Origin of the sequence: Avibacterium sp. 21-586, assembly GCF_026226775.1 — a bacterium.
Classification (GTDB): domain Bacteria; phylum Pseudomonadota; class Gammaproteobacteria; order Enterobacterales; family Pasteurellaceae; genus Avibacterium.
Window position 1 is genome coordinate 748,684 of record NZ_JAKKOD010000001.1, and the last position, 108,817, is coordinate 857,500.

The following is a 108,817-nucleotide window of genomic DNA, read 5'->3' on the forward strand; positions in this document are numbered from 1 at the left end:
TAATAATTTCTGCAATGCCTTTTTGTTCCGAATTATCGTTATACACTTCATCACGATAAATAAACATTATCAAATCCGCATCTTGTTCTATAGATCCTGACTCACGCAAATCTGAGTTTACAGGACGCTTATCTGCGCGATTTTCCAAGGTACGGTTCAGCTGAGAAAGGGCAATCACCGGCACTTCCAGCTCTTTGGCTAAGGCTTTCAAGGAACGTGAGATTTCTGCAATTTCTAAAGTTCGGTTATCAGAAAATGCAGGAGCTCGCATTAACTGCAAATAATCCACCATAATGAGGCTCAATCCACCGTGTTCGCGATACACTCGCCGAGCACGCGAGCGCAATTCTGTAGGTGTCAATCCTGAAGAGTCATCAATATATAAGTTTGGATTTTGCTTGAATAGGCCTACGCTACTGGCAATTTTAGACCAATCCTCATCATCTAGCCCTTGCCCTGTTCTAATTTTGGTTTGATCTACACGAGAAAGTGAGGCTAATGTTCTCATCATAATTTGTTCTGATGGCATTTCTAAACTAAATACTAAAACAGGCTTATCTGATTCTAATGCCGCATTCTCACACAAATTCATTGCAAAGGTAGTTTTTCCCATCGATGGACGGGCTGCAATAATAATTAAATCGGAAGGTTGCAGACCTGCTGTTTTTCGATCCAAATCGAAAAAGCCAGTACTCACTCCTGTTACACCGTTATTATGTTCAGACTTACTTAAAAACTGAATTTTTTCTACTGTTCCGCGTAAAATATCCACTACATTTTCAGGGCCTTCTCCCTTTGTTGTTCGTTTCTCGGCAATAGTAAATACTTCGCGTTCTGCTTCATCAAGAATTTCTTTAACATCACGCCCTTTAGTTTGATAACTCATTTCCGCAATTTTGTTACTGGACGCAATAAGCTCACGCAAAATAGCTTTTTCGCGTACAATATCAGCATAAGTCAGCACGTTCGCAGCACTTGGCGTGTTTTTGGAAAGTTCTGCTAAATAAGCAAAACCGCCCACTTCTTCACTTACTCCTTCATTTTTCAAGGCTTCATCTAATGTTAATAGATCTACAGGTTGATTATTACCAATCAAATTCATAATCTGTTGAAAAATCAACCTATGCTCAAAGGTATAAAAATCGTCTGCAATAATTCTCTCAGAAACAGCATCCCAATGTGTATTGGTAAGCAGCATACTACCAATCACCGCTTGTTCAGCTTCAATAGAATGGGGAGGTATATTAATCTGTTCAACTTTCCTATCTTTTAATGCTGAAGGTGAAGAAAATTGTTTGGCCATAAATTCGTGTCTAATTAGTATAATAATCTGCTCTTATCATATACTAAATCAAGGTGATAATTAAGAAAAAGAAAAGAGAAAATCTAAAATAAAAATAACATCACACTAAACCGAGAAAAGCTTGGCAATATTGGCAAGATATATGACATTATGAAAAAAGTGCGGTGGAAAATCACCGCACTTTAATGCTCTAAGGTGTATAGAACATAGCTGAACCAGGCCCAACAGGTAAACCAAATACAAAGACCCAGACAAAGAAGAGTGCTGACCAAGCAATAAGGAAAGAAATAGAATAAGGTAACATCATTGAAACGAGAGTTCCAACACCTGCATCTTTTTTATACTTAATCACCGTTGCCATAATTAATCCAAAATATCCCATCATTGGCGTAATAATATTAGTAACAGAATCTCCAATACGGTACGCCGCTTGAATCACTTCTGGTGCATAACCTGCAAGCATTAACATTGGCACGAAGATTGGCGCTGTTACCGCCCATTGTGCTGAAGCGGATCCAATCATTAAATTAATAAATGCACAAATAAGAATAAATCCGATAAATAATAGTCCACCGTGTAATCCTAATTGATTAAGAAAATTAGCACCTTTTACGGCAATAATTTGACCAATATTAGTCCAATTAAAAAAAGCTATAAATTGAGATGCAAAGAAAATGATGACTAAATAAAGCCCTAAGGAGCTCATTATCTCTGTCATTGCATTTACTACATCTTTATCGCTGCGAATACTTTTTACAACGAGTCCATACACTATACCTGGTATCGCAAATAGAACAAAAATAAATACCACGATAGATTTCAAGAATGGTGAACCGGTGACTAACCCAGTTGTTGGATTACGCAAAATCCCATTTTCAGGGACAACACTTAACGCAAGTAAAGCACTACAAAATAGAAAAGTTAAGCCTGCAAAAAATAATCCTCTACGTTCTAATGGTGTAATGCTAGCTGAATGTTGTTGCTCAATTTCCTGTTGGCTTAGGCTGCCTTTATATTCACCTAATTGAGGTTCAACAATCTTTTCTGTAATAAAATAGCCAATGATAGAAATGAGAAAGGTGCTGACAAACATAAAATACCAGTTTGCTTCTGCTCCAACCACATAATTTGGATTAATAATTTGCGCTGCCTGTTGCGTGATTCCAGCTAACAATGGATCAATTGTACCTAACAATAAATTAGCGGAATAACCTCCTGAAACACCTGCAAAGGCTGCAGCTAAGCCTGCTAATGGGTGGCGGCCTAAAGAATGGAAAATAATGGCTGCGAGTGGAATTAACACTAAATAGCCTAGCTCAGCGGCCATGTTGGACATTATTCCAGCAAACACTATCGCTAATGTCGTTAATTTACGAGGCGCTTTTAGCACAACCAAGCGCATCGCAGCTGAAATTAATCCTGATTTTTCTGCAATCCCAACCCCTAACATAGCAACCAATACCGTGCCTAATGGTGCAAAATTAGTAAAATTTTTTACTAGATTCGTCAGAATTTTAATTAATCCCTCTTGGTTTAGTAAACTGACTATATAAATTACCCCATCTGCACTACGCCCCTTGGCACCTTCTGGACGAGGATCTAATGCTGAAATACCAAAATATTCACCTAACGCAGAAGTTAATAAGAGCAATGCGATTAAAATAATAAATAATGTAACGGGGTGGGGCAAGGCATTGCCTAGCCATTCAACAGTTCGCAGAAACTTGCTTTCTTTTGATTGAATTTTCTCTACTGCCATATTAATACCTCATTAATGCTAAAAACAAATATAACTCATCTTTAACTTACTGATTTTTTAATAAAAAATCTACTCTATGGCATAGAACAAAATGGCATAATATATAAAAGAAATGACTTTAGAAATGAGGGGAAATAGATATGAAAGTGCAGTAATTCTTTACCGCACTTTTTATTTAATATCCTTCACTTAACATATTTGGCAAAAATGTCTTTTGTTTAATACGTCTAACTCTGGTTTGAATATCGCCATCAGGATACAGTTCAAGTTCACGCCATCCAGGCTGTGCACAATCTAAGGAAAAACTGTTGTTATCTGGTTTAAATTGAATACAAGTTGATGGTGTGGCCATCACTTTATAACCTTGCCATAGCGCATCCATTGATTGATGAATATGACCATATAAAATTCCCTTGACATTATTAAACCCTGATAGCACATTTGCGAATTCTAAGGCATTACGTAGGTTATGCTGGTCTAACCAAGCACAATTAGTAGATAAAATATGATGGTGCAATACAATTAAAGAATGGCGCTGTGGATAATTTTTCAATTTTTGATCTAAAAACGCCAACTGTGCAGATTCTAATTTTCCATGCGGTACGCCATACACTTGGCTATCAAGCATAATTATCTGCCAATATTTGCCGAATAAAATATGTTTAGCAGGACTTATTTGACCATTATTATCATTGAGTATCTCAAACATTTTCGGCTGATAATCGTGATTACCTGGTATCCAAAATACGCTTTTTCCTAGTTTACTTATACTTTGGCAAAATCTTAGATAGCCTTCATTACTACTGTCTTGCACCAAATCTCCAGTAGCCAACACTAGCTCGTAATTGAACTCACTTTGTTTAATTTCCTCCAAGACTTGATTAAAACTAGCCTGTGTATTAATCCCAAGTAACTCGCCATTTTCATCATTAAATAAGTGAGGATCTGTGATTTGAATCAAACGCACAATCTCTTCATTTGTTGAACATATATAGGTATTGCTCAAAATACCTTCTCCTCTTAGCCAAAATAACTATTAAAAATAGTAAATAAGTTACGGATCTGAAAAAATTGCATTATGAATATCACAAACGGGGTAAACAGATCATATTCTACGCTTAAATTTTTATCAAAAATTCGATCCAGCTCACATTTTTGACCATTCCTTTTGTAAAGAAAGGTAATTTAATTGTAGCCACAGCAAACCTGTAACCGCTAAGCCATTATCAATCTTGCCATTACACACCCATTCATAGGCTGTTTGGCGCGGGATAACATGAACGCGAATATCTTCATTTTCTTCTGCCAATCCGTGAATACCTTGTGCTTTTTGGCTATCGACTTTGCCGACAAAAAAATGAATGCGTTCCACAATGCCCCCTGGACTATCCCAAAAGCTCATTACTTCACGCAAATGTTCTATTTGTACGCCTGCTTCTTCTTGGCTTTCACGCTGCGCCACTTGATCGGGCTGCTCACCGTCTTCAACCATACCAGCAATTAGTTCTAAAAGCCAAGGGGATTGGCTAAGCTGTGGGTTATAAGCACCAATCCGCACCTGCTCCACCATTACTACGCTATCCGCATCAGGATCATAAGCCACAACCACAGAAGCGGCACCTTTCACCAGCAACTCACGGATTACCACGCCACTTTCACCGCCAGCAAACAACTTATGCTTAAAATAAACTTTTTTCAAATTAAAAAAACCGTTATAAAGCGGTTCTTCGTTGATGATTTCAATATCCTGTTGGGTAAATTGCTGTAATTCGGACATAATTTTTCCTCGCATAAAATTTTGCTAAGAATACGCCAGTTTTTTGCAAAAAAAAATGCAAATTTTCTTATATTTGTTGAAAATTTGACCTTGTTCACAAAATTGTCGACAAATCGGCTAACTTTTTTTCAGACGATTAGAGCTAACCAAAAATAAAGCTATTACCATTAACAAAATAGCTCCTGAAAACAGTAAACTATTTATTGGGCTAGAATGATCCACAATGATTAAGCGCACCATTGCGGTAATCCCGATATATAAAAAATAACGCAGTGGAAAGTGATAGTCAGTTTTGAAATATTTTACAATCAAGGCTAAAAACTCAAAATAAAGAAAATACACTACAATTTTTTCCACCAATAGATACGATGCCTCTTTTGATTGCTCAAATAACACAAGGACTAAGCCATAAGTTTCTTTAGCCAGAAATACCACCAAAATTAAGGCGAGAATAAGTAAGGAAACATTCAGGATCCACTGCAAAAAGGATGAAATTCCTTGTGGAAAAAAATGTTTTTCATTCATTTCAATTTTCCTCATTAAATAAAAAATCAGATAAAAAATCGCTCAAAAATTTCAGGTAATTGCTTAATTAATGTTGCCTTGCCTGCCACCTCTTGGTCTTGCCAAGATTGCGCTAAAATCTCAGGACTAAAATGGGCGCGAGCCTGCTCTGCCATTGGTAAATAACTGATATGCCAAGGTTCATAACCAATCTCTAATCTCGCAGGCATCTGTGAAAAAGGAAAGGCAAAATCAAATTTTGCGACATTTTCTTGCAGCCACTCGCTGAGTTCAGCAAAATAACCGCCTTGTATATATTCCCAAGGCTCAAGTTGTAATTTTTGAGCTGCTGGCAATAGATCTGGATCAAAAATATCTACTTCCGTTCCCCAATGATGACGGCTGCCCCCTGGTAAAGCTGACCAGCGTAAAATTGCTTGGCATTTTTCCCAATCAGAACAATAGGATAAGTCAAGTGCTTGCCCTTCATCATTATGCACTTTACGCTTGCCGGCAAATTTATCATTCCAGATCATTTGCTGGCGTTGGAAATCACGAAAGCTACTCGCAGGCTGTAAATTAAAGCCATTTTTCACCGCACTTTGCTGTAAGTCTTGAAACGCTTTTAACGCATTCGCTTCAAGAAAATGCTGATTAGAAAAAGGACAAGGCAACACCACTAAATGCTCACGGGATTTTCCCGTCAGTGTAGCAGCGTTAAATGGGCTTTTCATTCGATATCCTTATCCAGTAAATTCACCAACATTTGCTGATACACCTCGCCTAGCGTAGCAAGATCTTGGCAACTCACGTATTCATTGACTTTATGGATTGTCGCATTTAACGGCCCAAGTTCCACCACTTCCGCGCCCATTAAGGCAATGAAACGGCCATCTGACGTGCCGCCGCCCGTTTCAAGTGCGGGGGTAATTTTGGCAATTTTTTCTAAACTATCTACCACAGCATTCACTAGCTTGCCCGGTTTGGTTAAAAATGGCTTGCCCGATAAATTCCATTCAATCCGATAATCAAGCTGATGTTTTTTCAACATTTGTTCTACGGTTTGCTTGATTAGCTCGTCTGTTACTTCGGTGCAATAACGCAAATTAAACTGCACATAAAACTCCCCTGGGATCACATTATTACTGCCTGTACCTGCTTGGATATTAGCAATCTGCAAACTGGTTGGGGGGAAGAATTCATTGCCTTGATCCCATTGGTAAGTGGTTAATTCTTTTAGGAAATCAACGGATTTATGAACCGGATTATCGGCTAAATGCGGGTAGGCAACGTGGCCTTGCACACCTTGAATATACAGATTGCCTGTAATGGATCCGCGGCGACCATTTTTCACGACATCGCCCAATTTCTCAGCACTTGAAGGTTCACCAACCAAACAATAATCAATTTGCTCACCGCGTGCCATCAGGGTTTCCACCACGCGCACCGTGCCATCTTTTGCCGCTGCTTCTTCATCGGAAGTAATGAGCAAGGCGATCGTCCCTGTGTGATTCGGATTGGCTTTCACATAATTTTCTGCCGCCACAACCATTGCAGCCAGCGATCCTTTCATATCCGCCGCACCACGTCCATACAACATATCATCGACAATTTTGGCTGAAAACGGGGGATATTGCCACTGGCTCTCATCGCCCACTGGCACAACATCAGTATGCCCAGCAAAGGCCACCACTGGACCTGTTGAGCCGTGTTTCGCCCATAAATTTAACGTATCATTAAAAGGCAACCACTCAATTTGAAAACCGATTTCTTCTAAACGATCGGCAATTAGTTTTTGACAGCCTTGATCATCAGGACTAATTGAAGGACGTTGGATCAGCTGTTGCGCTAAGGTAACGATTGTTTCTTTCATTGCTTAACCTTTCTTACTTGCCAAAAGCTTGATCGTATGCCGTGGCATCAAAGCCGATTAACGCAATGTTATCTTGTAAAATAATCGGGCGTTTAATCAACGTTGGTTGTTCAAATAACACCTCAAGTGCGGTGCTTTTTGACAGATTTTTTTTCACTTCATCAGTTAAATTACGCCAAGTCGTACTGCGTTTATTGACTAAATTTTCCCACCCAAACTGGCTTTCAGCCTTTTCCAACCAAGCCTTATCCAAGCCATCTACACGATAATCGTGCAAACGATGTTCAATGCCATTATCCGCCAACCATTTCAACGCTTTTTTCACCGTATCGCAATTTTTAATGCCATAAACTGTAATCATTTTTTGTCCTATGATCTTTAATTAGCTAATGGGCGGGCCTATATGCCCGCCCCTAAATATTAATTATATTGATATAAAATTTATCTAAATACTTTGTTGTAATAAAATTCTGCTCAAATTCGCAGAGTGGGCTAAAGCCCACCCTACTTCACTATGTGTCCGCCCTTTTACAAAAATTATTACTTCAACAAATACGCTTTCAATATTGCAAAATCATTATCCATTTCATCTGAAAGCAATGGTAATTTATTGTGTTTATCCAGGGCTTCTGGCAATGGTAATTCGGTGGATAAAATTCGCTCTACGCTTTCTTTGAATTTTGCAGGGTGTGCGGTGCAAAGGAATAACCCTGTTTCACCCGGTTGCAAATCTGCTTTTAATACACCGTAGGCAATCGCGCCGTGCGGCTCGCATAAATAGCCCTGTTCATTCATTGCACGCAATGTTTGTTCTGTTTGTGCATCATTCATTGCTGCTGAATGTAGTTCTGATAATGTCCAGCCGTTGCGTTTAAATAATTCTTCCACACGTGGCCAGTTGTTCGGGCGGCTTACGTCCATTGCATTTGATAAGGTTGCAACGGTGTCATTTGGCGCCCATTCGCCAGTGCTTAAATAACGTGGCACGGTATCGTTCGCATTGGTTGCTGCAATAAAACGTTTGATCGGTAAGCCCATTGTTTTAGCAATTAACCCTGCGGTGAGATTACCAAAGTTACCGCTTGGCACAGAAACCACAATGTTTTCACGCTCAGCTGTTGGCAGCTGTGCTACCGCTTCAAAATAATAACAAACCTGCGCTAATAAACGGCTAATATTAATAGAGTTAGCTGAATTTAAGCCGATAGCTTGGCGAAGTTCTGCATCATCAAACGCCTGTTTAACCAACGCTTGGCAATCATCAAAATCACCGTTAATGGCAACAGTACGGATATTTCCGCCTAAGGTGCAGAATAATTTTTCTTGTAATGGGCTGATTTTGCCTTTTGGATATAAGATCACCACGTCAATATTTTCTAAACCATAGAATGCGTGCGCCACTGCCGCACCAGTATCCCCTGATGTTGCCGTTAAAATGGTGATTTTTCCATCGCCACGCACGGCAGCAAGGGCTTGTGCCATAAAACGTCCACCAAAATCTTTAAAGGCAAGAGTTGGACCGTGGAATAATTCTAAGGCGTAAATATGATCTGCCACGTTTTCTACTGGAGCAGGGAAGGTAAAGGCGTTTTTCACCAGTTGAGCCAGTTTATCCGCTGGAATTTCATCACCAATTAATGCCCCTAAGATTTTCTCGCTACGCTCAACCAAAGGTAGCTCAAGCAAGGCATCAATGTTGTCTAAGTGCGGGATAATTTCAGGGAAAAATAGCCCTTGATCTTTGCCTAGCCCTTGGCGTACTGCTTGAGCGAAATTTACCTGTTCTTCAGGGTGTTTGATGTTGTATAAGTTCATAATTGTTCCATTTTATTTTTGGTTAAAATTCTGTGTTTAAAATGCTTTTATTTTTAAGATGTATAACGAGTTTCGCCCGTTGAGCGACTCCCTTTCTTTTCTAAAAATTTTATTTCCATTCAGGTAATTTATATGGGATGAATGTTCTCATTAGCCCAATTCTCTTGCGCCTTGGTTATCTACTTTACAAACGTGGACGAAGCCTTCGTTGTTTTGTAGATAATGGTTTTCCAAATAGGTGGCCACTTTGCTGGCGGTGTTTAAATCTGGCGCGATGGCAAACATTGTTGGGCCTGATCCTGAAATGCCAGAAGCCAGTGCACCAAGATCGCGTACCGCTTGTTTTACTTCAGCGAAATTTGGCAATAGTGCTTCACGATAAGGCTCCGCAATCACGTCTTTCATCATATAGGCAGCTAAGGCTTCCTGTTGCGTATGGCACGCGTGAACAAAACTACCTAAATGACGGCCGTGTGTAATCACGTCTTGACGTGTGTAGCTCTTCGGCAAAATGGCTCGTGCTTCTGAGGTAGAAACTTCAATGCCAGGGTAGGCCAACACCCAATACCAGTTATCAAAAAATGGCAACTGCTGACAAATATTGCCGAGCGATTGTACCATTAATTGCACACCACCTAAATAACAAGGGGCAACATTATCATAATGAATTGAGCCTGAAATACGCCCTTCCAGTTCCCCCATCATTTCTAATAATTCCATTTTAGAAAAAGGTTCATCATGGAATTTATTTAACGCCACTAAAGCAGCCACAATAGAACACGCGCTTGAGCCTAAGCCTGAGCCAATTGGCATATTTTTTTCCAGCGTTAAACGCAGTGGTTTCACTGTGCCGTTGCGTAATTTTAAGCGTTCACTAAAAAGCACATAGGCTTGATACACAATATTTTTTTGCGGCTCTTTTGGCAATTTACGCACAAAATAGCCCGCACTTTCTAACTCAAAGCCTTGGTTGATTGCCTCCACTTGCACCACATCGCCCAATAATGAGCCGTCAATTGGGGACACCGCCGCCCCCAACGTATCAAAGCCCACGCTGATATTCGCACTGGATGCTGGGGCGTAAATTCGTAACATAAATGCTCCTTAATTATGTAATGTTCTTAAAATATCGGCGAAGATCCCTGCCGCAGTTACCGCATTTCCTGCACCATAACCACGCAATAATAATGGGATTGGCTGATAGTAGCGGGTGTAGAATGCTAAGGCATTTTCACCATTTTTCACTTTATACAGTGGATCATCTTGCCCTACTTCTACAATCGATACTTTGCATTTGCCGTTTTCAATTTGTCCAACATAACGCAGTACTTTGCCCTCTGCTTTCGCTTTTTCCACGCGAGCTTTAAATTCGGCATCAAGCTGTGGCAACATTGCCATAAATTCGTTCACCGATTTGCCTTCCGCAAAACCTTTTGGCAACACGCCTTCTACTTCCACATCGCTTAATTCTAATTGTAAGCCTGCTTCACGGGCTAAAATAAGCAATTTACGTGCCACATCTTGTCCAGAAAGATCATCACGCGGATCTGGCTCAGTAAAGCCTTTTTCACGGGCTAATGTGGTAACTTCTGAAAGGGATAAGCCTTCTTCCAACTTACCAAAAATAAAAGAAAGCGATCCAGATAAAATGCCACTAAAGCGGATTAATTCATCGCCTGCAGCTAGTAAATTCTGCAAGTTTTCAATCACTGGCAAGCCTGCGCCCACATTGGTTTCATACAAGAATTTATGTTGACTTTTACGCGCATTTTCACGCAATAAATTGTAGTAAGCAAGTTCTCTGGTATTGGCTTTTTTGTTTGGCGTAACCACGTGAAAGCCTTCGCTTAAAGCACGCGCATACAAGCCTGCAACACTTTCCGCTGACGTACAATCCACAAACACCGGGTTCACAACGTGGTGCAATTTAATGAAAGAAAGCAACACGTCAAAATCAGAAGGTTGTGTAGCATTCTCTAAATCGTCTTGCCACTCATCAAGATTCAAGCCATTAGCATCAAGTAACATTTTATTTGAGTTTGCAATGGCACAAACGCGGATCTCAATGTCCTTTTTGGATAAATAATCTCGTTGATTTTTTACCTGCTCGATTAATTCGCTGCCTACGCCACCTACGCCAACAAGAAAAATGTCCACCACTTTTTTATTATTAAAAAGGGCTTGGTGCGTTGCTTTCACAGCTTCAATGGCTTTATTTTGTGGTACGACAGCAGAAATAGAACGTTCAGAAGACCCTTGAGCAATCGCTACAATGCTGATATTCGCCTGTGCTAATGCAGAGAAGAAATGGGCTGCAATCCCTTTCGCTTGACGCATTCCCTCCCCTACTACGGAGATAATGGAAAGATCTTTGATCACTTCAATTTCTTCTAAATCTTGATTTTTCAGTTCTTGAGCAAATTCCACTTCCAACGCATTTTTTGCCACCTCTGCTGCTTTCACCGGCACACAGAAGCTAATACTATATTCCGATGAAGATTGCGTAATTAAAATAACAGAAACACTTGCTTTCGACATAGTAGAAAACACCCTAGCCGCCATTCCCACCATTCCTTGCATTCCCGGCCCTGACACATTAAACATTGCCAAATTATCAAGGTTAGTTATCCCTTTTACTTGTAATTGTTCTGATTGTGCGTTGCTGTCAATGATAGAACCTTTGGCATCTGGATTACCCGTATTTTTAATGAGGCAAGGAATATTAGCTTGCGCTAATGGCCCAATGGTGCGAGGGTGAATGACTTTCGCCCCAAAATAAGAGAGTTCCATTGCTTCGCGGTAAGAAAGGCTTGGCAATAAATGCGCATCAGGCACAAGGCGTGGATCACAGGTAAACACACCGTCCACATCTGTCCAAATTTCGCACACTGATGCATTTAGACAAGCGGCCAAACAAGCCGCAGAATAATCTGAGCCGTTACGCCCTAATAAGACCAATTCACCTTTATCATTACCGGCGGTGAAACCGGCCATTAGCACCACGTTATTTTTTGGAATGCTCGCCACATTAATACGTTTGGTAGATTCTTCAATATCCACTGAAGATTCTAAATAGCTTCCTTGCGCTAATAATTTTTCCACGGGATCAATCACCGTAACTTGGTAACCACGAGCTTCAAACCACGCTTTCATCATTGCAATGGATAATTTTTCACCACGGCAATCAATAGTGGCTTTTACCGCATCGTCCAACACGCCTTTGGCACGAATTTCTGCCAATAATTCTGCAATTTGGGCAAATTCTGCATCAATCACGGCTTTACAGCCTGCAAGATCAAAATTTTCATTTTCGGCATATAAGCCATTAATAATGGTATAGAAAATTTCAAGTGCTTGATTAAAATCGGTATCGGTTGGAAGGTTTTGGCTGGCTTTTTCAGAAAGGGCAACAAGGTAATTTGTGATCTTGGCAGGGGCGGATAACACGCCAGCTGCTTGCTCTTCTAAATGAGCTTTTTCGATCAATCTTGCCGCTTGCGAAAAGCGTTCTGGATTGGCAAGGGAAGTGCCACCAAATTTTAAAACACGCATAGAAATCTCCTAAATATAATATTGTGAATATAAAAAATCCTTATAAAAAAACCCGCACTTTTTATAATGCGGGTTTTCTGTGATCCTGTTTTTAACGCACTAACCCGCCCCATTCATCGTAATAATGGTAATAATGGTGGTGGTAATCATTGCGATTGTGCGTTGCATTGTGCTTCAATTTCCTTACAAAAATGAGTGTTGTTAGAAATACCGAAATTTTAACGGCTTGTCAAACGGAAAATGAATAATATAGAATAAATTTCTGTATTTTTTCCAAATTAATAAAAACAGGTCATCATTCAATGAATATTCAACAAAATCTGCAACAGGTTCAGCAACAAATTCAACAAGCCTGCCAACAGGCCAATCGCACCATTTCAGACGTTAGCCTACTGGCAGTGAGCAAAACCAAGCCCGTTGAGGCTATTTTGCAGGCCTACCAAGCTGGACAACGGCAATTTGGTGAAAACTATGTGCAAGAAGGTGTGGAGAAAATTGAGTATTTTGAAAGACACAATGTAGATTTAGAATGGCATTTTATCGGCCCACTGCAATCGAATAAAAGCCGTTTAGTGGCAGAACATTTTGATTGGATGCAAACCCTTGATCGTGCCAAAATCGCCGATCGTCTTAATGATCAGCGTCCCCATTACAAAAAGCCGTTAAATGTGCTGATTCAAATTAATATTAGCGATGAAAGCAGTAAATCAGGTATTCAGCCTGTGGAAATGTTGGATTTGGCAAAACATATCAAAAATCTACCGCACTTATGTTTGCGTGGATTAATGGCAATCCCCGCACCAACAGATGATATTCATCAACAAAAACACGCTTTTATGCAAATGCAACAACTTTTCCAACAGCTTCAATGCTCACTTCCTGAATGCCAAATTGACACCCTTTCAATGGGAATGTCGGACGATTTAACGGCTGCCATTGAATGTGGTTCAACAATGGTTCGCATTGGCACAGCGATTTTTGGGGCAAGAGACTATAGCAAATAAGCAAAATTTGAGATAAAACTCTGTAATGCTTTTTACCCCTGACTATGGCATAATGCCTACAATTTTTTGATGACTGGAGATGATTATGCGAATTTTACATACGATGTTACGCGTGGGCGATTTAGAGCGTTCGATTAAATTTTATCAAGACGTGTTAGGTATGCGTTTATTGCGTACCAGCGAAAATCCAGAATATAAATATACCCTTGCCTTTTTAGGTTATGACGATGAAGACAAGGCTTCAGTGCTTGAATTAACCTACAACTGGGGCGTACACGAATACGATCTCGGCAATGCTTACGGGCATATCGCGATCGGCGTGGACGATATTTATGCCACTTGCGAAGCCGTTCGCCAAGCAGACGGAAAAGTAACTCGTGAGCCAGGCCCAGTAAAAGGCGGCAAAACAGTGATTGCATTCGTAGAAGATCCTGACGGTTATAAAATCGAGTTTATCGAAAATAAAAATGCGCAAGCAGGATTAGGCAACTAATCTAAAATAAGTTGTTAAAAGTGCGGTGGAAATTTTCCTAAATTTTACACCGCACTTTTATTCTTATAATTGATTTGATATTGATAAATATATGACAAATAGCGAAGAATCCATTAATTATAATTTGCTGAAAAACCGCTTTCGAGGCTATTTGCCCGTAATTATTGATGTAGAAACCGCAGGCTTTAACGCCAAAACGGATGCGTTGCTTGAAATTGCGGCGATTACAGTAAAAATGGACGAAAGTGGCTGGCTACTGCCCGATCAAAAATGCCATTTCCATATCCAACCTTTTGAAGGGGCGAATATCAATCCTGATTCGCTAAAATTTAATGGCATTGATATTGATAATCCTCTACGAGGGGCAATTTCAGAAAATATCGCCATTAGTGAATTGTTCAAAATGGTGCGTCAGGCGCAAAAACAAGCAGAATGCCAACGTGCCATTATTGTGGCGCATAATGCCACGTTCGACCAAAGTTTCTTAATGGCGGCGGCGGATCGCGTGCAAGCAAAACGCAATCCATTCCATCCATTTGGAATGTTTGATACTGCCACATTAAGCGGATTTATGTTCGGTCAAACGGTTCTGGTGAAAGCCTGCCAAGCGGCGAACATTCCTTTTGATCATAGACAAGCGCATTCCGCTTTATATGACACAGAACGCACCGCAGAATTATTCTGTTATATGGTGAACCACTTAAAACATTTGGGCGGTTTTCCGCATATCGTAGCAAAATAAGTGCGGTTATTTTTTTAATTATTTTTCATTTTTCTCTTAAATAAGGACAATACAATGTTACTTTCCAATCCTGTTGTGATTTCTATCATTGTATTGCTTGCATTAAGTTTATTGCGCATTAACGTGGTGATTGCTCTAATCATTTCCGCGCTAACCGCTGGCTTATGCAGCAATTTAACAATGAGCGAAACGATTCAAACTTTCACGGGCGGCTTAGGCGGTGGTGCTGAAGTGGCAATGAACTATGCCATTTTAGGCGCATTTGCTGTGGCGATTTCTAAATCCGGCATTACGGATTTGCTCGCTTTCAAAGTTATCCAAAAACTCGGCCATTCGCCAAACGGACTTTCAATGACGGCGTTTAAATATTTCGTCTTGGCGGTGTTGGTGATTTTCTCCATTTCATCACAAAACTTATTGCCTGTACATATTGCTTTTATTCCTATTGTGATCCCGCCTTTACTCACCATTTTCAATAAATTGAAAATTGACCGCCGTGCCGTAGCTTGTGTGCTAACCTTTGGTTTAACTGCCACTTATATGCTCTTGCCTGTAGGTTTTGGAAAAATCTTTATCGAAAGCATTTTAGTGAAAAATATTAATCAAGTGGGTGAGCATCTTGGTTTACAAACAAGTGTTGGAGAAGTTTCACTAGCAATGGCCCTGCCTGTGACGGGTATGATTTTAGGCTTACTCACCGCCGTGTTCATCACCTATCGCAAACCAAGAGAATATGCAGTTTCAAACAACAACCTTAGTACGCAAGAAATTGAACAGCATATTGCGAACATCAAACCGTTCCACGTTAGCACTAGCATTGTTGCTATTGTAGTAACCTTTGGTTTGCAACTTTTTACCGACTCGACCATTATCGGCGGTTTGGCAGGCTTAATCATTTTCGCTGTCTGTGGCATTTTCAAACTGAAAGAAAGCAACGATATTTTCCAACAAGGCTTACGCCTAATGGCAATGATCGGCTTTGTGATGATTGCTGCATCAGGATTTGCTGCGGTGATTAACGCCACTGGCGGCGTAACCCAATTAGTGGATACATTCAGCCAAGGCTTAGGTGCAGACAACAAAGGATTAGCCGCCTTGTTAATGTTAATTGTGGGCTTGTTTATCACAATGGGCATCGGGTCGTCTTTCTCTACTGTGCCAATTATCACTTCAATTTATGTGCCACTTTGCTTAACTCTTGGATTTAGTCCATTAGCGACCGTTTCTATCGTAGGCGTGGCAGCCGCACTTGGTGATGCCGGATCACCCGCTTCCGACTCCACGCTTGGCCCAACATCAGGCTTAAATATGGACGGCAAACACGATCACATTTGGGATTCTGTTGTACCAACCTTTCTTCACTACAATATCCCATTAATCATTTTCGGCTGGCTAGCTGCAATGTATCTATAAGTAATGTTAGACAAAAAATAGGCTGAAAAGGACATCATAAGATGTCCTTTTTTATGCGATAATCTCCTCGCTACTCAATCTCACTAAATCAACATTGAACAAAAAAATGAATAAAACGCAACTCATTCAAGCATTACGCCAAAAAATTACGCAATGTTATCAGCAATATCCCATGTCTGATACCGAAAAAATCTATGCAAAATTTGACCGCTCTTTATTTAGTGAAGATTTTCAGCTATTCAAATTTTATCGTGCCGAATTAGACAACACCATTGCTCAAATAGCACGTTTACAAGAAAATGAACAAGCTCAATGCCAATTTTACAGTGAAAAATTACTGGCACAGCTACAAGCTTTATTGGATGCGATTAAACAAAATAAATCAACTCCAAAACTGGGGACTGAACCCAATTATTTCGCGCCCACAAAAGACAAAATGAAACATGCTATTCACAGTCTTCCGCCCAGAGAACGTTTAGTAAAATACTATGAGGCCTTACAAGCATTGAATCAAAAAATTAAATATCAGGAAGATCAATATATTCAATCAACAGATTTATTAAAGAAACACCACTATAGACAACAGATCAGCCATACCAAACAGCGACGAGATCGTTGTTTGCAAGCCATTGAAAATTTAGAGGAGTATTTATACTTATCAGAAAAATAAAAGGCTGATTGTGCTCAGCCTCTCTTAGAAAAACAATGGTAAAATAAATTTAAATCACATTATTTCACTTGGATTGTTAAATCATAATCAGCCGTTTTCCCCTTTCTTGCGGAGTTACGTGGCTGAACAATGCGTACTTCGTATTCTTTGGTTTCGGGTAAGGTATATGACTGACCATACACATAATCATCATAACCAAATAAAAATGCTTCTGCATCGCCATTAGTATTTAACGTTAAAGTCAATAGCTGTCCCTTTTTACCTGCAACTTTATAAGAATCAAAATCATAACCACTAATTTTACCTTTTACTTGGTGAGTAAACTCCTCTGATTGTATTGATTTTTCTACTTTTGGTGCTACTTGCGGTATGTTTTTTTCAACAGCTGGTGTCTCCGTCTTAACCGGCGTTATTTGTTTAGGATCTGAACAGCCTGCTAAAACTACTGTCGCAGTTACAAATAAAGTGGTTAAAGACAAGTTTATTTTTTTCATAATGTTCTCCAGTCTAGAGTTTTTAAGCATTTATTGATCAATAAGTCTCAAATTAAGACAACGATAAAAATAAAAAATTCAATTTCTAATGGGTAAAAATTACTTGAACCAAAAACATATATAATCCTGTACCTGCACTCATTGATAAAAACATATTCTTTTTCCAAAAATGTAAGCCCAACACAACGGCACCAGCAATAAAATCAGGTGCGCCAAGATAAGATGTGGACAAATCAATATTTTTGTAGCAATAGACTACCAACATACCAAACATCGCTGCTGGTAATACTTTACCTAAATAACGAATATAAGGTGGAATAGGCCGATCTGCAGGAAAAAGAAGGAACGGTAAAATACGAGAAATCTGCACAGCTAAGATCGCTACGCCAATAGTGATAATCTGCTCATTTAATGTCATTTAGTCCACCTCTTCCAATTTACTCGCAAGCTTTGGTCGCCATATAGTAAGTACAATTAATATCCCAACAAGTGTTGGTATTAAAAAATGTTCCTTCCCGACTAAAACTAAACAAACGAAAGCAACGATTAAACCTAACAATGAGCTTTTATGAGATTTTTCTTTTCGCCAATTTTCAGCAAAGATGACTAAAAAAAGCGCGGTCATCGCAAATTCAATACCTTTTAAATTAAAAGGTATTACGTCGCCAAATAGATTGCCTATTACAGCTCCACTTACCCAATAACAATGTAAATACAAGCTGACGAAAAACATATACCACCCTTTATCCAATAAAGGTGAAATTTTTGCCATATAATTGAGTGAAAAACTTTCATCAACAAGAGTGGAAATAAGATACCAACGCTTTTTTCCTAATTTAGGGTGATATTTATCTAGCATTGAAACGCTATAGAATAGCTGACGTAAACTGACAATCAAAGTCAGCAAAAAAGTGTGTAGTGGAGAAAATGTCATCAATAATGCACCTGCCACAATAAACTCAACAGATCCTGCATAAATGAATGCCGCCATAAACAAAGGATAAAGCACGCCAAAGCCTAACGCTTTCATATATAGACCATAAGCAAATCCAAGAAAAAGAAAACCAATCATCATTGGAAAAGAATAAGGAAATGCGGCTTTCGCTGCTGTCCAAATAGGACGGTGCGGTATAGGCTGATAGCTACTCATCTAAAACAGATAATCCTGGTAAGGTTGAAAAACTTTGTGCTTTTACAGTTTGATAAAAATCGTCAATAAATGCAATTTCCGCATCAATTTCTCTAAATGCTGCATACAAATTACTATACAACCCATTATGAGTAATTTTTTTCGCGACAATATAGCCACGATCCAGATACGGTTTTGCAGCCCAAAATGGTAACGCTGCAATTCCTCGTTTGCTAGCAACTAACTGAATAATCGCAATGGTTAATTCACTGGTGCGACGTGTCGGATTAATGCCTTGTGGGTGTAGTACTTTTTTTAGCAAATCTAGCATATCGTCAGGCACTGGATAAGTAATTAAAGTTTGATCGATAAAATCTTCCGCTTGCCAAATATCTTTACTAGCTAACAGGTGATCTTTGGCACACAAGCCCACCATTTCATAAGAAAACAATGGCTTATGCACAATGCCTGCTGTATCCTCAATTTCCGATACCACCGCCCAATCCGCTCGATGACTAAGCAACAACCCCACCGTATCAGTATGAAAGCCAGATACAATATCTAGTTCAACTAATGGCCAATTTTTACGAAAACTATCCATTGCTGGCATTAACCAATCAAAACAAGTATGGCATTCCACCGCAATGCGTAACTCTCCAGCCTCACCTTGCTTAACTCGCGCAAGATCTCGCTCAGCTTCAATAACCTTAGGCAAAATGTCATTGGCTAATTTAATTAAGCGTTCTCCAGCTGCCGTAAAATGTAAAGGCTGGCTTTTACGCTCAAATAAAGGCAAGCCGTACTGTTCTTCTAGCAACTTAATTTGATGAGACAGTGCAGACTGGGTTAAATATACCCGCTTAGCCGCTAAAGAAACGCTCCCTGTTTCTTTCAATGCTAAAAGCGTTTTCAAATGGCGAAGTTCAAGAAATATCGGTTTCATCACAACATTAAGATAAAAAATAAGGTATAAAATTATACACAAAATCCACCGCACTTTGTGCGATAAACGTTAAAGTGCGGTGGATTTTTCCTCAATTTTTTAATGATGTTTGCTTAAACGATTAAAATGGGCGAAATTGTAGCACTGCACAATGATTTATATAAACAAAGTAAGCGAACTAAAGTGGGGTGCTTTTTGAATAAATTTTCCGCCATTATATGTACATTAATTTAATTCATACAAAACGTGAAAATTATGACGTTGCATAATACTGAGCCTTTCGGCATTATTAGACGCAAGAAAGACGTTTAGACGTCTATTTGATTAATAATAAAGACAGGAGTTCGATTATGACAACATTTCATCTTTTAGGTTTTCCGCGTGTTGGTGCGAAACGTGAGCTTAAATTTGCCCAAGAGCGTTATTGGCGTGGCGAGATTGTAGAGCAAGATTTATTGGATATTGCCAAAGCTTTGCGTGAAATTAACTGGAAACACCAAGCAGCTGCCAATGCAGATTATGTGGCGGTGGCAGATTTCACGTTTTATGATCATATTTTAGATCTGCAAGTAGCAACAGGGGCAATTCCTGCGCGTTTTGGTTTTGATAGCCAGCAATTAACGCTTGATCAATATTTCCAACTGGCGCGTGGTAACAAAGAACAATTCGCCATTGAGATGACAAAATGGTTTGATACCAACTATCACTATTTAGTGCCAGAATTTCACAAAAACACAGAGTTTAAAGCTAACCCAGCCCATTATGTACAACAAATTCGTGAAGCAAAAGCCCTTGGTTTAAATGTGAAACCAACCATTGTTGGCCCATTAACGTTCTTACATTTAGGTAAAGAAAAAGGTGAAGCCTTTGATCGCTTTGAATTATTAAGCAAACTCGTGCCTATTTATGTGGAAATTCTTAATGCGTTAGCCGCAGAAGGCGTGGAATGGATCCAAATTGACGAGCCTGCTCTTGCGGTAGATTTACCTGCTGAATGGGTTGCGGCGTATAACGCAGTTTATGCTGAGTTAAGCGAAAAAGTGAATGCGAAGTTATTATTGGCAACCTATTTTGGCTCGGTAGCAGAACACGCTAACTTATTGAAATCTTTACCTGTGGACGGCTTGCACATTGATTTAGTGCGAGCGCCTGAGCAACTGACTGCCTTTGCCGATTATGACAAAGTGCTTTCAGCTGGCGTGATTGATGGACGCAACGTATGGCGTGCGAATCTCAATCAAGTGCTAGACGTACTTGAGCCGTTAAAAGCGAAATTGGGCGATCGTTTATGGATCGCACCAAGCTGCTCTTTATTGCATAGCCCTTATGATTTATCAGTAGAAGTGCAATTAAAAGAAAATAAACCTGAGCTTTATAACTGGCTTGCCTTTACTTTACAAAAAGTGCAAGAATTATCGGTAATTAAGACCGCACTTGAGCAAGGTCGCACCACCGTTCAAGCAGAATTAGCTGCTAGCCAAACTGCTGCAGATGCGCGAGCTAACAGCACTGAAATTCACCGCCCTGAAGTGGCTGAACGTTTAGCTAATTTGCCAGCAGGGGCCGATCAACGTAAATCGCCATTTGCTGAGCGTATTGCAAAACAAAATGCGTGGCTAAATTTACCGTTATTGCCAACTACCAATATTGGTTCATTCCCACAAACTAGCGAAATTCGTCAAGCGCGTGCGCAATTTAAGAAAGGCACATTAAGCCTTGAAGATTACGAAGCGGCGATGAAAAAAGAAATTGAATTAGTCGTGCGTGAGCAAGAACGTTTGGATTTAGACGTGTTAGTACACGGCGAAGCAGAACGTAACGATATGGTGGAATATTTCGGTGAATTATTAGATGGTTTCGCCTTCACCAAATTCGGTTGGGTACAAAGCTACGGTTCACGTTGCGTTAAGCCACCAATTATTTACGGTGATGTAGTTCGCCCTGTACCGATGACGGTTCGTTGGTCACAATATGCACAAAGCCTAACTAACAAAGTAATGAAAGGAATGCTCACCGGCCCGGTTACAATTTTACAATGGTCGTTCGTGCGAAACGATATTCCACGCGCTACTGTGTGTAAACAAATTGGCGTGGCACTTTCTGACGAAGTGTTAGACTTAGAAAAAGCAGGCATTAAAGTGATCCAAATTGATGAACCGGCAATCCGCGAAGGCTTACCGCTCAAACGCGCAGACTGGGACGCTTATCTACAATGGGCAGGCGAAGCATTCCGTTTAAGCTCAATGGGCGTGCAAGATGATACACAAATTCACACTCATATGTGTTATTCCGAGTTTAACGACATTCTGCCAGCTATCGCCGCTCTTGATGCAGACGTGATCACCATTGAAACTTCACGTTCAGATATGGAACTGTTAAACGCATTCGCCGATTTCAAATATCCAAATGATATTGGCCCAGGTGTGTACGATATTCACAGCCCACGCGTACCAAAAGCAGAAGAGATTGAACATCTGCTACGCAAAGCCTTGAAAGTGGTACCAAAAGAGCGTTTATGGGTGAACCCAGACTGTGGCTTAAAAACCCGTGGCTGGAAAGAAACCTTACAGCAATTAGAAGTGATGGTTGATGTTACGAAGAAATTGCGTGCTGAACTTGCTTAATGAAAACTAAAAAGTTGAGAAAAAATCACCGCACTTAAAGAGTAAAAGATCAGATCAAATCTGACAAATTGCAATAAAAAATGAGCGTTTCCTGTTTAGGATTTGAGTACAACATTCAATCTAAATCCAAAAGGCAACGCTCATTTTTAATGAGTTATCAGATCTCATCTGTGCTTCTACATTTATTTACATCATTCCCTTAACGTTAGTAAGATGAGATTGAACTGAGATATATTTTCTATTAAACTTACTCTATTATTCAGCCAGTTATATCGATGTCTTTATGAAGCCTTTGTTTTCTTTTCCTAATTTCAAAACATTACAGCCTTATGATAAACGTTTTTTAAAACGATTACGTTCTAGAATCCGTTACTATTTTTATCGCTTACAATGTTATAAAGAATGTAACCAATTTGTGAATTTTCTAAATCAAAATCCACAGTGGATTACAATTTTTGATAAAGTACCATATCGCTGTAATACGGTTTTAAGAAAGTATTGTGATAATCGTTTTAGTAAAAGCACACGTATTGAAGCGATATTGGCTAATTTTGATTTAGCAGAAAAACGCTTAGGACTTTCTACTATTGACACACTAAACAAACAAGAGCGAGTTCTATTAGCGGAATTACCCGCTGAGTTTAAGCTTTATCTGAATCTTAATAAGATAGATCCTTTTGAAGGTTTTTGGTCAATTAATATCGAAAATCACGAAAAAGAGAGTGTATATGATGCGTCTTTCAGTTTTTTACTACCAAATCAATTATTAATTGCTTCAATTCAAGGTCCTAACGAATCAAATTCACAGCAGTTAGTAAAATCAGCCACAAAAAACCTACACGGTATTCGCCCAATGTTTATGCTTGTAAATGTATTTAAGATATTAAGTCAAATTTGGGGTTGTAAATTAATAGCTATCCCTCATAAAAATCAATCTAAATACCGTTGGAATGATTCCAATCGACTTTTATTTAATTACGATGAATTTTGGCAAGAAAATGACGGAAAATTAAATAAAGAAGGTTATTGGGAATTACCTATAGAAATTGAGCGTAAGCCCTTAGAAGAAATTCAAAGTAAAAAGCGTTCAATGTACCGTAAACGTTATGAAATGCTTGATAAACTCGCGATGGATCTAGTCGCCCTATTTTAAGGGGCTATACTAAAAATAACCACAACAGGTTATGTATTTAAAATAAGCTATTCACTCTCAAAAATGGCATTTTTAGTTGTACCAAACCCCTCCATTCTGACAGTCTACCATTGAAAAACGCGTGTCTGTCAGATTTATTTGGGTTTAAATTTTTCTGCCTACCTAAATATATTTACCGTATACCTATCCTCTGATATCAATATTTTTCTAAAATTGAACCACAAGCAACCATAAAAAATACTGCCCGATTGATTATTCACTATTAATTAATTTGATGTTTAAATTGATTGCCAGTTTCGAATATATGGCAATGATAAATTAGACAGGCTAAAAACACATAAGTTATCGCCACACCAAACTAAAATAGGTGTGGCGAGACACTATTTACGCACAGCTGTTAGCAATCATAGCTGATAAAATATCTGAAATGTATAACGATAGTTTAGAAAGAACCATTATTTAGACGGTTTGCTACGCACCACATTCAAGCCTGAAAAACTTTGTGCTACCGGCATAATTTCAATGCGGTTGATATTAACGTGGGCGGGTTGTTGGTAGATCCATAACACGGTGTTGGCGATGTCTATTGGCTCAATGGGTTGTACGTTGGCATATACGCTGGCGGCTTTGCTGTCGTCGCCTTTGAAACGTACATTAGAAAACTCAGTGCCGCCACATAATCCCGGTTCTACATTGGTTACACGCACCTTGGTGCCAGCTAAATCAGCACGCAAGTTCAAGCTAAATTGTTCTACAAACGCCTTGGTTGCACCGTAAACATTACCACCTGGGTAAGGATATGTGCCTGCGATTGAGCCTAAATTGATGATATGCCCCTGTTGGCGTTCTACCATTTGCGGCAGCACTTTACGGGTGAGATAGGTTAAACCCACAATATTGGTGTTGATCATTGTTAACCAATCGTCAAAATTGGCTTGATGTGCTGGCTCTAAACCTAGCGCTAAACCAGCGTTATTCACGAGCAAATCAATTTGTTGGAATGCTTCAGGAAGCGTTGAAAGTGCGCTATCAATTTCACTTAAATTATTCATATCCATTTGTAATGGAAAGAAATTTTCGCCTAATTCTGCTTGTAACTTTTCCAGTTTTTCTAAACGGCGAGCCGCGCCAATCACATTATATCCTGCTTTAATAAACACTTCGCACATTGCTTTACCAAAGCCTGCAGATGCGCCTGTAATTAAAATTGCCATAATTCCCCCTATTTAGTTTAGTTGAGTTAAATATCCCTTACCTAAGGCATTCATTTGTCGCATAATCCAACGTTGTTTTTTCTGCACAAACGCACTCGGTTTATTGGCTTTAAATATGATTGGATTAGGCAACACCGCTGCCAATAACGCCGCTTCTTGCTGATTAAGTTGTTTCGCTGATTTTTTAAAATAGGCTTGACTGGCAGCTTCTACCCCAAAAATGCCATTACCAAATTCAGCAATGTTTAAATAGACTTCTAAAATCCGTTTTTTTGACCAAAGCAGTTCTACCATTAAGGTGGTCGGCAATTCAATGCCTTTGCGTAGCCAACTTTGTCCGTGCCATAGGTATAAATTTTTTACGGTTTGCTGTGAGATAGTCGATCCACCCCGCACCTTCTTTGATTTTTTATTGTATTTCAATGCCTTATTGATGGCGTCCCAATCAATTCCGTGATGCTGAGCAAATTTCTGATCTTCGGCGGCGATAACGGCTAATTGCATTTGCCACGAAATCTTATCTAAGCTCACCCATTGATATTTAATGGGATAATTTTCACCATTAAAAAAATGACTCACTTTCTGCTGTGCCATATAGGAAGAAAATGGCACAGGCACAAGGCGAAATAGCAAAGTTATGCCTAAAAAAGCCACGAACGCATAAAAAGAATAACGCAAGATCCGTTGTTTAATGCGCTGCAACCATTTTGGCTTCTTATTCTTTCTGCCCATCAAGTTGTTCTTTTACCCATTGCATAAACTCAGGTGGCATTGTTTTGATCATATTTGATCCCCTTGTAATGGTTGCCGCACTGGTGTTCAAATTTTGTTGAATCTCGCGTTGTGAGTAACGCTTATCCAATAACTGCGCCACAATTTGTAAACGCAATCCCACCGCATCTCGTTCATCTGCGGTGAGTAGCAGTGTGAGTAATTCTTGTTCTTTATTTTGTGCAAACGCAGTGCGTAAAATCTCGATAAATGCCTGCCATTGCTCCATATTTTTGCTCACATACATAGCTTTCTCCTAGGATTAAAACGTTTCAGTGTGCTATTAAACTACTTCACTAGTATAATCTATTCTGCTCTACTTGGGTAAATTTTTCTGTCTTTTCTCCTTGCAACAGCTGGTAATAATAATCGTAAGCGAGCACATTTTGCACATAACCACGAGTTTCATAAAACGGAATGGTGGCGATAAATTCTGCCATTGTAAGCTTGCCATTGGATTTTGCCAGCCAGCTATCAACACGCCGAGCGCCTGCATTGTAAGCAGCGGCAATTAAAATGCGATTATTACCATATTTTTCTGCAAGTTGATCAAGATGAGTTGTACCAAGCATAATATTATCAATAGGATCAAACAGTTGGCTCTCTTTTTTATAAGGGAGTTGATCTTGCTCTGCCGTGAGCTTCGCCGTGCTTGGTAACAGTTGCATCAACCCGCGCGCATTGGCAGAAGAGGTTACATTTGCGCGCCACGCACTTTCTTGTCGAGCGATTGCCATAGCAAAAGTGCGGTGGATTTTTGCGTTATTTTTATTATTGATAAATAAATCAAACCACGTTTGGTAAGTGTTAGGTAAACGCAAGGCAATATAATCCCACGCTTTCGCCTGAATTGTAGCTTCCACTTGCAAATCAGCCCACTGATTTTGTTCGGCATAGTGCGCTAAGGCAAGCTTGCCCGCAAAATCCGAGCTATCTAACAATGCCCGCCATTCACGCTGAATATTAGCACGATCATTTAGAGTCTGTAACTCATTAATACGCGCAAATTGTTTAGCATAGCGCTGTAAAGATTGTTCATTTGATGAAAAAGTTTTCATTGTAGGCTGATAATCCGCCCCCAAACGCAGTGCTGCAAGCATAGGGTAAAATCCGCGTGCATTTCGCTGCATTTGTTGCCAAATCTGTGTGGCTTGTGTGGTTTTGCCTTGCTTAAATAACACTTCACCTTGCCAATATCGCCATTCATCTTTCTGTTTACCTTGTTCCGAAAGCAAATTTAGCCAAGGTTGAATATCCGCTTTTTCACGCAAGGCTACACGAATACGGCGCTCAGTTTGTTTATCTTCTTTTAAGGTTTGCAGGGTTTCGTCACGCCATTGCTGAATAGACGGATTTTCGCTATCAAAAAGCTGGCTTAGCAAGGCAGATTGCCAGCCTTGAGTTTGCGCTGGCGATAAATTAAAGCGAACCGCCCATTGTTGTAAGTGGGCAAAAGGCGTGCTGACATTGAGCTGATCTTCCGTAATCGTTTTAATAAAACGAGGCATTACGGCAAGCAAAATTTGCTTATTTTCATCATTGGCAGGCAAATTTTCTATATAAAAAGTATTGCTTGCAGAAAGCAATAAACGCGGTGATTTCAATAAGTTAACCAAATTTGTCAGCCAATTTTTTAATTCAGCATCTCGCGTAAGCGCCGCCAATTCGCTAATTAAGGCACGATTATTTTTTTCTACGGCGAGCAAGGCACGCTGTTTGATTAAATCTTCAGTAATCACGCCCTGCTCGTAGGCCTGCTGGAAAATAGCTTGGCATTGAGTGGGCGAGCTATTTCCTGTGAGCCATAATGCGTTGATTGTTGTAGCAAGTGCGGTGTTTTTTTCTATAATGTTGTCTGCTGTCGCTTCTGGTTCTGTTTGCGATAAAGGGTGCTTTTCTTGCTGCTGCGCCATCATCACAATGCAAGATGTGGTGTTATCTTTGGATAAATCGTTCACATTGGATAAAATTGCCTGCCAATTTTGTGTGTCGTATTGTTGTTGCAGCCAATAATTAGATAAATTCTTGAGCGGAAAATCAGGGTATTTCTTCGCAAAATCAATAACTTCATCAAAAGACAAAGCAGCTTTTTTCGCTGTTAGAAATTGATGTTCCGCATAAGGTAAGAGTGGATAATCTTGCAGCTGAGCCAACAATGCTTTGACAATACCTAATGTGGTTTCACTTTGGGAAAGGGCTAAATATTGTTGCAGTTTACGATAAATTTCACGTTCGTGCGCCAGTTTTTGTTGGCTTACTAACAATGCTTTTGCGGGATCATTATTTTCAGGGCTAACATCAGCTTTATTGACATTTTGCCCTTCCGCGGCATTTTGCTTTTCCGTTACATTTTGCTCTTGCTTTACATTTTCTGTCGCTTTTATTTCTTTATTTTGTACGGTTGAATGCGCTACACGAGCTGGCTGTGCTGAATTTCCCCATACGAAAAGGGAAAGTGAAGATAAACTTAAGGTAAGCAAGGTTTGGGTAAATTTCATAACATTCCTTTTTATGGCGCTTTTTAGATAAGACAAAAATTTGGTAAAAAACACCGCACTTTTATGCTGTTCTACTCTATTTTCATAACTGCATTTATAAACAAAAGCCCGAATAAATCGGGCTTAAAATTTAACTGATGATTAGACCGCATTTGGCTAAAAAAGTGCGGTGAAATTTTTCAACCTTTTTATGGCAATTCGTCAATATCGTCTTTATTCACTTTTTGAATAACCATATGTTCACGTCTTAAACCGAGATCATAGGCGATACTAATAGCAATATAAATGGTTGAATAAGTACCAAAACCGATACCGATTAAAAGGGCTAATGAGAAACTATGAATCGTAGGCCCACCAAACACAAACAACGCGATCACCACGAAAAGCGTTGTGATCGATGTCATCAAGGTTCTTGATAAGGTTTGGGTGAGTGAAATATCAATAATCTCCACCGTATCAATGCGGCGAATTTTGCGGAAATTTTCACGCACACGGTCAAACACCACAATACTATCGTTCAATGAGTATCCCACCACCGATAAAATGGCTGCCACAAAAGTTAGGTCCATCTCAATTTGGAAATAAGAAAAGATCCCGAGCGTAACAATCACATCGTGCGCAAGGGCAACAATGCCACCAGCCGCTAAACGCCATTCAAAGCGAAATGCAATATAGGCAAGCAACATTAATAAGGTGATCAAGGTTGCATAAATCGCGCCTTGAGTCAGTTCTTCCCCCACATTGGGACCAACAAATTCCACGCTACGAATTTGGATATCATTATCCAATTTATTTAACATTGCCTTGATTTGCGTACCAATATCCGCGCCTCCTGCCGAAGCGGAAAGACGGATTATTACATCACGCACGCCACCAGTGGTTTGCACTAACGGGCTGTCGATACCATTTTCTTTTAAGGTGGCACGGATTTTTTCTAAATCAGCCGGTTGGGAAAAATGCGTATCCACCACCGTACCGCCAGTGAAATCCAAGCCCCAGTTAAAGCCTTTGGTTACAATGCTTGTAATACAAAGTGCGGTAACAATTAATGAGAAAATATAACCCACAAGGCGGTAGCGCATAAATGGGATAAGCCTAAACGGCAAGATTACCCCTTTATATTCATTTACTTTTTTATCTTTTGCAAATAAGCTCATCGTAACCACCTTAAATAGATAATTTCTCAACGCGTTTGCCACCGTAAAGTAAATTTACCAGCATTCGAGTTCCTGTAATTGCAGTAAACATTGAGATCGCAACACCTAATGAAAGAGTGATTGCAAAGCCTTTAATTGGACCGGTTCCCACCGCATAAAGCACGATAGAAGTTAAAATGGTGGTTAAGTTGGCATCAAAAATACTGCTGAATGCACCGCTATACCCCTCATTAATTGCTTGTTGAACGGTGCGGCCATTACGAATTTCTTCTTTAATTCGCTCAAAAATCAGCACGTTTGCATCTACAGACATACCCACCGAAAGAATGATCCCCGCAATCCCCGGCATTGTTAGCGTAGCCCCCGGAATTAACGACATCAAACCCACTAGCAAGACCATATTGGCAAGCAATGCCATACTTGCAAATAAGCCGAACACTTTATAGTAAATCAGCATAAACACCACGGTAATGGCTAAGCCCCAAAGCCCAGCTTGCAAACCTTGTTCCACATTTTGCGCACCGAGTGATGGCCCAACGGTACGTTCTTCCACAATTTGGATTGGTGCGGTCAATGCCCCAGAACGTAATAACACGGAAAGATTAAGCGCTTCATTTGGACTATCAATCCCTGTGATTTGGAATTGACTACCAAAACGCCCTTGGATCGTGGCAATATTAATCACTTCTTCGTGTTTAGCGAGAACTGTTTTGCCATTTTCATCTTTTTTACCGCTGTCTTTATATTCGACATACAAGGTTGCCATTGGCTTTTTCAGATTCATTTTGGTGGTTTGCGACATCATATCGCCACCTTCACTATCCAAGGTGACACTTACTTGTGGCGTACCTGAATTTTGATCAACCCCTGATGACGCATTGACAATATGTTCACCACCTAATACCGCACGTTTGTACAGCACCACTGGTCGACCGTTACGATCAAACTTCACTTCAGAATCTGAAGGCACCATTCCACGCATCGCTGCATCAACATTGGCGTTTTGATTCACTAAACGAAACTCAAGGGTTGCTGTTGCACCTAAAATTTCTTTTGCGCGCGCCGTATCTTGAACCCCCGGTAATTCCACCACAATACGCTCTGCACCTTGGCGTTGAATCACGGGTTCAGAAACGCCCAATTCTTCCACACGGCGGCGTAAAATACTCAAGTTTTGCTCAATGGCGTGATCGCGCGCTTCATTTAGCGCTGCATCAGATAAGGTTAAAGAAAGGGTGTTATTGGAAATTTCACGAATATCTAAATTGGGGTGTGTTTGACGCAATAAACGCTGAACAGCTGAAAGCTGATCAGGATTTTTCAGGGTAACCACAGTACTATGATTTTCTCCTGCGCGAATAGTGGTATATTGATATTTCGCTTTACGCAATTCGCCCAATAAACCGTCTTGCAACTGCTCTTGACGTTTCGCCAACGCAGTATTCATATCCACTTCCATCAAAAAGCGCACACCACCACGCAAGTCCAAGCCCCATTTCATTGGTGAGCCACCAATATCAGAGAGCCATTTTGGTGTGGCAGGCGCAAGGTTAAGCGCCACCGAATAGCCATTGCCTAATTTTTCGCTAATTTTATCTTTAGCAAGCAGCTGATCATCGGTGTTATTAAAACGAGCAAGAATTGAACCATTTTCTAATTTAATGGATTTTGTGGTGAGATGATTTTCGTTAAGAAGCGTTTGCACATTGCTAAGGGTTGTGGTGTTGGCTTCTTGTCCACGCGTTCCTGAAATTTGAACGGCTGGGTCTTCACCGTAAAGATTTGGGAGAGAATATAAAACACCAATGGCGACCACAAGGGTCACCATTATATTCTTCCATAAAGGGTAACGATTTAACATAACTTTCCAGTTCCCTTGCGGAAATAGTTAATAATTAAAGGCTTTTTAATGAACCTTTTGGTAACACAGAAACAATGAAATCACGTTTAATGGTAATTTCTGTACTGTCATTTAATGCAAGAACAACGTAATCGCTTTCTGCCGTGATTTTGGTAATTTTACCAATAATACCGCCAGAAGTAAGAACTTCCGTGCCTTTTGCTAACTCAGCCATTAATTGTTTATGTGCTTTATTACGTTTTGCTTGTGGACGATAAATCATAAAATAGAAAATCAATCCAAACAGAACAAAAATAAACAACATTGACATTGGGCTACCTTGTTGAGCTTCCATCTTTAATCCTTTTTGTTAGTTAATGAAAATGTAGAGCGTTAAAATAGCATAAAAACCCTTTATTGACAAAGCGCTTTTGCAAAAGTGCGGTGATTTATGTTAAGTTTTTTGCCACAAAAATTTCAGTAAAAAGCACCGCTCTTTATGTTTGTAGAACGCATTGTAGAAAACATAAAACCTGCAAAAATGCAGGTTTTATTTTATGCATTAATTTAGTTTTTTCGGCGCGCTGCCATCACTTTCCCCATCGCACTTAATTGTTCTTGCGGGATATGGATTTTGCCAAGTTCAAATAAAGGTTCTTCAATGGCAATATGGCTATCGTAACCTGCAATAAATTGTGCGATAAGCGGTACTGAAATTTGTGTTATTTCGCCTTTTAGCAAGGCTTCCAACTGCACAGACAAAGCCGCCCAGTTTTGATGCAAGGTTGCGTGTTGGCTTTCTAAGCGTTCGACATCCGCTTTGGCTTGTGGGCAGTATTTTAGCAACGCTGGGAAAAAATCTTTTTCTTCATCATCGTGGTGTAATGGCGCAGCAATATTGAAATAATTCAAAATTTGCTGCACATCTTTTTGCACTGCTTGAATGTTGCCATTTTTCTCCAAATAGCTAGGCAAAATATTCAGCTGACGGCAGAACATTTTTACTTTGCCATGGCAGGCGTAAAGCATTTCAATCGGCTCATTCCAGCTGGCAAATTGTTGCGGTTGAAGATTAAGCATTTTGTTCACCTTGTGGGTTAGCAGCTTGGGGATTAGCAGCTTGTGCGTTTTGTTGCACTTCACTTTGCAATGGCGGAACAGGTTTGCCAATGCGCGCATAGAAATCTTGCACAAACTGTTCAAAGGTATCGTTCTCAATGGCTTCACGAATTTGTGCCATTAAGCGTTGATAATAACGTAAATTGTGAATAGTGTTTAATCTTGCACCTAAAATTTCACCGCACTTATCTAAATGGTAAAGATAGGCTTTGGTGTAATTTTTACAGGTGTAACAATCACATTCTGGATCAAGCGGGCTGGTATCATCACGGTATTTTGCATTACGAATTTTCACAATGCCGTCTGTAACGAATAAATGTCCGTTGCGCGCGTTACGCGTTGGCATTACGCAATCGAACATATCAATCCCACGGCGCACGCCCTCTACCAAATCTTCTGGCTTACCTACGCCCATTAAATAACGCGGTTTATCCGCAGGCAGTTGTGGGCAAACATATTCTAAAATGCGGTGCATCTCTTCTTTTGGCTCCCCCACGGCTAGCCCCCCTACAGCATAGCCATCAAAGCCGATATTCACCAAACCTTCGAGGGAAACTTTACGCAATTCTTCATAAATACCCCCTTGCACAATGCCAAACAAGGCATTTTTATTGCCCAGCTCATCAAAGCGATCACGGCTGCGTTTCGCCCAACGGAGCGACATTTCCATGGATTTTTTCGCATAGTCAAAGGTGGCAGGATAAGGCGTACATTCATCAAAGATCATCACGATGTCTGATCCCAGATCATATTGAATTTCCATTGATTTTTCAGGGGAAAGGAAAATACGTTCGCCATTAATTGGATTTTGGAATTTCACCCCTTCTTCGGTAATTTTGCGTAATTTACCTAGGCTGAATACTTGGAAACCGCCACTATCCGTTAAAATCGGGCGATGCCAGTTCATAAAATCGTGTAAATCGCCGTGTTTACGCATAATTTCTTGCCCTGGGCGTAGCCAAAGGTGAAAGGTGTTGCCAAGCAAAATTTCTGCCCCTGTGGCACGCACTTCTTCTGGTGTCATTCCTTTTACCGTGCCATAAGTACCAACAGGCATAAAGGCAGGGGTTTGCACTTCAAATTCCCCTTGCGGGCGTTGGAACGTCATTGTGCCACGGCGTGCCGTGCCATCGGTTTTATGAAGTTTAAATTTCATTGTCATTATGTTTCCTTTTCGAATAAACAGTTCGAGGGTTAATTAATAGGCATTAGCGATTAATCTAAGCCCGTTACATTGGGATTTTTTGTAATAAACATCGCATCGCCATAACTGAAAAAACGGTAGCCATTTTGCACCGCACTTTCATAGGCTTGCATTGTGTACTTGTATCCTGCAAAGGCAGAAACCAGCATAATCAGCGTGCTTTCTGGCAAATGGAAATTGGTGATTAACGCGTCCACCACAAGGAATTTTTTGCCCGGGTAAAGAAAGATGGACGTATCAGAAAAATATGGCTCGAGCAGTTGGCTGCCCTGATTTTCTTGGCTAAATAACGCCGCACTTTCAATGGAACGCACTGAGGTTGTTCCCACAGCAATCACACGCTTACCGTTGGCTTTGGTGCGCAAAATGGCGTCCACCGTTTCCTGCGGCACTTCCACATATTCCGCGTGCATTTTGTGATCTTCAATATTTTCTACCCGCACAGGCTGAAATGTACCAGCGCCAACGTGCAAGGTCACAAAGGCAAAATTCACGCCTTTCACTTTCAGCTTTTCTAATAATTCATTATCAAAATGCAAGCCCGCGGTAGGGGCAGCCACGGCGCCCGGCACTTTGTTATAGACTGTTTGATAGCGTTCTTTATCGGCATCTTCATCAGGACGATCAATATAAGGTGGCAGTGGCATATGCCCGATTTGTTGCAGCACGTCTAAAAGTGCGGTACTTTTTTCTGCCATTTCTAGCTCAAATAAGGTATCGTGGCGGGCTTTCATTACCATTTTAATCCCCTTACCTTCGCCTAATTTATCTTCACCAAGAAACAGTTCCGCCCCTTCTTTCGGCGCTTTGGAAGAGCGAATATGTGCCAGAAAACGATCTTCCGACAAAATGCGCTCCACCAACACTTCAATCTTACCGCCACTGGCTTTGCGTCCATACATTCTCGCTGGGATCACACGGGTATTATTAAAAATCAATAAATCCCCTTCGTTGATCAAATCCACCACATCGGCAAAAGTGCGGTGAAAAAGTTCACCATTTTCACCATTAAGCTGTAATAAACGGCTAGCGGTGCGATCTGCGTTGGGATAACGAGCGATCAATTCATCTGGTAAATCAAAATAAAAATCTGAAACACGCATAATTATTCACGATAAAATACAAAGCTAAAAAGTGGAGGTAGTCTATTGAGATTTTGTCAATTTAACAAGAAAAAAGCATAAAAAAAACCGCACTTTTTTGTGTAAATCCATCAGACATTTAAAAGTACGGTTAAAGATATTAACTCATATTAATCAGTCTTTATCATGACTTAATTGAGGTAACAAAGAGTCCTTTGAAATACTCAACAACCCCGTTTCTGTATAGATACCGAGCTTATCACGAGTATCTACAATATCTAAATTGCGCATTGTTAATTGACCAATACGATCTAAAGGATCAAAAGGCGCATTTTCAATTTTTTCCATACTTAGACGCTCTGGTTGATACGTACTATTTACAGATGAAGTATTTAAAATAGAATAATCATTACCACGGCGTAACTCAAGCGTCACTTCACCTGTAATCGCGCGCGCAACCCAACGTTGAGCGGTTTCACGCAACATAAGTGCCTGTGGATCGAACCAGCGACCTTGGTACAATAAACGACCTAAACGCAAACCATTAATGCGATATTGCTCAATGGTATCTTCATTGTGAATCGCACTGAGTAAACGTTCATAAGCAATATGTAGCAATGCCATTCCTGGTGCTTCATAAATGCCACGAGATTTCGCCTCAATAATACGGTTTTCAATTTGATCTGACATTCCCAGTCCGTGACGTCCACCAATGCGGTTGGCCTCAAGGAATAGCGCCACAAGATCACTAAAGGATTTGCCATTTAATGCCACTGGTATCCCTTCTTCAAAGCGAACCGTTACTTCTTCCGCTTTAATTTCAACATCTTCACGCCAAAATGGCACGCCCATAATTGGATTCACAATGCGAACACCACTGCTTAATAACTCAAGATCTTTTGCCTCGTGCGTTGCACCTAGCATATTAGAATCCGTTGAATAGGCTTTCTCTACTGACATTTTGTATTCAAACCCATTCGCGATTAAGAATTCAGACATTTCATGACGACCGCCTAATTCCTCAATAAAGCGATTATCTAACCAAGGTTTGTAAATTTTTAAATTAGGGTTAGTTAATAAGCCGTAGCGATAAAAACGCTCAATATCATTCCCTTTAAAGGTACTACCATCGCCCCAAATGTTTACATCATCTTCTTTCATTGCTGAAACAAGCATTGTCCCTGTTACGGCACGCCCAAGCGGTGTCGTGTTAAAGTAGGTTGCGCCACCTGTAGAAATATGAAACGCACCACATTGAATGGCGGCAATCCCTTCATGCGCAAGCTGGCTACGACAGTCAACCAAGCGTGCATTTTCTGCCCCATATTCCATTGCTTTGCGTGGAATGGCATTGTAATCATCCTCATCAGGCTGACCTAAATTAGCCGTATAAGCATAAGGAATAGCACCGTTTTGACGCATCCAAAGTAATGCGGCACTGGTATCAAGACCACCTGAAAAAGCAATCCCAACTTTCTGTCCTACTGGAAGACTTTGCAAAATTGTGTTTGACATAGTAATACCTTAATAATTTATGAGTAAGTAACCGTTTGCGCGATTTAAAATCAGCTTATTATCAATGAAATTTTCCCTAAAGTCTATTCTACATTAAAGAGATTTTTAGTTGATCGGTATCATTAAGTTAGGATCTGGGTACTGATAAACAAAGCCCAGCTCCTGAGAAATTTTATTACCCTCAATAATCCGTATCGGATCACTTTCTAAACACACAAAGTGCGGTACAATTAAAGCCAATTTTTTTGCTACATTAGTATAATAATCCTTTTTCTTTGGGTGATTGGGCGCAGAAAGATGATATAAACGATGCCCACAAGGCGTATCTAATAATAGCTCAATAGCTCTCACGCAATCATCTAGATGCACAAGATTGACTGGCGTATTACCGTGCGGTAAATGCGTTTTCCCTGCTAAAGAATAAACAGGATGTCGCGCCAAACCAATTAATCCCGCAAAACGAATAATATCGCAATCTATATTTGGTAACATCGCCAGCCATTGCTCAATTTCTAACAAGCCTCGCCCAATTTCACCATCTGGCTGTGGGATCTGTTGCTCATCAAAATATCCACTTTTCATAGGAAAAACAGAAGTAGAGCTGACAAAAATGAAATGCTGAACACCGTGGTTTAATGCCTCATTAACTAAATTTTTAATACCAAGAATATAATCTTTCACATTAAAAAAATATTGGCTGGGTGGAATGTTTATCACAAGGCAATCCACAGTAAGTAAAGCAGATAAATCTTCAGGCTCACTATCAATTTCAGGGTCAAGCATTAACCGATAGGCTTCTAATCGCATTAAACGCATTTGTTCCACATCACTTTGTATCCGTTTTGAGCCTTTAACCACCCAACCTAAATTTTTCAAATGTCTCCCTAAAGAAAAGCCTAGCCACCCTAGCCCAACTATCGCAACAGATCGCATATTCCCCTCAATATAATTAAATGATAAAACGGTTAATCTCTACTCCCCTGCTAAAGGAGGTTTAAATTTGAACAAAATACCCCATAAGAGTAATTGCATTCTTGCAAAAAATCTAATTAAATCATTATGGCTAATAGAAAGCTATGCTAGCACATTAAAAAGAAATTCAATAACACCTAATTTTTTGTAAATTTACGTATATATAGTGTAAATGTCATCAATTAATACTATACAAGCATATTCTTTACTATATAATCCGCCATTTTATTATTCCGTATATTTAACCTTAACAACATAAAGGAGCTTCAATCCAATGAAATCAACATATTGCAAGTTAGCCCTAGCACTTTTTCCATTAATTGCTACGGGTTGCACCGCTCAAAAGTTACATTGGCAAAATACAAAATCTGTTGCCTATACGGATGTTGTCCCTGAAGGACGTTCATCCGTCGTTATTTATCGTCAAGATGGGGCGATTGAAGGACCGACAGTTAATACTTATATCAATGGCGAATATTTGGCTTCTTTACAACCAAATGCCTACCGTCAAGAGACGGTTTGTGCCGAAAATCAACGTTTATATGCGGAGTTTACTCACCAAGACCCAGGTTATCGTGAAAAAGCAAAAGACGGTACATATTATGATTTACCTGTCAATGCGGTGTCATTCTTTAAAGTGGTTTCCCACAATGGAAGACCAGCTTTACAAGCTGTCGCACCAGAACAAGCGAAAGAAGAATTAAAAGGGTTGCCAGAGCAAACCCATACCTTAGCTCGTGTGGACCACTTAAAATCTTGTCCTAAAGTGTTAAAAAAATACAATCTAGAGGCCTCTGCCCTATTCAAATTTAACCGTGCAGATTATCAAAATATGCTACCAAAAGGTAAACAAGAAATTGCCGAAGTGGCAGCAGACATTAAACAAAATCTAGATAAGATTGCTGATATTGTTGTTGTAGGCCATACCGACCCAGAAGGTAATGACGCATACAACCTAAAATTATCGACAAAACGTGCAGACACCGTGAAAAGAGCGCTTACTGCTGGTGGCATTGATGGTCGTCTAATTAAAGCGGAAGGGCGTGGAGAAACGGAATTACTTATTGCAAATTGCCGTGAATTACATCCGAAAAATGCCAAAGCACGCCAAATGTGTAACCAACCAAATCGTCGTGTAAGCATTGTTGTACACGGAACACAAGAATAATGAGATACATCATCTAAGCAATTTAAGAGTTTAAAGGTAAAAAAGTAATGACAAAACAAATCACATTAAAGATTAATGATGCGAAGCAAACGCTAGAAACAATTAATATTACAGCGGGCAAAAAGCAAGCGGTAGAAGTGAGCGCGAAAGGCAAAGTCAATTATCAGTTAATTGATGACCAAACAGGCTTTGGTCCTGAAAATATTATGATTAAACGTGATGGAAAAGATTTAAAAATCGCGTTTGAAGGTTCAGATATTGAAAGTCCAGATTTAATCATCAAAGATTATTATGATGAAAATGGCCAAGCAGCGGATACTAGCTTGCTTGTTGGTTTACATGAAAATGGCAACATTTACCCTTATGTGCCAGAAAGCACCTTAAAAGCGGATGCAGTAACAGAGCTTGCTGATCAAACATCAGCAGGGCAAGCATTAGGTGGCGAACCGATTGGCGCGTTATGGGCATTTAGTCCGTGGTGGTTATTAGGTTTAATCCCGCTAGCACTTGGTGGGATTGCATTGGCGCATCATAGTAAAGATACACCAACCACAGGTGCACCAACATTAGAGCTAGTTGAAAATAATGGTAACCCAACAGGTGGTGTAAAAGTAACGCCTAAGGCTAACAACGATAAAGTCACCATCAATTATACTGATGAAAATAACAATCCTCAGACTATTGTAATTAATAAAAATTCAGATGGCACTTGGTCTCCAGAAGGTACATTACCAGCTGGGGCTACCTTAGATCCAACAACAGGCACAATAACCTTAACCCCAGATGCAGTAAAAGATAACAGCAAAGTTGTTGCTATCGGTGAACAAGACGGTGCAAAAGCTAACAGCAGCGAGATAACTACACCAGCTTACGATGATTTCGATGGCGATGGTAATCCAGACCACGACACCGATCCATCACTCGTGCCTGCTGGTAAAACCTTGGACAACGATGATGACAACGACGGTGTAAATAATTCTGATGAAGAAGCAGTTGGCACCGATCCGAAAAATCCAACCTCAACCACGGATGCACAAGGCAACCCTGTGAATGATGGTGATTTAGATTCAGACGGTGACGGTAAATCAAATGCCGAAGAATCGGATGATAATGGTTCAGCTATCACTGATGACAATGGTAATGGCAAATCTGACTTGTTAGAAAAACCAGCTGCACCAAGTGTTGTCTTGTCTGATAAGAACGGTAATCCAACAGGTGGCGTAGAAATCACACCAAGTGCTGAAAATGACAACGTGACCATCACTTATACGGATGAAAATGATCAGCCACAAACGATCGAAGTGGTGAAACAACCGGATGGCACTTGGGCACCAAAAGAAGGAACAACCTTACCTGAAGGGGCAACCTTAGACCCTGAGACTGGTAAAGTCACCCTTACCCCAGATGCAGTGAAAGACAATAGCGACGTTACTGCTGTTGGTGAAAATGCCGGTGCAACATCTGACCCAGCTACCGTAACTACACCTAAATATGACGATTTCGATGGCGATGGTAATCCAGACCACGACACCGATCCATCACTCGTGCCTGCTGGAAAAACCTTAGACAACGATGATGACAACGACGGTGTAAATAATTCTGATGAAGAAGCAGTTGGTACCGATCCGAAAAATCCAATGACTGATGGTAAAACACCAGATGGCGATTTAGATTCAGACGGTGACGGTAAATCAAATGGCGAAGAATCAGATGATAATGGTTCAGACATCACTGATGGCAATGGTAATGGCAAATCTGACTTGTTAGAAAAACCAGCTGCACCAAGTGTTGTCTTGTCTGATAAGAACGGTAATCCAACAGGTGGCGTAGAAATCACACCAAGTGCTGAAAATGACAAAGTAACCATCACTTATACGGATGAAAATGATCAACCACAAACAATCGAAGTGGTGAAACAACCGGATGGTACTTGGGCACCAAAAGAAGGAACAACCTTACCTGAAGGGGCAAGCTTAGACCCTGAGACTGGTAAAGTCACCCTTACCCCAGATGCAGTGAAAGACAATAGCGACGTTACTGCTGTTGGTGAAAATGCCGGTGCAACATCAGACCCAGCTACCGTAACTACACCTAAATATGACGATACAGACGGTGATGGCAATCCAGACCACGACACCGATCCATCACTCGTGCCAGCAGATAAGACCTTAGATAACGATGATGACAACGACGGTGTAAATAATTCTGATGAAGAAGCGGTTGGCACCGATCCGAAAAATCCAATGACTGATGGTAAAACGCCAGATGGCGATTTAGATTCAGACGGTGACGGTAAATCAAATGGTGATGAATCTGACGATAATGGTTCAGACATCACTGATGGCAATAGCAATGGCAAATCTGACTTGATAGAAAAACCAGCTGCACCAACTGTTGAATTAGCTGGCGAGAAAGATCCTGCTACAAATAAAGTAACCAAACCAACAGGTGGCGTAGAAATCACACCAAATGCTGAAAATGACAAAGTGACCATCACTTATACGGATGAAAATGATCAACCACAAACGATCGAAGTGGTGAAACAACCGGATGACACTTGGGCACCAAAAGAAGGAACCTTACCTGAAGGGGCAACCTTAGACCCTGCAACAGGTAAAGTCACTCTTACCCCTGATGCAGTGAAAGACAATAGCGACGTTACTGCTGTTGGTGAAAATGCCGGTGCAACATCAGACCCTGCTACAGTAACGACACCAAAATATGACGATACAGACGGTGATGGTAATCCAGACCACGACACCGATCCATCACTCGTGCCAGCAGATAAGACCTTAGATAACGACGATGACAACGACGGTGTAAATAATTCTGATGAAGAAGCAGTTGGCACCGATCCGAAAAATCCAATGACCGATGGTAAAACACCAGATGGCGATTTAGATTCAGACGGCGATGGTAAGACTAATGCTGAAGAATCAGATGACAATAGCTCAACGCCTACCGATACAGCTCCTAAGGATGGTAAAGCGGATATTACCACTATTGGTAAACCAACAATCGATATCCCTGAAGCTACCGATAAAGTGAATGCTGAAGAAGCTAAAGATGGGGTTCAAACTAACGTAACCTTACCAACTGGAACGAAGGTTGGAGATAAAGTTGTGTTAACCGTAACCAAACCAGACGGCACAACCACCACGGCAGAAACAACGGTTACTCAAGCTGATCTTGATGCTGGTAAAGCTACGGTAACGATTCCAAAAGACGCGTTACCAACTGATGGTAATTATTCTGCGGAAGCAAAAATTACTGATGCAAGCGGTACAGATCGTAGCGAAATTAGTGAACCAGCCGCATTTGAATTAGATACAACAGCGCCAAGTAGCACAACGACTGAAATCACCAACGTCAAAGTGGCGGGGGATGATAACAAACTTGACCCAGTAGAAGGGAATAAATCAACTTCTACCGTTACAGGTCAAGTAACCGGTGAATTCAAAGCAGATGATGTTGTCACTGTTACTGTAAATGGTAAAGAATATACGGGTAAAGTTGATTCTGAGGGCAACTTCAGCATTGATGTACCAACTGCTGATTTAAAAGCGGATACGGATAAAGTGGTTGATGTAAAAGTGACTGCAACCGATGCTGCAGGCAATAAAGGTGATGTGTCTACAACAAAAGATTACGCTGTTGAACAACCAACACAACCAACGATTACTATTACAGATGATCAAGCCAAAGACGTAGCAAACAAGGCTGATGGTGACATCACGTTTACCCTTAGACCAAGTGAACCACTAACAGGCTTAGATCAATCTGATATTACCCCAACTAATGGTACAGTGAAATCATTTACCAAAAATGATGATGGCTCTTACACTGTTGTTGTGACTCCGAGTGAGAATCTAGACAATGGTCAAGAGGTGAAAATTGCTGTGGCTGAAGGTGCTGCAACCAGCACTGCAACAGGTGCAGGTAATAAAGCCGTTGAGGGTGGACAAAAAGTGGATAATGTCGCGCCAGACGCGCCAACAGGTGCACTTGATGACACGGGTTCAAATACAACTGACGGTGTGACAAAAGATAATACTGTTAGCGTAACTGGCATTGAACCGAATGCAACTTGGGAATATAGCACTGACGGTGGCAATACCTGGACGAAAGGAACAGGTACAGAATTTACCTTACCAGAAGGCACTTACCCAGCAGGTAATATCCAAGTACGCCAAACTGATGCAGCAGGTAATGTATCTGAAGTGACAAAAGTCAATGAAGGTAAAGAAATTACTGTTGATACAACAAAACCGACAGATACACAAGTTACTGACGTTAAAGTAGCTGGAGACGGTACTCTTGATACCACAGAGCAAGGTAATGCAACTACTCCTGTTACAGGTAAAGTAACCGGCACTTATACTGCAGGTGACACCGTTACCGTTACCGTAAATGGTAAAGAAACAAAAGGCACAGTGGATGCTGATGGCAACTTTACAGTTAATGTACCAACTCAAGACTTAAAAGATGCAGGTACTAAAACAGTAAGCGTATCAGTAACACCAACCGATGCTGCAGGCAACACTGGCGATCCTGTAAATGGTTCAGCAAACTACACGGTTGACCCTGCACCAGTAACACCACCGCCACAACCACAACCAACTCCTGCAGAAGTAAGCAGTGTAGCGGTGGATAAAACACAAGTGAATGAGGGAGAGACTGCAACCTTTACCGTAACCATGAATAATGGTAACGGGGCAAGCAATGTACCATTTACTTTAACAGGTATCCAAGAGTCTGACCGTGGCCCATTAGAGTTTAGTAATGGTGTTACTCAAAATGAAGACGGTACACTCAATATTCCAAATGGTGTAACCGAGTTCACTGTAAAAGTACCATTTACTGCGGATGAAACTACAGAAGGTAATGAAACTGCGACTCTCACTGCAGGTGAACAAAGTGCTAATACCACAGTTATTGACAGTAGTACTACACCAGCAACACCGCAACCAACACCAACAGGGCCAGAAAAACCAACGATTGCTTTAACTAGCGATACAGGCTCAAGTGATTCTGATAAGAATACCAATAATGGTGAATTAACCATTGATGCGAAAGATGGTGAAATCAAATCTGTGGTCGTCACCAAAAAAGATGGCTCAACAGAAACTATTAACCTAGTAGATGGTAAATATACCTTACCAGAAGGTGAATATACTAAGGTTGTAGTCACAACAACGAAAGATGGCGTAGATAATACGGCTGAATTAACCGATGTTGTGATTGATAAAACAGCACCAACCCCTGTTATTACCGAGTTAAAAGTATCGGCTGATGACCAAATCAGCACGGCTGAGCAGGCTGAGACGAATACAGCGGTAACAGGAACGGTAACAGGTGCGAAAGCAGGCGATACGGTAACCGTTAAAGTAGCAGGTAGTGATACAAAATATACTGGTACTGTGGGTTCAGACGGCAGCACATTCAGCGTGGAGGTGCCAACTCAAGCCTTAAAAGATGCAGGAACTAAATCGGTAACCGCATCAGTAAGTAGTACAGATACCGCAGGTAACACTGGAACATCGGCCGATAAAACAACTAGTTATACTGTTGAATCTGCTGATCCAGCACCAACATTAACAGATATTACGCCAAGTATTACAAGAATTATGAGTGATTCTGGTGTACAAGGTGATTTTATAACAAATGATAATACACCAGTTGTTATTGGTTCTTTGAGCCGTGAGTTAGCAAGTGGTGAAACGGTTAAAATCAGTTTAGATGAAGGAAAAACTTGGGTAGATATTGGGCGAGTTCGAACAACAACGACTATGCATAATCTCGATCAATCTATTACTTTCAAAGAAGGCTCTACCCCAGTTTGGGTTAAAGTAGTGAATGAGGCGGGTCAGGAAAGTGCGATTGCGAAACAAAATGTTATCATCGATACTCAAATTACTGATGATGAAAAACCAACATTATCGACTAACGATGACAATGGTGTAGATATTACGGTACCAGCAGATGCACCATCAGGCACACAAATTACTGTAACTGTTCCTCGTGAAGATACAACGGAAAGCGAAGTAACTCTTACGAAGAACCCTGATGGTAGTTGGACAAGTAGTGATCCATCTGTTGTACCAAGTATTCCAGTAGGTGGCACAACGGCAACAATCCCTGATGATAAAATCCGTGATGGTGAGCCTGTTAAAGTTACCGTAACCGATGCAGCAGGAAATACAAGTAACCCTGATGATGTGTCATCTGCGACACCACCATCAGATACTTGGTCTCCACGTTGGAGCACGGATGCATCTGGTACACCTCTCGAAAGAGTTGAACCAAGACAAATTGCGGATCCTTATCAAGGTGAAGTCAAGGCACCAGCTGGTACACAATTAAGAATATCAGATATCTCAAGTAATTCATTTGAGGGAGGGAATGATCCTACTGGAGCAAATACCAATTATCAAAATTACGAAAAAATTGATAAAGATGAGCGTGGTCCAATTTTTGTAACAACTATTAGTAATGATGGTAGTACGCAGGGTGCTGAGTATGTTCAGAGAATAGCCAGAGGTGATATTCAAGTTAACTGGGATACTAAAGGGCGTGATGATATAATCTCTGTTGAGGCAGGAAAAACATACCTTATTACAGATAAATATGGAAATGTTACTGTTATAGATGGCTCAAACGTTGGTGAAAACAGATTAAGTTATGATATTCCTTTCCCTAAACAAGTTCGTGATTCAAATCATGAGTTGATTGAAGCACCTGGTTGGGCACAGCTTAGAGGACTGCTCCAAGAATATTCAAATCGCTCTGTAGATACTGGAGAAACCAATAGCGATGTTGTAGACAATGCATCAGGTAGCTATACATTCACTGATGCTAATGATAGCTTTACTGTCCTCAATAATGTGAATGCCGACAGCCATATTGAAATGAATGCAGGCAATGATTCCATTAGCGTACGCGGTAATACTGACGCTGGCACTGTGATCGATATGGGCTCTGGCCATGATCTTGTTGTGATTGATGGTTTAGCAGAGAGCACAACCATCTTGACTCAGGCTGGGGATGACATTGTAGAAGTGGGTAGCATTAATATGACCACAATTGATACTGGTCTTGGTAATGATACTATCACCATCAACACTGCAATTGGTCATAACGAAGGCTTAAGCAATAACACCCTTAACCTAGGTGACGGGCATGACAGCTTGCTTATTGGCTATGAGGTGAACTATTCTGTTATCAGCAATGTACAAGGTGTAGAGTTAATTGAAGTGCATGGTGATCATAACCAAGTAGATCTAGACTCGGTTAATGCTTCAGAAGGAAATGTATTGAGCATTTACGGAGATGACAGTACGGTTATCACCAGCTCGTTATCACTCACTAAAGGCAATGCCGTAACCATCACCGATTATAATGGTGAATCTATTGCGGCACACGAATACCGTGCGGATAGCAAGGTTGTTTATATTGCCGATAATCTTGAGCAGAATATCACAATAATCTAATTATTGAGATAGCCTATAAAATGAATCCCCTGCTTAAGCAGGGGATTTTTTTATTATTGATATCGTTATTTCAATATTTTTCACATCTATCAAGGCAGGGATAAATATATAGTAAAAGCCATTAAACATCGCACCAAAACTATATATACCAGCTCTCGAAAGCCTGCTCCACTTTCAAGCTTGGCTAGTATTATTTATCGATACTCTGATGAATATATCATATGATTATCGTCGCGAATTTAATTGATTTTTACGCAAAGAATAAAAAATCACAGAAAAATACACCGCACTTTCATAGGGCAATAAAGTTCAACAAAAATACAAAACAAAAAAGACGAACTCAGGTTCGTCTTTTCTTTCTAATAAAACAAGGGGATTATGGATTATCTTTTGAAGTAACTTTTCTTTCCACTCTTGCCTGTTTCACCATATTATCTGCCACCTCAAGAATAACAATATTTAATCCATTAATCTCGCATACGGTTCCCTCATCTGGAATATCTTCTAAATGTTCTAGAATTAAACCATTAAAGGTACGCGCCTCATCGGTATCTAAATCCCAGTCAAATAATTTATTCAAATCACGAATATTCGCCGATCCCTCAATGATAATCGATCCATCAGATTGGTGCGTAACTTCTTCATCAATAGAGGGAACGGTTGAAGTGGTAAACTCCCCCACAATCTCTTCTAAAATATCTTCCAACGTTACCAATCCTTTAATATCGCCATATTCATCAACAACCAAACCAATCCGTTCTTTTTTATTGCGGAAATTAAGCAATTGGGTATTTAATGGCGTCGCTTCTGGAATAAAATAAGCTTCATCTACTGCACGGATTAACGTTTCTTTGCTAAATTCATTTTTATCTAGCATTAAACGATACGCCTCACGCACACGCAAAATGCCTAGCACATTTTCGTCCATACTCTCTTTGTACAGCACCACTTTACTGTGCGCAGAATGGTTGAGCTGACGCATAATGGCTTTCCAATCGTCGTCAATGTTGATCCCACCAATGTCGTTGCGCGGCACCATAATGTCGTCCACCGTCACTTTTTCTAAATCCAAAATAGAAAGCAACATTTCTTGGTGAGCGGAAGGAATAAAATGCCCTGATTGGTTCACAATGGCACGCAATTCTTCTGTGCTTAACGAACTGGTTTTTTGTTCATTTTTTACGCGGAACAATTTCATCAAGCCACGAATAATCAGGTTCATTAAGAACACAATCGGGCTAAAAATTTTCAGCAATGGGGTGAGAATATGGCTTGATAAAAAGGCCACTTTTTCAGGATAAAGTGCGGCAATGGTTTTCGGGAAAATCTCAGCAAAAATCAACATTGCAAACGTTAATGCCCCTGTTGCAATCGCCACGCCCATATCGCCATATAAACGCATACCAATAATAGTGGCAATAGCAGAAGCGGAAATATTAACAAGGTTATTACAGATAAGAATTAGGCTAAGTAAAATATCTGTTTTTTTCAAAAGTTTTTCTGCTTTTTTCGCCCCTTTATGCCCTTTTTCGGCTAAAAAGCGCATACGATAGCGGTTAGCGGAAAGCAAGCCTGTTTCTGAACTGGAAAAATAGGCGGATAAAATCAGTAAAATAATTAAAGTGATAAATAACGTACTAAGGGGAATACTATCCAAAATCAAATCCTTTTATCAAACCATCGTTCTTGGGCAGCAACGTTAAAGCCCTAGCCCAAACGCAACTCGGCTGCCAAAATAGGCAATCGAAAGCAAAATCATACCTGAAATGCTATAAATAATCACCTTTTTTCCACGCCAATGCCACTTCCAATGCCCAATTAACGCCACACTTAACACAATCCAAGCAAGGAGTGAGAAAATGGCTTTTTGTATATTTTGCATACCAAAAAAATCTGGCAGATAAATCGCACCAGAGATTAGCGTTAAAGTTAGTAACACTTCACCGCTGAGCATTAAGCGGAAAAAATGACGTTCTACAGTCATTAAAGGCGGAATAATAGGCGACAAAGCCAGTTTTTTACTTTTTAGATTGTGATCAAGCCACCATAATTGCACGGCATATAAAGTCGCAATAAAACAGACGGCATACGCCAATAGCGCCAAGCCAATATGCAGGAATAAGCCCACATTGTGGATCAAATGCTGCACGATAGAAAAAGGCAAAAACGTCTGTAGGATCAAATTGATAATGGCGAGGCAATAGACAATCGGCAATAAAAACCATAGGGTATTAACGCGAAAACCAATAGCAAAGGTTGCCAAAGCGGCCACGAGCACACTTAATAAAGAACTAATGTCCATTAAAGTGAAAGTTTGTTCATTAGCCCAATGAGAAAATAGCGATGAAAGGCTGATGCTGTGCATAATAATCGCCAAAAGTGCGGTGCAAAAAAACAATGTTTTATTTGGTCTTTTCGTTTGCTCTCCCGAATGTGCTTTCAATAACATTGGGGTAATGAGAAGAATGCTAATTAAATATAAAAAAATTGAAACAACGGCAAACCACATTTTTATTCACCTTATTTATTCGCTTTAATGCCAAATTAAGAACCATTCTTATTCTAGCCTTGCCACACTAAAATCGCTATAAATTTCTTTCAAATGATGAAAATCTGTGGAATTTCAGTATAATTGACGCAATTTATTTCATTTCATTCCACTCAAATTTAGGAAAAACGATGTTTGAAAACCTTTCTGATCGTCTCTCGAAAACCCTGCGTAACATAACAGGGAAAGGGCGTTTAACCGAAGATAATATTAAAGACACCCTGCGTGAAGTGCGTATGGCATTGCTTGAAGCAGACGTTGCGCTGCCTGTGGTGCGTGAGTTTATTAATAAAGTGAAAGAACGTGCTATCGGCGAGGAAGTGAACCGTAGCTTAACGCCAGGGCAAGAATTTCTCAAAATTGTGCAATCCGAGCTTGAAAAAGCGATGGGTGAAGCAAATGAGAGCCTAAATCTTGCCACTCAGCCACCAGCGGTGATCCTAATGGCGGGTTTGCAAGGGGCGGGGAAAACCACCAGTGTAGGAAAGTTAGCTAAATTCTTGCGTGAGCGTCAAAAGAAAAAAGTGATGGTGGTGTCGGCGGACGTGTATCGCCCTGCAGCGATCAAACAGCTTGAAACCCTTGCGCAAGCCGTTGGAGTGGATTTTTTCCCCTCTAACAGCCAGCAAAATCCCGTAGAGATTGTGCAAGCCGCACTAGCAGAGGCTAAGCTCAAATTCTATGATGTGTTGATTGTGGATACCGCTGGTCGCCTGCACGTTGATGGCGAAATGATGGAAGAAATCCAAAAAATTCACACCGCACTTAATCCTGTGGAAACTCTTTTCACCGTGGACGCAATGACGGGTCAAGACGCCGCTAACACCGCAAAAGCCTTTAATGAAGCGCTACCACTTACTGGGGTGATTCTAACCAAAGTGGACGGTGATGCGCGCGGCGGTGCGGCACTTTCTATTCGCCAAATCACCGGCAAACCGATTAAATTCTTAGGGGTTGGGGAAAAAACAGATGCGCTTGAGCCTTTCCACCCTGATCGTGTAGCTTCACGCATTTTAGGAATGGGGGATGTGCTTTCGCTCATCGAAGATCTACAACGCTCTGTGGATCAAGAAAAAGCGGAAAAAATGGCGAAAAAATTCCAAAAAGGCGATGACTTCACTTTGGAAGATTTCCGCGATCAGCTCATTGAGATGAAAAAAATGGGTGGAATGATGACAATGCTTGAAAAATTACCGGGCGCGAAAAACCTGCCTGATCATATTAAAAATCAAGTCGATGACAAAATGTTCATCAAAATGGAAGCCATCATCAATTCAATGACCCTCAAAGAGCGTGCCAAACCTGAAATCATCAAAGGCTCACGCCGCCGCCGCATTGCGCTTGGCTCAGGCACACAGGTGCAAGACGTGAATAAATTGCTCAAGCAATTTGACGAAATGCAGCGTATGATGAAAAAAATGCGCAAAGGCGGTATGGCAAAAATGATGCGCGGAATGAAAGGAATGATGGGCGGAATGGGTGGCCTAGGTGGTCTTGGCAATATGTTCAAGCGCTAGTCTTCCTATCCTCATAAAAACACCGCATCAATGTGCGGTGTTTTTATATAAAATGGTTATTTTATTTTCGCCATTTCAAATTCAATCAACATCATTAAGATATGAATTACTTTGATGTGAATTTCTTGAATACGATCCGCATAACGAAAATGTGGTACGCGAATTTCCACATCGGCAAGCCCTGCCATTTGTCCGCCGTCTTTGCCTGTCATTGCAATCACTTTCATTCCTTTATCTTTTGCTGCTTTAATCGCATTTAAGATATTTTTAGAATTGCCTGATGTGGATAAACCAAACAGCACGTCGCCTTTTTGCCCTACTGCTTCAATATAGCGAGAGAACACATAATCATAGCCAAAATCATTACTCACGCAGCTTAAATGGCTGACATCAGAAATAGCAATGGCTGGATAGCCGGGGCGATTTTCGCGATAGCGCCCTGTGAGCTCTTCCGCAAAGTGCATCGCATCACAATGGGATCCACCATTGCCACACGAAAGCACTTTTCCACCTTGTTTAAAACTATCGGCGATCAACAAAGCCGCCTGTTGAATTAATTCAATATTTTTTTCATCATTGACAAATTTATTAAGTACATCCTGCGCTTCGTTCAGCTCAGCTTTAATTTGCTCTAAGTACATTTTATTCTCCTTTTTAGATAAGGCATTAAAGTTAAAATGGCGTTAATCTATCACGATTTTTCTATGAATTCATTATATTTCCCAGACTATGATTTTAACGCTTGGAGCAATTCTGTCACAAAATCCAACCGCACTTTGCTATCAGTTAAATCCCGCTGAAATCTAAATTTCGTTGGCCCGTCAAAGCGATAAACCGCTGGGGATTGCTGAATCAGTTGCAAGAATTTTGTTGGGTCAAGACTTGCTTGAGGGGAAAACTCAATAAAGCCACCTTGTGCCGTTGCTTCAATACGAATGATCTGCAATGACTTGGCTTGCAAACGCAGTTGGGCAATTTGTAATAAATTCTTGGCAGGCTGTGGCAATAGCCCGAATCGGTCGATAAGCTCCACTTTTAATTCATCAAGCTCCTGCGTATTTTCTGTCCCTGCAATGCGTTTATAAAAACCAAGACGCATATTCACATCACCTAGGTAGTCATCTGGCAGTAAGGCTGGAATACGCAAATCAATTTCAACTTGGCGTTGGGTGAGTTCATCAAGAGAGGGTTCACGCCCGTCTTTCAGTGCATTCACCGCACTTTCTAGCAGATCCATATATAAAGAAAAACCAATGCTTTCAATTTGTCCACTTTGTTCATCGCCAAGCAATTCCCCTGCACCACGAATTTCTAAATCTTGCGTTGCCAACATAAATCCTGCCCCAAGGTTATCCAGACTTTCCAAGGCTTCAAGGCGTTTCAACGCATCTTTTGTCATTGCTTTTGGTGGTGGTGTGAGTAAATAGGCATAAGCTTGATGATGCGAACGCCCTACTCGCCCACGCAGTTGGTGCAATTGTGCTAAACCAAAGCGATCCGCACGTTCAATGATGATGGTGTTTGCCGTTGGAACATCAATCCCTGTTTCAATAATGGTGGAACAAACCAACAGGTTGTAGCGCTGATGATAAAAATCGGACATCACACGTTCTAGCTCGCGTTCACGCATTTGTCCGTGCCCAATAACGATGCGTGCCTCAGGCACAAGTGTGGCAAGATTTTCTGCACAATTTTCAATGCTCGCCACATCATTATGCAAATAATAAACTTGTCCACCACGCAAAATTTCACGCAAAATTGCCTCACGAATAATTAAATCATCCGCCTGTCGCACAAAGGTTTTAATGGTTAAACGGCGTGCTGGTGGCGTAGATATAATGGAAAGATCACGAATGCCATTCATCGCCATATTTAAGGTGCGTGGAATTGGCGTTGCCGTAAGGGTGAGAATATCCACATTGGCACGCAGTTGCTTGATTTTTTCTTTTTGACGCACGCCGAAACGGTGTTCTTCATCAATAATCAGCAAGCCGAGATCCTTAAATTTCACTTCTGGCTGGATCAATTTGTGCGTGCCGATTAATATATCAATTTTACCTTCCGCTAAATCAGCAAGCAGGGCTTTTTGCTCTTTCGCTGTTTTAAAGCGTGAAAGCACGTCCACATTCACCGGCAAGTTGGCAAAGCGATCTTTAAAGTTTTCATAATGTTGCTGGGCAAGAAGCGTAGTCGGCACAAGCACCGCTACCTGTTTATGGTTCATCACCGCTAAAAATGCGGCACGCATCGCCACTTCTGTTTTACCAAAGCCTACATCACCACAGACCAAACGATCCATCGCTTTCGGCTGCGTCATATCAGAAATCACCGCATTAATCGCGGTCATTTGGTCTAGGGTTTCTTCAAAAGGGAAGCTAGCAGAAAACTGCATAAACTCATCACGATCGTAATGAAATGCAAAGCCTTTTTGCGTTTCTCGGCGAGCGTACACATCAAGCAATTCAGCCGCGACATCACGAATTTTCTCAGCGGCTTTCTGGCGACTTTTCACCCAAGCATCACTGCCTAATTTATGCAATGGTGCGGTTTCTTCTGAGCCTCCTACATAACGGCTAATCAAATGCAGTGAGGTTACCGGCACATAAAGTTTGGAATCATTAGCATATTGCAGTAGCAAAAATTCCGATTTTATCCCCGCATTTTCTAGTGTAACCAAGCCTGCATAACGCCCTACTCCGTGATCTAAATGCACCACCGGCTGGCCAATTTTAAGTTCAGCCAAATGGCGAATTAAGGTATCGGGATTAACCGATTTTTGTCGATCACGGCTGCGCTGTTGCACACGTTCACCAAGCAATTCCGTTTCCGTAATCAAGGCAAGGGAAGCGTTGCCTTTATCCACAATAAAGCCTCGATCTTGGCTGCAAATCAGTAAACTTTGCTTTTCTTGTAAATCTGAAAGATGTGCGATTTGTTTTGGTTTTAATTTCAGCGGACTGAGCAAATCAAGCAAGGTTTCTCGCCGCCCTTCTGTTTCCACACAAAAGACAATATCGCCATTAAACTGCGCCATAAATTGTTGCAAAGGTAAGAGCGGTTCTTTTTGTTGTAATTTTAGGCTTAAGTCTGGCAAGGCTTGCACAGGCAAGTTTTGCTGACGCACAGAAGCACGCGCCACTCTTTCCGCTTTCAAGGTGATTTTAGGAAAATGTTTGAGCTGATGATTAATTTGGTCAATGGGCAACCAAAGCTGATCAGGCGGTAATAAAGGGCGCATTGGATCAACACGGCGGCTTTCATAACGCTGTTCACAATCTTGATAAAAACGCTCACCTTGTTGCTGGTTACTCTCAAAATCCACAAATAATGTCTGTTCAGGCAAATAATCAAATAAGGTAGCCATTTGCTCAAAAAACAGCGGCTGCCAATACTCAATCCCTGCTGCCAACGTGCCTTTGCTCACCTGTTGATAAATATGCTCAGGATCACGGCGAATTTCACCAAAGGTATCACGAAATTTCGCACGGAAAAATTCAATGCCTTTGCTATCGGTAGGGAACTCTTGCGCTGGCAATAAACGAATTGAAGGAATTTCTTCTAACGTACGCTGCGTATCTACATCAAAGGTGCGAATGCTATCAATCTCATCATCAAAAAAATCTAAACGAAAAGGCACCGCACTTCCCATTGGAAACAGATCGAGCAACGCCCCACGTAGCGCATATTCGCCGTGTTCCAGCACCTGTTCCACCGCACGATAACCCGCATTTTCTAACTTCAAACGAAAATCGTTAATCACAATGCGATCGCCTTTTTTAATCAACAAAACATTGTGCTGCAAATACTCAGGCGGGCAAATTTTTTGCATTAAGGTGCTGATGGGCAAAATGAAAATGCCGTTCTTTGCATTTTGCAAATGGAATAACGCACTGAGCCGTGAAGAAATAATGTCTTGATGCGGTGAAAAGCTGTCATAAGGCAAGGTTTCCCAATCTGGGAAAAAGGTAACAGGCTGGAAAACGAATTCCGCCAAAACTTTCGATAAACGCACCGCACTTCGCGTATCTGGCGTTACTACTACGGTAAGCCCTTGGTGGCTCTGGGCAATTTCTGCAAGGGCTAAGGTATCGCTACCTGCAATAACATTGGCTAAAATTTTGTGATCATTGGCTTGCGTTGGGATATTCAAATCAAAATACATCATAAGGCTAAATGCGGTGCTTTTTTCATCTATTTTTACGGATTAAAATTATGCCTAGTTTAGCGGAAATCCCCAAACTTGCAAAGGAAAACACTGTTTTTTTACACAGTATCAAAATTCAAACAATCCACCGCTCACTTTAACTGCCCCTATTTTAACCAGTTAAGCACCAAGGGCAGAAAAACGCTTGACGAAAGCCGCTGAAATCTTTATATTCAGCCACTACTTCCCGATGGTGAGATGTCCGAGTGGTTGAAGGAGCACGCCTGGAAAGCGTGTATGTGCGAAAGTGCATCGGGGGTTCGAATCCCCCTCTCACCGCCATTCTACTGTTTTTCTACGTTCGCCTACGTTCAAAATTTCAAAAAAATGCAACAGAAACAACATTTTACTGTTCGCATTTGTTCAGTTTTGTTTTTCTTTGTTTGCTTACATCCACACTCTTTAGATCCCTGTTTAGATCCCTCACCTTAAAGGGATTTTTACGAGGGATCTAAAAGGTTAATTATCCTTTATTTTTCATAAGGTTATGAGATATGAGCAAAATTGTTAAACCTTTAACCAATACTACCCTTCAAAATCTAAAGCCTATGGCGAAAGAATACATTAAATCTGATGGGCAAGGGCTTTACATTAGAGTAAAGCCTAATGGCGCTAAGATTTGGTATTTCGCCTATAAATACCTTAGGAAACATAAAAAAATTAGCCTAGGTTCATTCCCTGATTTATCTTTGGCAAAAGCTAGAGAAATTGCGCAGGAATATCGCACGCTACTTGTGCAAAATGTTGATCCGCTAGGCTACAAAAATGTGCAATTTAAGCAATTGGAAAATGAGAATATTACATTAAAGGAATTAGCGGCTAAATGGCGTGATCGACGTTTATTGCAAGGAAAATTAAAAGAAGTAACGATTAAAGAAGCGTTTAGACGGCTTGAAATTCATTTATTTCCCCTTGTAGGAAATATGAATATAAAAGAAGTGAACTTGAAATCTATCTATTTCGCGCTTGTGCCACTGAAACATTCTAATACGTTATATAAGATTAATATTGCACTAAATCAAATGTTTCAATTTGCTGAAGATGAAGAATGGATTGTAAAAAATCCATTTAGAAAAATTCATAATGAATTTAATTATATTCAAACAGTAAATCAGCCAACAATTAGCCCTTGCGAATTGCCTTATTTATTTAGAGTGTTGCACAATGCAAATATTCAGCAACCCACCGCACTTTTAATAGAATGGCAGCTATTAACAATGTTGCGTTCTGCGGAAGCGGTACGGGTTGAATGGTCAGAAATTGATTTTAAAAATAAAGTGCTGCATATTCCTGCTGAAAAAATGAAAGGAGGAAAACGGCCGCATAGCGTTCCTTTATCTACTCAAGCCTTATATATTTTAGAGCAAATGCGGCGATATAATGGAAATAGAAAATATGTATTCTCAACCTACACCGCACCTTACACTAATCATATGAGTACACAGGCGGCAAATGTGGCGCTAAAGCGAATGGGATTTAAAGGGCTTTTAGTCGCCCACGGTTTGCGTTCTATTGCTAGTACCTATCTTCACGATCTTGATGTATTTTCTTCTGAAGCTATTGAACTATGTCTTTCACACGAAAATAAAGGCAAGGTTCGGGCAGCCTATGATAAATCGAAAAAGTGGAAATCAAGAATTGAGATTATGCAAACTTGGGGGGATTATGTAGAGAAATGTAAAATAGAAGCCATTAAAGCTTAATTTTTAGCCCCTATTTATTGGGGCTAGTTTCTTTTTGTAATGCAACAAGCATTTTAGCCTTATCTTCTGGCGAAAATTGGCTTATAAGTGTGTTAATAAAAACGTCTTTATCTAGTAGGCTTGGTCTTGTGGTATGGCTAAATTCTAAATTCATTACAAAACGATGCAAGCATTCTGGATTATTGCAAGAACAATAAAGACGGCTAAAGCCTTGAAGTGGTCTTTCTGTTCTTGTAATTGTTGCTCGGCTTTTGCAAGCTGTGCAATAAATTTTAAAGGCTCTTGGCATTGTTCAATCTCTTAACTGTAAAAAATTCTTGGCATATCTCTCACGTAAAATCAAAAATTCCCTTTAATTTCAATTAATTAACTGTTTAATGTTCTATTTAGTGCTTTTTCTTAACTGAAATTCACTGAAATTAACTGTAATTTTTTCAGTTAAGGAAATGGAAAAAATTGAGTACATTTCCTTTATTTTCAATAAATTACATAAAAATCATACTGAAAATTAACTGAAAAAATGGCAATTTTTGACACAAAAAACGCGGGTGGGAGAGTGCTTTTTTCGTGCCGTATGACGTGACGTAGGATTTTACCTGCACAATGGAAACTTTCTAGCCATTTTAATTAATTTGTTCATCTTGTTATTGTGATAATTAATATCACAAGTCAAATTCATTTAATCCCTCTATTAAATCCCCTAATATTTATCTATGTAATTAAGTGCTATAGCATTTATAGCCGTTCAAATTATAGGAGTATAAATGAAAGAGAAAAAAGAACGCTTTATTTCATTAGATGAAGTTATTACAAGAACAAGCCTTAGCAAATCTACCATTTATAACTATATGCGCAGGGGGAAATTCCCTAAAAGTATTATGATTACAAGTAATCGTGTTGTATGGTTAGAAAGTGAAGTGGATAGCTGGATTGAAGAAAAGTTAAGAAGAAGAGCGAAATAAATAGCCCTAGATAAATTTTATTACCTAGGGCTAGATGCTCACGAAAACAAAAAACGAGATGTAGTTTAATATAGTTATTTTCTTGAAGTATAAGAATATTTCAAGAACCCTTGTTTAATCTAAAGTTCTAAATTAAACGCAAATATTATACCAACAAAAAAGGAAAAATAAAATGCCTGAAACAACTGAAAAAACTGAAACAAAAAGAAAATCTCCTGCTATTCTAATTGCATTAAATGGCAAACCCATTCTTATGCATAATTTAAGTATTACTGGTACTTTTAGACGAGAAGAAGCGGATATGAGTGGCCGTAAATCTAGCACAAAAAAAGCAGATAAAGGGATAAAGGCGAAAGAACTCCACGTTAAAGGAATGATTCCATATAGAGAGGAAAAATGGCTAACTGATCTAATTAATTTAGCTGAAGGCACTGATGGAACAGGTGGACAAATTAAATATAGAGTTTCATCAAGAACTGCGCAAGCAATGAACATTAGAGAAGTAAAATTCAGCGGTGAGGTTGATATTGTAGAACAAGATGACTTTATGGCTTGGAATGTAAGTTTTATTTTAAAAGAAGCTAATAGTGTTAGCGAGAAAAAAGAAAAACGCAAACCAAAACCAAAGAAAATAGTACAAAAAGAAAATCACCCTAAAGCACAGCCTGCACAGGTTAAACCAAATAAAACTGAAGAAAAAATTGATGGCACAGAAAAAGATCCGAGCTTTTCAGGCCGTTTAAATCAAGGCGATTTTAAAGGAGCTGTAGTGGTACACTAATTTTACAGTCCTAGATAGGTGGTAAACTATCACAAAAAGAGGACACTAAAATGAGAAGAACATTTAGCCCAGATTACAAAGTGGCCGCAGTAAAATTAGTCACCGAGCAAGGTTACTCTATTGCCCAAGCCTGTTTAGAATTAGGCATAGGCGAAACAGCCCTGCGTCGTTGGATAAAACAAGTCCAAGCAGAAAAACAAGGCTATGTATTACCAGGAACTAAGCCTCTTTCACCCGAGCAACAACGGATACGAGAGCTTGAGCGACGCATTAAAATACTTGAAGAGGATAAAGAAATCCTAAAAAAGGCTACAGTGATTTTCATGTCACTCGAGCGCAACGCTATCAAGCGGTGAAGACATTAAAATCATATGGAATAAAACGTGTTTGTGCGCTATTTTCTCTTTCAGAACGAGCTTATTATGCTCAGAGAAAGCAAAAAGCTAAGCCCAATAAGCATTTAGGCTTGGCGGTAGAGATAAAGGCGTTATTTGATGAAAGTCGGGGTTCAGCAGGAAAGCGGACTTTAAAGGCGAGATTAAAAAGTAAGGGGATTGAGGTAGGATTAGCCTTAATTCGAAAGCTCATGAAACAACAGGGATTAGTCAGTAAACAGCCACAAAAACGTTGGCGTCAAGGTACATTAGAGAAAGCGTCCACATTGTTTCATAATGTGTTAAATCGGCAATTTAATCCAACCTCAGAGACAACGGTATTATGTGGTGATACAACTTATCTAAAGGTACAGGGGGAGTGGCATTATTTGGCAGTGGTAATGAATTTAGCGCACCGTCAAGTAGTAGGTTGGCGATTACAGAAACAGCATGATTCAATGTTAGTGGTTGGCGCCTTAAATCATGCAATGCTAACAACGGAGAGAACGAGGAGGATGTTGTTTCACTCAGACCAAGGCAGTATTTATGGGAGTGAGTTGTTTATACAATGTGTGAAACAGCATGGTTTGATACAAAGTATGAGTCGCCGAGGAAATTGTTGGGATAATGCGCCGCTGGAACGTTGGTTTAGAAGTTTTAAATATGAATGGATGTTAAAGGGCGGTTATTCTTCCTTAGATGAAGCTAAGGAAGATATTAAACGTTATGTGTTTTACTATAACAGGGTGAGACCGCATAGCTATAATCAAGGATTACCGCCAATTTTAGCGAAAAAAACCTATCAGGGACTGCTAATTTAGTGGATCACTACAGAGCAGCCAAAAAAGGATTAGAGAAAATATCTTCTATTTTCTCAAGTGATAAAAGCCAGCCATCACCAGAGAAATAATACTACGGAGAAAAAACTATGTTAGATACCATAACCCAAAACGAAACCTTTATTCAGAAAAAAGCGGAATACGAAGAGGCGCTAGAAGCATTAAAAAAAGCGAATGATGAAATCGCAAAGAAACAAGAAATTATTAATCGCAATAATGCAATTATTCAAGCATTACAAGCTGAAAATATTGATCTTGAAAAGAAATTAGATGGCTCATTAGACGTAGAAAGCGCTGCTCTAGACTTTGCTGAATTTGATAAACTTTCAGATCAGCTTAATTCAAATGCAAGAAAAATCACCTTATTAGAAAAACTGAATAAGGAAACAGAAAATAAAATTGAAATTTTCAAACTTGAAGAATACAGCAAAACAGCTTCAGCAGCTAGATCAAAATATACTGAATTAAATAAGTATATCTATGAGCTTACACAAGAACTTATTCAAGATGAAGATCTTATAAAAAACTTGAATTTTCTATGCGGTATTTATGTAGAATGCTTAGAAGATAGAGAAATAAACACACTGAACCAGCTACATATGACTGTAGAACAAGTATTTTTAGAAGATTTAAGTAAGAGGGTAAGACCATTTATTAAGAATCCCGAAAAATCCCCTTTAGGAATAGATAAGCCTAAAATTCTATATCAGACTCTAGGCGCAGGCTTCTTTGCCCGCCGCCGCTTGCAAGAGCTCAAAGAAAAACAATAATTCACGCCATTAAGCCGCCTTGTGCGGCTTTTCTTTTCTCTCTTTACGTATTCCAACTTACACCGCCTAGCACGATATAGCACTTCACAACTGTAATAATAAACAGTATAATTCTGTAAATAAAAACAGACTAGAGGATTTGTTCTATGGACATTTTTAAAGATCAAGATTTTATTCCATTGCGTACCTTTATAAACACGTCTTTAGATCTTTTTGGCAAAGAGATTAGCTGCGAAGAATTAGCTTACTTAATATTCTTTAAAATGATTAAGTTATATATACATATATCAGGAAATCAAGAAATGTTCTTTATTGGCAAGGAGATTATTGAGGAAGAACCTATTTTAAGCGTACGTGGTGAGATTGATGAGTACTATTTTATTAAGTATGATGATAAAGAAGAAATAATTGATAGAGAAATAATAGAAAATAGCAAAAAGGTTTTGAAAAATGAATTTAGCTCTATTACATTAGAGTTAATAGAAAAAGGGAGAATAAATCTAAACAAAGGAGGAATACCACTTTTTCAAATCGTTGATAATAGGACAAAAAAGCCAATTTACTTTGCAGAAAAAGCCATAAGAATAAGTAATAGCTTTAAATTTAATGGATATTTCCCTTTTATTGTTGAATTTGAAGAAATAGTAAAATTATATAAAGGAATACTTGAAAACAAGGAGGCTTTTACATCGGAAAGAAATTTAACATATGGATTCTTTATTGATTTATTGAAAGGAGACTACAACAAAGAGATAATTGAAAATATTGATATAATAGAGCACTTTATTTGTTTATATCTTACAGTTGATATTGCCACTATTTTTATTGATATAAAGAAATTTTTAAAAGAAAATTTTAATTTTATAGATAATTTATATATTCATAGAAAAGATATTGAGGAAATAATTAAAAATGGGGAAATCACAAGTCCTATATTAAAGGAATATAACAAGAATAAACAACTCAAAACACAAATTATACAATTAAAAAATAAACTCACTTACGACGGCAACCCAACAGAAATCAATACATTGAAAAGTATTATTGCAGGGCTTCTCTGCATTATCGATCCTAGTCGCCCTATAGATAGGCGTTATTTAACCAAAAGCGGGAAATTAAGCAAAAATAAACTAGCTAATGATGTTGAGAAATGCTTAAAAACACTAAGCCCTGAAGAGATTAAAAAAGTGAGCAACCGCACTATCAGAAATCATTTTAGTAAAATCACCAAAAGCAAGGCAAATTAGGCCTTGCTTTTTTATTGCCATAAAAATCTTGTAATTCATACAGAAACTTGCCAAAAATAAAAATTTTTAAATTACATATCAATATGTTATGAAAAATAATGGCGATTTTTGGCAAGTTTTCACCATTGAAATTTCTTTTCTCCTACCATTCCCCCCGGCAAACAAAAAAAAGCAGTTTTCGGCTTTGGCGAGCGTAGAAAAAACACTTTTTTGATTTTTTGACACCAACCACACACAGGAGAAAAACAATGGGTTTTTTAACCGCACTTCACCAATACAGAAAAAACAAGGCAAAGCAGTTTAATGCTGAAGATCAGTACAATAAAGACGCTTTCTCGCTAGAGAAATACGAAGTTCAAGCAATGCTTGAAAAAATTACCCAGCGTTCTGATTTCCTCAAAGCAATTAACGCAATCCCCGTTCATAACGAGCAAGGGCGGAAAATTTTCGGGCCTCTTAAGCCCAATATCACAGGGCGGCAATACCTAGAACGACATATCATTGAACAATCTGATTATGAAAACGGCTATCAAGTGTATGAAACAGATAGCGGCATTACATTGAAATGGGGAATGCTAGATGTTTTCAACCTTTACCCAGAAAAATTTGATCAGTTGATTGATGAATTTGTTTTAGATCAAATCGCGGCCAATATTATGCAAATCGGCTGGGCGGGTAAAAGCGTTGCGCAAAATACGGCAGCCGTTGATCTTTCTGACGTAAATAAAGGCTGGCTAGCTTTGCTTGCCGAGCAAAAGCCCGAAAATGTGAAAGCCACGGGCAAAAACGGCAAACTAAAAATCTTTGGTGAAAATGCTGATTATGCCAATTTAGATGCCTTAGCCATTGCCCTAAGAAATCAATTAGATGAACACCACAGAAATCGCAACGATCTTGTCTTTTTAGTGGGCACCGGGTTATTGGCACGGGAAGAACAGCCAATCACTAGCATAAACCCACCAGAACAAGACAAAGCAGGCTTACAAAATCACCACATCGCTAACCAATTCGGCGGAATGAAAGCCCTCACCCCGCCACAATTTCCACTTTATGGCGCAGTAGTCACGACATTACAGAATTTAAGTCTTTACACGCATAACCGCAGTGGGCGCTATTCAATCCGACAAGATGACGAAAGAAAGCGGGAAGTCGTGAGCTATTGGCGCTTTGAAGGCTATGTTGTGGAAGATTTGGGCTTAATGGCAGCGGTTGATCCTGCAATGGTGATTTTAGGCTAATTTTCGCGGCGTAACCGCCCAAGGTTACGCCAATTTTAAAGGAGTAAACACAATGACGCTTTTAACCTTAAAAGAATTACAAGCAATGAAAATCGGCGGCAGAACAAAAATCTATCATCTCGTCAAATCAGGTGATTTTCCAAAGCCGATCAAAATTGGCAAACGTAGCTTATGGCAATTAGAAGACGTGCAAGCGTGGTTAGATCACAACAACCCAAACAAGGAAACACCGCAATGAAAAAAGAACAAATCGAATTTATTCGCGCATTTATTCATTTGGGAATGGAGGAACAATTAATTGTAATGTTTTTTCTTTATATGGATATTCAAAGAGAGGATACGCTAAAAAATCCAGCGTCTTTCAGAGCCCACCTTTTCAAATTAATGAATGGCTTCACCACGGCACAGAAAAAGCAATTAATTGAAATGTGCAAGCAAGAAATGGCAGGAAAAAAATGAAAGGCTTAAAAATTCAATGCCCAGAATGTGGAAAAGCATTAAATATCCGCACATCAGAACGCCCTAGCGCGTGCGTAACACAAGCCCTTGTTTACTGCGTGGAATGCGATATTAAAGGCACAATCACCGCCCAATTAAGCGACATTAAAAAAGGCGTATTTAAACCGGTTACACCCAGCCATAAATGGCAGCAAGATCCCAAATGAACAGGGCAAAATTCAGGCAAAGAAAAAGCGCACTTGAGATTTGTGCCATCGTGCGCTTTAAGTTCCCCTTAACAACCAACAAGGTAAGGATTTATGAAGAATTGTTTCATTATGATTAAAAATAACCATAAATCAATGAGTGATATTACACTAAAAAGAAAAAATAACAACTTATTTTCAATTATTCACGCATATTTATTGACAAATGCCCAAGCTTCAAATTATGCTTTCCCCGCTTTCGCAAAATCGAAAGCCAGCCGTGGAAAGCTGAATATACATATGGCGAATAATAGCACGCCGTTACATCGTGCTTTTTTTATTCGTTGCTCAAGCGTATCTAAAAAACGCCAGTTTAAGGCGTATTCATCTATGGTAGCTTGTAGCGGGCAACCCTTTGCGGTTGGCTGCGTTCCATATGTCGCAGTTTTCCACCCCGTTACAAGCTATCGCCAATCCGTGGAAAGTGAAGCGATAGCCCAAATCATTCAACATATGGAGCTATCAGCAATGATCTACAAATTCTTATTGCTAGGCACACGCCTACACGTATCAACCTATGCCAAAAGCGAAGCGCACGCGCGCCAATTCCTAAACCTCACCCCACAAGAGGCGGTTTGTTTTGCACGCATTAAGGGGGTGCATTATGCGTAATTTCACACCAGAAAACCTTACAGAAAAAGTAAACATCATTGAACACTTTCTCGCAGAAACAAAGAAAGCGCTAAAAGCTAACCAGTTAGAAGAAGCGAAACATTGCTTAAAAAGCGTGGAATTAACGGCATATATTCCAACTTATGCACAAAATACAGAAGCAAAGTTTTATATCGATGAGATATTAACAGATGAGCAAGCCCAACTAGGCGTTCACTTTGTAGAACACTTCTTCAATGCCGCTAAAGTGTATTTACATAATGGGAATTTGCGCGGCGTAACACATTCATTGCAAGCCATTATCAACGGCTTACCCACTCAAATTAGCCAAAATAGGGGGCTAGAATGAAAAATAAATTACAACACATTCAAGCACTAAATGAGCAATTTAGCTCTGAATTAGGAAACTTAGCAACATTCCCCTATTTTTATGAAACTTTAGCAGCGTTCAACTTAGGTGAAGACACTCGCGAAAAATTAGAGCGAGTAAATGCAATGGCGCAGATAGAACAAGTTTACCTAAAACACTTAGAAAGCCTGCAAGAGGAAATACATTCTCAATTAAGTGAATTGGTTACATCAGAGGTTAAGTTATGATGAACGGAAAGAGAAAAAAAGCACCTAACTTAGGGGCATTATTGAAAACTACTCCCAATAGCCAAAAAGAAATATTTATTTTAATCGGTGATAATGTTTGGAATTTTTATCGTTCAGATCCTAAAGATTTAAAAACAAATGGGCTTGGCACAGGCTGGAAAATGCTAGCAGATTTAACTGATGCGGATAATGCTAAACGTTATGAAGAAATTCCAATTATTTTAGATAATACAAATCTATCAGAACTTTATAAGCTGGATATTTTGCCGTTAGAACATCAAGTTGCAAGCATTATTGATACAGATGAGTTTTTTAAAGTTAAAACAAGTGTTGACGGCATCACAATTAGAGAAAATCAGCAAGTTCTAACAGATTTATGCACGCATTTAACTAAAACAACGGCTATTCAGCATTTAACGTTAAGAAACAATATTGGCGAGCTTTTAGAAGATTTAAGCGGCTATATTTCCCGCATTCGTAACAATGAAGCAAGCCTAGAAGCGACAACACCTGAATTAATTGAGCTTGACGCGGAAACCCTGAAAAAACTTAGCCCAGCTGAAAAGGCTGAATATTTCTACAAATGGCTAAAAATTCCCTTAGCTTATCACGCGGATCAAGGGATAATTTACCGTTACAACGGTATTATTTGGGAAATAATCCAAGAAAATGAATTACAACGTCAAATTAAGCAGTTTTTTGAGGAATACGGCACAAAATACGGAAGCGTTGAGAGTTTAAACAATATTATCAAATGCCTTAATGTAGATTTACCGCTATTTATGCAAACTGATGTGAAACTCTTAGCTTTTAAAAATGGCGTACTAAATAAAAATACGTTGCAATTTATGCCACATAATAAAGACTACTATTTAACAGGCGTTAACCCCTGCGATTATTTGGAAACGCAAACCCCTACGCCTAATTTTGATAAATGGATCAATTTTATCAGCTATGACAGTATTGAGCGGAAAAAATCTTTATTAGCTGCTCTTTATATGATTTTAAATAATCGTTATGACTGGCAATTAACCTTAGAATTAATAGGCGAAGCGGGAAGCGGTAAAAGTACATTTCTAGAAGTAGCAAAATTAATTAGTGGCGAGGGAAATTATACCGCGATAGATTTAGAGCTTTTAAAAGACGATAAGGCGCGAGATATTATCTTAAATAAAACGTTTTTATTTTCACCTGATCAATCCCGCTACATTGGCGATGCTTCAATTATTAAAGCAATTTCTGGCGGTGATGATATTTCTTTCAACCCCAAAAATAAAAAATCATTTAGTAGTAAAGTAAACGCAATTATTGCTATTTGTTCTAATACCTTGCCAATTTATAAAAATGACGGCGGCGGAATGGAAAGAAGGCGCGTGTTATTTCCATTCTATAAAGCCGTTGAAGATAGCGAAAGAGATGATCAGCTATTTGAGAAAATTCAACAAGAATTAGGCGGGATAATCCGCAAACTTTATGATGAATTTAAACAACCAGAAGAAGCTAAACAAGCCTTACTACGACAGCAAAAGAGTAAAGAAGCTTTAGCGATGAAAACCGAAAACGATCATATTTTAGAATTTATCGAAGAGTTCGATTTATTGCCCGAAGTCAGCAATAAAGGCTTAATTCTAGGAAGTATGAAAGGAATGCCAAGCATTGAAAGCCCTTTTGTTTTTGATCGCCTTTATTGGTGCTATTTGTTTTTTTGCGACATCTTAGGGCGAACAGATAAAGCAAGGTTAAAACCAAAAGATTTACTCGCCGAAATGCAACAAGCATTTAAAACCGCTGGCTATAAAATCAAATTCACTAATAAGCAGCTAAAAGGCGGGTACAACTACACAAATGCCACATTCAAAGACAAGCAGAAAACAATAGAAAAATGGAGAAACGCATAATGCAGTGAGTAATTTATTGAAAATATTAACAGTAAACCAATCAAAAAAAGGCGCATAATAGCGCTCTTTTTTTATTCCAAAGTGATATAAAAAGCAAAAGACACAGCCAAACTGATTTTTCTTATTCACCCTTTCACTTTTTCACCCTAACCACATATAACTATATGATTTATAATAAAAAAACAAGAAAAATAGAAAATTCATTTTTTCACCCTTGTTTCACCCTTTTTTGCATTTTTTCACCCTTTTGATTATTTATTGTTCAAAAATGACTTTTTTTCTTAAATTTTGTTCATTTATCAAACAAATTTCGCATTTTTCACCTCATTTTTTCACCCTTTCACCCTTTTTTTCACCCTTATTCACCCTACTAAAAAAGGAAAAAACTATTCAAAATCAATGTGATAAAAATAAATAGGGTGAAAGGGTGAAAGGGTGAAACAAAAATCTAATATTTGGTCTGGCTCGCATATTTTGCCTAAATCAGCCTACTTTTTGCACGATGAAAAAATCAATCAAACTTTTATCGATAAACTGAAAGGCATAGGCAAGCCCAATAACGGAATTCCTGTTATCTGCACTGAACAAAATAGGGGAAATCACCGCTGTAAAAATCCCCAGCCTTGCCGCCTTTTCGATTCCTGTTTTATACTCAAGCAGGGATTTTAGATCCCTGTTTAGATCCCTGAAGCAGATAAAGAGAATAAAAAACCATAGAAAATACAGTAAGTTAGGCGAAAAAATTGAAATACCCTCTCACCGCCATCAGTGATATTTTTTCAGTTCTTTTTGTTCGTATTGTTCACTAACTTATTAAAAAATAAGGATTTTTGTAGTTCGTTCTGTTTTTTCTGTTCTTTTTGCGTGTTTTTGTTCTTGGCGAAATGATCCCAAATGCTCCCTTTTTTGTTAGCTCTCACTTACAAAAATGGATTTTTTAGATTTTAGGGATCATTTCTTGAAATTTTTTAATTAAATCAAGAGCTAACACTATGACAAAAATCAACCAAACTTTTATCAATAAACTGAAAGCCACAGGCAAAGAAGAACGCTATTCACTAGGGCATAAACTCTTTTTAGTGATGACCCCTAAGGGTAGCAAATCTTATCGTTATATTTACCGCTTACCCGATACCAAGGCGATTAGAAAAAAGAACCTTGGGCGGGCTGATATTATTTCCCTTGAGGAAGCGTTAAATATGGCGATTTCCTATAATCTTTCGCTTGCCCAAGGCATTGCTCCTTTAGTGCAAATTCAAGCAGAAGAAAAGCAATTACAGTTGCAAAAAATCACGTTGGTAGAGATTGCGGAAGATTGGCATAAGACAAAGGGCATTAGATTAAGCAAAGCACATTTGAAAGATCGCTTAGCACGTTTTAAAAATCGTAGTGTTCCACTAAATTAGCAATCCTTTGATAGGTTCTTTTTCGCTAAAATTGGCGATAATCCTTGATTATAGCTATACAGTCTTACCTTTTTATAGTAAAACGCATAATGTTTAATATCTTCCTCAGCTTCATTTAATGAAGAATAACTGCCCTTTAATATCCATTCATATTTAAAACATCTAAACTAAGGATTCATCGGCGCACTATCCCTACAATTTCCTCGATGACTCATACTTTGTATCAATCCCTGCTGTTTTACACATTGTATAAACGGCGCATTCTCATAAATCTTACTTTGCTCTAAGTGAAACAACATCCTCCCTATTCTTTCCATTGTCAGCATTGCATGATTTAAGGCATCAACCACTCACATTGAATCATGCCTTTTCTGAATAGCCAGCCAACTACTTGACGACGCACTAAATTCATTACTATTGTCAAATAATGCCATTCCCCCTGTACTTTTAGATAAGTTGTATTACCACATAATACCATTGTATCTGAGATTGGATTTTGAAGCTCGCTTTTAAACTCCGCTTTCCTGCTAAACCACGATTTTCATCAAATGACGCCTTTATCTTTTTATTCCATACGATTTTAATGTCTTTACCGCCTGGTAGCGTTGCGCTCGAGTAACGTGAAAATTGCAGCAGCTTTCTTAGGATTTCTTTATCCTCTTCGAGAATTTTAATACATATGATTTCAATTCACGGCCATCTGGGAGATGACCGCCTGATTTAAATGGCGACGGGACAATTACGCCCAACGTTTCAATTCACGGCCATCTGGGAGATGGCCGATTTGCCTACAGATCCCAAAAAATGAGGGTTTGGCGTTTCAATTCACGGCCATCTGGGAGATGGCCGGCAATCCAACGAGCGTAAAGCGGCATACAAAAAAGTTTCAATTCACGGCCATCTGGGAGATGGCCGAGATGTACCAATGCAAGCGGTGTTAGCACCGCTTTGGTTTCAATTCACGGCCATCTGGGAGATGGCCGCAGCTTGTAGGATATGAGATCAGTTTTAGCAAGCGGTGTTTCAATTCACGGCCATCTGGGAGATGGCCGAAGCGAAAAAACGCTAGGATCTAGCGGTCGTCCCGTTTCAATTCACGGCCATCTGGGAGATGGCCGCCAACGACACGCACACCACCAACAGGGCAAGGGCAAGTTTCAATTCACGGCCATCTGGGAGATGGCCGGAGCGTCAGAAAATGATGAAAACTAAAATCACAAGTTTCAATTCACGGCCATCTGGGAGATGGCCGTCGTATTAATTTCCCCCGTTTTGCCCACTTAAACGGGTTTCAATTCACGGCCATCTGGGAGATGGCCGAAGGCGATCAACTTGAAATCACCCTTGAGCTGATGTTTCAATTCACGGCCATCTGGGAGATGGCCGAATCTTAATTTTTTGATTGTGATAATTTTTGAAATGTTTCAATTCACGGCCATCTGGGAGATGGCCGTATACGCATTTTTAGATCCTCCCACTGTTATCTAGGGTTTCAATTCACGGCCATCTGGGAGATGGCCGTTGATAACTTACAAAATAGGAGCGTAAAAAATGATGTTTCAATTCACGGCCATCTGGGAGATGGCCGGCCTGCCGTGTGTATAGCTTGCGGTGGGCGTTAGATGTTTCAATTCACGGCCATCTGGGAGATGGCCGGATGCGGATTGGGATTATATAGCACCATACTTAGATCGTTTCAATTCACGGCCATCTGGGAGATGGCCGTTAACTTTAATTTTAGAAAAGCACGAAAAACTAAGGTTTCAATTCACGGCCATCTGGGAGATGGCCGTTGGAAAACTATACGCTTATTGGGTATGGTTATAATGGTTTCAATTCACGGCCATCTGGGAGATGGCCGAAACGCAATCTACATCACAAATAGCTTAGCCGTAGTTTCAATTCACGGCCATCTGGGAGATGGCCGTTGAAATTATCGCTTGATTGCTCTTTAAAAATTGAGTTTCAATTCACGGCCATCTGGGAGATGGCCGCAAAGAATATTTAGATCGTATCATAAAAAGCGATGTTTCAATTCACGGCCATCTGGGAGATGGCCGGCCACCCAGTAGCACCGCTACAATAAGATGTAGGGGTTTCAATTCACGGCCATCTGGGAGATGGCCGGTAACTATCTTAAACCGTTGGCGGAATTAAGGGCGGTTTCAATTCACGGCCATCTGGGAGATGGCCGCGTCACTTTTTACGCCACCACGAAAAATCCAAGCGTTTCAATTCACGGCCATCTGGGAGATGGCCGTAATTATCCCCTTCATTCATATTTTCGTCAAAATCTGTTTCAATTCACGGCCATCTGGGAGATGGCCGAGCAATGGGGGGCGGTAGCGTGTGCTATCGCCAGTTTCAATTCACGGCCATCTGGGAGATGGCCGTTGTTAATCTATGCGTGTATTATATCAAAACGGATGTTTCAATTCACGGCCATCTGGGAGATGGCCGTACCAAATATTCATTCAGTGCGGTATTTTTGCAGGGTTTCAATTCACGGCCATCTGGGAGATGGCCGCACCTTATCCAAAACTAGAAAGAAATTGTTTGAAGTTTCAATTCACGGCCATCTGGGAGATGGCCGATGTTGTAGGGTATGAGACAAGCGTAAGCAACCGATGTTTCAATTCACGGCCATCTGGGAGATGGCCGGTTCAACTGCAAAAATTCCCACGTTTTAAAAATACGTTTCAATTCACGGCCATCTGGGAGATGGCCGGCTTAACAACAAGCCACGATCCTACCCACCTTATCGTTTCAATTCACGGCCATCTGGGAGATGGCCGACTGGTTATTTTTTGTACTTTTGGGAATTGATAGGTTTCAATTCACGGCCATCTGGGAGATGGCCGGCATTGAGTAAGATGTAATTAATCAGTGCCTTTGTTTCAATTCACGGCCATCTGGGAGATGGCCGGAGAGAGATCGCAAACTTGACGATCTCTTTAATAAGTTTCAATTCACGGCCATCTGGGAGATGGCCGTAATCCTTGTGTTACTAAGTGTCTATCTTCTCTAGTTTCAATTCACGGCCATCTGGGAGATGGCCGCGCATTATTAAAGATTCGTTGGTTCACTAGCTAACGGTTTCAATTCACGGCCATCTGGGAGATGGCCGACTGTTTTGCCGTGCGGAGCAGTACCCCCCAAGGGTTTCAATTCACGGCCATCTGGGAGATGGCCGGAACCGCTGGGGATTTTGGTGTACCTGCTTACTACGTTTCAATTCACGGCCATCTGGGAGATGGCCGCTTGATAAATATGAAATTACTAACTTTTGAGCAAGCGGTTTCAATTCACGGCCATCTGGGAGATGGCCGTGGCAAAGAATATTTAGATCGTATCATAAAAAGCGATGTTTCAATTCACGGCCATCTGGGAGATGGCCGGCGATATTAACTTTTATTTTTTTTGCCAAACCCCCGTTTCAATTCACGGCCATCTGGGAGATGGCCGTGTTTGTCGATCAGGGCATAGAAGCCAGTATCGATGTTTCAATTCACGGCCATCTGGGAGATGGCCGTTCTGTAAATAAAGGCACTTTCTATCCAGATTCTAGAGTTTCAATTCACGGCCATCTGGGAGATGGCCGAATTTTTACTAACAACAGGAGCGTAAAAAATGATGTTTCAATTCACGGCCATCTGGGAGATGGCCGATGGGGATTGTAAATAGGAGACACTATGACCAATGTTTCAATTCACGGCCATCTGGGAGATGGCCGACCCTTAAAAAATAAACCTTAAAAATGGAGCGTTAGTTTCAATTCACGGCCATCTGGGAGATGGCCGCTTTGCAGATAGCCTGATCGAAGTGTTGGGAAGTGTTTCAATTCACGGCCATCTGGGAGATGGCCGCTAATCGAGCGGAATTTATGCAGCAGTTTTTACCTGTTTCAATTCACGGCCATCTGGGAGATGGCCGTGCTTATTATAGCACATAGATCTAGCCCGTCAAACAGTTTCAATTCACGGCCATCTGGGAGATGGCCGTAAAAAAAGAGATCGGGAGCTTGACGATCTCTTGTTTCAATTCACGGCCATCTGGGAGATGGCCGACGGCTTGGCGGTGAAATGTAAACCGCATTCAGCGGTTTCAATTCACGGCCATCTGGGAGATGGCCGGTTAGTTGTGGGTATAATCCCGTATCTACTAATAAGTTTCAATTCACGGCCATCTGGGAGATGGCCGTTGCTCACGCTTTGAAAGAAATCATCTAATTTAGGAGTTTCAATTCACGGCCATCTGGGAGATGGCCGTCAAAAATTATCACAATCTAAAAATTAATATTTTGTTTCAATTCACGGCCATCTGGGAGATGGCCGTGGCGAGATGTTCGCACCGTTAAAGACTTGGGCAGTTTCAATTCACGGCCATCTGGGAGATGGCCGGTTATGGTAAATGAAAAGTTATTAGATCGTACGGCGGTTTCAATTCACGGCCATCTGGGAGATGGCCGAGCACAGGCAAAAAATATAACAAAAATAAGATATTAACCTTATTATTTCGCTAATCATTCTTTTCTGTGCGAGAATGGATTATAGCATAATCATTGCCAAATAAAATTTAGAATTAATTATTTGATTTTTAAAGAACAATGATACTTCGCTAAGCTAGCAGGGATTTGATGAGAACAGTAGGTTAGCGATTATAGAATTATGGCATCTTGAAAAATATCAATCGATGGTTTTGCACCGTGATGCTCTACTTTTCTGCGCCATTTACTTCCTAAATGGTAAAAGCGCAAACTATCAGTTTCAGGGTTATAGGTATCCAATAGTTTGGATTTTAATAGCACCCATTGATCTGGCGCGATATCACATTCAAATACAGAATATTGAACACGAACACCATAATCAAGACAATGTTTCGCAATACGACGCAAACGTGCTTGACCTTGTGGATCATCAAAAGAAATATCATAAGTAATTAGCATTAACATATTGTCATCCTAACGCATTAAAAATGGGGGATATTGCGCTAAATCACCGCGTAAATGCCGTGCCAGTAGCATTGCTTGTATATGGGGTAATAATCCTATTACAACATTTTCCTGCAAAAATGGGTGAAGTATTTTTTCTTGTTTCTTCGCTTGCCAAGCTTGGAATAGGCTTTTTCGCATTTCGGGCTTCAAATTAACTGCACCGCTGCTTTCTTTTACAAAATCACTTGGTTTAATTTGCCCACGGTTAATTAGACTTAATACGGTTCTATCCACCCACCAAGCACGAAATTCTTCCAATATATCTTGTGCTAAACTATCTCTTCCCGGACGATCAGCATGTAAAAAGCCAATTTGCGGATCTAGCCCCACACCTTGCAAAGCACCGCTAATTTCCTTACCTAAAATACTATATAAAAATGATAACAGCGCATTCACTTCATCACGTGGTGGACGGCGTGAACGTCCGTGAAAAGTAAAACCGTTCTTATCCCGTAATAAATGATGAAAAACACTAAAGTAACGAGATGCTGCTTCGCCCTCAATGCCACGAATAGTATCCAAATCGTCAGCTTGCTTAAGCTCCCTTAAACGTGCATTTAAACCATAAATAGCCTGTTGAATTTCTTGATTTTCACCATAATTTCGCAATTGCCGTTGCAAGACGCGCTTAGATGATTGAATTTTAGCTGCGATAATATGACGAGCAATCGAGGTAGGTTTTTCTGCAGAATAGTGATATTGCGCTCGGCGTAATAATACATTTCCACTTTGTCGGCCTTGTAGGCGCCCTAAATAGCGCCCATTTTCAGTGAAAAAGGCAAGATTTACATTATTTTCGCCACAAAATCCCATTAAAAATGGAGATACCAGCACATTACCAAAACAGAATATGTGTCCGATAGAATGAATAGGAAGCTGTGCCACTTTTTTACGCTCTTGTTCAATCACAAGCGTTTCTCTTTCTTTATGCAAATAACTGCCTTGTGTCGTGATATAAATGGTATTTTGTAGTTTTTTCATCGTAAAAATTCACCTAATTAAGATTAAAAAACTCATCATTTTTATACCGCACTTTGCTTTTATTCTTTCTCATCAAACAACCTTTTGATGTAAGATTGCGATTTATCTTTTTCCAATAATGCAGGCTGGCAAAGCTCAATTAAAGAGCAAGCCTTACAGTGTTTTCCATATTGTGGCGCAGGCGTTATGCCGCTTTCTAACAATGCTTGCACACGCACAATGGTATCTAATGTTCTCTTTCTTAATTCAGCTGAAAACAGAACAGGTAAGCGATGTCGCGTTTGTAAATACCATATCGCCCCTTCCGTAATAGACTGCCCTGTCATTTCTTCTAAACATAATGCTTGAGCGCAAAGTTGAATTTCATCAATAGGTTCAAGTTTGGGTTTGCCACGTTTGTACTCTACGGGCTTTAATTGACCTGAGCTAAGATCTTGCTCTACGAGATCCAAAATCCCCGCTAATCCAAGCTGTTGCGCGCAAACATGGACTGTTCGCTCAAAACGAATTCCCTTACGGCTTTCAGGCTCGCCTGAATCGACACGCTCATGCAAGGTTCTTCCTTGTGCCGTAAGCAAATTTTCTTCCCACGCCTGCTCGTTATGGATTAACGCACATTGGCGTGGGCAGAAAGCATAATGCTGTAATGCCGAAAGCGAAACGATATACATTGGTTAAATTAATTCTTCAACCGTTACGCCTGTTAACCCATCGGTATTCACTGAGATACGGTAATCATCAAATGACTGTGCAGGCATCGCCGTATCACCATTCACACGCTCAACGGTGACTCGCTCAAATAATTTATGCGCTGACTGATTGCCTAAGGCGTCTTGATGTTTAAATACCACCAGTTTGCGCGCCACCATTTCACCACGCGCGGCAGAATGATCGTGTTCAAACATTAGCTGTAAAGCCTGCCATAACTTCTGTAAATCGTCATCACTAAAGCCCGTTTTCTCTGCTAATTTTGCTGAAATAAAGCCGTGAACACGATAAAGTCCGTAAGGAACAATGGCTTTACGCCCCATAGTACGTTCTTTTTCAAGATCTTTCTCATTGGTTACTGCCATACGCGTAATAGAAAGTTCCACTGGAACAATCGGATCGATTGATTGTGCAAAGGCAAATTGCACAGGGCCACGAACTTGACCGCTATTAACTTCAGTCGTCATTACTGCGCCAAAACTACGAACATCAAAGAAATTTTTGCACATCCACGCGGTAATTTCGCGTGCTTTGGCTTCATCTTTCGGTAGTTTTTTCGCTTCAGGCTTGATGGATAAAGCTTCATAGGCACGTTTATTTTGTAAATTCAGTACGCTTTTCTCTTTCACATAAATCTCGTAGCCTGGCTCATTTTCATAGCATAATTCAATAAAATTACGGATCTTACGTTTTAAACAAACATCTGTAACCAAGCCTTTGCTGGTTTCAGGATCCATACGCGGTAAATTTCCTGCATCAGGATCACCATTTGGATTCCCGTTAGTAACATCAAAAAAATATACAAATTCATAACGATTCTGGATAGTCATTTTTTACTCCTTGATTGATTCTGTTTCATCAGCATTAACTTTTTTGCTGAAATAACGTTATTTTTCTTGATAATAGCCTAATGCAAAGCGTCCTTGTTCCTCAATATTCAAATGACGCGGAAAAACAGTTGGTAGTTTTGCTAAAATTGTATCAAGCTCCTTACTTAAATTAATCGCCAGCCCTACATTATCTTTCTTTAAGCGAGAAAAATGGTGTTGAGCCCCTCTAAGAAGCCGTGGGAATACCATATAAGGCACGGTAGATGCGGAAGAATAATAACGATTAGCAATATTCGCATTTACTTTCCCTAATGCTTGCTCCTGAACACGTACTAACAACGCAAACAATCGTCCAAGAAGATAAGCTGTATGATCCGTATTTTCATCTAATTCCATAGGAACTCCTTGTTTTATCAAACCTTTTCTAAATCGCCGCTGAAGTACGGCTTTAACCATTGCAATTCTCAATCCTGTTATTTGCCCATCCGCTCTAAATCGCATCAGTAATTGTGATAATAAATTCATCGGATAGAGACTATCAGTAAAAATAGCTCGAGCCAGCTCTCCTGCGAGTACAGGGGAAATATTTTCAGATTTACCTTTACCAGTGCGATCTAATGGCGTTGTTTGCAATAATAAACGCCAAATAGAAGGCGGCGTTTTCCAAGGGCGAGGATTAAGCGCAAGATCCTGCCAATGCATCGCTAAGTTATTGGCTAACTCGCCAAAACTGGTTTCCAACCAAAAACGAATAGAAATTCTTGATGCATTTGGCGCTAAACCTAAAATGAAAAAACGGGTACTCGGCGCTATCTCGAGATTAATCTCTTGCAAAGGTCTGCCTTTACTCATTTTTTCTAACATATCAAAAATAGGGCTATTCTCTTGCTCATCATCAGGCGGTGTCAAAAAACCTGCAAACAATTGTTCCGCCAGTTCCGCTTGCTCAACATCTTCTGCTTCCGCCCAAAAAACGGTACTTGTATCGCCAATCATCAAATGATGATTTTTGTTGCGTAATAAATAATTTAACGCTGTGGTATAAGCAAACGCTGCTTGTTCTGAAACAGGCGCATTATCACCTTGATCCTTATTAAAAGAAGTAAAGGCATCTTTATTGAAAGAAATAATTGAGCCGCCCGAGCTTTGTCCGCCCTGAATACCTTTAATTGAAGGATGCAAGCGTGCAATAGGGGCTTTTTCCCCCGTAATTAAACAAATTCCTTCCGTCTTATCATTCGTGGATAATAGACCTGCCCATAAATTTTGCGCTTCAACACTTTGATGAATATATTGATTTTCACCATCTAACTTAAATACAACGTTAGCATCTAATATTTCAATTGGACAAAGAGAGTCCGTAAATTTTTCAGACTCCCAAGTTGTCAAGAATTTCACCAAGGCTTGCAAGCCTTTATCTTGAGTATCCGCTAATGCCTCTAAATGAAACTGTTTGAACGCATCAAAAGTATGGTGCGAAAGCAATGCTGGCTGCATTTGCGCACTGGCTTTATCCTGATTGGCCTCCACCCCAAGCACATAAGCTGCTTTATCCCATAAAAAATTCGGTTTTATGCCAGATGTTCGTTTCACTGCTTGGGGAACATTCATTAACTTCGGTCTTGGCTTTTTGTCATCAGTCAAATTAGGAATGACATCAACCAACTCTCCCTTTGGATTTAACACTAAAATATAGCCAATTTTTTCTTCACTAAATCCATAAGAAGGGACTTTAGGCTCACCGGTATCACGATCCTTCTGGGCAGATAAACGCTGATAATAACGAACAAGCGATAATAAAATCACGATACCACCTCCTCGCCCATAAAAGGTGGCACCGTAATACTGCCATCTTGCATTTTGGCTCTAAAAAAGTGCGGTGTGTTTTTATGCTGAAAATCAATATCGTGCAACATCCAACCTAAATCGCGCTGACGATCATTTTCCGCTAACAAACATTGTGGCAAGGCTTCCCCCTCATCAATAAAGGCAAACTCAGCAGGAAACTCCCTCACCCCCATACAAGGTTGTTGGAAACATTGTCCTTTCATTGCTCGGCGTTTAAACATTTCTAAATGCTTGGTTAAATTATCACCTTCACCCGCTTTATCTGTCATTACAATATGGGCTTCAATGACATAAGCGACATTTTTTAATACAGTAGCAGCACGTTGTTGACGATCTTCTTCAATAATAGTATAAAGTCCTTCAACACTTTTACGTTTCATTGCTCCACTCACTTTACTGGCGGGCAACTTACCCCCCAATTCATTTCGGCGAATAGATTCAAACTGGATAGGTTTCAGCACATAGATCTTATCTATTACCCAGTTTATTGCGGGCTTCCAATGGATCGCTGATAATATCCCCCGCGCAGCTGAAGGGGTTATCACGTCATAAGAGACCCGTTCCACCTTCATTTCTGGGCGGGTGAAACAGGCATAGTCCCCCCAAATATGTAATCTCACTTTATTCTTCATTCACTACTCCATTTATTCTATGGTTATGCTATGACAACTTACCAAGCACAATTTTCCGCAGCAATAAATTCTGGCGTATCCCAATTTAATCCAGAATGTTCGCTATATAAATCCCGATTAATCAAATAATAAAATTGTTCACCGAAACGCTCTCTATTGATTAAATCAACCGCGCCACGCTGATAAAGTGCGGTCAAAATTTTCTCAGAAATTTGGATCGTATAGGGTTGCAACTTGCGTAAAACCCCCCAATTTGTTCGGCATTTTGCAGGATATCGATAAGTTTTTCGGCCTCTTCATTAAAAGGAATAATCAAAGGCACAAGATGGCTTTGAATCATTTGAAATTTCTTCGCCATGGTTTCAAAAGGGAAATTTAGCCTTGCATTATGGCAATCTGCTAAAATACCTGCTTTATCTAGTTCACTCCCCTTTGAAGCATAAACCTGCTTGAAATAATTTAAAATAGCATCTGGTGCCAGTAAATCAGACTGATGCGAGCGTACAACTGAGCGCATACAGGCCGAAAGTACGTTTAACTCCGCTGGCGGCTTCCACTGCTCTTCAGGCTTAAAAATACAGACTAAACTTTCGCTCTGCGCCCGTTTACCCTCGCGATTACAACGTCCTGCAGCTTGAGCAACAGAATCTAAGCCTGCTTCCGCACGCATTACCAGCGGGAAATCGACATCCACACCAGCCTCTATTAAGGATGTTGAAATCACCCGACAAGGTTTACCTTCTTTCAAGCAATGACGAATCTCATCAAGTATTTGCGTACGGTGTTTAGCACACATCAAGGTGGAAAGATGAAAACATCCCTCCAGGAATTTCGCTAAATGATACAAATGCTGCGTGTGCTTGCGATTATTGACAATAATCAGAATTTGTGGGTTTTCAGTTAAATAATTGAGTAAAGACTCATCTTTTTGTTCATCAATATGCTGTACAGTGGTACGCGCCAATCGTTGAAATAATCGCTCAGGATTTGGCGCAATTTCGCGTAAATTCTCAAACCCTTTATAGAAACCGTGTTGCTGATGGATCGCTGGTTGAGTTGCGGTACACATTACCACCGAACAGCGATAATTACGCGCAAGTTCATCAATGGCTGCCATAATCGGACGTAATAAATTGAGCGGTAACATTTGTGCTTCATCTAAAATAATCACACTTCCCGTAATATTATGTAACTTACGGCAACGAGATGAACGATTTGCAAATAAAGATTCAAAAAATTGCACCGCTGTGGTTACGATAACAGGCATATCCCAATTTTCAGAAGCTAAGCGCAATTTATCTTTGCTATGTTTATCCGTCAATTTTCCATCATCAAAGGTACTATGATGCTCTAACACCGCTTTCTCACCAAGATCACCAAATGCTTGACGAAATTGTGCAGCATTTTGCTCAATAATACTTGTAAAAGGAATCACATAAATAATACGGCGAAGTTGATGAATCTTAGCGTGCTCAAGAGCAAATGCCATTGACGTAAAAGTTTTTCCACCACCAGTTGGCACGGTTAAAGTAAAGAGTCCAGGTGGTAGTGAGGCTTGTTGTACAGCATAATCAAAAATCTGACTACGCAGTTGAGTCAGCGAAGAAGCTTTCTGATTAGCTGAAGATTGTCTAAATTTTGACTGAATAAATTGATTGAAATGATCCTGTAAGGTAATAAGATCTGGATAATTACCCCGTTCAACGGAAACATTTTGCCCTTTGGCATAAAAAGCTTCTGTCTCTAAAAAATCCGCATCGACCAAACAAGAATAAAGCATTCGGGTAAAAAAAGACAAAGAGAAAAATTGCTCTGTTTTCGACGGCGTGATAGCAGGAAAAGAAAGTTTATCGGCTAACGGAATTTCATCTTGCCAAGCCTTATCTAAAGCAGGAATGATATTTTCTAAGCGGTGAGCTAAGGTTGTTAAATCCCCTTCTCGCGAACCATTTGCTAACCCAGCGTGATGCCCTGCAATACAAAATGCCATCAGCCAACCGAGTTGAGGGTATTTTTCTACGGCTAATTTTGCCCCTGCTGTTGAATGATCAACCCGCGGCCCACCACGCAAACGCGACTGATATGGCTCACTATACTTACCAAAATCGTGTAGTAATCCCGTATGATATGCAATCTCTTGAGCACCAAAATATTGCGCAAAATTAGCTGCCATTTTCGCAACATTGATCAAATGATCACGCAACAACTGCCAATCTTTTTCTGTCGGATCTTCTGTTGAATGTGCGAAAAAAACCATAAACGCTATCGCTTCAAAATACCCATCATTAGACGGAAGTATATAAAAATCCCATTATCTTTCAATCGGTAAAACGAAATTTTGTGATACATTTCACATAAAAGACCCCAATAAGAAAAAGTCATTCAAGTTAGAATAAAAAAATAGGGACTGTATTGGATAAGCCCCTTTTTTATTATTTCAGAATAGTACTTGATACTGATCTTAAACCAGAGGCAGACAACGCCCCAAAATCATATGATGAGAGGTATAATAATAAACTGTAGAAGATCAGACTTGATCTGACAAATCATTATAAAAATGAGAGTTTCCCGTTTAGAATATGAGTGTCTAAAATTCAATCTAAACAAAAAAGGAAACTCTCATGTTTTATTCTAACAATCCTCTCATTAAACACAAGACTGGTTTACTTAATTTAGCGGAAGAACTTGGAAACATATCTCAAGCTTGCAAAACGATGGGAATGAGCCGGGATACGTTCTACCGTTATCAACAAGCTGTAGAACAAGGCGGTGTTGATACGTTACTGAATCAAACTCGTCGAGTACCGAACATCAAAAATCGAGTAGAGGAAAAAGTTGAGCAAGCAGTCGTAAAATTTGCTCTTGATTTCCCCGCGTATGGACAGGTTCGTGTGAGCAATGAACTTCGTAAGCAAGGTATTTTTGTATCTGCTGGTGGTGTTCGTTCTATTTGGCTACGCCATAATCTTGCTAACTTTAAACAGCGTTTAAATGCTCTCGAAAAAGAAGTTGCTGAAAAAGGTATTATCCTGAGTGAAAGCCAAGTTCAAGCTTTAGAACGTAAAAAAGACGATGATATTGCATGTGGTGAAATTGAGACGGCTCACCCTGGCTATTTAGGCTCACAAGATACCTTTTATGTAGGCAATTTAAAAGGCGTGGGACGTATTTATCAGCAAACGTTTGTTGATACTTATAGCAAGGTTGCTTTTGCGAAGCTCTACACGATGAAAACAGCAATTGCTGCTGCGGATATGTTAAATGATAAAGTGTTACCGTTCTTTGTGTCACAAGGCTTACCAATGTTGCGAATTTTAACGGATAGGGGAAGCGAGTATTGTGGCAAGGTCGAAAATCATGATTACGAGCTGTACTTAGTGATTAATGATATTGAGCATACAAAAACTAAAGTAAAACACCCACAGACAAATGGCATCTGTGAGCGTTTTCATAAGACTATCTTGCAAGAGTTTTATCAAGTGGCTTTTAGAAAGCACATTTATACAGATTTAGCTCAACTGCAAGCTGATTTAGATGAATGGTTAGTGTATTATAATCTTCATCGAACTCATCAAGGCAAAATGTGCTGTGGTAGAACACCAATGGAAACATTACTTGATGGAAAATGTATTTGGGCAGAAAAGAATTTAGGCTCAAATTAATCTGACAGACCCATCATTTTAAACGGGGGACTGTCAGATTAGGTTTGATCTTCTACAGATCAAACACGATCTGATCTTCTACATATAAAGCTATTCAGATTTTACAGCCTCTTTTAATTCTGTAGCCTTCTCGGAAATGGCATCTTTTGCCTCTGCTGCTTTCTCAGCTACTGCATTTTTCGCATCTGTTGCAGCATCTTTTGCTTCAGCAACTTTATCTGATGCTGCATCTTTAACCTGCTCTGCTTTATCTGCTACCGCATTTTTAACTTCAGTCATTTTGTCAGCAGCAGCATCTTTAGCTTCTTCAGCTGCATTCTTAGCTTCAGTAACTTTATCTGATGCTGCATCTTTAACTTGCTCAGCTTTATCCGCTACAGCATCTTTTACTTCCGCCATTTTATCAGCAGCTGCATCTTTAGCTTCTGCAGCTGCATTCTTAGCTTCAGTAACTTTATCTGATGCTGCATCTTTAACTTGCTCAGCTTTATCCGCTACAGCATCTTTTACTTCTGCCATTTTATCAGCAGCTGCATCTTTAGCTTCTACAGCGGCATTCTTAGCTTCAGCTACTTTATCTGATGTAGCATCTTTAACCTGCTCAGCTTTGTCTGCTACCGCATTTTTAAACTCAGTTGCTTTTTCAACTACCGCATCTTTGGCATCAGCCATTGCATCTTTAGCATCAGATACTTTTGCAGCTACTGCATCTTTCATATCAGTTGCTTTTTCAACAACTGCATCTTTTACATCAGAAGCAGCCTGCACAACTGAATCTTTCGCTTCAACTACGCTAGATTTTGCACTTTCTACTTGCTCTTGAACTTTACTATCTTTATCGAAACACCCTGTTACGGCTAAACTTGTTCCTAATACTAATAAAGCTAATGATGATTTTTTCATTGTTTCTCCTAATCCTAAATAGTTTTGTAATGATAATCTACAAACTTATTGTTTGCCTATATAGTTTGTAACAAAAAGACATAAAAATAAACCTATATTTACATTTTTTTACTTAAATATGAAAATAGACAATCATAATCATTTGACAAATAACTCATCTATTAAAATAACGCCACTTTATGTAAATATAGATCGATCTAATATGAATAAGTTCAATCAATCCAAGTAACTAATTCCTCAATTTGTCTTCTTGACTTCTTTCTAATTTCTTTTGCTCTGTAACCGAAAGTAACAATCACACAAACACTCCATTCATCAGAATTGAAAATCCCCTCTTAAGCTGCTGATTAACAGGCTCATACTAAAATCTCTCAATTGGACAACTATAAAAAAATGCTGAACATAACGTGCATTTTTCTTTGCTAAAATAGCTACAACACAACTCGCTTCATCAAGTTGTGTTGCTATTCCCCACCTTATAGCTTTAAGTTTCTCGCATAATTCAGGATTTTGAATGATTAAAAAATGCTCAGACTCAGCACCGATCGAACTTGGTAATAAACGAGCAAGCTCTAAAATATAATCAAAATCCTCACAGCTCACTTTTTTATTTTGATCGTAATAACGTGTTGCAGCACGAAAAATAAAAAAATCCTATTCTGATTAAATTGATAAGTATTAAATAAAAAAGTTACCCATTTTTGATAGGTAACTTTTCTTTTTCAATCTAAGTTTTGGCTAAAAATCAGATTATTCAACAACTAATGTGCGACAAGTATTTGTTCCGCCAGAGGTTAAAAGATCACCTTGCGTTAATAAGACAAGATCACCAGTGACTAAATAGCCTTTATCTTTCAACAATTGAATTGCAGCCTTCAAGCCCTCTATCGTGCGGCTTTCCTGATCGAAATGAACTGGAACAACACCACGATATAATGCACAAAGATTTAACGTTTCTTGGTGGCGAGATAATGCAAAAATTGGTAAACCAGAGCTAATACGTGACATCAATTTCGCAGTATGACCGCTGTTTGTCATTGCAATAATTGCTGCAACGCCTTTCATATGGTTCGCCGCGAACATTGCAGACATCGCAACCGCTTCTTCAATCGTTTCAAAAGTGCGATCGACACGGTGGCGTGAAACATTTACGCTAGGCATTTTTTCTGCGCCTAAACATACTTTCGCCATCGCTGCCACTGTTTCAGCAGGGTATTGACCAGCTGCGGTTTCCGCTGAAAGCATTACTGCATCTGTACCGTCCAATACTGCATTCGCTACGTCCATTACTTCCGCACGCGTTGGCATTGGGTTGCTGATCATTGATTCCATCATTTGTGTTGCCGTGATGACCACACGGTTTAATTGACGTGAACGACGGATTAATTTTTTCTGTACACCCACTAATTCAGGATCGCCAATTTCAACCCCTAAATCACCACGCGCCACCATAATTACATCAGAAGCAAGAATAATATCGTCCATTGCTTCATCGCTCATTACGGTTTCAGCACGTTCTACTTTCGCGACAATTTTCGCTTTAAGTCCTGCTTCTTCCGCTAATTGACGTGCATAGTTTAAATCTGCACTTGAGCGAGGGAAAGACACCGCTAAGTAATCTACGCCAATACGTGCCGCAGTGATAATGTCAGCTTTGTCTTTTTCAGTTAACGCATCTGCAGATAGACCACCACCTAATTTGTTAATCCCTTTATTATTTGAAAGAGGGCCACCAACCGTCACTTCGGTAAATACTTTCGCACCTTCAGTGGATAATACTTTCAACTGAACTCGGCCATCATCTAATAATAAAATATCACCAGGAACAACGTCTTGTGGTAAGGTTTTATAATCTAAGCCTACAGATTCTTGATTACCTTCACCTTTTGGTAATTCTGCGTCTAAAACAAATTTATCACCAACATTTAAGAAAATTTTACCATCTTTAAAGGTTGAAACACGGATTTTAGGCCCTTGTAGATCCCCTAAAATTGCTACTGTTTTACCTAATTTTTGTGCAATTTCACGTACACGTTGTGCGCGCCCAATGTGATCTTCGGGCGTTCCGTGCGAGAAATTCATTCTCACTACATTTGCACCCGCCGCAATAATTTTTTCTAAATTGTTACCACGGTCCGTAGAAGGCCCCATAGTGCATACAATCTTGGTTCTTCTTAGTCTTCTAGACATTATTTACTCCGTTAATCATTATATAACTAAATTTTCTGACTATTATACGATTAAAATGGAATGAGATCGAGATCACAAATTGTAAAAAAGTTGTAAGTTTTTTAAGCAATCGTTTATCTTTAAAGCAACTATTGAGAATAATTAAAAACTTACTTGTCATAAAAAACAAAACAATATATCATTTACTCGTTCTATTCAGTGCGACTATAGCTCAGTTGGTTAGAGCACCACCTTGACATGGTGGGGGTCACTGGTTCGAGTCCAGCTAGTCGCACCAAAATCAACTCTAAACCTATCCAATAAAGTCCAAAAACATCAATAAAATCAAGTAATAACTTAACGCTTAAAGCTTTTATTGTCTAATTTTATCCAAAGCGGTTTAACATTATCCAAGAGTTTTAGTATTATATTTGGTAATACCAGTTTGTGATTTTAGTATTACATCATCAAAATTAGATGATTTTTGAAATGTAATACTAAAAAAGATAATACTAAAAGGTGGCAATATGTCCAGGACTGTCAAACCACTTACCATAACCCAAGTCAATAATGCTAAAGCTACAGATAAAGATGTTTCCCTTGCTGATGGGCAAGGGTTATTTTTGCTTATCAAAAAAAGTGGCTCAAAGTTATGGCGCTTCCAATATTATAAACCATTTTCCAAAAAAAGAACCTTAATTAGTTTGGGATCTTATCCGGAAGTTTCGCTTTCTGACGCCAGGAAAAAGCGCGATAACTATCGTAAGTTACTTGCTGAGAACATTGATCCGCAAGATCACAATATAAAAATATCTCAGGAAAAGCTATTGCAGCAACAAAATACGTTTGCTGCAGTAACGAAAGATTGGCTTAGGATCAAAGAAAACGAAGTCAAAGCGCGGAAACTAAAGCAAGTTACTTATGAAGATATTGTGAAAAGAATCAATAAACATCTTTTTCCATTGATTGAGCATACTTAAATCAATGAAATTACTGCACCGCTGATGATAGCCAAATTAAAGCCACTGGAGATAGAAGGGAAATTAGACACGTTACATAGAGTTATAGGTTATCTTAATAACATTATGATACACGCAGTCAATCGCTCATTAATTAAATACAATCCAGTTGCAGACATTGGCAATGTTTTCATAAAACCTGTAGCACAAAACAACCCAACAATAAAACCCGATGAACTGCCTTTATTTTTCGATAGGCTCTATAATTCAAAAATAACTATAGATACTCGTTGCGCCATTGAGTTTATGCTACTTACAGCGGTGAGAGTCGGAACTGTAACTCAAATGGAATGGGATGAAATAGATTTCGAAAACGGAATATGGGAGATTCCAAAGTCTAAAATGAAAGGGCGAATTGGAAAGGTTCAAGATTTCACTGCTCCACTTTCAACACAAGCTCTTGCTGTCTTGAAAGTTATGAAAAAAATATCCGGGCATCGTAAATTCGTCTTTTGTGGCACAAAAAACGTCCACGACCATATGGGCAAAGAAACACCAAATAAGGCAATCAAAAGAATAGGTTACCAAAACTCTTTAACTGCCCACGGATTGCGATCCGTATTTAGTACAGCTATGAATGAAGCGGAATTTAACCCAGAGATAATTGAGGTTTGCCTTGCTCACTTCGAATATTCAAGCGTCCGCGGTGCTTACAATAAGGCCAAATATTTAGACCAACGAAAGGACTATATGCAATGGTGGGGAGTTGTGCTCTCCACTATTATTTGCGGACAATATAGCTACAAATGATCCGTAGCTGATCCGTGAATGATAAAGCCCTTATCTTTCTCCTTTAAACCAAATCCCCCCTAAAATTAGTCATTTATTTTAAGTATATAAAAGCGACCATAAGATCGCCCTTCTCCACTATTTACAACAACAAGATTCGCAATTCTCTTCTGTTGGGCAACCAAGATCGTTAAATGCGCTTTGGGTAAATTCCCATTTTACGCAAGCACCCATTGGAAAAGTTTTTGCTTGGGTATCATCTTGTCCACGTTCAATTTTCACCTCATTGCCGAAACGGTAGGCTTTTATAATTTCTGATCCTGTTCCATCATTGATGACAAGGTAAGTGTGATCATCATTCAGTCTTTCTGCTAATGCTCTTGCTTCAGCAATGGGTAAGAGCTTGTCTGTAGTGCTAAGTTTTTCATTAAGGCTTGCTGTAAAGCCGTTTAAGAATTTATATGTCATTTTGCACATCCTAAACATTCTGTTGAAGTAAAATAACCATTTTCACTACGCCCCATTGAGCAAGTACAGCTATCAACGTGAATTGGCACGCAGAAAGGTTTGCACCCATCAATACGAATTATTCCCTGATAACGCCCTTTTCTGGCTTTATAAATCGCATCGTCCCACATAAACGTAACTTGGTTTTGATCGCTTTCAAAAGCTGGATAAATAATCGTTGAACCATTACCACCAACACGCGTGAGTTCAATACTGATATTTTCGGTGCTCGTACAGTTATCAATTTGGAACGTGGTTTTGGCCACTTTTTTATTAATTAAAATTGGTCTCATTTGATCTCCTATGTCCATAAGTTATTTGCAAAAGCTGGGATCATTCCTGCGTTTAAGGTGTGCATATCGGTAACATTTAATCGCCCCCATGCAGCACCAATATTACTTAGCCCAGCCACAGATTGACTCCAGCCTTCATAAGGATTAATCTGACTTGCGGCTGCAGCGGCTTGTTGTGCTGTGCGAATAGAATTAAGGCTATCGCCCACCCGTCCTTGAAATAAACCATTCCATTTATACACTTCTTCACGGTACTGGCTTTCTCGTTGATGTTTGCGCTCTTCTTCAATACGAATAGCTTGGTTCGTTGCCAATACAGCGGCTTTCGCCTCTGCAATATGAAGTTGGCGTAAGGCGGTTCTTCTTGCTCCCACACAATGCACATTCATTTCTCTTTCTATTTTTTGGCGAGCGTAAGAATATTCGTTGCGAGCAGTCACAACAGCACGATTTTTCGCTGTATCATAATCAACGGGATAACCTGCCTGCTCTCTTGCTCTTGCTTCATTGAGCATCGCCACTTCAATCGGTCTGCTATTGTCATACCAGTGATTAAAGAGCTTATCTCCCTTATCACGTTGGTTATTCCAAATTTCATCAAAACGATTTTGTGCTTGCTTTGCTACATCGTGTTGCTTATCGGCAAAATAAAAAGATGCCGCTTGCTGAATTAACGCAATAATCATATTAGCTCTTGCATTTTGATTTACTGCTTTGAAATATTTACAAGCATAATCAGCCATGGCAATCGCTCGTGCCTTTGCTGAACCATTTGTCAGCTTTCCAGCGTCATCAATACCTTCGATCTTCTTAATTGCTTCAGTGCAATCAATATCATCACCGGTAAGCATATCGAGATAGGAACTGTCTGCCATAATTTAGTTCTCATTAAAGTGATGAAGATAGAGATACTCGGCTTTTTCCTTGTATTCCATCATCTGGTGGATAATTTCCTTAACATATTCATCTCGCAATGAAGTCAGTTGAGGTGCGGTGTATTTTTTATATTCTTGGTACAGCAGCTCTTTGCTGCCGTCTTTGTCTGATTGATCTTTTAATTGATCGATGATAGGTTTAAATTGATTTGCCATAGCCCTCCTTTTGGGTAATAAAAAACCGCTCAAAATAGAGCGGCTTAATTTTGCGATCACGATCGAGAAAATTTATCTAGCTGATCGCCATCATTTACAAAGTTTTTTATAGTGCTAGCACCTAAACAACAAAGGAGCAACACTATGAAAAGTAAATTTAAACACTATCTCATCTCACACAATCTAGCCTAATAAGCACGCCAAAAGCCGCTTGCGGTTTTCTGCAAGCGGCTTTTGGCGTGAACGTATCCTTTTGCTTTTTCTAGGGCTTGTTCAGTTGTTTTTTCAACAATCTAAGTTAATTTTCTATACTTTTTTATTTTTTTACTTTATGTACAATATCAAAATAAACATTCTTGTCACCCTTCATTGGATAAATTCGATAGGTGTACTCGTCTGGTGTTACTGTAACATTTTCTACTACACGAACAAACATTACTTCTCCTTTATCATTTTTAGCTGTCAATGAACGAGTTTTGCCATCTTCACTAAATGACCAATCACCTTTCATTTTTGGTTTGCCTTCAAAGGTGGTAATTTTGAATGTTTTATTTGGATAGTATTCAGCCAATCCAAAAAAATTAGCTACTTTTTCATTTTGGGGATCAATAGTACTTTTATTCTGATCCAATGCTGCTGTAGTTTCCCATACTTTTCCTACCATGATTTGTTCATAGTTATTAAGGTTATTTTTAGAGCTAATACTGCAAGCAAACAACCCAATACATATCATTGGGATAAGAATAAGGGGAGACATAAGTTTTTTCATTGGTACCTCTTATAGTAAATGAGTAGATTAATCAATCATAAGAATTAACGATATTATTAGTATATAGGTTGTGATTATATCAATCAATAGTTTTATTCTCATTCAAGAACGTTAGTTCAGCCCCTTGAGCAAGATGATATTCACTTAGTAAAAATCCCTTTTTTTGTAATGAAAGACAACCAAGAAGAGTTTTTTACATTTTGCTAATATAATGTTACCAAATGATACAGCTCCAATTAATTTATTTTAATACATCTAGAAACAAAGATTGTGGCAATCCCACCTTTATAAGGATATTTTAAGGTACACGTTTTCTTCTTTGGATTATACTGAATTTCAGCCACATCAAACTTTGCACCATACCCTTTATTTTTACCAAGATAAGCAAAATCAATAATTTCATCTACATCTATATAACTCGGAATATTTACTTGCTCTTTTTCACACGACTCATAAATCCAAACATTTTATCTTCACAAATTGAAAGAGTCCCTTTGCTATCAGTCAAAACCGAATCAATAAATTCCGCTTTAGCTACACCTGCAGAAAACATCACGGCTAAAACAAAAATTACTTTTTTCATAAAATCTCCCAGTAAACAAAAGAAATTTAGGCATACAAAATCACCGCACTTTTGACAATGTTCTAAATCATCAAAGTGCGGTAATTTTTTTGTGAAATTTATTTCACATAGCCTAATTTTGGCATTGTGGCTGCGGTTACTGCTTGTTCAAAATCATTGAGCCAAACCGTAAATTCGTGGTGAATGTCAAAAAGCCCTGCCGCTAAATCATTGCGGACGTAAGGCTCATAGCCCATTATTTGGTGAATTTTTCGCAATGCTGTTTCCGCTTTTTGGGCTTTGGCGATCGCGAGACGATGAAATTTCACTAAGGCTTGAGCGGTATTAAGCCCAATGGAAATATATTCTTGTTTTTCTGGAATAATCAATTCACCTTCTAAGATAATTTTGTGAGCATATTCCACCGCTTGCGGTAGTTGCTCTTTTGTTAGCTCATCAATGTGATTGACGTTGAAACGCTGGTGAATAAGTTGATAGGCATCAGAGTAAATTAAACCTTTTTTGCTCACAAGCATATTGACTGCATCGCGTAAACCAGTGCGATCGTCAACTGTGGTTTGCGATCTCTCTTTCGATCTTTCCGCTTTGCTTTTATTCCAATAATCAAACAACGCTTGATAACATTCTCTTTTGTAGGTGATGAGTGTTTCTCTGATTTCAGGTTTCACGCGTTTTACATCAATGCCAAATAGCCAGCCGTTTAGGTATTGGATTGGGAGGCAGATCATCTCTTGTTCTCCGCCATTTGTAGGTGTGATCATCACGATCATACCTTGAGAAAGAACTTCATCGCGTTTAATTCTTTCATATTGAGCATTCCACGCTAAACCAATGTTTTCGCAGATTGGTTTCATTGCAACGTAATGAATGCCGCTTTGTTCAAATGTAGTTAAAGTGCGGTTGTAAAATTGGATTGTTTGAAGTTGAGTTTGATTTGACATAGTAGCCTCTGTAATTTTCGAAATTTTGCTAACCAATTTAAGGTGTTCTTATAACACGAATACCTTTTGAAATTGGCGATCGAGTGGTTCGAAAGCCTACAGCAGGCTGGAGTTATTCCCCTCTCGGGTATTGTATTCCTCACCCACTCGATCATAGATTGAAATTACCATTTTTGTCCAAACTTGGCTGAGAAAAAGGAGAAACACCAAAATTTAGATACAAAAAAACCGCAATGGATTTAGGTCTTGCGGAACTGACCGCTGTAAGGTTTCGACACCTATGAGATTAATAATAGTGAAATAAATTTGGGTTGTCAAATGAAAAAACCCTACCAATTTTCACTGCTAGGGGTAATTGTACTAAGGGGGTTATTCTGAAATTTCTTTTAGTGCGCCATTTTTTTTCGCTTGTTGATACGCTTTTTTAAACTTTTGGGCTGCTTGTTTTTTCATTTCGGCAGCGGTCATTTTCTTCATCATTTTATTCCTCCTTGTAGGATGGGGTTTTAATCACAAAACAATCTAATTTCTTTTAATACATCTAGAAACAAAGATTGTGGCAATCCCACCATTATAAGGATATTTTAAGGTGCACGTTTTCTTCTTTGGATTATACTGAATTTCAGCCACATCAAACTTTGCACCATACCCTTTATTTTTACCAAGATAAGCAAAATCAATAATTTCATCTACATCTATATAACTCGGAATATTTACTTGCTCTCTTTCACACGAACTCATAAATCCCAACATTTTATCTTCACAAATTGAAAGAGTCCCTTTGCCATCAGTCAAAACCGAATCAATAAATTCCGCTTTAGCTACACCTGCAGAAAACATCACTGCTAAAACAAAAATTACTTTTTTCATAAAATCTCCCAGCAAATAAAAGAAATTTAAGCATACAAAATAGCCGCACTTTTGACAATGTTCTAAATCATCAAAGTGCGGTGGTTTTTTTAGTGCGTATTTAGGCCATTCATCTCACGCCAGCGTTTAAGCAGAATGCGTTGGAGTTTATCCATTTTTTGATTATAAAGTTTCAATCTCGCTTCATAACCTGCCGGAGTTAATCTGCCCTTGTGTAAATCTCGGGTGAGTTTGGATTTTTCCGCTCGCAGTTCCGCCATTCGTTTTTTGTCGATTTGATGAAATTGGATCATCGCTCGCTTCTGCGGAGTGAGCCAGCCGTCTAACTTGCCGCGTGCTTTACGGCTTTCATACTCTTTAAACAGGCTTTGGGCCTCATCACTTGCCTCATAATAGCGGCTCATAATAGAGAACTCATTGCCTGCCCCATAAAGCTGATTGAAAAATGGCGTGCGTTTATTGCGCCCCAATAATTCTCGGTTCGGATTTTCCACAAAAATCGTTTGTACTTCTTTGAGTGATCCGAAAATTGAGCCATATCCATCAAACAGATTTTTAATTTGTTCGGGGTGAGCATCAATACCGAAAACATCGTGAACTTGCAGTGCCACATCTTTCCAAAATTGTGCGGTGGTTGATTTGGCTTGCTCTGCTTTCAGCTTATCATCTCGCACAAAGTTTGTGGTGATTTGGCTGCCAAATGCGTTACGGTTTAAGGCAATTTGCATTAATGGCTGCAAAATCGTTGGCGTTGCGGTCATTGCTACTTTTTCCAGCGGATATTTGGCGGCGGAAATCTCACTGGGTGAAATTGGCGCAAAGGTTTTCATTGTGTGAACCAGCATATTCACCGCTGCTTCACTGCTAGAAATATCTCCCGCAAACGCTTTCACTAAATTCACGGAGAAATTCCACGCCATTTGTGGCATACCAAAACCAACGGGAAGTTTAATGTATTTGCCTAATCCATCTGGAATTGGGATATAGCGAGAAATATCACCAAGCTGATCCATTTTGTTTCCGCCTTCATCTTCATCATCAAAAGCACGCAAGGCAAAGTAAAATGGCATCATCACTGCCATATAAGCAAAAAATCGATTTCTGCCTTTTGGATGAGAAAGAAATTTATAGAGATTTCTTGCTCCCATTGCCGTAGGTTGAGAGAACATATACAACGCTTTAATTGGCGCCATTGCCGAACCTTGCTTGCGGAAGTTGGTTAGTTCCAGCGTAATAGCTGCCGCTTGTTTTTCATCAATGCCATTTTTGATCAAAGATTTAAACGCTGCCAAAGAAGATACCGTATCAAAGGTTTTGTTATAGCCTTCTAGTATCGAGCCGACTTGCTCAAGGCGTTTGCCTAAGCCGGAATTTTCCGCTTTCACTTTTTTGACTAAATCTTTTTCCGTACGCGCAAGATAAGTGCTGTAAGTGGACACTCCGCCTAATTCAAGCAAGCGTTTCAATAAACTTTCATCTTCCACATCTTCACGCAGGGCTTGTCCAAAACCAAAACGTTTTGTTGCTGTCCATAGTCCTTTATCGGAAAAGGCATATTTTAGCAACCCACGTCCGATTCTATCCATTGTTGCATCGTCCACCTTCTTACCATTGCGGTAAAGTTTCTGCACACGGATAAATTCAGATTTTTCCCAGGTATCTCGCAACATATTTTGCGGAGAAAAGGTAAGCGTCCATTGAGTTACACCCCGAGCATACCAACCTGTTGGTTTGCTCACAAGTCTAAGTAACGCATGCACTTGTTCCACATTATCTCTTTTCAATGCGCGAATCACATCATCTGGCAAATGATATTCATAATAGCTATGCCCTTGTTTGCGAATGAGAACATTATCACTTGTCCGCGTGGTACCTTGCATTTTTTTCTTGCTAATGCCAAGGGTTTTCTCTATTTGCTTTTTGGCAGAGCGTTCAGAAAAGCCTTCCTCTCGCAAGCGATGAAACTCATTTTCATAGATTTCATCAAGGCGATTTTTGAAATCCACCATTCCTGCATAAGCAGTCGTTTTTCCCACGGCTTTCCAGGTGGCATCAATAGCATCTTCTGCTTCTGATGTTTTACGGCCTTTATGTGCTTTATCCTTAGCGATATTAAGCGCGTTTTGTCCCGCACCGCCGATGAAATCAAAGCCGTCATCAGCTTTTGGGTCGCCTGTTAATGGCACATAGTGGCGATCTTTCTTATACTCATCATAGGCCTCTTGTGTAAAACGCCCTGAATTAAGATCGATAAGCAAACGAGCTTGGTTTAAGTCATAAACCAATTCTGCCACACTTTCTAAATCCTTGCGTGAAACATAGGTTTCAATGCGTTTCATTAAAGCACGCGCGTGTGGAATTGAAAATCCGCCAGCGGTTCCCACCTTAAAGTCTTTCTCCACATTGCTACCAAAGTTGGTGCTTTCTACATCCGCTTTGCGGTAACGGTATTGGCGTTCCGCTCTGCGATAGGCATCTCTTGCTTTGTCGAGTGCCACTGGATCATCTTGTGCTTCCGCTTCGTGCAACGCCTCTTCTGCGTCTTCCATTTTCTTTTTCTCATCGACTAAATAGCGCTGATTTCGTTCAATGGAATAACGCGCAGAAAGCCAAAAACCAACTAAGCGTTTCACATCAAGCTCATTGCTTTTATTGCCTGATGGCCCTTCTTTGCTTGCAATTTCTGCCAGTTTTCGCAATAACGGTTTGAGATAGGCTTGTTCTAGTTCAGAATTAAGCGCATCTCTCACGCCTTTCGCACGATACATATCGCCTTTTAACTGCTCTGCAATATGTTCTGGCACAATGCCTTTTATCTCATCAATCCAATCATTCACAGGGCGTAAGCTATCCGCAAACCATTCATCTAGTTTACTCGTGGCCCTATTTATGCGTTTTTTAAAGCCTTCCCAGTCTTTAGCTTTGAGATCGTCAAATAACCCCGGTTCTGCTTTCGCTTTCCCTGTTTTGACTAAATCATCTACGGACTGGCGGTTGGAATAACGAATATCATCATTCTCAGTAGAAAAATCACCATTGTTTTCTGTGGCTGATTTAATTTGGTTGGCATCAAATACAACGTAAGATTCTTCACCAAATTCTTCATCATTTATAATTAATCCATCCGAATAATGATTATGTTTCAAAGTATCAACATATTCATTAAGAATATTGTTAATTTCTTCCTTATCATCAAAATCACTGAAATCTTCTTTGTCATCTGATACAAGATCTGAATATCTAATATCATCTGCCAAATCACCAACTGAATAAAATTCTTTAGGAGATCGAATATTTAAAAAAGCAGGTACACTATATTTACCATAACCAATCGTTTTACTTAGGTTTTGAGAGTTAAACCAATGTCCAACTCCAGCTGTCATACCATAAAATAAATCACTTGCGTTTTGATATGTATAGTGTCCGAGTCTATCGCGTTCAAAAATGTTAAATTCGTGGTTAGTTGAATGATAAACAACTAAAGGTTCTCCCGTTCTTGGGTTTACAATCTTACTTGCGTTATCTGGATCATTTTCCCAGTCACCAAACCAAGCCTTAAATTCTGAAGATCGAACTTGTTTCCACTGTTGGTATGTAAGCTCAGTTTCCCCATTCTCTTTTTCTTGGTTATAACGCTGCTCAGATAAATTTTGGTTTTCTACCGCACTTTTATCTTCACTTTTATCTTGCAAGATTTGTAAAAGGCGTTTATCATCAAGGTCAATAGGCGATTGATTGGAAATCTCCGCACTAGATAAGCGAGAGGTCATTTCCAAAAGATCGCCTTTTTCTATCTCTGATAATTTATGATCATAATATTTTTCCCCTGTTGTGGAGTTTGCGACAACAGCTCTCACCGTGTAATCACCGCCACCAATATTTAAGCCTGCCACATAATAATCATAGCTTGTAATATCTGGATGTTTAGCTTTATCCTCATTTGGCAAAGTATCAACATAGATCGCATCTTCAATAATTTGCGGAATAGCTGCAATGCTCTGTAAATGTTCTGGGTTACTTACATCGTGATGTAAAACTTCTGTTATTCCATTACGTCCTAAATTTATCTTACGTCCTGTATCTGCATTGATATAACTTCCACGTAATGCTTTGCCATATTCAAAAGCATTTTTACGATACTGACGAATATCATCACTTGGCTCAATATCCTTGCCTGAAATTTGAATTGGTTTCGCTTGGCGTAACTTCTCAAGGCTTTCAGATTTTGGACGATTAGTTGGGCGGAGAGAATAGCGAATATCGTCATTTTCTGTCGAAAACTCGCCATTATTCCCAACAGCAGATTTAACTTGATTTGGTGAAAGCACCATAATTTCTTCAAGAGTTTCTCCATTATATTTGAACACACCATCATTTTTATTGCGCTTAATTTCCATCTCTCGCTCACCAAACTCACTTGGTTCACCGTAATAAATTAGCGGATTACGCACATTCATATACAATGGCATTACATTTGCACCAACAGCAACCCTCTCATTATTGGCTTGAAAATGCCCTCTTTGATCATAATAATCTGCGTGGTCATAGGAATATTCACTTGCATTTTCTGCAAGTTCAGTTGCATAGAAACCTTTTCCATACCAACCTGCATCTCGTACGCCTGTCGTTTTAAACTCATTAAAACTTGTTGTTGTGCCGTGATAAACAACCAAAGGTTCTCCCGTTCTTGGGTTTACAACCTTACTTGCGTTATCTGGATCATTTTCCCAATCGCCGAACCAAGCCTTGAAAGCAGGGCTGCGCACTTGCTTCCATTGTGAATAAGTGAGTTCGGTTTCACCGTTTTCTTTTGCTTGATTGTAACGTTGTTCAGAGAGATCTTGGTTCTCACGCTGAGAAAAACGTGTTTCTTGGGTATTGCCTTGCGATACATTCTCGGTATGCGGATCTTGGTTAAGCTGTTTAAGCAAAGAAAGAATATCTGCTGTCGTTGCTTTACTGAGATCTTTTTTCAGCACTGCCCCCACAATTTTGCGTAATTTGTTTACCACATTTTCAATAAAAGTGCGGACAGAATTTTCCCCTGTTTTCCAGCTGTGGTGAATGCGAAGGTTGTAATCTTGCTCTAGCTTTGCCCAATCGTTTGTCTGGCTTGCTGCATAAAGTTCAACAATGGCTTCTTCCGTTGCCACATCATCATTGATATGAATATTCATATCTGCATAACGCTGTTGGATTCTGCGTCTTAATGTTCCCACTACAGGATTAGTGCGAGCAAATTCCATTAGGTTTTTATGATTAGCACTAAAACGAACATTAACACCATTATGCCCCAATTCGTGCCAAGCTACCCAGGCAAGGCGATCTTCACGGCTAAATACGTCATCACCCTTGATATTGTCCGTAACAAGATGCGCCTTACCATTTTCAAAAAAACCTTCTGCATTTTGCTTATTGCCCTGTAAAGCAACACGGCTCACCAATTCAATCTGGCTGGCTGCATCGCCCAATATTTTTTGTAAAAACTGGCGATCTTGTTCAATATTCGCAGAATCAATATGAGGCTGGTTGTTGCTTTGAGTGGTGATTTGTTGTACAGTATCTGTACCGACTGCTCCCATATCTTGACGCTGACGTGTAGGCAAGGTATGCGTAGGCTGGATAGGATCGTTACTTCCTACTTGTCCATCAGTTGATAATTGAGATCCAGCTCCCATAGTTTGACGCGATCGTGTAGGCAAGCTATGCGTAGGCGTAAATGTATCGTCACCTACATTATGTTCAACTGGATTTTCAAATGGTGTATAGCGTTCATAGGCAGTTAAAACCCAACCATTACCACCTCGTTTCTTTGTTAAAACTACTTGATGACCATTGCTTTCTTTTGGGTTTCGATAATTTAAAACCAGTTTATTGTCGGAATGTGTTTGTGGATAACCTTTAGCGATTGTTTCAGTAATGTTATTTACAAGCATATCAGTCACTTGCTCGTAACTCATATTGTCCTTTCTTGCTCTCGCCTCAAAGATGTGCGCTAATCCTTTTCCTACTGGTTCTCCTTTTTTATTACGCGGTTTTGTTAATCCGTCATCACCCCACACAAAATCTATCCAACCAAAGCGATTGTTATACATTCCTCGCTTAACATCAGCTCTTTCCACAATCGCTTTCGTCATAGCTTCACGGCCACGCTTGATATTCGCTTCCACTGATTTTATTGGCGAGCGAGAATAGCGAGTTTGTGCTGCCAAATCCCCATTATCTTGTGCATAGGGTTGTGCTTCTACACTTGATTGTGCGTTATCTTGTACTTGAGCATTATCAATATCTTCTGCGGTGATGGTGATATGCGGATCGTTGTCCTTTTCAATCCATTCACGGATCGCATTGCCATCGTTTGGATCAATACCATTACGCTCAGCTAAACGCTGAATTTCACCAAACGCAGAACGCGTAGCAAAGGTAACTTTAGCTTTGTCGTTGGTAAAGGTCATTGGCGTGCTGATAATATCGCTAATATCATCGACCTTTTCTTCATTTAGCCAGCGTTCCATTCGGCTTCTTAAATTAGCCGCACGTTGTTTATCAAGCTGTTCTTGGGTTAGCCCTTCCGTTTCAGCTTTAGCTTCTGGCTGACTTGTCGCAACTTGCTCAGTTTCAACATTCTGTTGCGGATTAGTGGCTTGTAAATAGGCTTTGGCTAATTTACCATAGGTAGAATTTTCTTTTGCACGCTCGGCAATTAAACCGTCTTTAATGTCATTTTCAAGTTCTTTTTTATAATCTTCACGAAGTTGTTCATCTTCAATGACGCTCAATGTTTCATCTAAAACATTTTCATCAAACTGTTGTGCGGACTTTTTAATTTGTTTTGGTGTAGGTTCTGCATTTTCACCTTCTACTTCCACTGCATTTTGTAATGCTTCTCTGTGGCGTTTTGCTTGGCTGTCGTTACGATAGGCATCATAGCCAGAAATCGCCCCTGTTGGCACACCTAATACTGCCCCAGCCACTGCACTTGCTTGCACGTCATCCATTAGTTGGGTTTTGCCGTCAATTTGTCCTACGCCATAGTTTTGGTTGGCTTGCTCTACCGCTTCTTGCGCTGCCTCTTTTGTCACTTCTTTGCCAAAGGTTTTGAGCATACCGCTATTTACGCCTTTGCCTAATTTTCCAAGTGGACTAATCGCATCAATCCCACCAATCACCGCTGCACGCCCAATTCCCGCCAAATTATCCGATAAGTCCGTGGACGCATCTTCAATAGCTTGTTCCAAGGTCATTCCTTGTGCCATTCTTTGGCGTATTTGTGGCATTTGAATTGCTTGCTCTGGCGAGAGGTTTTTCCACGCATTGCGAATTTCTTCACGATATGAACCTGCACTAGAGGCCATATTGACCGCACCTAAACCCAAGCCACCCGTTGCGGCAGCCAAAGCAACTTGTGGAATTGCCTGCGTAGCCTGATTGGCTGTGGAAAGTGGGTGATTGATTAAGGACTTGAATTTAGCTAGCGCTTCGTTTTCCCCATTTGCCATACGCTGGGCAAATTCTTGATCTTGACGATTAAGCTCAATTAAGCCACGATCTGAAAGGGCATTTGCATAAGCATCTCGGGTTTCTTTCCAATCACGATGCCACTCACTTTCTGGCGCAAATGCACCGATAACATCTGCCGTTAAGCCACTGGTTGCTGCGGCGGTAGATTTGGCTAAATCACCGGCGTGATCCCACGCACGTTCATACCACGCACCTTGTTCTGCCAAATTCGATGCTTGGTTAAATTCCGCTTTAATCTTCTCAATTTGTGCAGGACTAAATCCTTGTAGAGTATAGAACTTTTCCATTTCACTTAAATGATGCTGGAATTGGTTGTCAATCCAAACTGGATCTAATCGCCCTTTTTGTGCAGCACGTTGTTTTTCTACTTGGGCATTAAAATATTCACCATATTTTGCTCCCATTCCTGTAACGTCTTTATCTTGAACATTACGAAACACCCATTCTTGTGGGTCAAAATCCGCTGGTAAGGTTGAGAGTTTTCTGCCAAATACCCATTCTTGCGGATCAAAATCTGCGGGTAAGGTTGAAGGCTTTCCTCCAAGCCCCCATTTTTGTGGGGCTAAAGCAGGTTGCTGCTGCCTGCTGGCACGATAGTTTTCTAACATCTTATTTGCAGTTTCTTCATCGGCAAACGCCCATGCACGCGGGTCAAATTGAGTTGATTGTGTCATTGTTACTACCTATTAAATAAAACAAAACCCGAACGATTGTTCGGGTTATTTTGATTAATTTTAACTTTCAATGCTTAATAATCTTGGGTTGGCCAAAAGATATTCGGATTATGCAAAGAAGACCGTTTCATTGGCTGAGCGATATTCGGCTGTGGGTTGACTATTGGTTGGGGATTGCTCACCTTTGGCGAAGTATCAACGGCAGGTGTTGTAGTTGATGGTGTGCTGGTGTTTTCATTTGAAAAGAAATCCTCCACCGAAGAAACAGGCCAGCCATTTTGAATTATCGCTCTTTCAACAAATCCATTAATTTCATCAACTTGATTTGGGTAAAGTAGATAAAGTTGCGTGATATTCTGACGGAATTTCGCAGGATCTAATGCTGGGACGCTTCCTTCTTTTTGGTCTAACATATCTTGCATAGAATTGTTGAGTACATCGCCAAAAGGTTTGGTTAAATCAGGTAATGCACGTTGCGCTGCTTTTTGTTGAGATTGCTGATTGGCAAGTTGATTGAAATAATATTTCCACGCTTCACCACCTGCTACCGCCGCAGGATCGACATTATTTGGTAACGCATCAATGTTTTCCCCTGAGAAAAAGTTTTGCACTTGATTATTTTCATCAAGCAAATGGGGCGTTACCCCAGCCATTAGGGAATATTGTGATGCTGCACTTGGATTAATCGGTGCAAGATTTTTAGCCGTTTCTGTTAGATAGTTTTTATCTCCACCAAGTAACTGGGTAAAGAGATAAGGGTTTTGTTGTTGTGTCGGAAGTTGGCGAAACTTGTTGAGCAATTCTTCAGGATTTCTAATTCGTCCTTGCTCATCAACTGCGTGTTTTCTCAAGAAATCTAGCCCTTGCTCCCAACCTTGTAGCTGGGTTAAATCATTACGCTGTTTCGCTACATTGGTTTGGGCCAATGCATTGGCATAAGCCACACGCCAATCTTTAGTTTTATTGTTTTCATCTAATCTGCGGTGATGTTCTGCCGTATCAGCAAACGCATTAGCCATTTGAAATGGCACTTTCCATGCATTTAATTCAGCTTCTGGTTGAGTGGCATACAGGGCTTGCATTTTGTTAATATCTTCAATGGCCATGTTGTTCTCCTAAGTTTGGTCATAAATACTTCGCACTAAATCGCCAATATAATCAGGCATCATTCCTTTAGTAGAAGGTTCAATACCAAAGGCTTTAGCGAGTTCCTTTTGATATTTCTGCTGATAATTAATCGGCTCTATTGACGATTGCGCATTTTCCCCTTGCGTTCCATTGAGTTGTTCAAAATAATTTTGAAATTCGACTAAGGGATTGTTAGATTGAAAATTAGGTTGACTAGGAAAAGAGGGCGTATTTTCTTCGGCGTGTTGAGCCAAGTTTAATGACGGCGTCGTGCTGTCATCATAGTGCTGACCATTGTAGGGATCTATTCCAGCACTTTTCATTACATCAATTAAGTTTTTGGCATAATGAGGATCGGTAGCATAGCCACCTTTTTGCAACGCTATCGCTGCTTCTGCTGGCGATGTTGCATCAAAATACCCCGCTTTTTCATAACGCCCGCCGCGTTTAGTAAATGCGGCCCTGTCTGCTAAGGCTTCCGCCAGGCTGTTATAATCACGGAATTTTTGTTTAACTTTGACATTTTGCCCATTGATGTTTTCGTGCGTCCAGGATACCGTTCCCTTTTCATTATTATTAGGATCACCGTTACCTGCTTTGACTCCCCAATAATTATGCTTTCCAGTAACCTTTTTCCCCCATCCAGATTCTGCTGCCCATTGTGCGGCAACCACTTCAGGATGCGGAATTCCCGCTTGTTGCGCAGTTTGGAGAACTTCCATAAATTGTGCTTTCTGTTCTTGTGTTGCCATTTTTTCTCCCATTAAAAAAGCCTGCTGATATGCTCAACAGGCTTTTTTTATTTAATCGATCCGCTTTCCTGATCCTCTTATAAAATACGTCAATTCCTCACCGCTCTTTTGCACTTTGGCAATGGGATCAATGGGGTAAAACACGCCACTAAATTGATCGTTATCTTCTCGCCAAATTGCATCCGTTTGTAATCGCCCTGTGGCTTTATTGACAAGGTAACTGAATAATCGCGGTGCTGTATCAGGATCGCCCCTACATTGCGCATTATGATTTTCGCGTACATCAATTTGATAATCTGGTGCATTAAATTCCGTTTGCGCTTCAACAAACATTATGCACTCAAGTCGTAATGAGCTAAGTTGGTTTTTCACCACGGATTGTTGTACTAATTCCACTGCCTGATCAATATTCGTAACAGGGGTCGCCAACGCTGCATTGGCTAATGCGATACTGATAATAAGTGCGGTAAAAAATTTTTTCATAAACTCTCCTTAGGTGAATAAGTTATTATAGGCTTATTCAATCGGGAGTTTCACTAAAAATTTAAACGCTGTCTAAAATTAGTTTTACATACTGATCAAACTGAGTATCGCCATTAGTCAAATCCACAAAGCGCTGAATAAAAGGTTTCTCAACAAATAATGGGTTTTCAATAAGTAATGCCATTACACAACCCACAATATGATTTTTTTCATCTCTGGCAGTAAACACTTTGATTTTGGTGTACGGATCTTGATTTGCCCAAATACGAAAAAACGGCACCCAGCTTTCTCTTAACTGTGCCGTTTGATCGTGATGTTCGCCCACGAAAGTAAAGAGTTCGGCTAGCAAGTTCTGCGATTGTCCGATTGTTTCAATGCGTTCTGTTTGATATGTCATTATTCTGCTCCTAATTCTGCTACGGAAGTCGCAATGTAATAAGCTAACACTTCGCCTTTACCCGAGATCTCAACGTCAAACTGCAATGTTGAATAGCCTCCTTTTAAACGATGCGGACGGCTGTCATTAACGATTTTATCCCCTAAAATAACAGGCTCTCTGACCATCTCATTACGATGGCGTTTATAAGCAATGTGCTTGACGTGAGTTTGTGCAAAATCCTGCTGCAATTTATACGCCGTCATTGCTGTATAACCTGGTAAGGTATTTAATCGTCCTATCCATTTAAAGGTTTTCCAATCATCACCCGCGTTCCATTGATAAATGCCCGATTCAGTCGCAAAATATAGTTCATCTTGATCACTACGATAAACCGCCTGTGGTTTTATCGAAAGGGTGGTTAAAGATTCAATTTGCACGTCTTCATAAATGCTATCTGGGATTTTAAACCGTAAGCTGTGCGTTTCAGTAAACCCAAAATAATACCCATCTTGTATGACACCAATCATTGTCCAAGGGGCAATCGCTTGCCACTGATCTTGCGTGAATAATTGTGTGGTAACAATTTTAGATTGATTACCCGAAAGCATAACCAACCCATCTTTGGTTGCGTAGAAACAAGCCCCATTGTATAGACAGGCTGACTGGTATGAGATGATTGGGTGCGGTTCTTCGTGCAAGCTAATAGTTCTGCAACCTTGCGATTGGCACGGGCTTTCCATTTCGATAATCGCGGGATATTCATCGGTGAGAATATAACCTACCCGTTCACCACATAAAAAGCGAATGGGCTTACCGTTGAAATGACCATAACGATAGGCTTCAGGAAAAGCGTGTGGCTTAAGTGGTTCACTTAACCACAATTCCGTTCCCACTAAGCCGCCAAGCTGTCCATTTCCGCAATATTGCAGATCGGTCATCGTGTTTGGTGGCGGCTCATATTCTTCCGTAATGCACGCATCGCCATAGGTGGTGTGTGGCTGATGAATATAATTTGCCGTGCCAAAATCAATCTCATCCAGCAATAAAAAGTGCGCATCGTAATCGGCTTTAGCATCACCATAATCTAAGGGGGTTACCGCACAATATAACCGCACTTTAGCAATGTGATAGGTTGGAAAATTCGTTGGTAGTCCACTTAAAATGGTTGCTTTATCATTGTGTGCATAAATCGCTTCACTCGGCAAGCTTGGGGCCGATTCAAAACCGAACTCATCAACAAGCGTGTAAATATATTGGCGCAGTTCTTGGTTGAAATCTTGGCTTAATTCCCCCAAGAACTCGGCATTTGGCGGCGGTAATTCAATAGGAAACCCAAGCCGATTCCACTTTTCTTCGCAAGCGTGCTGTTTCTTTTGAATAACAGGATATGCTTTTACACCACTTGCTACGATAAAACAACAATCCGTATTGATCCGAGAAAAAGACGCCTTGCAATTTTCACTCACAAGATAACAGCATTTATCGACAAAAATGGATTTTCCTGTTTTTTCACTGACTTTTTTATCGGTACGCCAAGGGCGTAACGTGCCACGAGAAAGATCGACATCTTCCGCCACTTGTGCCATCGCTTGATGTAAATTTTGTGCCTGATACTTTGGTGCAATCCCTCCAAAGTTTGTAAGTTTAATACCTGGCATAATTATGCACCTTAAATGAAAAAGGCCTAAGGGTTGGGCTACTCCAGAATAGCGGAAAGCGTTGCCAAAGGCCGGATGTATTAAGGATAAGCCGCTCTAAGTAATTCAAAATGCGGGCCATCGTAAAAACGTTCGTCTTCTGTTTTACCATTTTGATTCCAATCACCGCCCCAACGGATAGGAATATTTAACTCTTTCGCTGCTTGGAACATTGCTTGGGATATTTTTTGAAATTTCGCTTTATCTTGCCAGTCTAAAGGATAAGGAACAATATCAACGGCGTGGCCTGTAAGATGTCGGCTGTGCATTGTTTTGCTTGCCCCTTGTGCAACAAGTCGCTTTTGTTTGGCTTTACTGCAAATACCTTCAATCACGGTAAAATCGACTGCACTCAGCTGTAATGCTCGGCGAACCACTTTGACTAAGTCTTGGTTAACACCTTTAAGACTTTCTTCGCTACGCTGACTAAACTTGAAATTATTCAATTTTCACCACCTTTTTATCCACATAGTGCTTAGCAAATAACCGCACTTGGTCTATTCCAAACATTGCGATAATTGCCCCTAGTGCGATGGCTAGTTTGGCTGGCATTTGGAAATACTCAAACAGACTTTCACTTGCAATGGCAAGCGAACCACAAAGCAAGCATTCCACTAAAATTCTCCAGCACTTTCTTTCCTTTCCCACATAAACAATGCGCAAAAATGCAATGATAAACGTGAGAAAAAAGTTATTAATTGAATTCATATGTAGCACTACCCAGCCCCAGATAGTCGCCCACACATCAGGATTTTTTATTGGCATTATTTTACCCCTCCCATTTTGGGGAAATAAAAAACCAACTCCGCTGAGTTGGTTTATGACGTTTCATTACAATCACAATCTGGTTTGCACCTTGATGCAAGTTCCACAATTTGTCGCTCAATAACACGCTCTGTTGGACGGGGAATTTGGATTTTCTCTGCCAATCCCACATCTTTATTTTTACAACCGCACTTTTTGCATTTTTCTAAGATTTTGCATTTACCCATTAGATCCAAGCCTCCCCAATAAATGACCGTGTTTCCGTTGAGAAATCTCGCATTGTATCAATTTTTGCTTGAGCAATCCCTTGCTTAAAACGCTTTTCATACACTATTGCCATTTGTGGATCAGCAAATTCATATTGACGCATTAGCAATAATTCAGCCAACGCGCCATTCACCACCACATCGTGGTAGCGGTCGTAAATGAGCTTATCCACCTGGCAGGCCTGTTGCGTAGGTATGGCAAAATAATGCACAAAGAGATGCCGCTCCCTATCTTGCATGTGGCAGCGAAACTCTTGTTGTACACGGAACGCAAGACCCCATCATCGCTAAAAATCAAGCTCATTGCTTGGGGAGAAATAACGGACAGGAAAACGTGTTATTTGAAGTCAAAGGTGCGGAAGCGGTAAGACTAGCGGACAAGCCGTTATCTCCTACTTTAAAAGCAAGAATGGGAACTGGTGGAAATAACGTCCCCTGCATTGCCAACCTACTTTATGTCAGAAAGCTGACACCTAAAGAGTGCGAACGATTACAAGGATTTCCTGATGATTGGACGAAAATCCCCTATCGAAATAAACCCGCGGAACAATGTCCTGATAGTCCACGTTATAAAGCGATTGGAAATAGTATGGCTGTGCCAGTTATGCGGTGGATTGGAACACGATTATCAGATTATTTACAACAAGCCTAACCTAGCAAGTTAGGCTTTTTTATTGGAGAAAATATGGACAACGATGATAAACGTATCTTATTAGTGATGGCAGTGCTTTATTTATTGGCATTGCTTGCTTTTGTAGGGGTGCAGTGGCAATAATAACGTGGGTAATCAAATGGATATGGATAAATTAATCAAATCGAAAACAAGGGTAAAAGATTTTGGCGAAGTGTTTACTAGCGAAAAACTGGTCGCCAAAATGCTAAACCTACTTCAGCCAGGAACATTTATTTCTAGCACAAAATTCCTTGAGCCGGCGTGCGGAACAGGGAATTTTTTGTATCAGGTGCTAAACCGTAAACTTAGCGAAGTGCTTTATTCCGACAAAAAGCCTTATTACAAGGCACTGAATTTTTATTTATCAGTGGCGAGCCTTTATGGTGTGGATATTCAGCTCGATAACGTGCTGGAATGCCAATCACGGCTAAAAGCACTATTTTACGAACGCTTAGCAATGCTGAATATAAAGCCTAACGAAGGCTTGGTTGATACTATCTTAGGCAACAATATCAGACGTGGAAATGCGCTTAAAGATACATTTATGTTTCTCGACCTTGACGTGGTTTTCAAAGGCAGCCGCACGGACATTGATGTGCCACAAGATAGCTTTTGCCTGACGTTTTACAAAATCAATTTACAACACAACACCCAATCCATTCATTCGGTGAAGTTATTGCCGATAGAAGGGGAATTGGGGATTTAAGATTTAATGGAGAAAATATGGAAGATAGATTAATCACATTGAAAGAAGTTTCAGAAAGAACAAATATTAGCCGAGCACATATTTATAATAAATGGAATGAGCGGAGCAAATATTACGATCCAAATTTTCCAAGACCAGTAATAAATGTTGGCAAGATGCTATTTTCTCATCTTGAGGTACAAGGGTATATTGACACATTGGTTAGCAAAGCTCGTCAGCTAGACTGATGGGTAATATGGCTACAAATTATTTTAGTATTACAATTAGTAATACAAAACAAAAACAAGACAAGCTAAATCATTTAATAACAATACATTATAGTGACTTTACTATTCCAGATAGTCGCACCATTTCACCTTTCTCAGCCTATCGTAACTCATAAAAAAGTGCTACAAACCCAGTAAATATAAGCTTCTATTTGATTTTTACTAACACTTTTGTCTACTATGTCCAAGTTTTCGCCTTTAATCGTCTCTAACCGAAGATTTTAGTAACCATTATAGTAGCTATATGCTAAATTTTTTTCCATAGTTACTAAAAAAGCTCTTAGATATGGCAAGAATTACCAAACCTTTAACCAATACAGAAGTTGAAAAAGTAAAAGCGAAAAATAAACCCTATAAATTGACTGATGGTAACGGCTTGTTTTTGTTGGTTTCTGTTTCAGGCATAAAAGCATGGCAATTTTATTAGAACCATATTAGATTAGCAGTTATGTTAGTCCTAATAAAGCTCCATAATTATTCCTAATAAACACTTAGTAATGTTTACTAGCCTCATTGATACTTTATTTAATCCAATCAATCGCTGCCTATACTGGCATTTTTCTAACCTACACTCGTTTTAAACCCGTGTTAAAATTCTTTTAAAACTATCTGATACGCTTATTCTATGGTCAAACTCTGGTTTCTACAACGGTAGTCTATCATTTCCTCCAAGGATATACTAAGTGCTTTCCCCCATTTCTATCTTAACCACACAAAAAAACGCCACTGAGTTCCCTCAATGGCGTTCTTCTTCATTCAATACCTGGCGGTGCCCTACTCTCACATGGGAATATCCCACACTACCATCGGCGTTACAGCGTTTCACTTCTAAGTTCGGCATGGATTTAGGTGGGTCCACTGCACTAACGCCGCCAAGATAATTCTTTCTATTCTTTAAGTCCTTTCTCTTAGTTCATAACTTCTATTATTTCGTTATCTCACTAAGCATTCTTACTCTTCCTTCTCAATCAAAAACAAGCCAAAACCCTTGAGCGTTGTATAGTTAAGCCTCTCGGGCAATTAGTACCGGTTAGCTCAACGGCTCACACCGCTTACACACCCAGCCTATCTACGTCTTAGTCTCAAACAACCCTTACAGCCTTATAGACTGGGAGAACTCATCTTGAGGCAAGTTTCGTGCTTAGATGCTTTCAGCACTTATCTCTTCCGCATTTAGCTACCCAGCAGTGCCTCTGGCGAGACAACTGGTACACCAGTGATGCGTCCACTCCGGTCCTCTCGTACTAGGAGCAGCCCCTCTCAATTCTCCAACGCCCACGGCAGATAGGGACCGAACTGTCTCACGACGTTCTAAACCCAGCTCGCGTACCACTTTAAATGGCGAACAGCCATACCCTTGGGACCTACTTCAGCCCCAGGATGTGATGAGCCGACATCGAGGTGCCAAACACCGCCGTCGATATGAACTCTTGGGCGGTATCAGCCTGTTATCCCCGGAGTACCTTTTATCCGTTGAGCGATGGCCCTTCCATTCAGAACCACCGGATCACTATGACCTGCTTTCGCACCTGCTCGACTTGTCTGTCTCGCAGTTAAGCTTGCTTATACCATTGCACTAACCTGACGATGTCCGACCGTCATTAGCAAACCTTCGTGCTCCTCCGTTACTCTTTGGGAGGAGACCGCCCCAGTCAAACTACCCACCAGACACTGTCCGAACACCCGTTTCAGGCGCTTCGTTAGAACATCAAACGTTAAAGGGTGGTATTTCAACAACGACTCCACGATAACTGGCGTTACCGCTTCATAGTCTCCCACCTATCCTACACATCAAAATTCAAGGTTCAGTGTCAAGCTATAGTAAAGGTTCACGGGGTCTTTCCGTCTAGCCGCGGGTACACCGCATCTTCACGGCGATTTCAATTTCACTGAGTCTCGGGTGGAGACAGCCTGGCCATCATTATGCCATTCGTGCAGGTCGGAACTTACCCGACAAGGAATTTCGCTACCTTAGGACCGTTATAGTTACGGCCGCCGTTTACTGGGGCTTCGATCAGGAGCTTCTCTTTCGATTACACCATCAATTAACCTTCCAGCACCGGGCAGGCATCACACCCTATACGTCCACTTTCGTGTTTGCAGAGTGCTGTGTTTTTAATAAACAGTTGCAGCCAGCTGGTATCTTCGACTGGTTCATGCTCCATCCGTATAGAACTTCACACTACGCCAGCGCACCTTCTCCCGAAGTTACGGTGCTATTTTGCCTAGTTCCTTCACCCGAGTTCTCTCAAGCGCCTGAGTATTCTCTACCTGACCACCTGTGTCGGTTTTCAGTACGGTTTAGATAAACCTGAAGCTTAGTGGCTTTTCCTGGAAGTGTGGTATCAATTTCTTCAGCACCTTAGTGCCTCGTCATCATCTCTCAGTGTTTATAGTGAACCGGATTTGCCTAATTCACCCACCTACCAACTTAAACGTACATCTCCAACAGTACGCTAACCTAACCTACTCCGTCCCCACATCGCAGTTTATCCAAGTACGGGAATATTAACCCGTTTCCCATCGACTACGCTTTTCAGCCTCGCCTTAGGGGCCGACTCACCCTGCCCCGATTAACGTTGGACAGGAACCCTTGGTCTTCCGGCGAACGGGTTTTTCACCCGTTTTATCGTTACTTATGTCAGCATTCGCACTTGTGATACGTCCAGCAATCCTCTCGAACCACCTTCTTCCGCTTACACAACGCTCCCCTACCCAACAGTATTACTACTGATGCCGCAGCTTCGGTACTATATTTTAGCCCCGTTACATCTTCCGCGCAGGCCGACTCGACTAGTGAGCTATTACGCTTTCTTTAAATGGTGGCTGCTTCTAAGCCAACATCCTAGCTGTCTAAGCCTTCCCACTTCGTTTCCCACTTAATATAGATTTTGGGACCTTAGCTGGCGGTCTGGGTTGTTTCCCTCTCCACGACGGACGTTAGCACCCGCCGTGTGTCTCCTGTGCATTACTCTTTGGTATTCGGAGTTTGCATCGGTTTGGTAACCCGGGATGGGCCCCTAGCCGAAACAGTGCTCTACCCCCAAAGGTATTCACACAAGGCTCTACCTAAATAGATTTCGGGGAGAACCAGCTATCTCCCGGTTTGATTGGCCTTTCACCCCCAGCCACAAGTCATCCGCTAATTTTTCAACATTAGTCGGTTCGGTCCTCCAGTTAGTGTTACCCAACCTTCAACCTGCCCATGGCTAGATCACCGGGTTTCGGGTCTATACCTTGCAACTCTTCGCCCAGTTAAGACTCGGTTTCCCTTCGGCTCCCTTATTCAGTTAACCTCGCT

The 108,817-nt window shown here is 40.1% G+C and carries 88 protein-coding genes, 2 tRNA genes, 2 rRNA genes, 5 pseudogenes and 1 CRISPR repeat array (2 of these 98 running past the window's edge); of the genes and pseudogenes, 35 read left to right on the forward strand and 62 right to left on the reverse strand.

From position 1 onward, the window contains the following. The 11 genes from L5B71_RS03395 to thrA form a co-directional block, all read right to left on the reverse strand. Window positions 1-1,303, reverse strand: partial view of a replicative DNA helicase gene (locus tag L5B71_RS03395; protein ID WP_265756981.1) — the 5' portion only. It extends 107 nt beyond the left edge of the window; only the first 1,303 of its 1,410 coding nucleotides appear in the window; the start codon lies at window positions 1,301-1,303; its stop codon lies beyond the left edge, outside the window. A 190-nt stretch (window positions 1,304-1,493) separates the two neighbouring features. Next, complete coding sequence (locus L5B71_RS03400) at window positions 1,494-3,062, reverse strand: AbgT family transporter (RefSeq protein ID WP_265756982.1); 1,569 nt, start codon at window positions 3,060-3,062, stop codon at window positions 1,494-1,496. A gap of 175 nt (window positions 3,063-3,237) precedes the next feature. Then, window positions 3,238-4,068 carry a 3',5'-cyclic-AMP phosphodiesterase gene (cpdA, locus tag L5B71_RS03405; RefSeq protein WP_265756983.1) on the reverse strand — a complete coding sequence of 277 codons (831 nt, stop codon included), beginning with the start codon at window positions 4,066-4,068 and terminating at the stop codon, window positions 3,238-3,240. A 141-nt stretch (window positions 4,069-4,209) separates the two neighbouring features. Then, entirely contained in the window at window positions 4,210-4,839 is a 630-nt protein-coding gene (gene nudF, locus L5B71_RS03410) for an ADP-ribose diphosphatase (protein WP_265756984.1), read from the reverse strand. 117 nt (window positions 4,840-4,956) lie between these two features. Then, on the reverse strand, window positions 4,957-5,379 hold the full coding sequence (gene psiE / locus L5B71_RS03415) for a phosphate-starvation-inducible protein PsiE (protein ID WP_265756985.1): 423 nt from the start codon (window positions 5,377-5,379) through the stop codon (window positions 4,957-4,959). Between the two features lie 11 nt (window positions 5,380-5,390). Continuing rightward, window positions 5,391-6,077: a M15 family metallopeptidase gene (locus L5B71_RS03420; RefSeq protein ID WP_265756986.1), complete on the reverse strand. Its 687-nt coding sequence runs from the start codon at window positions 6,075-6,077 to the stop codon at window positions 5,391-5,393. Further along, a complete protein-coding gene (gene dapE / locus L5B71_RS03425; RefSeq protein ID WP_265756987.1) occupies window positions 6,074-7,216 on the reverse strand; it encodes a succinyl-diaminopimelate desuccinylase in 1,143 nt (380 codons plus the stop codon). The genes L5B71_RS03420 and dapE overlap by 4 nt, the downstream gene beginning before the upstream one ends. A 13-nt stretch (window positions 7,217-7,229) precedes the next feature. After that, window positions 7,230-7,577 (reverse strand): ArsC family reductase, encoded by a 348-nt coding sequence (locus L5B71_RS03430; RefSeq protein ID WP_264255441.1) that lies wholly within the window; start codon window positions 7,575-7,577, stop codon window positions 7,230-7,232. 179 nt (window positions 7,578-7,756) lie between these two features. Continuing rightward, window positions 7,757-9,031, reverse strand: a complete 1,275-nt coding sequence (gene thrC, locus L5B71_RS03435; RefSeq protein ID WP_265756988.1) for a threonine synthase — start codon at window positions 9,029-9,031, stop codon at window positions 7,757-7,759. Between the two features lie 150 nt (window positions 9,032-9,181). Further along, a complete protein-coding gene (gene thrB, locus L5B71_RS03440) occupies window positions 9,182-10,126 on the reverse strand; it encodes a homoserine kinase (protein WP_265756989.1) in 945 nt (314 codons plus the stop codon). A 9-nt stretch (window positions 10,127-10,135) separates the two neighbouring features. Continuing rightward, window positions 10,136-12,583, reverse strand: coding sequence for a bifunctional aspartate kinase/homoserine dehydrogenase I (gene thrA / locus L5B71_RS03445; protein ID WP_265756991.1), 2,448 nt, complete (start codon window positions 12,581-12,583; stop codon window positions 10,136-10,138). Window positions 12,584-12,885: 302 nt separating this feature from the next. Here thrA and L5B71_RS03450 point away from each other — a divergent pair, with 302 nt between their 5' ends. From L5B71_RS03450 to priC, 5 genes are all read left to right on the forward strand, one after another. Then, window positions 12,886-13,587: a YggS family pyridoxal phosphate-dependent enzyme gene (locus L5B71_RS03450; protein WP_265756992.1), complete on the forward strand. Its 702-nt coding sequence runs from the start codon at window positions 12,886-12,888 to the stop codon at window positions 13,585-13,587. Window positions 13,588-13,672: 85 nt separating this feature from the next. Then, entirely contained in the window at window positions 13,673-14,080 is a 408-nt protein-coding gene (gene gloA, locus L5B71_RS03455; protein WP_265756994.1) for a lactoylglutathione lyase, read from the forward strand. 91 nt (window positions 14,081-14,171) lie between these two features. Continuing rightward, entirely contained in the window at window positions 14,172-14,822 is a 651-nt protein-coding gene (gene rnt, locus L5B71_RS03460; protein WP_265756995.1) for a ribonuclease T, read from the forward strand. A 54-nt stretch (window positions 14,823-14,876) separates the two neighbouring features. Continuing rightward, window positions 14,877-16,235, forward strand: coding sequence for a Na+/H+ antiporter family protein (locus L5B71_RS03465; RefSeq protein WP_265756996.1), 1,359 nt, complete (start codon window positions 14,877-14,879; stop codon window positions 16,233-16,235). Between the two features lie 106 nt (window positions 16,236-16,341). Continuing rightward, a complete protein-coding gene (priC, locus tag L5B71_RS03470) occupies window positions 16,342-16,905 on the forward strand; it encodes a primosomal replication protein PriC (RefSeq protein WP_265756998.1) in 564 nt (187 codons plus the stop codon). 59 nt (window positions 16,906-16,964) lie between these two features. Here priC and L5B71_RS03475 read toward each other — a convergent pair whose 3' ends face one another. The 4 genes from L5B71_RS03475 to L5B71_RS03490 form a co-directional block, all read right to left on the reverse strand. Next, the gene (locus L5B71_RS03475; RefSeq protein WP_265757000.1) at window positions 16,965-17,399 is read right to left on the reverse strand and encodes a hypothetical protein; all 435 of its coding nucleotides are present in this window, start codon (window positions 17,397-17,399) and stop codon (window positions 16,965-16,967) included. An 85-nt stretch (window positions 17,400-17,484) separates the two neighbouring features. After that, the gene (locus L5B71_RS03480) at window positions 17,485-17,817 is read right to left on the reverse strand and encodes a branched-chain amino acid transporter permease (protein WP_265757001.1); all 333 of its coding nucleotides are present in this window, start codon (window positions 17,815-17,817) and stop codon (window positions 17,485-17,487) included. Next, entirely contained in the window at window positions 17,818-18,549 is a 732-nt protein-coding gene (locus L5B71_RS03485) for an AzlC family ABC transporter permease (protein WP_265757002.1), read from the reverse strand. Continuing rightward, window positions 18,542-19,471, reverse strand: coding sequence for a LysR family transcriptional regulator (locus L5B71_RS03490; RefSeq protein WP_265757003.1), 930 nt, complete (start codon window positions 19,469-19,471; stop codon window positions 18,542-18,544). Before L5B71_RS03490 ends, L5B71_RS03485 begins: the two co-directional genes overlap by 8 nt. 350 nt (window positions 19,472-19,821) lie before the next feature. Between L5B71_RS03490 and metE the strand changes: the two genes are divergently transcribed. Further along, window positions 19,822-22,095 (forward strand): 5-methyltetrahydropteroyltriglutamate--homocysteine S-methyltransferase, encoded by a 2,274-nt coding sequence (metE, locus tag L5B71_RS03495; RefSeq protein ID WP_265757004.1) that lies wholly within the window; start codon window positions 19,822-19,824, stop codon window positions 22,093-22,095. Window positions 22,096-22,378: 283 nt separating this feature from the next. Then, on the forward strand, window positions 22,379-23,248 hold the full coding sequence (locus L5B71_RS03500; RefSeq protein ID WP_265757005.1) for a VirK/YbjX family protein: 870 nt from the start codon (window positions 22,379-22,381) through the stop codon (window positions 23,246-23,248). 455 nt (window positions 23,249-23,703) lie between these two features. Here the strand turns inward: L5B71_RS03500 and L5B71_RS03505 are convergent, their stop codons facing one another. From L5B71_RS03505 to L5B71_RS03560, 12 genes are all read right to left on the reverse strand, one after another. Beyond that, a complete protein-coding gene (locus L5B71_RS03505) occupies window positions 23,704-24,462 on the reverse strand; it encodes an SDR family oxidoreductase (protein ID WP_265757006.1) in 759 nt (252 codons plus the stop codon). 12 nt (window positions 24,463-24,474) lie between these two features. Beyond that, window positions 24,475-25,194 (reverse strand): monofunctional biosynthetic peptidoglycan transglycosylase, encoded by a 720-nt coding sequence (mtgA, locus tag L5B71_RS03510; RefSeq protein ID WP_265757007.1) that lies wholly within the window; start codon window positions 25,192-25,194, stop codon window positions 24,475-24,477. Next, complete coding sequence (gene trpR, locus L5B71_RS03515; protein WP_265757008.1) at window positions 25,178-25,480, reverse strand: trp operon repressor; 303 nt, start codon at window positions 25,478-25,480, stop codon at window positions 25,178-25,180. Before trpR ends, mtgA begins: the two co-directional genes overlap by 17 nt. A gap of 49 nt (window positions 25,481-25,529) precedes the next feature. After that, entirely contained in the window at window positions 25,530-27,731 is a 2,202-nt protein-coding gene (locus tag L5B71_RS03520; RefSeq protein ID WP_265757009.1) for a transglycosylase SLT domain-containing protein, read from the reverse strand. 188 nt (window positions 27,732-27,919) lie between these two features. Further along, window positions 27,920-28,888: a protein translocase subunit SecF gene (gene secF / locus L5B71_RS03525; protein ID WP_265757011.1), complete on the reverse strand. Its 969-nt coding sequence runs from the start codon at window positions 28,886-28,888 to the stop codon at window positions 27,920-27,922. Window positions 28,889-28,898: 10 nt separating this feature from the next. Continuing rightward, window positions 28,899-30,749, reverse strand: a complete 1,851-nt coding sequence (secD, locus tag L5B71_RS03530) for a protein translocase subunit SecD (protein ID WP_265757012.1) — start codon at window positions 30,747-30,749, stop codon at window positions 28,899-28,901. A gap of 34 nt (window positions 30,750-30,783) precedes the next feature. Beyond that, window positions 30,784-31,083: a preprotein translocase subunit YajC gene (gene yajC, locus L5B71_RS03535; protein WP_265757014.1), complete on the reverse strand. Its 300-nt coding sequence runs from the start codon at window positions 31,081-31,083 to the stop codon at window positions 30,784-30,786. A 212-nt stretch (window positions 31,084-31,295) separates the two neighbouring features. Beyond that, complete coding sequence (locus L5B71_RS03540) at window positions 31,296-31,808, reverse strand: hemerythrin domain-containing protein (protein ID WP_265757015.1); 513 nt, start codon at window positions 31,806-31,808, stop codon at window positions 31,296-31,298. Next, window positions 31,801-33,003 (reverse strand): tRNA guanosine(34) transglycosylase Tgt, encoded by a 1,203-nt coding sequence (gene tgt, locus L5B71_RS03545; protein ID WP_265757779.1) that lies wholly within the window; start codon window positions 33,001-33,003, stop codon window positions 31,801-31,803. The genes L5B71_RS03540 and tgt overlap by 8 nt, the downstream gene beginning before the upstream one ends. A gap of 59 nt (window positions 33,004-33,062) precedes the next feature. Continuing rightward, window positions 33,063-34,154 (reverse strand): tRNA preQ1(34) S-adenosylmethionine ribosyltransferase-isomerase QueA, encoded by a 1,092-nt coding sequence (gene queA, locus L5B71_RS03550; RefSeq protein ID WP_265757016.1) that lies wholly within the window; start codon window positions 34,152-34,154, stop codon window positions 33,063-33,065. 153 nt (window positions 34,155-34,307) lie between these two features. Beyond that, window positions 34,308-35,648 carry an argininosuccinate synthase gene (gene argG / locus L5B71_RS03555; RefSeq protein ID WP_265757018.1) on the reverse strand — a complete coding sequence of 447 codons (1,341 nt, stop codon included), beginning with the start codon at window positions 35,646-35,648 and terminating at the stop codon, window positions 34,308-34,310. Window positions 35,649-35,753: 105 nt separating this feature from the next. After that, a complete protein-coding gene (locus L5B71_RS03560; RefSeq protein WP_265757019.1) occupies window positions 35,754-36,581 on the reverse strand; it encodes an SDR family NAD(P)-dependent oxidoreductase in 828 nt (275 codons plus the stop codon). Between the two features lie 313 nt (window positions 36,582-36,894). Between L5B71_RS03560 and L5B71_RS03565 the strand changes: the two genes are divergently transcribed. Together L5B71_RS03565 and L5B71_RS03570 are read left to right on the forward strand one after the other, a co-directional pair. Next, complete coding sequence (locus tag L5B71_RS03565; protein ID WP_265757020.1) at window positions 36,895-37,788, forward strand: OmpA family protein; 894 nt, start codon at window positions 36,895-36,897, stop codon at window positions 37,786-37,788. 47 nt (window positions 37,789-37,835) lie between these two features. Then, a complete protein-coding gene (locus L5B71_RS03570) occupies window positions 37,836-45,278 on the forward strand; it encodes an Ig-like domain-containing protein (RefSeq protein ID WP_265757021.1) in 7,443 nt (2,480 codons plus the stop codon). Between the two features lie 376 nt (window positions 45,279-45,654). On the opposite strand, the gene L5B71_RS03575 is transcribed toward L5B71_RS03570, so the two are convergent. Together L5B71_RS03575 and L5B71_RS03580 are read right to left on the reverse strand one after the other, a co-directional pair. After that, the gene (locus L5B71_RS03575) at window positions 45,655-46,935 is read right to left on the reverse strand and encodes an HlyC/CorC family transporter (RefSeq protein WP_265757022.1); all 1,281 of its coding nucleotides are present in this window, start codon (window positions 46,933-46,935) and stop codon (window positions 45,655-45,657) included. A 42-nt stretch (window positions 46,936-46,977) separates the two neighbouring features. Beyond that, window positions 46,978-47,787 (reverse strand): cytochrome C assembly family protein, encoded by an 810-nt coding sequence (locus L5B71_RS03580; RefSeq protein ID WP_265757023.1) that lies wholly within the window; start codon window positions 47,785-47,787, stop codon window positions 46,978-46,980. Between the two features lie 170 nt (window positions 47,788-47,957). Here L5B71_RS03580 and ffh point away from each other — a divergent pair, with 170 nt between their 5' ends. After that, window positions 47,958-49,343, forward strand: coding sequence for a signal recognition particle protein (gene ffh / locus L5B71_RS03585; RefSeq protein WP_194751593.1), 1,386 nt, complete (start codon window positions 47,958-47,960; stop codon window positions 49,341-49,343). Between the two features lie 56 nt (window positions 49,344-49,399). On the opposite strand, the gene lpcA is transcribed toward ffh, so the two are convergent. Together lpcA and mfd are read right to left on the reverse strand one after the other, a co-directional pair. Next, window positions 49,400-49,984, reverse strand: coding sequence for a D-sedoheptulose 7-phosphate isomerase (gene lpcA / locus L5B71_RS03590; RefSeq protein WP_265757024.1), 585 nt, complete (start codon window positions 49,982-49,984; stop codon window positions 49,400-49,402). Window positions 49,985-50,070: 86 nt separating this feature from the next. Then, window positions 50,071-53,505, reverse strand: a complete 3,435-nt coding sequence (gene mfd, locus L5B71_RS03595) for a transcription-repair coupling factor (RefSeq protein WP_265757780.1) — start codon at window positions 53,503-53,505, stop codon at window positions 50,071-50,073. A 234-nt stretch (window positions 53,506-53,739) separates the two neighbouring features. Between mfd and L5B71_RS03600 the strand changes: the two genes are divergently transcribed. Next, a tRNA-Ser gene (locus L5B71_RS03600) sits at window positions 53,740-53,829 on the forward strand. A gap of 212 nt (window positions 53,830-54,041) precedes the next feature. Beyond that, window positions 54,042-55,250 (forward strand): tyrosine-type recombinase/integrase, encoded by a 1,209-nt coding sequence (locus tag L5B71_RS03605; RefSeq protein WP_265757025.1) that lies wholly within the window; start codon window positions 54,042-54,044, stop codon window positions 55,248-55,250. A 10-nt stretch (window positions 55,251-55,260) separates the two neighbouring features. Here the strand turns inward: L5B71_RS03605 and L5B71_RS03610 are convergent, their stop codons facing one another. Beyond that, window positions 55,261-55,539, reverse strand: coding sequence for an ogr/Delta-like zinc finger family protein (locus L5B71_RS03610; RefSeq protein WP_265757026.1), 279 nt, complete (start codon window positions 55,537-55,539; stop codon window positions 55,261-55,263). 475 nt (window positions 55,540-56,014) lie between these two features. On the opposite strand from L5B71_RS03610, the gene L5B71_RS03615 reads away from it, so the two are divergent. From L5B71_RS03615 to L5B71_RS03685, 15 genes are all read left to right on the forward strand, one after another. Next, window positions 56,015-56,212, forward strand: a complete 198-nt coding sequence (locus L5B71_RS03615) for a helix-turn-helix transcriptional regulator (RefSeq protein ID WP_265757027.1) — start codon at window positions 56,015-56,017, stop codon at window positions 56,210-56,212. Window positions 56,213-56,384: 172 nt separating this feature from the next. Continuing rightward, window positions 56,385-56,993 (forward strand): baseplate complex protein, encoded by a 609-nt coding sequence (locus L5B71_RS03620; protein WP_265757028.1) that lies wholly within the window; start codon window positions 56,385-56,387, stop codon window positions 56,991-56,993. Between the two features lie 50 nt (window positions 56,994-57,043). Further along, window positions 57,044-57,349, forward strand: a complete 306-nt coding sequence (locus L5B71_RS03625; protein WP_265756211.1) for a transposase — start codon at window positions 57,044-57,046, stop codon at window positions 57,347-57,349. After that, a complete protein-coding gene (locus tag L5B71_RS03630; RefSeq protein WP_265756475.1) occupies window positions 57,346-58,188 on the forward strand; it encodes an IS3 family transposase in 843 nt (280 codons plus the stop codon). The genes L5B71_RS03625 and L5B71_RS03630 overlap by 4 nt, the downstream gene beginning before the upstream one ends. Window positions 58,189-58,295: 107 nt before the next feature. Continuing rightward, window positions 58,296-58,976, forward strand: a complete 681-nt coding sequence (locus tag L5B71_RS03635; RefSeq protein ID WP_265757030.1) for a hypothetical protein — start codon at window positions 58,296-58,298, stop codon at window positions 58,974-58,976. Between the two features lie 146 nt (window positions 58,977-59,122). Then, the gene (locus tag L5B71_RS03640) at window positions 59,123-60,223 is read left to right on the forward strand and encodes a hypothetical protein (protein WP_265757031.1); all 1,101 of its coding nucleotides are present in this window, start codon (window positions 59,123-59,125) and stop codon (window positions 60,221-60,223) included. Between the two features lie 248 nt (window positions 60,224-60,471). Beyond that, on the forward strand, window positions 60,472-61,461 hold the full coding sequence (locus L5B71_RS03645) for a phage major capsid protein, P2 family (protein ID WP_265757032.1): 990 nt from the start codon (window positions 60,472-60,474) through the stop codon (window positions 61,459-61,461). Between the two features lie 52 nt (window positions 61,462-61,513). Then, entirely contained in the window at window positions 61,514-61,699 is a 186-nt protein-coding gene (locus L5B71_RS03650; RefSeq protein WP_103854389.1) for a helix-turn-helix transcriptional regulator, read from the forward strand. Next, window positions 61,696-61,920: a hypothetical protein gene (locus L5B71_RS03655; RefSeq protein ID WP_103854390.1), complete on the forward strand. Its 225-nt coding sequence runs from the start codon at window positions 61,696-61,698 to the stop codon at window positions 61,918-61,920. Before L5B71_RS03650 ends, L5B71_RS03655 begins: the two co-directional genes overlap by 4 nt. Then, window positions 61,917-62,126 carry a transposase gene (locus L5B71_RS03660; protein ID WP_103854391.1) on the forward strand — a complete coding sequence of 70 codons (210 nt, stop codon included), beginning with the start codon at window positions 61,917-61,919 and terminating at the stop codon, window positions 62,124-62,126. Before L5B71_RS03655 ends, L5B71_RS03660 begins: the two co-directional genes overlap by 4 nt. A gap of 111 nt (window positions 62,127-62,237) precedes the next feature. Continuing rightward, window positions 62,238-62,777 carry an ash family protein gene (locus L5B71_RS03665; protein WP_265757033.1) on the forward strand — a complete coding sequence of 180 codons (540 nt, stop codon included), beginning with the start codon at window positions 62,238-62,240 and terminating at the stop codon, window positions 62,775-62,777. Further along, the gene (locus L5B71_RS03670) at window positions 62,770-63,126 is read left to right on the forward strand and encodes a hypothetical protein (protein ID WP_265757035.1); all 357 of its coding nucleotides are present in this window, start codon (window positions 62,770-62,772) and stop codon (window positions 63,124-63,126) included. The genes L5B71_RS03665 and L5B71_RS03670 overlap by 8 nt, the downstream gene beginning before the upstream one ends. Continuing rightward, the gene (locus L5B71_RS03675; protein ID WP_265757036.1) at window positions 63,123-63,374 is read left to right on the forward strand and encodes a hypothetical protein; all 252 of its coding nucleotides are present in this window, start codon (window positions 63,123-63,125) and stop codon (window positions 63,372-63,374) included. The genes L5B71_RS03670 and L5B71_RS03675 overlap by 4 nt, the downstream gene beginning before the upstream one ends. After that, window positions 63,371-65,272: a DNA primase family protein gene (locus L5B71_RS03680; RefSeq protein ID WP_265757037.1), complete on the forward strand. Its 1,902-nt coding sequence runs from the start codon at window positions 63,371-63,373 to the stop codon at window positions 65,270-65,272. The genes L5B71_RS03675 and L5B71_RS03680 overlap by 4 nt, the downstream gene beginning before the upstream one ends. A 992-nt stretch (window positions 65,273-66,264) precedes the next feature. Further along, entirely contained in the window at window positions 66,265-66,678 is a 414-nt protein-coding gene (locus tag L5B71_RS03685) for an Arm DNA-binding domain-containing protein (RefSeq protein WP_265757038.1), read from the forward strand. A 682-nt stretch (window positions 66,679-67,360) separates the two neighbouring features. Further along, a CRISPR array of direct repeats spans window positions 67,361-71,146; the repeat unit is 32 nt; unit sequence GTTTCAATTCACGGCCATCTGGGAGATGGCCG. A 189-nt stretch (window positions 71,147-71,335) separates the two neighbouring features. Here L5B71_RS03685 and cas2 read toward each other — a convergent pair. The 7 genes and pseudogenes from cas2 to cas3 form a co-directional block, all read right to left on the reverse strand. Further along, window positions 71,336-71,629 (reverse strand): CRISPR-associated endonuclease Cas2, encoded by a 294-nt coding sequence (gene cas2 / locus L5B71_RS03690; RefSeq protein WP_265757039.1) that lies wholly within the window; start codon window positions 71,627-71,629, stop codon window positions 71,336-71,338. Between the two features lie 9 nt (window positions 71,630-71,638). Continuing rightward, a complete protein-coding gene (gene cas1c, locus L5B71_RS03695) occupies window positions 71,639-72,652 on the reverse strand; it encodes a type I-C CRISPR-associated endonuclease Cas1c (RefSeq protein WP_265757040.1) in 1,014 nt (337 codons plus the stop codon). A gap of 59 nt (window positions 72,653-72,711) precedes the next feature. After that, window positions 72,712-73,323 (reverse strand): CRISPR-associated protein Cas4, encoded by a 612-nt coding sequence (gene cas4, locus L5B71_RS03700; protein WP_265757041.1) that lies wholly within the window; start codon window positions 73,321-73,323, stop codon window positions 72,712-72,714. A 3-nt stretch (window positions 73,324-73,326) separates the two neighbouring features. Next, window positions 73,327-74,190, reverse strand: a complete 864-nt coding sequence (gene cas7c, locus L5B71_RS03705; protein ID WP_265757042.1) for a type I-C CRISPR-associated protein Cas7/Csd2 — start codon at window positions 74,188-74,190, stop codon at window positions 73,327-73,329. A 57-nt stretch (window positions 74,191-74,247) separates the two neighbouring features. Further along, window positions 74,248-75,996 (reverse strand): type I-C CRISPR-associated protein Cas8c/Csd1, encoded by a 1,749-nt coding sequence (cas8c, locus tag L5B71_RS03710; protein WP_265757043.1) that lies wholly within the window; start codon window positions 75,994-75,996, stop codon window positions 74,248-74,250. Next, window positions 75,993-76,670: a type I-C CRISPR-associated protein Cas5c gene (cas5c, locus tag L5B71_RS03715; protein ID WP_265757045.1), complete on the reverse strand. Its 678-nt coding sequence runs from the start codon at window positions 76,668-76,670 to the stop codon at window positions 75,993-75,995. The genes cas8c and cas5c overlap by 4 nt, the downstream gene beginning before the upstream one ends. 38 nt (window positions 76,671-76,708) lie before the next feature. Continuing rightward, a pseudogene (cas3, locus tag L5B71_RS03720) lies at window positions 76,709-78,927 on the reverse strand (CRISPR-associated helicase Cas3'). A 364-nt stretch (window positions 78,928-79,291) separates the two neighbouring features. Between cas3 and L5B71_RS03725 the strand changes: the two are divergent. After that, window positions 79,292-80,332 (forward strand): IS481 family transposase, encoded by a 1,041-nt coding sequence (locus tag L5B71_RS03725; RefSeq protein WP_265757047.1) that lies wholly within the window; start codon window positions 79,292-79,294, stop codon window positions 80,330-80,332. 318 nt (window positions 80,333-80,650) lie between these two features. Here the strand turns inward: L5B71_RS03725 and L5B71_RS03730 are convergent. The 3 genes and pseudogenes from L5B71_RS03730 to pyk all read right to left on the reverse strand — a co-directional run. After that, window positions 80,651-81,235, reverse strand: a pseudogene (locus L5B71_RS03730) (hypothetical protein); the annotation flags it as partial. Window positions 81,236-81,447: 212 nt separating this feature from the next. Next, window positions 81,448-81,880: pseudogene (locus L5B71_RS03735) on the reverse strand (nitroreductase family protein). Window positions 81,881-81,985: 105 nt separating this feature from the next. Next, window positions 81,986-83,425 (reverse strand): pyruvate kinase, encoded by a 1,440-nt coding sequence (gene pyk, locus L5B71_RS03740; protein WP_265757049.1) that lies wholly within the window; start codon window positions 83,423-83,425, stop codon window positions 81,986-81,988. 200 nt (window positions 83,426-83,625) lie between these two features. On the opposite strand from pyk, the gene L5B71_RS03745 reads away from it, so the two are divergent. From L5B71_RS03745 to L5B71_RS03755, 3 genes are all read left to right on the forward strand, one after another. Beyond that, window positions 83,626-83,702 (forward strand) — tRNA-Val (locus tag L5B71_RS03745). Window positions 83,703-83,931: 229 nt separating this feature from the next. Continuing rightward, window positions 83,932-84,384 (forward strand): integrase arm-type DNA-binding domain-containing protein, encoded by a 453-nt coding sequence (locus L5B71_RS03750; protein WP_265757050.1) that lies wholly within the window; start codon window positions 83,932-83,934, stop codon window positions 84,382-84,384. Window positions 84,385-84,393: 9 nt separating this feature from the next. Continuing rightward, window positions 84,394-85,173, forward strand: coding sequence for a tyrosine-type recombinase/integrase (locus L5B71_RS03755; protein WP_442780739.1), 780 nt, complete (start codon window positions 84,394-84,396; stop codon window positions 85,171-85,173). 117 nt (window positions 85,174-85,290) lie between these two features. On the opposite strand, the gene L5B71_RS03760 is transcribed toward L5B71_RS03755, so the two are convergent. The 18 genes from L5B71_RS03760 to L5B71_RS03845 form a co-directional block, all read right to left on the reverse strand. Then, a complete protein-coding gene (locus L5B71_RS03760; RefSeq protein WP_265757052.1) occupies window positions 85,291-85,620 on the reverse strand; it encodes a hypothetical protein in 330 nt (109 codons plus the stop codon). Further along, a complete protein-coding gene (locus tag L5B71_RS03765) occupies window positions 85,617-85,952 on the reverse strand; it encodes a hypothetical protein (RefSeq protein WP_265757053.1) in 336 nt (111 codons plus the stop codon). Before L5B71_RS03765 ends, L5B71_RS03760 begins: the two co-directional genes overlap by 4 nt. An 8-nt stretch (window positions 85,953-85,960) precedes the next feature. After that, on the reverse strand, window positions 85,961-86,827 hold the full coding sequence (locus L5B71_RS03770; protein ID WP_265757054.1) for a hypothetical protein: 867 nt from the start codon (window positions 86,825-86,827) through the stop codon (window positions 85,961-85,963). A gap of 3 nt (window positions 86,828-86,830) precedes the next feature. Continuing rightward, window positions 86,831-87,043 (reverse strand): hypothetical protein, encoded by a 213-nt coding sequence (locus L5B71_RS03775; protein WP_265757055.1) that lies wholly within the window; start codon window positions 87,041-87,043, stop codon window positions 86,831-86,833. 316 nt (window positions 87,044-87,359) lie between these two features. Continuing rightward, a complete protein-coding gene (locus L5B71_RS03780; RefSeq protein ID WP_265757056.1) occupies window positions 87,360-87,812 on the reverse strand; it encodes a DUF4822 domain-containing protein in 453 nt (150 codons plus the stop codon). Between the two features lie 427 nt (window positions 87,813-88,239). Continuing rightward, entirely contained in the window at window positions 88,240-88,395 is a 156-nt protein-coding gene (locus L5B71_RS03785) for a hypothetical protein (RefSeq protein WP_265757057.1), read from the reverse strand. Window positions 88,396-88,493: 98 nt separating this feature from the next. Further along, a complete protein-coding gene (locus L5B71_RS03790) occupies window positions 88,494-89,336 on the reverse strand; it encodes a phage antirepressor N-terminal domain-containing protein (protein WP_265757058.1) in 843 nt (280 codons plus the stop codon). Between the two features lie 522 nt (window positions 89,337-89,858). Further along, window positions 89,859-90,206 carry a hypothetical protein gene (locus tag L5B71_RS03795; RefSeq protein ID WP_265757059.1) on the reverse strand — a complete coding sequence of 116 codons (348 nt, stop codon included), beginning with the start codon at window positions 90,204-90,206 and terminating at the stop codon, window positions 89,859-89,861. A gap of 89 nt (window positions 90,207-90,295) precedes the next feature. Beyond that, on the reverse strand, window positions 90,296-98,401 hold the full coding sequence (locus L5B71_RS03800; protein WP_265757060.1) for an ADP-ribosyltransferase-containing protein: 8,106 nt from the start codon (window positions 98,399-98,401) through the stop codon (window positions 90,296-90,298). Between the two features lie 74 nt (window positions 98,402-98,475). Further along, entirely contained in the window at window positions 98,476-99,507 is a 1,032-nt protein-coding gene (locus L5B71_RS03805) for a hypothetical protein (RefSeq protein ID WP_265757061.1), read from the reverse strand. 9 nt (window positions 99,508-99,516) lie between these two features. Next, window positions 99,517-100,281 carry a glycoside hydrolase family 73 protein gene (locus L5B71_RS03810; RefSeq protein WP_265757062.1) on the reverse strand — a complete coding sequence of 255 codons (765 nt, stop codon included), beginning with the start codon at window positions 100,279-100,281 and terminating at the stop codon, window positions 99,517-99,519. A gap of 51 nt (window positions 100,282-100,332) precedes the next feature. Next, on the reverse strand, window positions 100,333-100,764 hold the full coding sequence (locus tag L5B71_RS03815; RefSeq protein WP_265757063.1) for a hypothetical protein: 432 nt from the start codon (window positions 100,762-100,764) through the stop codon (window positions 100,333-100,335). 61 nt (window positions 100,765-100,825) lie between these two features. Further along, the gene (locus tag L5B71_RS03820) at window positions 100,826-101,161 is read right to left on the reverse strand and encodes a hypothetical protein (RefSeq protein WP_265757064.1); all 336 of its coding nucleotides are present in this window, start codon (window positions 101,159-101,161) and stop codon (window positions 100,826-100,828) included. Then, on the reverse strand, window positions 101,161-102,801 hold the full coding sequence (locus L5B71_RS03825) for a hypothetical protein (protein WP_265757065.1): 1,641 nt from the start codon (window positions 102,799-102,801) through the stop codon (window positions 101,161-101,163). The genes L5B71_RS03820 and L5B71_RS03825 overlap by 1 nt, the downstream gene beginning before the upstream one ends. An 80-nt stretch (window positions 102,802-102,881) precedes the next feature. Further along, window positions 102,882-103,286, reverse strand: a complete 405-nt coding sequence (locus L5B71_RS03830) for a M15 family metallopeptidase (RefSeq protein ID WP_265757066.1) — start codon at window positions 103,284-103,286, stop codon at window positions 102,882-102,884. Continuing rightward, window positions 103,279-103,605 (reverse strand): phage holin, lambda family, encoded by a 327-nt coding sequence (locus L5B71_RS03835; RefSeq protein WP_265757067.1) that lies wholly within the window; start codon window positions 103,603-103,605, stop codon window positions 103,279-103,281. The genes L5B71_RS03830 and L5B71_RS03835 overlap by 8 nt, the downstream gene beginning before the upstream one ends. 53 nt (window positions 103,606-103,658) lie before the next feature. Next, entirely contained in the window at window positions 103,659-103,832 is a 174-nt protein-coding gene (locus L5B71_RS03840) for a hypothetical protein (RefSeq protein ID WP_265757068.1), read from the reverse strand. Further along, window positions 103,832-104,083, reverse strand: coding sequence for a hypothetical protein (locus L5B71_RS03845; protein WP_265757069.1), 252 nt, complete (start codon window positions 104,081-104,083; stop codon window positions 103,832-103,834). Before L5B71_RS03845 ends, L5B71_RS03840 begins: the two co-directional genes overlap by 1 nt. 20 nt (window positions 104,084-104,103) lie before the next feature. On the opposite strand from L5B71_RS03845, the pseudogene L5B71_RS03850 reads away from it, so the two are divergent. From L5B71_RS03850 to L5B71_RS03865, 4 genes and pseudogenes are all read left to right on the forward strand, one after another. Continuing rightward, a pseudogene (locus L5B71_RS03850) lies at window positions 104,104-104,523 on the forward strand (DNA cytosine methyltransferase); the annotation flags it as partial. A 139-nt stretch (window positions 104,524-104,662) separates the two neighbouring features. Beyond that, complete coding sequence (locus L5B71_RS03855; protein WP_265757071.1) at window positions 104,663-105,250, forward strand: SAM-dependent DNA methyltransferase; 588 nt, start codon at window positions 104,663-104,665, stop codon at window positions 105,248-105,250. 17 nt (window positions 105,251-105,267) lie between these two features. Next, a complete protein-coding gene (locus L5B71_RS03860; RefSeq protein ID WP_265757073.1) occupies window positions 105,268-105,477 on the forward strand; it encodes a helix-turn-helix transcriptional regulator in 210 nt (69 codons plus the stop codon). Window positions 105,478-105,802: 325 nt separating this feature from the next. Beyond that, window positions 105,803-105,937 (forward strand): annotated as a pseudogene (locus L5B71_RS03865) (preprotein translocase); the annotation flags it as partial. Window positions 105,938-106,277: 340 nt separating this feature from the next. On the opposite strand, the gene rrf reads toward L5B71_RS03865, so the two are convergent. Together rrf and L5B71_RS03875 are read right to left on the reverse strand one after the other, a co-directional pair. Then, window positions 106,278-106,393: ribosomal RNA gene (gene rrf, locus L5B71_RS03870) — 5S ribosomal RNA — on the reverse strand. Between the two features lie 122 nt (window positions 106,394-106,515). Continuing rightward, window positions 106,516-108,817 (reverse strand): 23S ribosomal RNA (locus tag L5B71_RS03875); it runs 596 nt beyond the window's last position.

Bases quoted from the DNA above. Each gene is read 5' to 3' on its own strand.
- L5B71_RS03475 (WP_265757000.1), bottom strand. From the start codon at position 17,399: ATGAAAAAAATAAACTTGTCTTTAACCACTTTATTTGTAACTGCGACA.
- L5B71_RS03430 (WP_264255441.1), bottom strand. From the start codon at position 7,577: ATGATTACAGTTTATGGCATTAAAAATTGCGATACGGTGAAAAAAGCG.
- L5B71_RS03855 (WP_265757071.1), top strand. From the start codon at position 104,663: ATGGATATGGATAAATTAATCAAATCGAAAACAAGGGTAAAAGATTTT.
- L5B71_RS03540 (WP_265757015.1), bottom strand. From the start codon at position 31,808: ATGCTTAATCTTCAACCGCAACAATTTGCCAGCTGGAATGAGCCGATT.
- L5B71_RS03760 (WP_265757052.1), bottom strand. From the start codon at position 85,620: ATGACATATAAATTCTTAAACGGCTTTACAGCAAGCCTTAATGAAAAA.
- priC (WP_265756998.1), top strand. From the start codon at position 16,342: ATGAATAAAACGCAACTCATTCAAGCATTACGCCAAAAAATTACGCAA.
- tgt (WP_265757779.1), bottom strand. From the start codon at position 33,003: ATGAAATTTAAACTTCATAAAACCGATGGCACGGCACGCCGTGGCACA.
- L5B71_RS03725 (WP_265757047.1), top strand. From the start codon at position 79,292: ATGTTTTATTCTAACAATCCTCTCATTAAACACAAGACTGGTTTACTT.
- L5B71_RS03610 (WP_265757026.1), bottom strand. From the start codon at position 55,539: ATGCCAAGAGCCTTTAAAATTTATTGCACAGCTTGCAAAAGCCGAGCA.
- L5B71_RS03840 (WP_265757068.1), bottom strand. From the start codon at position 103,832: ATGGGTAAATGCAAAATCTTAGAAAAATGCAAAAAGTGCGGTTGTAAA.
- pyk (WP_265757049.1), bottom strand. From the start codon at position 83,425: ATGTCTAGAAGACTAAGAAGAACCAAGATTGTATGCACTATGGGGCCT.
- lpcA (WP_265757024.1), bottom strand. From the start codon at position 49,984: ATGTACTTAGAGCAAATTAAAGCTGAGCTGAACGAAGCGCAGGATGTA.
- L5B71_RS03625 (WP_265756211.1), top strand. From the start codon at position 57,044: ATGAGAAGAACATTTAGCCCAGATTACAAAGTGGCCGCAGTAAAATTA.
- L5B71_RS03825 (WP_265757065.1), bottom strand. From the start codon at position 102,801: ATGCCAGGTATTAAACTTACAAACTTTGGAGGGATTGCACCAAAGTAT.
- L5B71_RS03650 (WP_103854389.1), top strand. From the start codon at position 61,514: ATGACGCTTTTAACCTTAAAAGAATTACAAGCAATGAAAATCGGCGGC.
- L5B71_RS03665 (WP_265757033.1), top strand. From the start codon at position 62,238: ATGATTAAAAATAACCATAAATCAATGAGTGATATTACACTAAAAAGA.
- L5B71_RS03685 (WP_265757038.1), top strand. From the start codon at position 66,265: ATGACAAAAATCAACCAAACTTTTATCAATAAACTGAAAGCCACAGGC.
- L5B71_RS03780 (WP_265757056.1), bottom strand. From the start codon at position 87,812: ATGAAAAAACTTATGTCTCCCCTTATTCTTATCCCAATGATATGTATT.
- L5B71_RS03790 (WP_265757058.1), bottom strand. From the start codon at position 89,336: ATGTCAAATCAAACTCAACTTCAAACAATCCAATTTTACAACCGCACT.
- L5B71_RS03485 (WP_265757002.1), bottom strand. From the start codon at position 18,549: ATGAGTAGCTATCAGCCTATACCGCACCGTCCTATTTGGACAGCAGCG.
- L5B71_RS03785 (WP_265757057.1), bottom strand. From the start codon at position 88,395: ATGAAAAAAGTAATTTTTGTTTTAGCCGTGATGTTTTCTGCAGGTGTA.
- L5B71_RS03420 (WP_265756986.1), bottom strand. From the start codon at position 6,077: ATGAAAAGCCCATTTAACGCTGCTACACTGACGGGAAAATCCCGTGAG.
- L5B71_RS03500 (WP_265757005.1), top strand. From the start codon at position 22,379: ATGAAGCCTTTGTTTTCTTTTCCTAATTTCAAAACATTACAGCCTTAT.
- L5B71_RS03480 (WP_265757001.1), bottom strand. From the start codon at position 17,817: ATGACATTAAATGAGCAGATTATCACTATTGGCGTAGCGATCTTAGCT.
- L5B71_RS03465 (WP_265756996.1), top strand. From the start codon at position 14,877: ATGTTACTTTCCAATCCTGTTGTGATTTCTATCATTGTATTGCTTGCA.
- L5B71_RS03645 (WP_265757032.1), top strand. From the start codon at position 60,472: ATGGGTTTTTTAACCGCACTTCACCAATACAGAAAAAACAAGGCAAAG.
- trpR (WP_265757008.1), bottom strand. From the start codon at position 25,480: ATGTATGTGAGCAAAAATATGGAGCAATGGCAGGCATTTATCGAGATT.
- thrC (WP_265756988.1), bottom strand. From the start codon at position 9,031: ATGAACTTATACAACATCAAACACCCTGAAGAACAGGTAAATTTCGCT.
- L5B71_RS03640 (WP_265757031.1), top strand. From the start codon at position 59,123: ATGGACATTTTTAAAGATCAAGATTTTATTCCATTGCGTACCTTTATA.
- cas4 (WP_265757041.1), bottom strand. From the start codon at position 73,323: ATGTATATCGTTTCGCTTTCGGCATTACAGCATTATGCTTTCTGCCCA.
- L5B71_RS03835 (WP_265757067.1), bottom strand. From the start codon at position 103,605: ATGCCAATAAAAAATCCTGATGTGTGGGCGACTATCTGGGGCTGGGTA.
- argG (WP_265757018.1), bottom strand. From the start codon at position 35,648: ATGTCAAACACAATTTTGCAAAGTCTTCCAGTAGGACAGAAAGTTGGG.
- L5B71_RS03660 (WP_103854391.1), top strand. From the start codon at position 61,917: ATGAAAGGCTTAAAAATTCAATGCCCAGAATGTGGAAAAGCATTAAAT.
- L5B71_RS03565 (WP_265757020.1), top strand. From the start codon at position 36,895: ATGAAATCAACATATTGCAAGTTAGCCCTAGCACTTTTTCCATTAATT.
- dapE (WP_265756987.1), bottom strand. From the start codon at position 7,216: ATGAAAGAAACAATCGTTACCTTAGCGCAACAGCTGATCCAACGTCCT.
- L5B71_RS03615 (WP_265757027.1), top strand. From the start codon at position 56,015: ATGAAAGAGAAAAAAGAACGCTTTATTTCATTAGATGAAGTTATTACA.
- cas7c (WP_265757042.1), bottom strand. From the start codon at position 74,190: ATGACTATCCAGAATCGTTATGAATTTGTATATTTTTTTGATGTTACT.
- L5B71_RS03800 (WP_265757060.1), bottom strand. From the start codon at position 98,401: ATGACACAATCAACTCAATTTGACCCGCGTGCATGGGCGTTTGCCGAT.
- L5B71_RS03680 (WP_265757037.1), top strand. From the start codon at position 63,371: ATGATGAACGGAAAGAGAAAAAAAGCACCTAACTTAGGGGCATTATTG.
- L5B71_RS03520 (WP_265757009.1), bottom strand. From the start codon at position 27,731: ATGAAATTTACCCAAACCTTGCTTACCTTAAGTTTATCTTCACTTTCC.
- yajC (WP_265757014.1), bottom strand. From the start codon at position 31,083: ATGGAAGCTCAACAAGGTAGCCCAATGTCAATGTTGTTTATTTTTGTT.
- mfd (WP_265757780.1), bottom strand. From the start codon at position 53,505: ATGTATTTTGATTTGAATATCCCAACGCAAGCCAATGATCACAAAATT.
- L5B71_RS03620 (WP_265757028.1), top strand. From the start codon at position 56,385: ATGCCTGAAACAACTGAAAAAACTGAAACAAAAAGAAAATCTCCTGCT.
- L5B71_RS03560 (WP_265757019.1), bottom strand. From the start codon at position 36,581: ATGCGATCTGTTGCGATAGTTGGGCTAGGGTGGCTAGGCTTTTCTTTA.
- L5B71_RS03750 (WP_265757050.1), top strand. From the start codon at position 83,932: ATGTCCAGGACTGTCAAACCACTTACCATAACCCAAGTCAATAATGCT.
- L5B71_RS03670 (WP_265757035.1), top strand. From the start codon at position 62,770: ATGCGTAATTTCACACCAGAAAACCTTACAGAAAAAGTAAACATCATT.
- L5B71_RS03490 (WP_265757003.1), bottom strand. From the start codon at position 19,471: ATGAAACCGATATTTCTTGAACTTCGCCATTTGAAAACGCTTTTAGCA.
- L5B71_RS03505 (WP_265757006.1), bottom strand. From the start codon at position 24,462: ATGGCAATTTTAATTACAGGCGCATCTGCAGGCTTTGGTAAAGCAATG.
- L5B71_RS03605 (WP_265757025.1), top strand. From the start codon at position 54,042: ATGAGCAAAATTGTTAAACCTTTAACCAATACTACCCTTCAAAATCTA.
- L5B71_RS03570 (WP_265757021.1), top strand. From the start codon at position 37,836: ATGACAAAACAAATCACATTAAAGATTAATGATGCGAAGCAAACGCTA.
- L5B71_RS03635 (WP_265757030.1), top strand. From the start codon at position 58,296: ATGTTAGATACCATAACCCAAAACGAAACCTTTATTCAGAAAAAAGCG.
- L5B71_RS03775 (WP_265757055.1), bottom strand. From the start codon at position 87,043: ATGGCAAATCAATTTAAACCTATCATCGATCAATTAAAAGATCAATCA.
- queA (WP_265757016.1), bottom strand. From the start codon at position 34,154: ATGCGTGTTTCAGATTTTTATTTTGATTTACCAGATGAATTGATCGCT.
- secD (WP_265757012.1), bottom strand. From the start codon at position 30,749: ATGTTAAATCGTTACCCTTTATGGAAGAATATAATGGTGACCCTTGTG.
- L5B71_RS03675 (WP_265757036.1), top strand. From the start codon at position 63,123: ATGAAAAATAAATTACAACACATTCAAGCACTAAATGAGCAATTTAGC.
- L5B71_RS03805 (WP_265757061.1), bottom strand. From the start codon at position 99,507: ATGGCCATTGAAGATATTAACAAAATGCAAGCCCTGTATGCCACTCAA.
- L5B71_RS03400 (WP_265756982.1), bottom strand. From the start codon at position 3,062: ATGGCAGTAGAGAAAATTCAATCAAAAGAAAGCAAGTTTCTGCGAACT.
- L5B71_RS03580 (WP_265757023.1), bottom strand. From the start codon at position 47,787: ATGTGGTTTGCCGTTGTTTCAATTTTTTTATATTTAATTAGCATTCTT.
- gloA (WP_265756994.1), top strand. From the start codon at position 13,673: ATGCGAATTTTACATACGATGTTACGCGTGGGCGATTTAGAGCGTTCG.
- cas1c (WP_265757040.1), bottom strand. From the start codon at position 72,652: ATGAAAAAACTACAAAATACCATTTATATCACGACACAAGGCAGTTAT.
- ffh (WP_194751593.1), top strand. From the start codon at position 47,958: ATGTTTGAAAACCTTTCTGATCGTCTCTCGAAAACCCTGCGTAACATA.
- cas2 (WP_265757039.1), bottom strand. From the start codon at position 71,629: ATGTTAATGCTAATTACTTATGATATTTCTTTTGATGATCCACAAGGT.
- L5B71_RS03860 (WP_265757073.1), top strand. From the start codon at position 105,268: ATGGAAGATAGATTAATCACATTGAAAGAAGTTTCAGAAAGAACAAAT.
- L5B71_RS03765 (WP_265757053.1), bottom strand. From the start codon at position 85,952: ATGAGACCAATTTTAATTAATAAAAAAGTGGCCAAAACCACGTTCCAA.
- L5B71_RS03810 (WP_265757062.1), bottom strand. From the start codon at position 100,281: ATGGCAACACAAGAACAGAAAGCACAATTTATGGAAGTTCTCCAAACT.
- secF (WP_265757011.1), bottom strand. From the start codon at position 28,888: ATGAGCTTATTTGCAAAAGATAAAAAAGTAAATGAATATAAAGGGGTA.
- cas5c (WP_265757045.1), bottom strand. From the start codon at position 76,670: ATGAAGAATAAAGTGAGATTACATATTTGGGGGGACTATGCCTGTTTC.
- L5B71_RS03795 (WP_265757059.1), bottom strand. From the start codon at position 90,206: ATGAAAAAAGTAATTTTTGTTTTAGCAGTGATGTTTTCTGCAGGTGTA.
- nudF (WP_265756984.1), bottom strand. From the start codon at position 4,839: ATGTCCGAATTACAGCAATTTACCCAACAGGATATTGAAATCATCAAC.
- psiE (WP_265756985.1), bottom strand. From the start codon at position 5,379: ATGAGGAAAATTGAAATGAATGAAAAACATTTTTTTCCACAAGGAATT.
- mtgA (WP_265757007.1), bottom strand. From the start codon at position 25,194: ATGGGCAGAAAGAATAAGAAGCCAAAATGGTTGCAGCGCATTAAACAA.
- thrB (WP_265756989.1), bottom strand. From the start codon at position 10,126: ATGTTACGAATTTACGCCCCAGCATCCAGTGCGAATATCAGCGTGGGC.
- rnt (WP_265756995.1), top strand. From the start codon at position 14,172: ATGACAAATAGCGAAGAATCCATTAATTATAATTTGCTGAAAAACCGC.
- L5B71_RS03450 (WP_265756992.1), top strand. From the start codon at position 12,886: ATGAATATTCAACAAAATCTGCAACAGGTTCAGCAACAAATTCAACAA.
- thrA (WP_265756991.1), bottom strand. From the start codon at position 12,583: ATGCGTGTTTTAAAATTTGGTGGCACTTCCCTTGCCAATCCAGAACGC.
- L5B71_RS03815 (WP_265757063.1), bottom strand. From the start codon at position 100,764: ATGAAAAAATTTTTTACCGCACTTATTATCAGTATCGCATTAGCCAAT.
- L5B71_RS03655 (WP_103854390.1), top strand. From the start codon at position 61,696: ATGAAAAAAGAACAAATCGAATTTATTCGCGCATTTATTCATTTGGGA.
- metE (WP_265757004.1), top strand. From the start codon at position 19,822: ATGACAACATTTCATCTTTTAGGTTTTCCGCGTGTTGGTGCGAAACGT.
- L5B71_RS03820 (WP_265757064.1), bottom strand. From the start codon at position 101,161: ATGACATATCAAACAGAACGCATTGAAACAATCGGACAATCGCAGAAC.
- L5B71_RS03770 (WP_265757054.1), bottom strand. From the start codon at position 86,827: ATGGCAGACAGTTCCTATCTCGATATGCTTACCGGTGATGATATTGAT.